At 57.5% G+C, this 113357-nt stretch carries 107 protein-coding genes (1 of these 107 running past the window's edge); 56 read left to right on the forward strand and 51 right to left on the reverse strand.

The annotated features are described in order from the left end of the window. Positions 1–138: 138 nt before the first annotated feature. Together CJU81_RS08140 and CJU81_RS08145 are read left to right on the forward strand one after the other, a co-directional pair. Positions 139–1071 carry an SdiA-regulated domain-containing protein gene (locus CJU81_RS08140; protein WP_095036200.1) on the forward strand — a complete coding sequence of 311 codons (933 nt, stop codon included), beginning with the start codon at positions 139–141 and terminating at the stop codon, positions 1069–1071. Between the two features lie 98 nt (positions 1072–1169). Next, entirely contained in the window at positions 1170–2078 is a 909-nt protein-coding gene (locus CJU81_RS08145; protein WP_095036201.1) for an SdiA-regulated domain-containing protein, read from the forward strand. A gap of 114 nt (positions 2079–2192) precedes the next feature. Here the strand turns inward: CJU81_RS08145 and rpiA are convergent, their stop codons facing one another. Beyond that, positions 2193–2864 (reverse strand): ribose-5-phosphate isomerase RpiA, encoded by a 672-nt coding sequence (gene rpiA, locus CJU81_RS08150; protein WP_048363965.1) that lies wholly within the window; start codon positions 2862–2864, stop codon positions 2193–2195. Positions 2865–3005: 141 nt separating this feature from the next. Here rpiA and ilvA point away from each other — a divergent pair, with 141 nt between their 5' ends. Both ilvA and CJU81_RS08160 read left to right on the forward strand, forming a co-directional pair. Beyond that, entirely contained in the window at positions 3006–4520 is a 1515-nt protein-coding gene (gene ilvA / locus CJU81_RS08155; RefSeq protein ID WP_095027702.1) for a threonine ammonia-lyase, biosynthetic, read from the forward strand. A gap of 40 nt (positions 4521–4560) precedes the next feature. Then, a complete protein-coding gene (locus tag CJU81_RS08160) occupies positions 4561–4989 on the forward strand; it encodes a DUF2269 family protein (RefSeq protein ID WP_095036202.1) in 429 nt (142 codons plus the stop codon). Positions 4990–5119: 130 nt separating this feature from the next. Here CJU81_RS08160 and CJU81_RS08165 read toward each other — a convergent pair whose 3' ends face one another. Next, complete coding sequence (locus tag CJU81_RS08165) at positions 5120–5776, reverse strand: HAD family hydrolase (RefSeq protein WP_095036203.1); 657 nt, start codon at positions 5774–5776, stop codon at positions 5120–5122. Between the two features lie 143 nt (positions 5777–5919). Here CJU81_RS08165 and CJU81_RS08170 point away from each other — a divergent pair, with 143 nt between their 5' ends. Together CJU81_RS08170 and ptsP are read left to right on the forward strand one after the other, a co-directional pair. Further along, complete coding sequence (locus tag CJU81_RS08170) at positions 5920–6399, forward strand: RNA pyrophosphohydrolase (protein ID WP_019828104.1); 480 nt, start codon at positions 5920–5922, stop codon at positions 6397–6399. Between the two features lie 21 nt (positions 6400–6420). Continuing rightward, positions 6421–8700: a phosphoenolpyruvate--protein phosphotransferase gene (ptsP, locus tag CJU81_RS08175; RefSeq protein WP_095036204.1), complete on the forward strand. Its 2280-nt coding sequence runs from the start codon at positions 6421–6423 to the stop codon at positions 8698–8700. A gap of 69 nt (positions 8701–8769) precedes the next feature. On the opposite strand, the gene CJU81_RS08180 is transcribed toward ptsP, so the two are convergent. Beyond that, positions 8770–9516, reverse strand: coding sequence for an NRDE family protein (locus CJU81_RS08180; protein ID WP_095036205.1), 747 nt, complete (start codon positions 9514–9516; stop codon positions 8770–8772). Between the two features lie 129 nt (positions 9517–9645). Between CJU81_RS08180 and CJU81_RS08185 the strand changes: the two genes are divergently transcribed. The 3 genes from CJU81_RS08185 to CJU81_RS08195 are packed head-to-tail and all read left to right on the forward strand — an operon-like array spanning position 9646 to position 12269. Beyond that, positions 9646–10428: a sulfite exporter TauE/SafE family protein gene (locus CJU81_RS08185; RefSeq protein WP_095036206.1), complete on the forward strand. Its 783-nt coding sequence runs from the start codon at positions 9646–9648 to the stop codon at positions 10426–10428. A 12-nt stretch (positions 10429–10440) separates the two neighbouring features. Further along, complete coding sequence (gene lgt / locus CJU81_RS08190; protein WP_094999647.1) at positions 10441–11244, forward strand: prolipoprotein diacylglyceryl transferase; 804 nt, start codon at positions 10441–10443, stop codon at positions 11242–11244. A gap of 53 nt (positions 11245–11297) precedes the next feature. After that, entirely contained in the window at positions 11298–12269 is a 972-nt protein-coding gene (locus CJU81_RS08195; RefSeq protein ID WP_095036207.1) for a thymidylate synthase, read from the forward strand. Between the two features lie 48 nt (positions 12270–12317). Here the strand turns inward: CJU81_RS08195 and CJU81_RS08200 are convergent, their stop codons facing one another. Then, complete coding sequence (locus tag CJU81_RS08200; protein WP_095036208.1) at positions 12318–12983, reverse strand: fumarylacetoacetate hydrolase family protein; 666 nt, start codon at positions 12981–12983, stop codon at positions 12318–12320. 132 nt (positions 12984–13115) lie between these two features. Continuing rightward, a complete protein-coding gene (locus CJU81_RS08205; protein ID WP_016782783.1) occupies positions 13116–14510 on the reverse strand; it encodes an FAD-binding oxidoreductase in 1395 nt (464 codons plus the stop codon). 206 nt (positions 14511–14716) lie between these two features. On the opposite strand from CJU81_RS08205, the gene serA reads away from it, so the two are divergent. Continuing rightward, the gene (serA, locus tag CJU81_RS08210; protein WP_095036209.1) at positions 14717–15946 is read left to right on the forward strand and encodes a phosphoglycerate dehydrogenase; all 1230 of its coding nucleotides are present in this window, start codon (positions 14717–14719) and stop codon (positions 15944–15946) included. Between the two features lie 58 nt (positions 15947–16004). Here serA and CJU81_RS08215 read toward each other — a convergent pair whose 3' ends face one another. Continuing rightward, positions 16005–16442 (reverse strand): DUF4399 domain-containing protein, encoded by a 438-nt coding sequence (locus tag CJU81_RS08215; RefSeq protein WP_037032682.1) that lies wholly within the window; start codon positions 16440–16442, stop codon positions 16005–16007. Positions 16443–16581: 139 nt separating this feature from the next. Here CJU81_RS08215 and CJU81_RS08220 point away from each other — a divergent pair, with 139 nt between their 5' ends. Then, the gene (locus CJU81_RS08220) at positions 16582–17229 is read left to right on the forward strand and encodes a transporter substrate-binding domain-containing protein (protein ID WP_095036210.1); all 648 of its coding nucleotides are present in this window, start codon (positions 16582–16584) and stop codon (positions 17227–17229) included. 99 nt (positions 17230–17328) lie between these two features. On the opposite strand, the gene CJU81_RS08225 is transcribed toward CJU81_RS08220, so the two are convergent. The 3 genes from CJU81_RS08225 to CJU81_RS08235 are packed head-to-tail and all read right to left on the reverse strand — an operon-like array spanning position 17329 to position 21125. After that, complete coding sequence (locus CJU81_RS08225) at positions 17329–18585, reverse strand: cytochrome c (protein WP_095036211.1); 1257 nt, start codon at positions 18583–18585, stop codon at positions 17329–17331. A 12-nt stretch (positions 18586–18597) separates the two neighbouring features. After that, positions 18598–20382: a GMC family oxidoreductase gene (locus CJU81_RS08230; protein WP_029611641.1), complete on the reverse strand. Its 1785-nt coding sequence runs from the start codon at positions 20380–20382 to the stop codon at positions 18598–18600. Positions 20383–20384: 2 nt separating this feature from the next. Beyond that, positions 20385–21125, reverse strand: coding sequence for a gluconate 2-dehydrogenase subunit 3 family protein (locus tag CJU81_RS08235; protein ID WP_094999975.1), 741 nt, complete (start codon positions 21123–21125; stop codon positions 20385–20387). 300 nt (positions 21126–21425) lie between these two features. Here CJU81_RS08235 and CJU81_RS08240 point away from each other — a divergent pair, with 300 nt between their 5' ends. Beyond that, positions 21426–22058 (forward strand): dual specificity protein phosphatase family protein, encoded by a 633-nt coding sequence (locus CJU81_RS08240; protein WP_095027712.1) that lies wholly within the window; start codon positions 21426–21428, stop codon positions 22056–22058. Between the two features lie 6 nt (positions 22059–22064). Here CJU81_RS08240 and CJU81_RS08245 read toward each other — a convergent pair whose 3' ends face one another. Together CJU81_RS08245 and CJU81_RS08250 are read right to left on the reverse strand one after the other, a co-directional pair. Further along, on the reverse strand, positions 22065–24074 hold the full coding sequence (locus tag CJU81_RS08245) for a M3 family metallopeptidase (RefSeq protein ID WP_095036212.1): 2010 nt from the start codon (positions 24072–24074) through the stop codon (positions 22065–22067). A 112-nt stretch (positions 24075–24186) separates the two neighbouring features. Then, positions 24187–25233, reverse strand: coding sequence for an aminopeptidase (locus tag CJU81_RS08250; protein WP_095036213.1), 1047 nt, complete (start codon positions 25231–25233; stop codon positions 24187–24189). A gap of 74 nt (positions 25234–25307) precedes the next feature. Here CJU81_RS08250 and CJU81_RS08255 point away from each other — a divergent pair, with 74 nt between their 5' ends. Further along, entirely contained in the window at positions 25308–25724 is a 417-nt protein-coding gene (locus CJU81_RS08255) for a PA0061/PA0062 family lipoprotein (protein WP_095036214.1), read from the forward strand. Here the strand turns inward: CJU81_RS08255 and CJU81_RS08260 are convergent. Both CJU81_RS08260 and CJU81_RS08265 read right to left on the reverse strand, forming a co-directional pair. Beyond that, complete coding sequence (locus CJU81_RS08260) at positions 25716–25961, reverse strand: DUF1161 domain-containing protein (RefSeq protein WP_088378621.1); 246 nt, start codon at positions 25959–25961, stop codon at positions 25716–25718. The two genes, CJU81_RS08255 and CJU81_RS08260, sit on opposite strands and share 9 nt — an antisense overlap. 147 nt (positions 25962–26108) lie before the next feature. Beyond that, entirely contained in the window at positions 26109–26540 is a 432-nt protein-coding gene (locus CJU81_RS08265; protein ID WP_094999634.1) for an OsmC family protein, read from the reverse strand. Between the two features lie 215 nt (positions 26541–26755). Here CJU81_RS08265 and CJU81_RS08270 point away from each other — a divergent pair, with 215 nt between their 5' ends. After that, positions 26756–27760, forward strand: coding sequence for an LLM class flavin-dependent oxidoreductase (locus tag CJU81_RS08270; RefSeq protein WP_095036215.1), 1005 nt, complete (start codon positions 26756–26758; stop codon positions 27758–27760). A gap of 120 nt (positions 27761–27880) precedes the next feature. Here CJU81_RS08270 and CJU81_RS08275 read toward each other — a convergent pair whose 3' ends face one another. Next, entirely contained in the window at positions 27881–28105 is a 225-nt protein-coding gene (locus tag CJU81_RS08275; RefSeq protein WP_095036216.1) for a DUF1161 domain-containing protein, read from the reverse strand. A gap of 119 nt (positions 28106–28224) precedes the next feature. Continuing rightward, positions 28225–28440 carry a dodecin gene (locus tag CJU81_RS08280; protein WP_095036217.1) on the reverse strand — a complete coding sequence of 72 codons (216 nt, stop codon included), beginning with the start codon at positions 28438–28440 and terminating at the stop codon, positions 28225–28227. Positions 28441–28594: 154 nt separating this feature from the next. Between CJU81_RS08280 and CJU81_RS08285 the strand changes: the two genes are divergently transcribed. Further along, positions 28595–28921: a DUF883 family protein gene (locus CJU81_RS08285; RefSeq protein ID WP_016782799.1), complete on the forward strand. Its 327-nt coding sequence runs from the start codon at positions 28595–28597 to the stop codon at positions 28919–28921. Here CJU81_RS08285 and CJU81_RS08290 read toward each other — a convergent pair. After that, on the reverse strand, positions 28918–29814 hold the full coding sequence (locus CJU81_RS08290; protein WP_095027719.1) for a LysR family transcriptional regulator: 897 nt from the start codon (positions 29812–29814) through the stop codon (positions 28918–28920). The genes CJU81_RS08285 and CJU81_RS08290 overlap by 4 nt on opposite strands. Positions 29815–29927: 113 nt before the next feature. On the opposite strand from CJU81_RS08290, the gene trpB reads away from it, so the two are divergent. Further along, complete coding sequence (trpB, locus tag CJU81_RS08295; RefSeq protein ID WP_095036218.1) at positions 29928–31148, forward strand: tryptophan synthase subunit beta; 1221 nt, start codon at positions 29928–29930, stop codon at positions 31146–31148. Further along, positions 31148–31954, forward strand: a complete 807-nt coding sequence (trpA, locus tag CJU81_RS08300) for a tryptophan synthase subunit alpha (RefSeq protein ID WP_095027721.1) — start codon at positions 31148–31150, stop codon at positions 31952–31954. Before trpB ends, trpA begins: the two co-directional genes overlap by 1 nt. Positions 31955–32090: 136 nt before the next feature. Here trpA and epsC read toward each other — a convergent pair whose 3' ends face one another. The 7 genes from epsC to phoB form a co-directional block, all read right to left on the reverse strand. Next, positions 32091–33017: a serine O-acetyltransferase EpsC gene (gene epsC / locus CJU81_RS08305; RefSeq protein ID WP_095036219.1), complete on the reverse strand. Its 927-nt coding sequence runs from the start codon at positions 33015–33017 to the stop codon at positions 32091–32093. 95 nt (positions 33018–33112) lie between these two features. Next, on the reverse strand, positions 33113–34489 hold the full coding sequence (locus CJU81_RS08310; protein ID WP_095036220.1) for a M16 family metallopeptidase: 1377 nt from the start codon (positions 34487–34489) through the stop codon (positions 33113–33115). Between the two features lie 83 nt (positions 34490–34572). Beyond that, entirely contained in the window at positions 34573–36231 is a 1659-nt protein-coding gene (locus CJU81_RS08315) for a Na/Pi cotransporter family protein (protein ID WP_095036221.1), read from the reverse strand. A gap of 185 nt (positions 36232–36416) precedes the next feature. Next, positions 36417–37724, reverse strand: a complete 1308-nt coding sequence (locus CJU81_RS08320) for a CitMHS family transporter (protein WP_095036222.1) — start codon at positions 37722–37724, stop codon at positions 36417–36419. A gap of 287 nt (positions 37725–38011) precedes the next feature. Further along, on the reverse strand, positions 38012–39352 hold the full coding sequence (locus CJU81_RS08325; protein WP_016782807.1) for a hemolysin family protein: 1341 nt from the start codon (positions 39350–39352) through the stop codon (positions 38012–38014). Positions 39353–39451: 99 nt separating this feature from the next. Beyond that, positions 39452–40774, reverse strand: coding sequence for a phosphate regulon sensor histidine kinase PhoR (gene phoR / locus CJU81_RS08330; protein ID WP_095036223.1), 1323 nt, complete (start codon positions 40772–40774; stop codon positions 39452–39454). A gap of 44 nt (positions 40775–40818) precedes the next feature. Beyond that, positions 40819–41511 (reverse strand): phosphate regulon transcriptional regulator PhoB, encoded by a 693-nt coding sequence (gene phoB, locus CJU81_RS08335; RefSeq protein ID WP_094999621.1) that lies wholly within the window; start codon positions 41509–41511, stop codon positions 40819–40821. A 152-nt stretch (positions 41512–41663) separates the two neighbouring features. On the opposite strand from phoB, the gene CJU81_RS08340 reads away from it, so the two are divergent. Beyond that, positions 41664–42044 (forward strand): COG4315 family predicted lipoprotein, encoded by a 381-nt coding sequence (locus CJU81_RS08340; protein ID WP_095036224.1) that lies wholly within the window; start codon positions 41664–41666, stop codon positions 42042–42044. Positions 42045–42259: 215 nt separating this feature from the next. On the opposite strand, the gene CJU81_RS08345 is transcribed toward CJU81_RS08340, so the two are convergent. The 8 genes from CJU81_RS08345 to CJU81_RS08380 form a co-directional block, all read right to left on the reverse strand. Next, positions 42260–43150, reverse strand: a complete 891-nt coding sequence (locus CJU81_RS08345) for an ABC transporter permease subunit (RefSeq protein WP_016782811.1) — start codon at positions 43148–43150, stop codon at positions 42260–42262. Next, positions 43147–44067 carry an ABC transporter permease subunit gene (locus tag CJU81_RS08350; RefSeq protein ID WP_029611643.1) on the reverse strand — a complete coding sequence of 307 codons (921 nt, stop codon included), beginning with the start codon at positions 44065–44067 and terminating at the stop codon, positions 43147–43149. The genes CJU81_RS08345 and CJU81_RS08350 overlap by 4 nt, the downstream gene beginning before the upstream one ends. Then, on the reverse strand, positions 44064–45206 hold the full coding sequence (gene potA, locus CJU81_RS08355; protein ID WP_016782813.1) for a polyamine ABC transporter ATP-binding protein: 1143 nt from the start codon (positions 45204–45206) through the stop codon (positions 44064–44066). The genes CJU81_RS08350 and potA overlap by 4 nt, the downstream gene beginning before the upstream one ends. A gap of 69 nt (positions 45207–45275) precedes the next feature. Further along, positions 45276–46370, reverse strand: coding sequence for a polyamine ABC transporter substrate-binding protein (locus CJU81_RS08360; RefSeq protein WP_095036225.1), 1095 nt, complete (start codon positions 46368–46370; stop codon positions 45276–45278). A 262-nt stretch (positions 46371–46632) separates the two neighbouring features. After that, a complete protein-coding gene (locus CJU81_RS08365; RefSeq protein WP_095017910.1) occupies positions 46633–47745 on the reverse strand; it encodes a polyamine ABC transporter substrate-binding protein in 1113 nt (370 codons plus the stop codon). A 184-nt stretch (positions 47746–47929) separates the two neighbouring features. After that, positions 47930–49294 carry an aspartate aminotransferase family protein gene (locus CJU81_RS08370; RefSeq protein ID WP_095036226.1) on the reverse strand — a complete coding sequence of 455 codons (1365 nt, stop codon included), beginning with the start codon at positions 49292–49294 and terminating at the stop codon, positions 47930–47932. Positions 49295–49355: 61 nt separating this feature from the next. After that, positions 49356–50714 carry a glutamine synthetase family protein gene (locus CJU81_RS08375; RefSeq protein ID WP_094999614.1) on the reverse strand — a complete coding sequence of 453 codons (1359 nt, stop codon included), beginning with the start codon at positions 50712–50714 and terminating at the stop codon, positions 49356–49358. 36 nt (positions 50715–50750) lie between these two features. Continuing rightward, positions 50751–51527: a gamma-glutamyl-gamma-aminobutyrate hydrolase family protein gene (locus tag CJU81_RS08380; protein ID WP_083369700.1), complete on the reverse strand. Its 777-nt coding sequence runs from the start codon at positions 51525–51527 to the stop codon at positions 50751–50753. Between the two features lie 278 nt (positions 51528–51805). Between CJU81_RS08380 and CJU81_RS08385 the strand changes: the two genes are divergently transcribed. The 3 genes from CJU81_RS08385 to CJU81_RS08395 all read left to right on the forward strand — a co-directional run bounded on the left by CJU81_RS08385 (position 51806) and on the right by CJU81_RS08395 (position 54834). Beyond that, entirely contained in the window at positions 51806–53182 is a 1377-nt protein-coding gene (locus CJU81_RS08385) for a glutamine synthetase family protein (protein ID WP_095036227.1), read from the forward strand. Between the two features lie 187 nt (positions 53183–53369). Then, positions 53370–54113 (forward strand): carbonic anhydrase, encoded by a 744-nt coding sequence (locus CJU81_RS08390; protein ID WP_095036228.1) that lies wholly within the window; start codon positions 53370–53372, stop codon positions 54111–54113. Between the two features lie 67 nt (positions 54114–54180). After that, positions 54181–54834 carry a TetR/AcrR family transcriptional regulator gene (locus tag CJU81_RS08395; protein ID WP_095036229.1) on the forward strand — a complete coding sequence of 218 codons (654 nt, stop codon included), beginning with the start codon at positions 54181–54183 and terminating at the stop codon, positions 54832–54834. Positions 54835–54879: 45 nt separating this feature from the next. Here CJU81_RS08395 and tauD read toward each other — a convergent pair whose 3' ends face one another. From tauD to tauA, 4 genes are read right to left on the reverse strand one after another with little or no spacing between them, the layout of a single operon-like run. Further along, the gene (gene tauD / locus CJU81_RS08400) at positions 54880–55713 is read right to left on the reverse strand and encodes a taurine dioxygenase (RefSeq protein ID WP_086795579.1); all 834 of its coding nucleotides are present in this window, start codon (positions 55711–55713) and stop codon (positions 54880–54882) included. 49 nt (positions 55714–55762) lie between these two features. Beyond that, complete coding sequence (gene tauC / locus CJU81_RS08405; protein WP_095036230.1) at positions 55763–56599, reverse strand: taurine ABC transporter permease TauC; 837 nt, start codon at positions 56597–56599, stop codon at positions 55763–55765. Continuing rightward, positions 56596–57390 (reverse strand): taurine ABC transporter ATP-binding subunit, encoded by a 795-nt coding sequence (gene tauB / locus CJU81_RS08410; RefSeq protein ID WP_095036231.1) that lies wholly within the window; start codon positions 57388–57390, stop codon positions 56596–56598. The genes tauC and tauB overlap by 4 nt, the downstream gene beginning before the upstream one ends. A gap of 26 nt (positions 57391–57416) precedes the next feature. Continuing rightward, positions 57417–58400, reverse strand: a complete 984-nt coding sequence (gene tauA / locus CJU81_RS08415; protein ID WP_095036232.1) for a taurine ABC transporter substrate-binding protein — start codon at positions 58398–58400, stop codon at positions 57417–57419. A gap of 499 nt (positions 58401–58899) precedes the next feature. Here tauA and CJU81_RS08420 point away from each other — a divergent pair, with 499 nt between their 5' ends. The 8 genes from CJU81_RS08420 (at position 58900) to CJU81_RS08455 (ending at position 66141) form a co-directional block, all read left to right on the forward strand. Continuing rightward, entirely contained in the window at positions 58900–60255 is a 1356-nt protein-coding gene (locus tag CJU81_RS08420) for an OprD family porin (RefSeq protein ID WP_095036233.1), read from the forward strand. 292 nt (positions 60256–60547) lie between these two features. Next, positions 60548–61186, forward strand: coding sequence for a peroxiredoxin (locus CJU81_RS08425; protein ID WP_095036234.1), 639 nt, complete (start codon positions 60548–60550; stop codon positions 61184–61186). A 248-nt stretch (positions 61187–61434) separates the two neighbouring features. Beyond that, positions 61435–62028, forward strand: a complete 594-nt coding sequence (ssuE, locus tag CJU81_RS08430) for an NADPH-dependent FMN reductase (RefSeq protein ID WP_095027739.1) — start codon at positions 61435–61437, stop codon at positions 62026–62028. Positions 62029–62128: 100 nt separating this feature from the next. Next, the gene (locus CJU81_RS08435) at positions 62129–63094 is read left to right on the forward strand and encodes a sulfonate ABC transporter substrate-binding protein (protein WP_095036235.1); all 966 of its coding nucleotides are present in this window, start codon (positions 62129–62131) and stop codon (positions 63092–63094) included. Between the two features lie 31 nt (positions 63095–63125). After that, complete coding sequence (ssuD, locus tag CJU81_RS08440) at positions 63126–64274, forward strand: FMNH2-dependent alkanesulfonate monooxygenase (RefSeq protein WP_016782830.1); 1149 nt, start codon at positions 63126–63128, stop codon at positions 64272–64274. 7 nt (positions 64275–64281) lie between these two features. Beyond that, on the forward strand, positions 64282–65088 hold the full coding sequence (gene ssuC, locus CJU81_RS08445; RefSeq protein ID WP_016782831.1) for an aliphatic sulfonate ABC transporter permease SsuC: 807 nt from the start codon (positions 64282–64284) through the stop codon (positions 65086–65088). Beyond that, positions 65085–65891 (forward strand): aliphatic sulfonates ABC transporter ATP-binding protein, encoded by an 807-nt coding sequence (gene ssuB, locus CJU81_RS08450; protein ID WP_016782832.1) that lies wholly within the window; start codon positions 65085–65087, stop codon positions 65889–65891. Before ssuC ends, ssuB begins: the two co-directional genes overlap by 4 nt. Before the next feature lie 34 nt (positions 65892–65925). After that, positions 65926–66141, forward strand: coding sequence for a TOBE domain-containing protein (locus CJU81_RS08455; RefSeq protein WP_003444581.1), 216 nt, complete (start codon positions 65926–65928; stop codon positions 66139–66141). A gap of 281 nt (positions 66142–66422) precedes the next feature. Here CJU81_RS08455 and betT read toward each other — a convergent pair whose 3' ends face one another. The 6 genes from betT to hemF form a co-directional block, all read right to left on the reverse strand. Continuing rightward, complete coding sequence (gene betT / locus CJU81_RS08460; protein WP_095036236.1) at positions 66423–68420, reverse strand: choline transporter BetT; 1998 nt, start codon at positions 68418–68420, stop codon at positions 66423–66425. A 635-nt stretch (positions 68421–69055) separates the two neighbouring features. Next, positions 69056–70561 carry a hypothetical protein gene (locus CJU81_RS08465; RefSeq protein WP_095036237.1) on the reverse strand — a complete coding sequence of 502 codons (1506 nt, stop codon included), beginning with the start codon at positions 70559–70561 and terminating at the stop codon, positions 69056–69058. Positions 70562–70573: 12 nt separating this feature from the next. Next, entirely contained in the window at positions 70574–71110 is a 537-nt protein-coding gene (locus CJU81_RS08470) for a hypothetical protein (protein ID WP_141232585.1), read from the reverse strand. Positions 71111–71396: 286 nt separating this feature from the next. Further along, entirely contained in the window at positions 71397–71723 is a 327-nt protein-coding gene (locus CJU81_RS08475) for a DOPA 4,5-dioxygenase family protein (protein WP_095036239.1), read from the reverse strand. A 57-nt stretch (positions 71724–71780) separates the two neighbouring features. Then, complete coding sequence (gene aroE / locus CJU81_RS08480; RefSeq protein WP_095036240.1) at positions 71781–72602, reverse strand: shikimate dehydrogenase; 822 nt, start codon at positions 72600–72602, stop codon at positions 71781–71783. A 22-nt stretch (positions 72603–72624) separates the two neighbouring features. Beyond that, positions 72625–73539, reverse strand: a complete 915-nt coding sequence (gene hemF, locus CJU81_RS08485) for an oxygen-dependent coproporphyrinogen oxidase (protein ID WP_095036241.1) — start codon at positions 73537–73539, stop codon at positions 72625–72627. 152 nt (positions 73540–73691) lie between these two features. Between hemF and CJU81_RS08490 the strand changes: the two genes are divergently transcribed. After that, a complete protein-coding gene (locus CJU81_RS08490) occupies positions 73692–74669 on the forward strand; it encodes an NADPH:quinone reductase (RefSeq protein WP_095036242.1) in 978 nt (325 codons plus the stop codon). A gap of 43 nt (positions 74670–74712) precedes the next feature. Here CJU81_RS08490 and CJU81_RS08495 read toward each other — a convergent pair whose 3' ends face one another. Together CJU81_RS08495 and dprA are read right to left on the reverse strand one after the other, a co-directional pair. Continuing rightward, a complete protein-coding gene (locus CJU81_RS08495; RefSeq protein ID WP_095036243.1) occupies positions 74713–75270 on the reverse strand; it encodes an L-threonylcarbamoyladenylate synthase in 558 nt (185 codons plus the stop codon). A 35-nt stretch (positions 75271–75305) separates the two neighbouring features. Continuing rightward, the gene (gene dprA / locus CJU81_RS08500; protein WP_095036244.1) at positions 75306–76403 is read right to left on the reverse strand and encodes a DNA-processing protein DprA; all 1098 of its coding nucleotides are present in this window, start codon (positions 76401–76403) and stop codon (positions 75306–75308) included. A 392-nt stretch (positions 76404–76795) separates the two neighbouring features. Between dprA and def the strand changes: the two genes are divergently transcribed. From def to CJU81_RS08525, 5 genes are all read left to right on the forward strand, one after another. Beyond that, positions 76796–77302: a peptide deformylase gene (def, locus tag CJU81_RS08505; RefSeq protein WP_095027753.1), complete on the forward strand. Its 507-nt coding sequence runs from the start codon at positions 76796–76798 to the stop codon at positions 77300–77302. A 122-nt stretch (positions 77303–77424) separates the two neighbouring features. Then, positions 77425–78375, forward strand: a complete 951-nt coding sequence (gene fmt / locus CJU81_RS08510) for a methionyl-tRNA formyltransferase (protein ID WP_095036245.1) — start codon at positions 77425–77427, stop codon at positions 78373–78375. After that, positions 78372–79682, forward strand: a complete 1311-nt coding sequence (gene rsmB, locus CJU81_RS08515) for a 16S rRNA (cytosine(967)-C(5))-methyltransferase RsmB (protein WP_095036246.1) — start codon at positions 78372–78374, stop codon at positions 79680–79682. The genes fmt and rsmB overlap by 4 nt, the downstream gene beginning before the upstream one ends. 19 nt (positions 79683–79701) lie before the next feature. Continuing rightward, positions 79702–81078 (forward strand): Trk system potassium transporter TrkA, encoded by a 1377-nt coding sequence (trkA, locus tag CJU81_RS08520; RefSeq protein ID WP_094999591.1) that lies wholly within the window; start codon positions 79702–79704, stop codon positions 81076–81078. A 10-nt stretch (positions 81079–81088) separates the two neighbouring features. Continuing rightward, entirely contained in the window at positions 81089–81409 is a 321-nt protein-coding gene (locus CJU81_RS08525) for a tetratricopeptide repeat protein (protein WP_095036247.1), read from the forward strand. Positions 81410–81514: 105 nt separating this feature from the next. On the opposite strand, the gene CJU81_RS08530 is transcribed toward CJU81_RS08525, so the two are convergent. Both CJU81_RS08530 and CJU81_RS08535 read right to left on the reverse strand, forming a co-directional pair. Continuing rightward, positions 81515–82402 carry a lysophospholipid acyltransferase gene (locus tag CJU81_RS08530; protein ID WP_095027757.1) on the reverse strand — a complete coding sequence of 296 codons (888 nt, stop codon included), beginning with the start codon at positions 82400–82402 and terminating at the stop codon, positions 81515–81517. Between the two features lie 153 nt (positions 82403–82555). After that, complete coding sequence (locus CJU81_RS08535) at positions 82556–83113, reverse strand: DNA-3-methyladenine glycosylase I (RefSeq protein WP_095036248.1); 558 nt, start codon at positions 83111–83113, stop codon at positions 82556–82558. Between the two features lie 81 nt (positions 83114–83194). On the opposite strand from CJU81_RS08535, the gene glyQ reads away from it, so the two are divergent. From glyQ to CJU81_RS08555, 4 genes are all read left to right on the forward strand, one after another. Further along, complete coding sequence (gene glyQ, locus CJU81_RS08540; RefSeq protein ID WP_095027759.1) at positions 83195–84148, forward strand: glycine--tRNA ligase subunit alpha; 954 nt, start codon at positions 83195–83197, stop codon at positions 84146–84148. Beyond that, entirely contained in the window at positions 84145–86199 is a 2055-nt protein-coding gene (gene glyS, locus CJU81_RS08545) for a glycine--tRNA ligase subunit beta (RefSeq protein WP_095036249.1), read from the forward strand. The genes glyQ and glyS overlap by 4 nt, the downstream gene beginning before the upstream one ends. A 4-nt stretch (positions 86200–86203) precedes the next feature. Further along, complete coding sequence (gene gmhB, locus CJU81_RS08550) at positions 86204–86743, forward strand: D-glycero-beta-D-manno-heptose 1,7-bisphosphate 7-phosphatase (RefSeq protein WP_176464815.1); 540 nt, start codon at positions 86204–86206, stop codon at positions 86741–86743. A gap of 77 nt (positions 86744–86820) precedes the next feature. Continuing rightward, on the forward strand, positions 86821–87606 hold the full coding sequence (locus tag CJU81_RS08555) for a lysophospholipid acyltransferase family protein (RefSeq protein ID WP_095036250.1): 786 nt from the start codon (positions 86821–86823) through the stop codon (positions 87604–87606). A gap of 173 nt (positions 87607–87779) precedes the next feature. Here the strand turns inward: CJU81_RS08555 and CJU81_RS08560 are convergent, their stop codons facing one another. Further along, positions 87780–89402 (reverse strand): MFS transporter, encoded by a 1623-nt coding sequence (locus CJU81_RS08560; RefSeq protein ID WP_095036251.1) that lies wholly within the window; start codon positions 89400–89402, stop codon positions 87780–87782. A 90-nt stretch (positions 89403–89492) separates the two neighbouring features. After that, positions 89493–91154, reverse strand: a complete 1662-nt coding sequence (locus tag CJU81_RS08565; protein ID WP_095036252.1) for a GMC family oxidoreductase — start codon at positions 91152–91154, stop codon at positions 89493–89495. Positions 91155–91305: 151 nt separating this feature from the next. On the opposite strand from CJU81_RS08565, the gene CJU81_RS08570 reads away from it, so the two are divergent. Beyond that, the gene (locus CJU81_RS08570; RefSeq protein ID WP_095036253.1) at positions 91306–92193 is read left to right on the forward strand and encodes a LysR family transcriptional regulator; all 888 of its coding nucleotides are present in this window, start codon (positions 91306–91308) and stop codon (positions 92191–92193) included. A gap of 70 nt (positions 92194–92263) precedes the next feature. Here CJU81_RS08570 and gyrB read toward each other — a convergent pair whose 3' ends face one another. Genes gyrB through dnaA form a run of 4 tightly spaced genes read right to left on the reverse strand, consistent with a single transcriptional unit; the run spans position 92264 to position 98453 of the window. Beyond that, positions 92264–94681 (reverse strand): DNA topoisomerase (ATP-hydrolyzing) subunit B, encoded by a 2418-nt coding sequence (gyrB, locus tag CJU81_RS08575; RefSeq protein WP_095036254.1) that lies wholly within the window; start codon positions 94679–94681, stop codon positions 92264–92266. A gap of 5 nt (positions 94682–94686) precedes the next feature. Then, positions 94687–95790: a DNA replication/repair protein RecF gene (recF, locus tag CJU81_RS08580; protein WP_095036255.1), complete on the reverse strand. Its 1104-nt coding sequence runs from the start codon at positions 95788–95790 to the stop codon at positions 94687–94689. Between the two features lie 21 nt (positions 95791–95811). Beyond that, on the reverse strand, positions 95812–96915 hold the full coding sequence (dnaN, locus tag CJU81_RS08585; protein WP_016782864.1) for a DNA polymerase III subunit beta: 1104 nt from the start codon (positions 96913–96915) through the stop codon (positions 95812–95814). 38 nt (positions 96916–96953) lie between these two features. Continuing rightward, entirely contained in the window at positions 96954–98453 is a 1500-nt protein-coding gene (dnaA, locus tag CJU81_RS08590; RefSeq protein WP_095027768.1) for a chromosomal replication initiator protein DnaA, read from the reverse strand. 563 nt (positions 98454–99016) lie between these two features. On the opposite strand from dnaA, the gene rpmH reads away from it, so the two are divergent. From rpmH to atpA, 16 genes are all read left to right on the forward strand, one after another. After that, a complete protein-coding gene (rpmH, locus tag CJU81_RS08595; RefSeq protein ID WP_003213577.1) occupies positions 99017–99151 on the forward strand; it encodes a 50S ribosomal protein L34 in 135 nt (44 codons plus the stop codon). Between the two features lie 16 nt (positions 99152–99167). Next, on the forward strand, positions 99168–99569 hold the full coding sequence (gene rnpA / locus CJU81_RS08600) for a ribonuclease P protein component (protein WP_019828646.1): 402 nt from the start codon (positions 99168–99170) through the stop codon (positions 99567–99569). Then, positions 99562–99795, forward strand: coding sequence for a membrane protein insertion efficiency factor YidD (yidD, locus tag CJU81_RS08605; protein ID WP_019828647.1), 234 nt, complete (start codon positions 99562–99564; stop codon positions 99793–99795). The genes rnpA and yidD overlap by 8 nt, the downstream gene beginning before the upstream one ends. A 13-nt stretch (positions 99796–99808) precedes the next feature. After that, on the forward strand, positions 99809–101491 hold the full coding sequence (gene yidC, locus CJU81_RS08610) for a membrane protein insertase YidC (protein ID WP_095027769.1): 1683 nt from the start codon (positions 99809–99811) through the stop codon (positions 101489–101491). Positions 101492–101570: 79 nt separating this feature from the next. Then, positions 101571–102938: a tRNA uridine-5-carboxymethylaminomethyl(34) synthesis GTPase MnmE gene (mnmE, locus tag CJU81_RS08615; protein ID WP_095036256.1), complete on the forward strand. Its 1368-nt coding sequence runs from the start codon at positions 101571–101573 to the stop codon at positions 102936–102938. Between the two features lie 224 nt (positions 102939–103162). Continuing rightward, positions 103163–104779: an ABC-F family ATP-binding cassette domain-containing protein gene (locus CJU81_RS08620; RefSeq protein WP_095036257.1), complete on the forward strand. Its 1617-nt coding sequence runs from the start codon at positions 103163–103165 to the stop codon at positions 104777–104779. A 504-nt stretch (positions 104780–105283) separates the two neighbouring features. Beyond that, complete coding sequence (gene mnmG, locus CJU81_RS08625) at positions 105284–107176, forward strand: tRNA uridine-5-carboxymethylaminomethyl(34) synthesis enzyme MnmG (RefSeq protein ID WP_095036315.1); 1893 nt, start codon at positions 105284–105286, stop codon at positions 107174–107176. Further along, on the forward strand, positions 107173–107817 hold the full coding sequence (rsmG, locus tag CJU81_RS08630) for a 16S rRNA (guanine(527)-N(7))-methyltransferase RsmG (protein WP_086799502.1): 645 nt from the start codon (positions 107173–107175) through the stop codon (positions 107815–107817). The genes mnmG and rsmG overlap by 4 nt, the downstream gene beginning before the upstream one ends. Positions 107818–107835: 18 nt before the next feature. Next, complete coding sequence (locus CJU81_RS08635; RefSeq protein ID WP_095036258.1) at positions 107836–108627, forward strand: ParA family protein; 792 nt, start codon at positions 107836–107838, stop codon at positions 108625–108627. Positions 108628–108636: 9 nt separating this feature from the next. After that, entirely contained in the window at positions 108637–109509 is an 873-nt protein-coding gene (locus tag CJU81_RS08640) for a ParB/RepB/Spo0J family partition protein (RefSeq protein ID WP_095036259.1), read from the forward strand. 148 nt (positions 109510–109657) lie between these two features. After that, a complete protein-coding gene (locus CJU81_RS08645) occupies positions 109658–110065 on the forward strand; it encodes a F0F1 ATP synthase subunit I (protein ID WP_003437994.1) in 408 nt (135 codons plus the stop codon). A gap of 16 nt (positions 110066–110081) precedes the next feature. Then, on the forward strand, positions 110082–110951 hold the full coding sequence (atpB, locus tag CJU81_RS08650; RefSeq protein WP_095036260.1) for a F0F1 ATP synthase subunit A: 870 nt from the start codon (positions 110082–110084) through the stop codon (positions 110949–110951). Positions 110952–111073: 122 nt separating this feature from the next. After that, complete coding sequence (atpE, locus tag CJU81_RS08655; protein ID WP_002555987.1) at positions 111074–111331, forward strand: F0F1 ATP synthase subunit C; 258 nt, start codon at positions 111074–111076, stop codon at positions 111329–111331. A gap of 57 nt (positions 111332–111388) precedes the next feature. Next, the gene (locus CJU81_RS08660) at positions 111389–111859 is read left to right on the forward strand and encodes a F0F1 ATP synthase subunit B (RefSeq protein ID WP_016782874.1); all 471 of its coding nucleotides are present in this window, start codon (positions 111389–111391) and stop codon (positions 111857–111859) included. A gap of 12 nt (positions 111860–111871) precedes the next feature. Beyond that, complete coding sequence (locus tag CJU81_RS08665; RefSeq protein WP_095036261.1) at positions 111872–112408, forward strand: F0F1 ATP synthase subunit delta; 537 nt, start codon at positions 111872–111874, stop codon at positions 112406–112408. Positions 112409–112429: 21 nt separating this feature from the next. Further along, a protein-coding gene (gene atpA, locus CJU81_RS08670) for a F0F1 ATP synthase subunit alpha (RefSeq protein WP_086799496.1) crosses the window boundary here: on the forward strand, positions 112430–113357 show its 5' portion. It continues 617 nt past the right edge of the window; the window shows 928 of its 1545 coding nt (coding positions 1–928); the start codon lies at positions 112430–112432; the stop codon falls past the right edge of the window.

Consider the following 113357-nt stretch of genomic DNA (forward strand, 5'->3'; position numbering starts at 1 on the left):
TCGGTACTCAAGTGTTTGTATTGGGTAGACATGGCAACACCTTACATCAGGTGTTGCACTTGTTCCTTGAGACCGCCCAGCCGGTTTTCCCGCTTTGTGATATTTAGATCTGGCCCAACATTTCGGAAGCTCACTCAAATGGCAACAAACCCACAATTGATACCGCCTGTTCCCCGATCCTCACGTTTCAGCATGCGCTGGTATTCCTGGGTTTTACTGGTAGGGGCATTGCTCTACGGGCTCGCATGGATCATGCATTGGGATGACCGCGGTGCGTTGTGGGTACTGGAGCGGTTTGAGAGCCAGTCGGAGCAGAATGAAAGCATATGGCTACCTGACTACAGGGCGGTAATTGATGCCAAGGTGTTGCCGGGGATGGAAAAGGACGAAGCATCGGACCTGGCCTATAGCCCGCTGACCAAAACGCTATTCTCGGTGATGGGCAAAAACCCGTTTCTGGTAGAGCTGACGCTCGATGGCGACGTGCTGCGCAAAATTCCGCTGGTGGGCTGGAGCAACCCGGAAGGCCTGACCGTCATGGAGAACGGCCTGCTGGCCATTGTCGATGAGCGTGAGCATATGCTGAGCATCATCAAGATCGACCCGGACACCAAGTCCCTGAACATTGCCGATTTCCCCAAGTACGACCTGGGCCCTTCGAAAAATCAGAACAAGGCCTTCGAAGCCATTGCCTGGGACCCGCGCCGCCAGCAGCTGTTGCTGGGTGAGGAGCGTCCGCCGCAGTTGTTTGTATGGAAAAGCGACGGCAGCCAGGTGCTTACCGGCAGCAAGCAGAAAGTGCCCAGCGATGAACTGGACCTGCGCAACCTGTCGGCCCTGAGCGTTGATCCGCGTACGGGCCATACGCTGGTGCTGTCGGCCGATTCGCATATGCTGCTGGAACTGGACGAGCTGGGTGAGCAAGTCAGCTTCATCACCTTGCTCGGCGGCTTCAATGGCCTGAAGAACACCATTCCCCGGGCCGAAGGTGTTGCGATTGATGAAAACGGCACGTTGTACATGGTGAGCGAGCCGAACCTGTTTTATCGCTTCGAGAAGACGGTCAAGTAAGTCCTGTGTCTGTGCAAGACATGTTGCCAATTGAGGTTTAAGGTTCAATTCAGACAGCCGTGGTATTTCATTCGCCTGATCTGTTTAGAGTTCGCCCCATGCGCCGTGTCAACCGCTCTACCGTTCTGACTCTCTGTATAGCGCTGGCGGCCTTGCTGGCCGCCAGCTTTGCCGCGCAACATTTTCGCCTGTTTGAACGCGCCTGGTTTCAGGCAAGCCAGCTGTGGCAACCGGTCGACCCCAACGCAATCAACCTGGGCGAGTATCGCGCCGTAGTGCAAGGGCAGGTGATTGACGGGCTTGAAGACGATGTGTCGGCCCTGACATTTGATCCGGTGCGCAAAAGTCTGTTTACCGTGACCAATAAAAAGTCCGAGCTGGTCGAGCTTTCCCTGGACGGCCGGATCTTGCGACGCATTCCCCTGGTCGGGTTTGGGGATGCCGAGGCGGTTGAGTTTATTGGCGAGAACACCTACGTCATAACCGACGAACGTCAACAGCGGCTGATCAAGGTCAAGATCGATGACGATACTCACGTCCTGGATGCCCGCGATGCGGAGCAGTTGACGCTGGGGATCAATCCGTCGGGCAACAAGGGCTTTGAAGGCCTGGCTTATGACTCGACGGGCAAGCGTCTGTTTGTGGCCAAAGAGCGCGATCCGATGCTGATTTACGAGGTGCGCGGCTTCCCTCAGAGCAACCCCCAAAAACCCTATGCCACCCATGTGGTGAGCAACCCGCGACGTGATGCGCGGTTGTTTGTGCGGGACTTGTCGAGTTTGCAGTTTGACGAGCGCACCGGGCATTTGCTGGCACTTTCAGACGAATCGAAATTGCTGCTTGAACTGGGGCTGGACGGGCAACCGATCAGCACACTGTCGCTGAAGAAGGGCAAGCACGGTCTGAACCGCTCAGTGCCGCAGGCAGAAGGTGTCGCGATGGACGATGAAGGGACTGTCTATGTGGTGAGCGAGCCGAATCTGTTTTACGTGTTCAAAAAACCGTAGGTATATGGCATGTAGTCGCAGCTGAAGGTTGCGATCGGGAACCGCAGCGCTTCCAGATGAACGGGTTGCTACGCAACCCTTCGCAGCCTTCGGCAGCGACTACAGGTTTTGCAGTTACTTGCTCAGGGTTTTCACGCCTTCAGGCGTGCCCAGCAACAGCAGGTCGGCCGGGCGGGCAGCGAACAGGCCGTTGGTTACAACACCGACAATGGCGTTGATCTGACGCTCAAGCTCAACCGGGTTGGTGATCTGCATGTTGAACACGTCGATGATGATATTGCCGTTATCCGTGATCACACCTTCGCGGTAAACCGGGTCACCGCCCAGTTTTACCAGCTCGCGGGCCACATGGCTGCGGGCCATCGGGATCACTTCGACTGGCAGCGGGAATGCGCCCAGCACCGGTACCAGCTTGCTGGCGTCGGCGATGCAGATAAAGGTCTTGGCCACGGCCGCGACGATCTTTTCGCGGGTCAGGGCTGCGCCACCGCCTTTGATCAAGTTGAGGTTTTCGTCGCTTTCATCGGCGCCATCAACGTAGAACTCCAGGTCGCTGACCGTGTTCAGTTCATATACCGGAATACCATGGCCCTTAAGGCGCGCGGCGGTGGCTTCGGAGCTGGCCACGGCGCCGTCGAACGCACCCTTGTGCTGGGCCAGGGCGTCGATAAAGCAGTTGGCCGTAGAGCCGGTACCGACCCCGACGATGCTCTTGTCATCCAGTTTTGGAAGGATGAAGTCGACAGCAGCCTGGGCTACGGCCTGTTTGAGTTGATCCTGGGTCATGGGGGCTCCGGGGCGGGAAGGGGAAACAGAAAGGCGCTGAGTATAACTCAAGCCTTTAAAACCTTTGGATTCGTATGGTCGCATGCGCAAACGCTGGGGTAGACTCCTTGGTCCCTGCCAACCCGCCAGTGAAGCTTTCCGATGCTCGAACAGTACGTTAAGAAGATCCTCACCTCGCGCGTTTATGACGTTGCCGTAGAAACCCCCCTGCAAGCTGCCAACCAGCTTACCCAGCGGCTGGGCAACCAGATTTTGCTCAAGCGCGAAGATTTGCAGCCGGTGTACTCGTTCAAGATTCGCGGTGCTTACAACAAGCTCATGCATCTGACCGACGCCGAGCGCGCATGCGGTGTGGTCACGGCGTCTGCGGGCAACCACGCCCAGGGCCTGGCCCTGGCGGCCAAGGTGCTCGGGGTCAAAGCGACCATCGTGATGCCCAAGACCACCCCCGAGATCAAGGTTGAAGGCGTGCGTTCCCGTGGCGGCATTGTGGTGCTGCACGGCGACACTTTCCCCGAGGCGCTGGCCTACTCGCTGCAGCTGGTCGAGAAAGAAGGCTACGTCTACGTTCACCCCTACGATGACCCGCATACCATTGCCGGGCAGGGCACCGTGGCAATGGAAATTCTGCGCCAGCACCCGGCGCCGCTGGACGCGATTTTCGTGCCGGTCGGCGGTGGCGGGCTGATTGCCGGTATTGCGGCGTATGTGAAGTACTTGCGCCCGGACATCAAGATCATTGGCGTCGAGCCCGATGACTCCAACTGCCTGCAAGCCGCGATGGCCGCTGGTGAGCGCGTGGTGCTGCCAACCGTGGGGATTTTCGCCGACGGTGTGGCCGTGGCCCAGATTGGTCAGCACACGTTCGATATCTGCAAAGACTATGTGGATGAAGTCATCACCGTCAGCACTGACGAGATCTGTGCCGCAATCAAGGATATCTTCGACGATACCCGCTCGATCACCGAACCTGCCGGCGCGTTGGGCGTGGCCGGGATCAAGAAGTATGTCGAGCAGCGCGGTGTGCGCGGCCAGACCCTGGTGGCAATCGACTCCGGTGCCAACGTCAACTTCGACCGCTTGCGCCATGTAGCCGAGCGCGCCGAGCTGGGCGAGGGCCGCGAAGCGATTATCGCTGTGACCATCCCGGAAGTGCCGGGCAGCTTCAAGGCGTTTTGCCAGGCAGTGGGCAAACGTCAGATCACTGAATTCAACTATCGCTACCACACCGGCAGCGAAGCGCACATTTTCGTCGGTGTGCAGACTCACCCCGAGAACGATCCGCGCAGCGCACTGTTGGCCAGCCTGACAGAACAGGGCTTCCCGGTGGTCGACCTGACCGAGAACGAACTGGCCAAGCTGCATATCCGACATATGGTCGGCGGGCATGCGGCCAAGGTCAGCGATGAGTTGCTGTTTCGTTTCGAGTTCCCGGAACGGCCGGGTGCGCTGTTCAACTTCCTCAACAAGCTGGGCGGGCGCTGGAATATCTCGATGTTCCACTACCGCAACCACGGCGCGGCGGATGGCCGGGTCATGGCCGGGCTGCAAGTACCGGCGGACGAGCGCCACCTGGTGCCAGCGGCACTGGCGGAAATTGGCTACCCGTACTGGGATGAGAGCGATAACCCGGCCTACCAGCTGTTTCTTGGCTGATAGCCGCTACGCTGATTGAACGGCTCAAGGGACTAATAAAATGGAAACGTTCACAGCGTTAAAACTGCTCCATGGCGTATCAACATTGCTGCTGTTTGTCAGCGCCGTGGCTTTGCTGGTGCTGGTGATCCGGCGCTGGCGGGCAGGGGACAAGAACCTGTCGGGCGGGGTGGTGCAGCGACCCTGGAGCTTTGTCTGGGCGTTGATGGGCCTGTGTTTGCTGGCGCTGCCGGTCAGTGGCTGGTTTCTGGTGCATCTGGCCGGTTGGCCGCTGAGCCAGATGTGGTTGCTGGCGGGTAGTTGTTTGTACCTGCTCGGCAGCTTGAGCTGGTTGTGGCTGGTGGTGCGCCTTAACCGTCTGCGGTTGGGGCGAATGGCCAGGTACCCGTGGTTTACCCTGGTGCTGGCGATTTTTTGCGCAGTCTGCTTTATCGCCATCGCAGGGTTGATGGGCGCCAAGCCGGTTTAAGGCGCGCCCTCACCCCAGCCCTCTCCCAGAGGGAGAGGGGGCTTGATCTGTGGCGCTGCGATAATCTGCTTTTGCTTATAGTTCCCTCTCCCTCCGGGAGAGGGCTAGGGTGAGGGGCTTTTGCTGTTAGCTAGTCGCGCAGCGAGATGACTTCCCAGCCACGCTTGATGGCCTCCGCCCGCAAGTTCGGATCCGGGTCTACCGCCACAGGATGGTCAACCTGCTCCAGCAGCGGCAAGTCGTTCATCGAGTCGCTGTAGAAATAGCTATCTTCCAGGCTATAGCCGTTTTCTTCGATCCAGCGGTTCAGACGTGTCACCTTGCCTTCACGGAAGCAGGGTACGTCGGTGCTGCGACCGGTGTAGCGGCCATCGACGATTTCGCATTCGGTGGCAATCAAATGTTCCACGCCAAGTTTTTCGGCAATGGGGGCGGTGACCACGCGATTGGTGGCAGTAATGATCACCAGGGTGTCGCCTGCTTCCCGGTGCTTGGCCAGCAGGGCCTGGGCCTTGGGCAGCATCAGGCCGTCAATGCAGTCGCGCATGAATTCGCGGTGCCATTGATCCAGTTGCGCCATGTCATGGCGGCCAAAGATTTCCATGCTGAAATTAAGGTAGGCAGCGTTATCCAGCTTGCCGGCCAGGTAGTCCTGGTAGAACGCGTCGTTGCGCGCCTTGTAGGCGTCGCCGTCGAGAATGCCGCGTTGGCACAGGTAGTCGCCCCAGGCGTGATCGCTGTCACCGCCCAGAAGGGTGTTGTCCAAGTCGAATAAAGCCAGACGCATTGAGGTTACCCGTTGAGTTGTCTGAGAAAAGGCCACAAGAATACGGTCTTTTAATAAGAGTGCACATAAGGCAGGAAGGCGCGTTGCTGCTTTCACAACCTTTGTGGAACAATGCGGCGACATGCGTTTGCGAGGTTGTTGCCGTGATCGACCCCGATGGTTTCCGCCCTAATGTCGGGATTATTCTGACAAATGACGCTGGTCAGGTACTTTGGGCTCGCCGTATCAATCAAGACGCCTGGCAGTTTCCACAGGGAGGTATCAACCCTGATGAGACCCCGGAAGACGCCTTGTACCGTGAGCTGAACGAAGAAGTTGGCCTTGAACGCGAAGATGTAGAAATACTCGCCTGCACGCGAGGCTGGTTGCGTTATCGTTTGCCGCAACGCCTGGTTCGTACCCACAGCCAACCGCTGTGCATCGGCCAGAAGCAAAAGTGGTTTTTGCTGCGCCTGGTCTCTAACGAGCAGCGGGTGCGGATGGATTTGACCGGTAAACCGGAGTTCGATGGCTGGCGCTGGGTCAGTTATTGGTACCCGTTGGGCCAGGTGGTGACATTCAAGCGCGAGGTCTACCGTCGCGCTCTCAAAGAGCTTGCCCCGCGCCTTTTAACGCGCGCCTGACACGGAGTTCGACCCCGAGCCATGCTCAATACGCTGCGCAAGATCGTCCAGGAAGTTAACTCCGCCAAGGATCTCAAGGCGGCGTTGGGGATTATTGTGTTGCGCGTCAAAGAGGCCATGAGCAGCCAGGTCTGCTCGGTCTATTTGCTTGATCCAGAGACAAACCGCTTTGTCCTGATGGCCACCGAGGGCTTGAACAAGCGCTCGATCGGCAAAGTCAGCATGGCGCCTAACGAAGGCCTTGTCGGTCTTGTGGGCACCCGTGAAGAGCCTCTGAACCTCGAAAACGCCGCCGATCACCCGCGCTATCGCTACTTTGCCGAAACCGGTGAGGAGCGCTATGCCTCCTTCCTGGGTGCGCCGATCATCCACCACCGGCGCGTGGTCGGGGTTCTGGTCATCCAGCAGAAGGAGCGCCGTCAGTTCGACGAGGGCGAAGAGGCCTTCCTGGTGACCATGAGCGCCCAGCTGGCCGGGGTTATTGCCCACGCCGAAGCCACGGGCTCGATTCGTGGCCTGGGCCGTCAGGGGAAGGGCATCCAGGAAGCCAAGTTCGTCGGCGTTCCGGGGTCGCCGGGGGCTGCCGTGGGTACCGCCGTGGTGATGCTGCCACCCGCGGATCTGGATGTGGTGCCCGACAAGGCCATCACCGATATCCCCGCTGAAATTGCGTTGTTCAAGACCGCCCTTGAAGGCGTGCGCAACGACATGCGCGCGGTGTCCAAGAAGCTCGCCACCCAACTGCGCCCCGAAGAGCAGGCGCTGTTCGACGTGTACCTGATGATGCTCGACGATGCGTCGCTGGGCAGCGAAGTCAAAAATGTCATCAAGACAGGTCAATGGGCCCAGGGCGCGCTGCGCCAGGTCGTGACCGATCACGTCAACCGATTCGAACTGATGGACGACGACTACCTGCGTGAGCGGGCGTCAGATGTGCGTGACCTTGGCCGTCGCCTGCTGGCCTATTTGCAACATGATCGCCAGCAAAGCATGGTCTACCCCGACAACACCATCCTGGTCAGCGAAGAGCTGACGGCCACCATGCTCGGCGAAGTGCCCGAGGGCAAGCTGGCGGGTCTGGTGTCGGTACTGGGTTCGGGTAACTCCCACGTCGCCATTCTGGCGCGGGCCATGGGCATTCCAACCGTGATGGGTGTGGTTGACCTGCCGTACTCCAAGGTCGACGGCATCCAGATGATCGTCGACGGCTACCACGGCGAGGTCTACACCAACCCCAGCGAAGTGCTGCGCAAGCAGTACGCTGAAGTGGTCGAAGAAGAACGTCAGCTGTCCCAGGGACTTGATGCCCTGCGCGAGCTGCCGTGCATCACCCCGGACGGGCATCGCATGCCGCTGTGGGTCAACACCGGCCTGCTGGCCGATGTGGCGCGGGCACAACAGCGTGGCGCTGAAGGCGTAGGTTTGTACCGCACCGAAGTGCCGTTCATGATCAACCAGCGCTTCCCGAGTGAAAAGGAGCAGCTGGCGATTTATCGCGAGCAACTTTCCGCCTTCCATCCGCAACCGGTGACCATGCGCAGCCTGGACATCGGCGGCGACAAGTCACTGTCGTACTTCCCGATCAAGGAAGACAACCCGTTTCTGGGCTGGCGCGGGATTCGCGTCACCCTCGATCACCCGGAAATCTTTCTGGTGCAGGCCCGGGCCATGCTCAAGGCCAGCGAAGGCCTGAACAACCTGCGTATTTTGCTGCCGATGATCTCCGGCACCCACGAACTCGAAGAAGCCCTGCACCTGCTACACCGTGCCTGGGGTGAAGTGCGTGACGAAGGCACCGACGTGCCCATGCCGCCCATTGGCGTGATGATCGAAATCCCGGCTGCGGTCTATCAGACCAAGGAGCTGGCGCGTCAGGTCGACTTTCTGTCGGTGGGTTCCAACGACTTGACCCAGTATCTGCTGGCTGTAGACCGCAACAACCCGCGTGTGGCGGATTTGTATGACTATCTGCACCCAGCTGTGCTTCAAGCCCTGCAGTCGGTGGTGCGTGATGCCCATGCCGAAGGCAAGCCGGCGAGCATCTGCGGTGAAATGGCCGGTGACCCGGCAGCGGCGATCTTGTTGATGGCGATGGGCTTTGACAGCTTGTCGATGAACGCCACCAACTTGCCGAAAGTGAAATGGATGCTGCGTCAGGTCAGCCTGAGCCGCGCCAAGGAACTGCTTGCCGAAGTCATGACCATCGACAACCCTCAGGTGATTCGCAGCACCATTCAGTTGGCGCTGAAGAACATGGGCCTGACCCGCATGATGAACCCGGCGGCGATCAAGCCATATTGAAAAGCGCCCTAACCCTAACCCTCTCCAGGAGGTAGAGGGTTAGGGTTAGGGTTAGGGTTAGGGTTAGCGTCACACCGCCAGTCTCACTTCCCCCAACCGCCCGCCCAGCGGCCCGAAGCTGTGCTCCACCATCAACCTTGACCCGTCCGCATTCACAATCAGCGCGGTACTGGCACGAGTGCCGTAGCTGGGGCTGGTGATAAACACACTCGACAGCAAACTCTCCGTGGCCAGCCCCACGCCGGTATCCGGCAGTTCGCTGAACGGGGCCGTCTGAGGGTCCTTGAGCAACGCCAGCAGCGCTTGTGGCTGCGGGTTGTCCAGCACCTCGGCCAGCGCGGCCTTGGCTTTGAGCAGTTTGGGCCACGGCGTATCCAGCCCGCCGTTGGACAAACCATAAATCCCCGCACTCAGCGGTTGCGGCGCCAGGTCTCTGGAATTGAAATGCCAGAGCTGGTCTGCGCTGCCCAACAGCAAATTAAAACCGGCATAGTCGACAGAACGTCGGCCAACCTCGGTGAAATATTCGGCAATTGACTGGTTGCCAGTGAGAAAGTCCGCCACCAGTTCGCCCCGCGAGCGCCGTGAAGGCGGCTTGTGCGGCTCACGGATATTGGTCAGGGCCGCAAAGCGGCCATCGGCACCAATGCCCAGCCAGGTTCCTCCCGCTTCAAGGTCGCGCCCGGCATACACCTGTGGCGCATTGGCCCACTGCGCCAGGGGTTTGGCAGGGCGGGCGTAGAATTCATCGCGGTTGGCCGCAACGACCAAAGGCTGTGCATGGCCGGGGCGCCAGGCGAAGACAATCAGACACATGGGCAGTCCTTAATGTTTTTTTAACCACACTACTTATAGATTGCTCAGGCGGCTCGCGCCATACCGTGCAGCGCAGTGGAGCCAAAGCCCTTGCTCCGTTACCATGCGGGACAAATTTGGGGGGGCGTCATGGAATTTCTGCTCTATCTGGTGCTGGGAGGTTTTGCGGGCGTGCTGGCCGGGCTGTTCGGGGTCGGCGGTGGGCTTATCATCGTGCCGGTGCTGGTGTTCAGCTTCACCTTGCAGGGTTTTGACAGCGAGGTGCTGACCCACCTGGCCGTCGGCACATCATTGGCCACGATCATCTTTACCTCGATCAACTCGATCCGCGAACACCACCGCAAAGGTGCCGTACGCTGGCCGCTGGTGATCTGGATGACGCTGGGTATCCTGATCGGCGCAGGCATCGGTGCGGTGACTGCAGAAGCCATTGCCGGCCCCCACTTGCAGAAAATCATCGGTGTGTTCGCCGTGGTGATCGCCATTCAGATGGCTCTGGGCTTGCAGCCCAAGGCTACTGGCACGGTACCTGGCAAGGTCGGGCTAACCCTGGCTGGCACGGTGATTGGTTGGGCCTCGGCAATTTTCGGCATCGGCGGCGGCTCGCTGACCGTACCGTTCCTGAGCTGGCGCAGTGTGCCGATGCAGCAGGCCGTGGCCACGTCATCGGCCTGCGGGTTGCCGATTGCACTGGCAGGTGCATTAAGTTTCATGATCATTGGCTGGCATAACCCTGACCTGCCCGCGCATAGTCTCGGGTTTGTCTACCTGCCTGCGCTGCTCGGGATTGCCCTGACCAGCATGTTTTTCGCCCGTTTTGGTGCGCGACTGGCCCATAAGCTCTCGCCACGCCTGCTGAAACGGCTGTTTGCCGCACTGCTGTTCTGTGTCGGTTTGAGTTTCCTGATCTAACAAGGAGTCGCAATGCTGCCTTACCCGCAGATTGACCCGGTGGCATTGGCCATCGGCCCGCTGAAAATCCATTGGTACGGCTTGATGTACCTGATCGGCATTGGCGCTGCCTGGCTGATCCTGTCGCGACGCCTTAACCGCTTCGACCCGACCTGGACCAAAGAAAAACTGTCCGATCTGGTGTTCTGGGTGGCCATGGGCGTGATTGTCGGCGGCCGTTTGGGTTACGTGCTGTTTTACGACCTGAGCGCCTACATCGCCAACCCGCTGCTGATTTTTGAAGTGTGGAAAGGCGGCATGGCATTCCACGGCGGCCTGATCGGCGTGATGCTGGCGGTATGGGGCTTTGGCAAACGCAACGGCAAGTCGTTCTTCCAGATCATGGACTTTATCGCCCCTGTAGTGCCGATCGGCCTGGGTGCGGGGCGCATCGGCAACTTTATCAACGCCGAACTGTGGGGTAAGGCCAGCGATGTGCCATGGGCGATGATTTTCCCGACTGACCCACAACAACTGGCGCGTCATCCGTCGCAGCTTTACCAGTTCGCCCTCGAAGGTGTGGCACTCTTCCTGATTCTTTGGCTGTACTCGCGCAAACCCCGTCCAACCATGGCGGTTTCCGGGATGTTCGCCCTGTTCTACGGCATCTTCCGCTTTATCGTCGAATTCGTCCGTGTGCCGGATGCCCAGTTGGGTTATCTCGCGTTCGGCTGGGTGACGATGGGGCAAATTCTCTGCATCCCGATGATCGCGGGCGGCCTGTTCCTGATCTGGTGGGCTTACCACCGCGATCCAGCGGCTCAAAAAGCTGCGTAATACATTCGGATGGCGGGGCTTATAGAGCCCCGCATTCAAACGGTAGGAAAACCATGAAGCAATATCTCGACCTCGTTGCCAACGTCATTAAAAACGGCACCCTGCAAGCCAACCGCACCGGTGTGAAGACCATCAGTCTGCCCGGCGCCATGCTGCGCTACGACCTCAAGGAAGGCTTCCCGGCCATCACCACCCGGCGCATGGCGTTCAAATCGGCCATTGGCGAGATGTGCGGCTTCTTGCGCCCGGTCAACAGTGCCGCGGACTTCCGTGCATTGGGTTGCAAGGTGTGGGACCAGAACGCCAACGAAAACGCCCAGTGGCTGGCCAACCCGTTCCGTCAGGGCGAAGACGACCTTGGCGAAATCTACGGTGTGCAATGGCGTAAATGGCCGGCCTACAAGCAAGTTGATCGCAGCAATGTGGCCGCCATCGAGCTATGCCTGAGCCAGGGCTATCGTCAGATTGCCGAAGGCGAAGAAGACGGCCAGGCCTATGTGGTGCTGTACAAGGCCATCGACCAGGTCCGCCAGTGCGTCGACACCATCATCAATGACCCGGGCAGCCGCCGCATCCTGTTCCACGGCTGGAACTGCGCCCAGCTCGACGAAATGGCCTTGCCGCCGTGCCACCTGCTGTACCAGTTCCACCCGAATGTCGAGACCAAGGAAATTTCCCTGACCCTCTACATCCGCTCCAATGACCTGGGCCTGGGCACGCCGTTCAACCTGACCGAAGGCGCTGCGCTGCTGAGCCTGATCGGCCGCCTCACCGGCTACACGCCGCGCTGGTTCACCTACTTCATCGGCGATGCCCACGTGTATGAAAACCACCTGGACATGCTCAACGAACAGCTGACCCGCGAGCCGTTCCCGATGCCCAAACTGGTGATTTCGGACCGCGTACCGGAATTCGCCAAGACCGGCGTATACCAGCCGGAGTGGCTGGGCCTGATCGAACCAGGTGACTTCAGCCTCGAAGGCTATCAGCACCACGCGCCAATGACCGCACCGATGGCGGTGTAATGCAAAAGCCTGTGGCTGTTGCCACAGGCTGCTTCAGTCAGGCCCTGGTTAACGAACGTTGCTCTCGAAGCGGCTGACGCCCGTCAGCTCCAGCACCAGTTCATCCCCTACATTCAGCGGACCAACGCCCACCGGAGTGCCGGTCATGATCACGTCACCGGCCTGCAGCGAGAAACACGCAGCCATGTGCTGGATCATCGGCACGATCGGGTTGAGCATCAGAGCACTGTTGCCGTCCTGACGCACTTCGCCATTGATGGTCAGGCGAATGCCGATATCGGCCAGATCGGGAAAGGTGCTGCTCTGTACGAACGGCGCCAGCACGCAAGCGCCGTCGAACGATTTGGCGATTTCCCACGGCAGCCCCTTGCCCTTGAGCTCGGCCTGCTTGTCACGCAGGGTCAGGTCCAGGCCGGGGGCAAAACCGGAGATGGCGTCCAGCACTTCTTCGGCGCTCGGCTTGTTCGACAGGGGCTTGCCGATCAACACCGAAATTTCGGCTTCGTAGTGCACCGAACCGCGTTCGGTGGGGATCGCAAAGCCGCCTTCCAGAGGCACGACACAACTGCCCGGCTTGATGAAAAGCAGGGGCTCGGTCGGTATCGGGTTGTCCAGTTCCTTGGCGTGTTCGGCATAGTTACGGCCGATGCACACCACTTTACCGATAGGAAAGTGAATCCGGGTACCGTCGACATACTGGTGCTGATAGCTCATTGACCGACTCCGCTGATGAATGCTGATTGTGTGTAGTCGCTGCCGCAGGCTGCGAAGGATTGCGGAGCAATCCGTTTCTTGAAGCCCCTGCGAATCCTTTCGCAGCCTGCGGCAGCGACTACACGCTATGGTTTAAACCGCAAAAATCTTGCCGGGGTTCATGATGCCTTTAGGGTCGAACACGGCCTTGAGCGCTTTCATGTATTCGATCTCAACCGGCGAGCGGCTGTAGGTCAGGTAGTCACGCTTGGTCATGCCCACGCCATGCTCGGCAGAGATCGAGCCGTTGTACTTCTCAACGGTCTCAAATACCCACTTATTCACCGTCGCGCACTTGGCGAAGAACTCGTCCTTGCTCAGGTTTTCCGGCTTGAGGATGTTCAAGTGCAGGTTGCCGTCGCCAATGTGACCGAACCAGACAATTTCGAAGTCCGGGTAGTGTTCGCCGACGATCGCGTCAATTTCTTTCAAAAATGCCGGGACTTTCGACACAGTGACCGAAATGTCGTTTTTGTACGGTGTCCAGTGGGAAATGGTCTCGGAGATGTACTCACGCAGTTTCCACAGGTTCTGCAGCTGGGTTTCGCTCTGGCTCATCACGCCATCAAGCACCCAGCCTTCTTCCATGCAGTGCTCGAAGGTTTCCAGGGCGGCGTTAGCTACCTCTTCAGTGGTCGCTTCGAACTCCAGCAGCGCGTAGAACGGGCAGTCGGTTTCAAACGGCGAAGGCACGTCGCCACGATCCATAACCTTGGCCAGCGCCTTGTCGGAGAAGAACTCGAAAGCCGTCAGATCGAGCTTGTTCTGGAAGGCATGCAGTACCGGCATGATGGAATCGAAATCAGCCGTGCCCAGCACCATCGCCGTCAGATTTTTCGGCGCGCGGTCCAGGCGCATGGTGGCTTCCACCACAAATCCCAGGGTGCCTTCAGCGCCGATAAACAGCTGACGCATGTCGTAGCCGGTGGCGTTTTTGATCAGGTCCTTGTTCAGCTCCAGCACGTCGCCCTTACCGGTGACCACTTTCATGCCGGCCACCCAGTTGCGGGTCATGCCGTAGCGAATCACCTTGATCCCGCCGGCATTGGTGCCGATATTGCCGCCAATCTGGCTGGAACCTGCCGAAGCGAAGTCCACCGGATAGTACAGGCCGTTTTCTTCGGCCAGGTTCTGCAGATGTTCAGTCACTACACCCGGCTGGCAGACCACGGTGCGGTCGGTCAGGTTGATGTCCAGCACCTGGTTCATGTAATCAAACGACACCACCACTTCGCCATTGGCAGCCACGGCTGCAGCGGACAAACCGGTACGGCCACCCGACGGCACCAGCGCCACGTTATGGGCGTTGGCCCACAGCACGATGGCCTGCACTTGCTCGGTGGTCTTGGGGAACACAATGGCCAGCGGGGCCGGGGCGAAATGCTTGGTCCAATCCTTGCCGTAAGCATTAAGGGAGTCGGCGTCGGTCAAAACCTTGCCAGGCTCTACCAGGGTCTTCAGCTCATCAATCAAGGCAGGATGGGTCATCAACAGAACTCTCGAACAATTCATGGTCATCCTGAGAACGCTTCACGTCGCAGGAATGGGTGTTTAGCGGGGCGCTTATGCTAGCATACGACCCCCCCGCAGAATCGAGCCACAGGACGATTCTCGGTGCCGGTCTTCACGCCGGCCAGGTCAGCTCGCGCTGTCCATTCCCTGCCATTTTTTCTCTGGGACACAGGTTTACGCAGATGAGCAAGACTTCTCTCGATAAGAGCAAGATCAAGTTCCTTCTTTTGGAAGGCGTCCACCAATCCGCTGTTGATGTGCTCAAATCCGCCGGGTACACCAGCATTGAGTACATCACCAGTTCCTTGCCTGAAGCCCAGCTGAAGGAAAAGATCGCTGATGCCCACTTTATCGGCATCCGTTCTCGTACCCAGCTGACCGAAGAAGTGTTCGATTGCGCCAAGAAACTGGTCGCTGTTGGTTGTTTCTGCATCGGCACCAACCAGGTCGACCTCAACGCTGCTCGCGAACGCGGTATCGCTGTTTTCAACGCCCCTTACTCCAACACCCGTTCGGTGGCCGAGTTGGTGCTGGCTGAAGCGATCCTGTTGTTGCGTGGCATCCCTGAGAAAAACGCTTCCTGCCACCGTGGCGGCTGGATCAAGAGCGCGGCCAACTCCTTCGAAATCCGCGGCAAGAAGCTGGGTATCGTGGGTTACGGCTCGATCGGTACCCAACTGTCGGTTCTGGCTGAAGGCCTGGGCATGCAGGTGTTCTTCTATGACACCGTGACCAAGCTGCCATTGGGCAACGCGACTCAGGTTGGCAATCTGCACGAGCTGTTGGGCATGTCCGACATCGTCACCTTGCACGTACCGGAAACCGCAGCCACCCAGTGGATGATCGGCGAGAAAGAAATCCGCGCAATCAAAAAGGGCGGCATTCTGATCAACGCTGCGCGTGGCACCGTGGTTGAACTGGACGCCCTGGCTGACGCGATCAAGGACAAGCACCTGATCGGCGCCGCTATCGACGTGTTCCCGGTTGAGCCGCGCTCCAACGACGACGTGTTCGAAAGCCCGCTGCGTGGCCTGGACAACGTGATCCTGACCCCGCACATCGGCGGTTCCACCGCTGAAGCGCAAGCCAACATCGGTCTGGAAGTGGCAGAAAAACTGGTCAAGTACAGCGACAACGGTACCTCGGTATCGTCCGTGAACTTCCCGGAAGTGGCCCTGCCGGCCCACCCTGGCAAGCACCGTCTGCTGCACATCCACCAGAACATTCCGGGCGTGATGAGCGAAATCAACAAGATCTTCGCCGAAAACGGGATCAACATCTCCGGCCAGTTCCTGCAAACCAACGAGAAAGTTGGCTATGTAGTGATCGACGTCGACGCCGAGTCCTCGGACCTGGCGCAAGAGAAGCTGCAGACCATCAACGGCACCATTCGTTGCCGCGTGTTGTTCTAAAAGCGCTTCACTAAAAAGGGAGACCCTCGGGTCTCCCTTTTTTATGCGTCGAAAAAGCTTATTTCACATCAACCGTGATTTTCTTCGACACGATGCTTGGCTTGAACGGCACGTGCACCTGGTTGCCCAGAACCAGTTGCAAGGTGTGCTTGCCTGGTGGCAGGGTGACCTGGGTTTCGGTCTGGGCCTTGCCGAAGTGGATATGGTTGGCATCGGCCGGGATCGGTGCGTTCTCGGCAGGCAACTGGTCGACATCGATCAGCAGGTGGTGATGGCCCGCGTGCGGCGTAGCCTCGGTGATTGGCGCCAGCGGCATGCCTTCGATACCGAATTTAACGGTGAAGGTTTGATCAACCGTGGCACCGTCTTTAGGTTCAACGATGAACACTTTGGCACCTTTTGGTGCCGGCTCCGATTCCAGGCCAGCCGCTGTGGCCATGACCGAAGCGCCCATCAATACAGAAGCCAACGCAACACGAGACAGTAGAGCTTTCATTTTTTTCTCCGGTTTTGTGCAAAATTCTTCAGTATCAGACAACTTTGAGCCAAACCGTTGTCCAACGCCGCAAGTGACCAACATAAAGCAAAGCGAACGTTAAATGCGATTCGCTTGCATCCCAACCAAAGGAGTGACCATGCGTTTATTGCCGGGCCTGATGCTATTACTGCCACTGGCGAGCCCTTTTGCTCAAGCCGAACTGATCGACGACATCAACGACCGTGGCGAACTGCGCATAGCCCTTGAAGCTGACATGGCACCGTTCAGCTTCAAACAGGACGGGCGTCTGACAGGCTTTGACGTTGAACTGGGCGAGTTGCTGGCTCAGGAGCTGGAAGTGCATTCCTCCATTCTTGTCACCGATAACGCTGACCTGCTGTCAGGAGTTGAGAGCGGAAAATACGATGTCGCCATCAACCACATCGCTTTGACCCCCGAACTTCAGAATCGGTTCGATTTCAGCGAACCTTACCGCCATACCCAGGCCCAGGCGATAGCCCGACAAGACAAGCCGAGCCCGCCCAACACCCTTGCAACGCTGCAGAGTCAGCTTTCAGACGTAGTTCAGAGCAATCAGTTTGTCGAACGCCCGTCCTTGGTCACCGTGGCACAAAAACCACCGGTAGCGGATGAGGAGGTTGCCTTGGCGATTCCCTTCCAGAAAGGCAACCCGGCGTTCCAGGCCAGCCTGGACAAGGCGTTGCAAAGGATCAAGGCAGATGGCCGGCTGGAGGCGTTGTCGCAGAAATGGTTCGGCGAAAATTCAAAAACGCCCTCACCCTAACCCTCTCCCGGAGGGAGAGGGGACCAAAAGCAAAAGCAGATGTGCGTCACACTGAAGATCGGCTCCCTCTCCCTCGGGAGAGGGCTGGGGTGAGGGGCTTCAGGGCGTGCGCAACACCTTCACATCCCCGGCCTTCACCTCAGCCGCCTTGTTGCCCCAGCTAGTACGGATGAAATTGACCACATCGGCCACTTCCTGATCCGACAGACGCCAGTCGAAAGCGGGCATGGTGAAAGTCGACGGCGCCGTATGCGTCGCAGGCAACGTCCCACCTTTTAGCACGATATGAATCAACGACGTCGGATCATCCGACTGCAATACCGGGTTACCCGCCAGGGCAGGGAACACCCGGGTATAGCCGTGGCCGTCGGTACGGTGGCAGGCTGCACAGTTATCGATATAGACCGCAGCTCCACGCTTGCTGTCGTCGCCGTTCCACAGGGCATCCGCTACAGCCGGATCGTACTGATGGGGCTTGTCCGCCGGATTCACCGCCGGCAACGACTTCAGGTAACGGGCAATAGCCGTCAGATCCGCGTCGGACATGTACTGCATGCTATGTACGATCACATCGCTCATGCCGCCAAATACTGCACTGCGATCACTGCGCCCGGTCTTGAGGAACTGCACCAGTTGGTCTTCGCTCCAGCTGCCCAGACCATCCTTGTGATCACCGCGCAGGTTCTTCGCGATCCAGCCTTCCAGCGGTGCGCTGCCTGACAGGAACGCAGGGCTATCACTGGCACTCAGGGCCTTCTCCTGCATGGTCAGGGCGCGTGGTGTATGGCATGCGCCGCAATGGCCCAAGCCTTCCACCAGATACGCACCACGGTTGACGACCGCGTCCTGCCCGGCAGTAGGTTTGAAGTCTTCAACCGCCGGGGCAAATAGCCAGCGCCAGATCGCCAGCGGCCAGCGCATGCTCAGGGGCCACGGGATGTCGGCGTCCTGATTCGCTTGTTCAACGGGTTTTACGCCCTTCATGAAGTAGGCATACAAGGCCCGCATATCGGCCTCGTTTACCCGCGCATAGGACGGATACGGCATGGCCGGATACAAGGTGCTGCCGTTCTGCGCAACACCGTGGCGCACGGCTTTGTCGAAGTCTTCAAAGCTGTAAGTGCCAATGCCGTTTTTGTCCGGCGTGATGTTGGTCGAGTAGATCGTACCGATCGGCGTCTCCATCGCCAGGCCACCGGCGAACGGCTTGCCGCCCTTGGCGGTGTGGCACGCCACGCAATCACCGGCGCGAGCCAGGTACTCACCTTGTTTGATCAGGGCTTGCGAGTCACTGTCGGCGGCCACCGCCGAGAAGCTTGCCAGCAGCGCCAGGGAGGCGATAACAAATGCTTTCATGGTCATCGCTCCTTATGCCTGAACCAGTGGACCGGGGTTTTTCAGGTACTGCTCGCGAATCGCCCGCGCCGACCAATAGGTCAGTGCAGCCACAAGCCCGGTAGGGTTGTAGCCCAAACCTTGTGGGAAAGCCGATGCACCCGGCACAAACACGTTGTGAACGTCCCAGCTTTGCAGGTAACGGTTCAGTGCACTGGTTTTCGGGTTGGTCCCCATGATCGCTCCACCGTTAAGGTGGGTGGTCTGGTACGACGACGTATTGAAGTGGTCACCCACTTGTTTGCCGATACGCGCAATGGCCTTGGGGTTCATCGCTTCGGCGATCTTGCCCATTTTTTCCATCATGAAGCGGTTCATCTTGATGTCGTTTTCTTGCCAGTCGAACGTCATGCGCAGCAGCGGTTGGCCGTAGGCATCGCGATACACCGGGTCCAGATCAAGGTAGTTGCCACGGTAGGACTGATGCGCACCGTGGGCGTCCATCGACACTTGGTGGGTGTAGTAATCGGCAGTTGCACGCTTCCACGCGCTGCCCCAGGCCGGCGTACCCGGCGGGTTGGACGTGCCTGCAATCGGCCGGCTACCGGCCTGGTTGACCCACATCGGCGAGCCGCCGACAAAACCGTGCGGCCCGTGGTCGAAGTTGTCGGCATTGAAATCATCAATGGCCACGCCATTGCCGCCTGCACCGATAAAGTTATTGGTGTGCACGTCTTTGTCGAAGTAGGCCTTGATGGTGCCCATGTTCTGGTAAGCGAAGTTTTTGCCCACTACGCCTTCACCCGTTTTCGGGTCATACGGCTTGCCAATGCCCGACAACAACATCAGACGCACATTGTGGAACTGGAACGCGCCCAGGATCACCAGATCGGCCTGCTGCTCGATTTCCCGGCCCAGGGCATCGATATAGGTCACACCGGTGGCTTTGGTTTTGGTGCTGTCCAGGTTGACCCGGATCACATGGGCATTCGGGCGCAGCTCGAAGTTCGGCAACGGCTTGAGGGCAGGAAGAATGTTTACGTTGGGCGATGCCTTGGAATACATGTAGCAGACATAACCGCTGCAAAAACCGCAGAAGTTGCACGGCCCCATCTGCGCGCCATAGGGGTTGGTGTATGGCCCGGAGGTGTTTGCCGACGGCAGGTTATAAGGCTTGTAGCCAACCTCATTGGCCGCTTTCTGAAACAGCTGTGCGGAGTAGGTGTTCTTCTGCGACACCAATGGGAAGTGGTCCGAACGGTCCGGCGCATAAGGGTTGCCGCCCTTGCCTTCACCGACCCGTTGGCCATTGACGGTCCAGGCCTGACCCGACGTACCAAAAACCTTTTCGGCATAGTCGAAGAAAGGCTCCAGCTCTTCGTAGCTGACGCCGAAGTCCTGGATGGTCATGTCTTTGGGGATAAAGTTTTTGCCGTAACGCTCTTCGTAATGGCTGCGCATGCGCAGTTCGATCGGGTCGACCCGAAAGTGCACCCCCGACCAGTGCAAGCCTGCACCGCCCACACCGTTACCCGGCAGGAAAGCACCCAACTGGCGGTTAGGCAGGGCCACGTCATTGACGCTATGGCGGATGGTGACGGTTTCTTTGGAGACGTCCTGGAACAGCTTTTTGCGCACGCTGTAGGTGAGTTCGTCGATGACCTGTGGATAGTTGCCGTCCGGGTAGGTGTCCTGCATCGGACCGCGTTCCAGGGCCACAACATTCAGACCGGCTTCGGTCAGCTCTTTGGCCATGATCGCGCCGGTCCAACCGAAACCAACGATTACTGCATCAACTTTTTTCATAACGGTCGACATGCTCAAGCCCTCTCGCCGCGAATGGAAACTGCCGGGAAGGGGTATTGCTCGTTGCGTTCTACCCAGTCCATAAAATCAGCGCGCGCGCCGGGGAAGCCGATCATGGTCCAGCCGATCATGCCTTTGTTGCCACCGTGAATAGGGTCACAAAAGAAGCCTTCCTTGGTGTTTTGCAGCAAAAAGCTGAAAAACATCTTGGCCGGGACGCTATCGAATTTAGGCGTGCCGGCTTCCAGTTGTTTGAGCACTTCGTCTCGGGTAGCGCTGTCTAGCCCAGCAAATGTTGAGTTATAGGCTTTTTTGCAGAGCTCCTCCGTGGCAGCAATACCCAGGCGATAGATCTGTTTTGGCACCAGTTTGCTCTGCCAGCCCATTTCCGGCGCAGCGTCGGCATTGAACGGCCCCTGCATGAACCACAGCGCGCCGCTGGCGTAAGGCGTGTTCATCTGACGGTCGATATATTCCGGAACGCCAGCTTCGAGCGCGCCGGGGCCTTGCTCGTCAGCCGGGATCAGGCGCGCGACAGCCGCGTTTACAAACGCCCATTCTTCAGCGGTGAAGTAGGTTGGCTCATAGGCCGGGCCTGATGCGGCAACGGGTGGGGCAGCGACCGGTGCGGCTTGAGCGTCTGGCGTAGCCATCAGGACGGAACCACCCAGGCCCGTGCTCGCAACGGTGACCACTGGAATCAGGGTCAGGGTTTTGCGCAAAAACTCACGCCGGGGGTTGTCTTGCTCAGACATGCGGGGCACCTCATCAGGCATTCACGGATTACAGCCGCTCATGGGCAGCTTTTCGTTTTGGCAGCGATACGGGTCGAAATTGACCTTGGAAACAACACGCATGCAAAGTTTGGTTACAAATACTAACAGGCCGGGCGCGCAGATGAATCGTTTCATGCGTAAATTTGCCGCACTGATAGCACCAGGCCATTACTGGGCGCGTCATCACGTTTTTTTGACAAATGCCTGACACAGTTTTGATCAGCCATCCCTCAATCTTGCGTTTCAACTTCCGAATTCTTTTTTAATGGTCGAACTGATATGCCCAAAGCCCGGTTTTTTCCTGCTCTGTGCCTGACCTTGCTGGCAGCGTTTGCATTGCCCCAGGCCCAAGCTGACGAAACTGCCCAGGCCCGGCCTGCACAGTGGGCACAGCCCATTGCCACGCAGTACAACCTGTATCAAATGTCCCCAACCCTGTACCGCAGCGCACTGCCTGACAGCGCTGCGCAGCCGTTGCTGCAAAAGCTGCAAATCGCTACCGTCATCAACTTTTTGCCTGATGCCGACAGCTCCTGGCTCACTACACCGGGTGTCGCACAAATTCAGCTGCCTTATCGCACCAACCATGTGGATGACGCCGATGTATTGGCCGCCTTGCGCGCCATTCAGACCGCTCAAGCCCAAGGCCCGGTGTTGATGCATTGCAAGCACGGCTCGGACCGTACCGGGCTGATGGCGGCGATGTACCGCGTGGTCGTGCAGGACTGGAGCAAGGAAGACGCCCTGAAAGAAATGACCCAGGGCGGCTTTGGCGAAAACTCGCACCACAAGGATGGCGAGAGCTACATGATGAAAGCGGATATCCCACAGTTGCGTGCAGCCTTGAGCAGTGGCGCATGCAGTACCAGCCCGTTTGCTTCGTGCACTGTGAAGAACTGGTTTAAATCCTGAGACAAGTCATAACCCCGTAGGCGGTTGCCCCATAAACACCTCGAAAGACTCATGCAGCGGGCGCTCAATACCCGGTGCATGAAACGCTTCGCGGTAGGCCATGCCCGTTTGCGGGTCAAACACTCCTTGTTGTTCAAACCTTGCAAAAACCTGCTCCGCTATCTCATCGGCCCACTCATTGACGTAATAAGCGCCATCATGACCCGACACCATCGCGTCGAAAGTGTTGGCCGATCGATCGTGCTGCGTCCACGGCAACGGCTGGACCTGGTTGTGCGCACTGCGCCAAACCTCTTCCACGCTGCGGCCATCACCCCAGGTGCGGTGCAGTTCAAAATCAAACAGCGCGAGCCCAAGCTCGCGGGCAGTTTCAAGCCAGCGCTCGGCATTGCGGGCTTCAAGTACTTGATCTATCTGCTCATAGGTGAGTTCACTGTCATGCTGGGCATGCCTGGCTAACCAGCGCAGACCGTCCCGTGACCAGCACCACTTTTCAGCGCATTTGCCTGATAACTTGGACGTTTCAGCATTCAGTACGTCCACACGGGAAAAAGCGCCGTAGGGGCTGCGGGTCAGCAGTTGCTTCATGCAACAACCCAGTTCATGGAACAGCATGGTCAATTGCTGCGGCGTCAGCAGCGATGGGGACCCAGGGAGCTCGGGTGAGAAGTTGCCATAGAGAATGGACACCGGCGTTATCAGAGCCCCTTGCTGATTGATCCGGCGGTTACGTGCTGACTGCATCCAGCACGTATTCAGCTTGGATTCACGCAGATAAGGGTCGAGATAAAGATGCCCCACCCGCACACCTGACTCGACCACTTCAAACAGGCGAACGTCCGGGTGCCAAGTATCGAAAGATGCCTGCTCGACCAGATCGACCGCGAACAGCCGCTTAACGAGCAACACGATGCCTTCAAAAACACGTGTGAACGCAAAATATGATTTCAATTGATCGCCCGCCAACGGACTTAGTTGCCGAGCGCGTTTTTGCGCCAGAAACAACAGGTCCCATGGCTTGAGGCCGTCGTACTGCATGACGCCCGCCAAGACCTGAAGTTCAGCGGTTTTAGCCGAAAACAATGCCGATTTGCGTGCAATTCGAGTGCGCAGAAAGCTCAGCACCATATCGCCCGAGGTTGCCGTTTTACCCTGCAGACTCAGCTCGGCATGGTTGTCATACCCCAGCAAGCGCGCCTTCTGCTGGCGCAGCCTGAGCAGATCATTGAGCACCGGGGCATTGTCATATTGCCCGCCTGCGGGGCCCCGTTCGGAGGCCCTCGTGTTGTAGACCGTGAACAACTCTTCGCGCAGCGCTCTGCTTTCGCATGAGCGCATGATCGCGGTGTAGGTAACGCGCTCCTGGAGGGTAATAAGCCAGCCCTGCAGCGCGTCGGCCCTGGCGATAGCGGCCAGTTGCTCTATAAGTTCGCCATCTAGCCCTGCAAGTAATGACTCATCGGTAACCAGCTTTCTCCAGGACTTTCTGGATTGTCGTGCGTTTTCGTAAAAAACCCATTCCTGCCGGGATATCTCTCGGTTGAGCTCGATTAGTTCGCCTCTGCCAGCGGCCGATAGCTCACTGCCGGCCAATCGGTAGTCGAGCAAGATCTTGCCCAATAGCGCCTGTTGTGAGCGATCAAACTGCGCAGCTCCAGGGCTTTCTGCCAAGGCTTTGCAGGCCAGATAAAGCTCGCGATTTTGCAAGACTTGCGCCTTGTAGTTGTAGGCGGCCAAGAAGCATTGGCCGATGACGGTTTCCCATGACTCTTCTCTGGGCACCTGGCCCAATATCGTGATGACGGCAATGGTGTCATCCAGCCGAGCCGTCAGGGTGTCCATCGGCAACACCAGCCCCAACCATGTAGGTTGCAGGGACTGGGTCGCGACGATACGGCTGATTGACTGCAGGTTGTCGGCAACAATGTGCTCAATTGCCGGTTTGAGGTGTTCAAGACGTACCTCGCTGTAAAGGGGCAGGAGGGTAGTTCGCAGCAGCGGGTTGGTTGGCTCCATGGCAGCATTCCTTGAAAGTTCTGCTTCATTTCGGGCTGAGTTCCTGTGGGGGCTCAGCCTAAAGAAGCAGATATTTCAAGGGTATTATCTATGTAGTGCAGCGAATCCAACCTCAGCGGCCAGCCCATTGCTGCAAGGCAGCTTTGCGCTGTTCAGGAGGCAATTTGCCCAGCTGTTCGACTTCGGCATAAAACCCCGGCCAGTCGCCGCCCGCGTGCTTGAACAAGGCTGCGAAGGCAGAGACCCATTGATCGTACAGGCCGAAGGGCAACAATTTGGCGTTATTGAGAGGGCTGTTGATCCACGCGTCATAACGCGGATTCCCCGCCCACTGCTGATCCCGTAACTGACGATAATCACCGCGCATTCGTTCAAATTCAGCGGCTTTACGCTGCTGCATTTCGTCTGCTGGCAACGACTGTGCATAAAGGGTTTTCAAGCGCTGGCGAGTGTCGAGCACCAAGCTGATAAATTGCTCGCGTTGCTGCAAATTGCTGCCGTCTGAGAGTGGCAAGCCTTGCTTGGCGCGCCATTGGCGGGTGCCTTCCTGTTCGACGAAACTGGCGAAAGACTCATTGAATTCAGTGTCGTCCTTCGCATAAAACCGTTGATGGGCCAGTTCGTGAAAGATCAGTGTAGCCAGACGCTCATCACCCCAATTGAGCATGCTGTTGAGGATCGGGTCATCAAACCAGCCCAGGGTGGAATAGGCTTCGACGCCGCTGACAAACACATCCATGCCCTGCTGGTGTTGCAGGGCCGCTTCGCCTCGCGCCGCTCCCTGGGTGTAATAACCCCGGTAGGCCACGCACCCGGCGATGGGGAAGCAATGGGTTACCGGGTTGAGGGAAAATTCCGGGGTGGCGAAGACATTCCACACTACATACGGCCGTTTCAGGTCGGCATACAGGCGATAGCTCTGATTGTCCGGCAAGTGCAAATGCTCGCTGGCAAAGGTGCGAGCGGCCTGGGCTTTTGCCAGTTGCTCGCGCAAGGCTGCCGGACGCTGGGGGTCGGCAATTACTTTGCTCACCGGCTCGCGGGCCTGCAATAAATCCCATTGACCAGTGGCCAATTGCGAGTAATAGCCGGCACTGGAACAACCGCTGAGCAGAATCGGCAAGGCAAGGACCAGCAGGCCGCTAACACGCGAGGTCATAAAGCGATCCAGTGGGCGAGTGATGAGACCATAATCCACGCTATGCTTGCGTAACACTTTTTTCGGACATCATCATGCGCACGCTTTTGTCGTTGCTGACCGCTTGTATGCTCAGTGCCTGCGCCAGCACGCCAATCCCTCAGGCTGATCCCGCCATGGCCTGGGTCGACCTTGAAACACAAACCGGCAAGCTGGTGATGGCCGAACGGCTAGATAACCAGCGCATGACCGACGGGCGCTATTTTCAAGTCACACCGGGCAACCATGAGTTGATGGTGCGCTTTGATTTCGAGGTGTTTGTCGGCGGCATGGGCATGTTCAGCGATCCCCAGGAACGTTTGTGCTACATCACGCTCAATTTCCCGGATTTCCAGGCCGGCCAACGTTACCGCCTGCAAACCCGCTCGCTGGGCTTCAATGCCTACGCCCGACTGTACAACGCATCAGGCAAGGTGGTGGCCGAGGAGCGGCTGGTCAACTGCTTACCGTGACGCCTGGCGATCATTGTTCTGGTAGATGATTTTTTTGCTACCGAATTCGCACGAACCTACCACCATATTCTCATCGTGAACTTCTTCATTGCTCACGATTTCGAGCGTGTAGGACGACACGTTATTGGCTTGGATCTTGGCCTCAATTTCGGCTTTCAGTTCTTCACATGGCTTGGGGGCTGCCAATGCCGAGGTGGCCATGGCGCAGCAAACTACAGCTAAGGCAAAACGTTTCATGGTGAGACTCCCTTGAGGCAGAACGCAAAGTCATGATCTGACGCGAGTGGCGACCATTCGATCACATTTGGCGCAGTGCAGGACTGATCTGTCGCAGCCGGGCATCAACTGTACCCCGCTTGCGGCAAGCGGGGTACAGGGGTGTCGTCAGCTCACCAGCGTAGCGTCGAGGGTGATTTTGGCGTTCAACACCTTGGACACCGGGCAGCCCTCTTTGGCTTTGGTGGTCAATTCGTCAAATTGCGCCTGGGTTGCGCCGGGCACTTTGGCCTTGAGCACCAGATGCACGGCCGTAATCGCAAAACCGCCATCCACCTGGTCCAGCGTCACTTCAGCAGTGGTGTCGATACTGTCGGCCTTGAGGCCGGCATCACCGAGGATCATCGACAAGGCCATCGAGAAACAGCCTGCGTGGGCTGCGCCAATCAGTTCTTCGGGGTTGGTGCCCTTACCGCCTTCGAACCTCGCCTTGAAGCCATACGGCGCTTCACGCAGTACGCCGGTTTCAGTGGAGATGGAGCCGATGCCGGTTTTAAGATCGCCTGCCCAATGAGCCGATGCTTTCTTTTTGATACTCATGCGTGCCTCCTGAAGAACGGCGCGAAGGTTTCACGCCTTGAATGAACTAGTGAGGGTAGTTCGCTCCACAAAGTTCACCCTATCGGACCAATCGTCATTTTTAGTAGCTCAATTCCCAGCCAACCATTGAAACTCGGGTATATGCCCATATTGCTGTAAACACTGGCAGGTCATGCGAGCACCCTGACCTGCATCCCACCTGGAGTAGCCGGCTGATGAAACGACTGTCTGACATCAAATTCTCGACCCTCGATCTGGTCCCTGTGCGCGAAAACGGCAGCGCAGCGCAGTCGTTGCGTAATTCGCTGGATCTGGCACAGCACGTGGAGAAGTTTGGCTACAACCGTTTTTGGGTCGCTGAACACCACAATATGGACGGCATCGCCAGTTCCGCGACCTCGGTGTTGATCGGTTATCTCGCCGGCGGCACTTCGACCATCCGTGTCGGTTCGGGCGGTGTAATGCTGCCCAACCATGCACCGCTGGTGATCGCCGAACAGTTCGGCACCCTCGAAAGCCTGTACCCCGGCCGTATTGACCTGGGCTTGGGCCGTGCGCCCGGCTCGGACCAGATGACCGCCCGCGCCCTGCGCCGCGAGCGCTCGGGCAGTGCCGATGACTTCCCTCAGGATGTGGCCGAACTGCTGCGCTATCTGGGCCCACGCACACCCGACCAACGGATCATCGCCATGCCGGGTACCGGTACCCAAGTCCCGGTCTGGCTACTGGGCTCCAGCCTGTTCAGTGCGCAACTGGCCGGTGAAATGGGTTTGCCTTACGCCTTTGCTTCACATTTCGCACCGCGCCTTATGCACGAAGCGATTCGTGTCTATCGCAACCACTTCAAGCCTTCGGCGGTGCTGGACAAGCCTTATGTGATGCTTGGCGTGCCGCTGGTGGCTGCCGACACCGACGAGCAGGCCGAGTACCTGGCCACCTCGGTGTACCAGCGCATTCTGGCGCTGATGCGCGGGCAGAGCCTGGTACAACGGCCACCGGTGGAGACAATGGACGGTTTGTGGCTACCCCATGAAAAAGAGGCAGTGATGAGCTTCCTGGGCCTGGCGATGGTTGGCAGCCCGCAGAAAATCAAGGCCAAGCTGAACGTACTGGTTGAGCAGACCCAGGCCGATGAGCTGATCTTCACTAGTGACTTGTATGAGCATGCAGACCGCATTCACTCGTATGAATTGCTGTCGCAGGTGATGAAAGGGGCCTGACGCAAAGGGAAGTGTGGGAGCGGGCTTGCTCGCGATGGTATCGACGCGATTGATCTGAAACACCGCGGCGTGCACATCGCGAGCAAGCCCGCTCCCACAAGATTTACTACTGCGCTGGACTTACCCGCGCTTGTAGACGATTTCTTTGGTGCCGCCTTCGCAGGTACCCACCACTTTACCGTCAGCCGAAGTGCCTTTCTCTACAGCAGTCAGCGAATAATGCTGGGCGCCGTTGGCTTCAATCTTCGCCGCGATTTCGCTTTTCAATTCTTCGCATGGCTTGCCCGCTGCGAACGCCGTTCCTGCCAGACTCAGCAAACCTACAGCCAATAAAATCTTTTTCATCGGTCACATTCCCCGGTCAAAACAAAAAGGGTGCAATGCGTACGTGCCGCATTGCACCCAGACGGTGTAGCGGACTTTATGGCAAACGGCCAGTCCGCGGGTCAAAACCTTGCTGCAGATCAGCTGCTGGCGATGCGAAAGCCGACTTTGAGTGTCACTTGGTAGTGCGCGACTTTGCCGTCCTTGATGTGCCCCCGCGTATCAACCACCTCGAACCACTCCAGGTGCTTGATACTTTTGTTGGCCTCGGCCAGTGCATTACCGATGGCGTCTTCTATGCTGGTCGGGGACGAGCCTACCAATTCGACTTTCTTGTAGGTGTGATGGTCAGACATAACGTTCTCCTTTGTCGTAAATCAAAGCCTAGCAGCGAATGTGCTAAATACTTTGTAGGCAATTTAAAAGGAAAAGTTCAGGTTAACTGCACTTTCTCACACCCCTGTAGTCCGACTTAACAAGCACCTCACTCACCAATGCAGGAGAGCCCTAATGGCTAGCAACTCTTTACGTAAAGCCTCATTGCAAAGCATGGAAGCAGAGATCGAGAGCCTGCTCAAGTCTCTGGAAAGCCTCAAGCACGACGCTTCAGACGAGTCCAAAAAGACTCTTGGTATCCTCAAGAACAACGCCGAGAACGCGCTCAAGCATTCGCGTCACCTGCTCAGCGATGCGCTGGAAGAAGTGAAGGACAAAACCCGCGAAACCGCGATCGCTACCCGCGAATACGCGCAAGAGCATCCGTACGCCACCGCGGGCGTTGCCATCGGCGCACTGGGTCTGCTGGCAGCCTTTCTGTTGTGCAAGCGCGGCAATTAATCTGCGCTACGCGCAAGCTCAGCCTTGAGCCATTGCGCCAGTTGCCCGGCGCGCCCGTCTGCGGCGCGCTTGGGCAGCCATAACGTCAGCTGTGCCGGGGTTTCGTTGAAGCCCCAGGGCGCAGCCAGGCGTCCGGCTTGCAGGTCTTGCGCCACCAGCGGCTCGGGAGCAATCGCCACACCCAGCCCCGCAACGGCGGCTTCAAGCAAGTAGTACAAGTGCTCAAACCCCTGCCCGTATTTTAAATCCTTCGCTTCAATTGCGTTTTTTTGCGCCCAGCTCGGCCATGCCTGCGGCCGCGAAGTGGTGTGCAGCAACGGCTCGTCGAGCAAGACACTGGCCGGGGCATTGCGCAGTTGTTCGTACCGCGCATAACGGGGGCTGACCACCGGGCCAATGCGCTCGCTGGCTAATTCGTAAACCTGCATGTCTGCTGGCCATGGTGGCTCTGCAAAAACCAGCAGGGCATCAAGCCCGGGACGACGCGGGTCAAGATCGCCTTCACCGGCCGACAAGTGCAAGCGCAGATCAGGCAAGTCGGCATTCAGCCGACCCAGGCGTGGAATAAACCAGCGCGCCAGCAAACTGCCCGAACATCCGAGCACGAAAGGGGCCTCGACCTGGCTTTGCGTGAGCTCAGCGCATACATTGCGCAGGCGCTCAAAGGCTTCGCCACTGGCATCGCGCAAGCGGATACCGGCGTCGGTGAGCTTTAGCCCGCGCCCCTCCTTGACGAACAGACTCACCCCCAGATGCTCTTCAAGCACTTTTATTTGCCGACTGACGGCACCGTGGGTGACGTGCAACTGCTCGGCCGCCTGGCTAACGCTGCCCAGGCGGGCCGTGGCTTCAAAGGCGCGCAGGGCATTGAGGGGGGGAAGGTCTCGGCTCATGGTATCTGTGAGTTTTCCTGACAGGTTGTGGCGATCTTATCGGTTTTCATCCCGGGCTGTCGCGGGTAAAGTCAGGCCCATCGACCTTCGTAACTTTTTATCTGGAGCGTCACATGACTCAATCCAACTTGCGTACCGGCCCGGATGCCAATGGCCTGTTCGGCTCTTTCGGCGGCCGCTACGTAGCGGAAACCTTGATGCCGCTGATCCTTGATCTGGATCGCGAGTACGAGCTGGCAAAAAAAGACCCTGAGTTCATCAAGGAACTGGCCTACTTCCAACGCGACTACGTGGGTCGTCCAAGCCCGCTGTACTTCGCCGAGCGACTGACCGAGTTTTGTGGCGGCGCCAAGATTTACCTCAAACGCGAAGAGTTGAACCACACCGGCGCACACAAGATCAACAACTGCATCGGCCAGATCCTGCTGGCACGGCGCATGGGCAAAAAACGCATCATCGCCGAGACCGGCGCCGGCATGCACGGTGTGGCCACCGCCACCGTCGCTGCGCGCTTTGGTCTGCAGTGCGTGATCTATATGGGCACCACCGACATCGAACGCCAGCAGGCCAACGTGTTCCGCATGAAGCTGCTGGGCGCCGAAGTGATCCCGGTGGTGGCCGGCACCGGCACCCTCAAAGATGCAATGAACGAAGCCCTGCGTGACTGGGTAACCAATGTGGACAACACCTTCTACCTGATCGGTACCGTGGCTGGCCCACATCCGTACCCGGCAATGGTGCGCGACTTCCAGGCCGTGATCGGCAAGGAAACCCGCGACCAGATGCAAGCCCAGGAAGGTCGTCTGCCAGACAGCCTGGTGGCATGCATCGGCGGTGGCTCCAACGCGATGGGCCTGTTCCATCCGTTCCTGGACGACACCAGCGTTGAAATCATCGGCGTAGAAGCCGCCGGCTACGGTATCGAAACCGGCAAGCACGCAGCCAGCCTCAATGGCGGCGAACCGGGTGTGCTGCACGGCAACCGTACCTTCCTGCTGCAGGACGACGATGGCCAGATCATCGACGCTCACTCGATTTCCGCAGGCCTGGACTACCCCGGCATCGGCCCTGAACACGCCTGGTTGCACGACATTGGTCGCGTCGAATACACCTCGGTGACTGACGACGAAGCGCTGGATGCCTTCCACAAATGCTGCCGCCTTGAAGGCATCATTCCGGCCCTGGAAAGCGCCCACGCGCTGGCCGAAGTGTTCAAGCGCGCACCGACCCTGCCTGCTGATCACCTGATGGTGGTCAACCTTTCGGGCCGCGGCGACAAAGACATGCAAACCGTGATGCACCACATGGAACAGTCTCAACAGGAGAAACACTGATGAGCCGCCTGCAAACGCGTTTTACCGAACTCAAGGAACAAAACCGCGCGGCCCTGGTGACCTTTGTCACTGCAGGTGACCCGGATTACGACACCTCGCTGGCCATCCTCAAAGGCTTGCCGGCAGCAGGCGCAGATGTGATCGAACTGGGCATGCCCTTCACCGATCCGATGGCCGATGGCCCGGCCATTCAGCTGGCCAATATCCGTGCGTTGGGCGCCAAGCAGAACCTGGCAAAAACCCTGCAGATGGTTCGTGAATTTCGTACCGGTAACAACGACACTCCGCTGGTGCTGATGGGCTATTTCAACCCGATTCATCACTATGGCGTGGCGCGTTTTATTGCTGAAGCCAAAGAGTCGGGCGTAGACGGCCTGATCGTGGTCGACATGCCGCCAGAGCACAACAGCGAGCTGTGCGACCCGGCGCAGGCTGCTGGCCTGGACTTTATCCGCCTGACCACGCCAACCACAGACGACGTACGCCTGCCCACCGTGCTGGCCGGCAGCTCGGGCTTTGTGTATTACGTTTCGGTGGCGGGCGTGACCGGTGCCGGTTCGGCCACCACGGAACAAGTGAGCGCAGCTATCGAGCGTCTGCGTCGGCATACTGATTTGCCGATCAGCGTGGGCTTTGGTATCCGTACCCCTGAGCAAGCGGCAGCGATTGCCCGCCTGGCCGATGGCGTGGTGGTGGGTTCGGCATTGATCGACAAGATCGAGAATGCAGCGACGCCTGAGCAGGCCGTGGATGGTGTGCTGAGCTTGTGTGCTGCGCTGGCTGAAGGTGTGCGCAACGCTCGCTAGCAGTTCAAGAGCCCCTCACCCTAACCCTCTCCCGGAGGGAGAGGGGACTGACCGCACGCGGCCTCAAAATCCCCATAGATCAGCTCCCTCTCCCTCTGGGAGAGGGCTGGGGTGAGGGCAAAAGGCCTGCGAAGTCTTACTTCTGCGTCCCGTCATCATGCAGCAGGTTGGCCTGGGTCAGGTTGCTGCCTGCCGGTACGCTGCGGGTCAGCCACACGTTGCCGCCAATGGTCGAACCCTGGCCAATGGTAATACGCCCCAAAATCGTCGCCCCGGCATAGATCACCACGTCATCTTCAACGATCGGATGGCGCGGGTGCCCCTTCTGCAATTGCCCCGACTCATCCGCCGGAAAACGCTTGGCCCCCAACGTCACGGCCTGATAAATCCGCACACGCTCGCCAATAATCGCAGTCTCACCAATCACCACACCCGTGCCGTGATCGATAAAGAAACTGCGGCCAATCTGCGCGCCGGGGTGGATATCGATCCCCGTGGCCGAATGGGCGATTTCTGCGCTGATCCGCGCCAGCAACGGCAGCCCGGCACGGTACAGGTGATGGGCCAACCGGTGGTGAATCACCGCCAGAATTCCCGGGTAGCACAGCAGCACTTCATCGACGCTGCGCGCCGCCGGGTCGCCGTGGTACGCGGCCAGCACGTCCGTATCGAGAATGCTGCGCAAACCCGGCAAGGCCAGGGCAAAGTCCTGAATCAGCAGGGTTGCTGTCGCATCTACGCCATCATCGGCCTGGCCGCCCTGACGTGCCACATACCGTAATTCCAGCCGGGCCTGGGTCAGCAACGCGTTAAGCGCAACATCAAGAGTGTGCCCGACGTAGAAATCTTCGCTCTCTTCACGCAAATCCACCGGGCCCAGACGCATGGGAAACAACGCGCCGCACAGGGCCTCGAGAATATCGGCCATCGCAGCACGCGAAGGCAGCTCACGGCCACCCTGTTCGCCGCTGACACGCCCGTTTTGCGTGCGCCACTGGTTTCGCGCCGTGCGCAGTTGGCAGACGATGGCCTGCAATTGCCAAGGATTGGAACGATCACTCACGATGAATACTCCGCACGCTGGCGGCTGGATCGACCAGCCGCGAATTGGCAATGATTTTACGGTATCAAAGCGTTTCAGACTCGGGCAATCAACCCTTAACCCCGACGCCAGAAGCGCCAACCCACCGCGGCGCTGATCAATAGCAGCAATCCGCCAAGAATGGCCATGCTCAAGCCGTGATAGCTGAACAGCGGTTTTTCGATGCGAATATACCCGGGCTCGGCAAATAACTCGCGCAGTGCCCCATTGGCCTGTTCCAGGCTGATGGCCTGCAGCTGCCTGGCAGGGTCGGCAAAACGGCCCTCATCGTAGTCACCCAGCGAGGCCCAGTAGTAATCGGCCAACGCACTGCTGCCTTGCACCGTCCATGCCTGGCGGGAAATGGCCGTTTGCTTGAGTCGGGCAAACACCTGCGGGTCCAGACCGTCCTTGAGCAACCGCGCCTTGAGTTGCTGCATGACCTCACGGGCCTTGGGCACGTTTTCGCGCTCCAGATCCGCATTCAGGCTCAGGAAACTCACGCCGCCGAACACCTCGCGCTCAGCCCAGGGGCCGTAAGACAAGCCGTGTTTGAGTCGTAGCTCGCTATACAGCGCCCACTCCAGATAATCGCGCAGCAAGGTCCAGGTTTCGTCGGATTGCCCCTCGATGACCGGTTCGGGCAACAGCCAGTGCAAGGTTGCCGTGTTGCCGACCACGCCGCGCACCAGCTCACGCTCTGCGTCGGCCTTGGCATCGATGGCAGCCAGGGGGCGGTGCTCAGTGGGGTCAACCGCTTCGAGGGCACCGTAGGTGCGCTCCAGATAAGCCGGCAGAAGCCGATCAAGGTCACCGACGATAATCAGTGTCATGTTGTTGGGCGCGTACCACTTCTGGCGTACGGCCTCTAACTGCTGGCGCGTCAGATTATGCACTTCGGCCCGCTCGGCGCACTTGAGGCCCAATTCAACAGCCAGCTGATTGCTGGCGCTGTGGCCCAGGTCCTGACGGTCCAGCCAGCGCTGCAAGTGCGAATAATGGCCGCCGTCCTCGCGTTCGACCACTTGTTTGGCGTCGTTGATACGTTGCTCGGTGAGTTGCGTGCGGGTCAGCAGCCCCAGCAGCAGGTCGAGGATCTTGCGCTGGTTTTTGGCCGGAGCCTCGATCACAAACGTGGTGTCGGCGCTGCTGGTAAAGGCGTTCCACTCGCCGCCCAGTGCCTGCATGCGCTCTTCCAGGCCACCTTCGCCGGTGTCATCGATGCCGCTGAAGAGCAGATGCTCCAGCAAATGGGGCAACTGTTGATCGGCACAAGAGAAGTCATCCATACCCACCCCAACCACCAGCCGTATGGCCACATGATCGCGGTCGTTGTTGGGCTTGAGGATCAGTTGCAGACCATTGGGCAGTTGGTAGCCCTCAACGCTGTAGCGATCCAGGGCAAAGCTCTGGGCAGCGCCAAGCAGCAAGCAGATAAACAGCAGGCAACGCATAAAAAATCCCTGAATTCTCGAATCCTTGAGCCCGTGCAGCTTAGTCGCTGCATAACGGCTGACAACAGCCCAACGTACAACGTTCAAGGCGAATGTTGCGTGTCGGCTGCGTCATCCAGCTCCAGGGCCCCGGTTTCAGAGGTCTCCAGCACCACGTAAGCGCTGCCGCAAAACAGCGAGTTGAGGCGTTTCATGTCCGCGATCAGCTCCAGATGCATGGAACTGGTCTCGATACTTTGCGTAACTTTACGCTGCAAGCGGCTCACATGGGCGTGGGCCAAACGCCGCTCCTGGGCGCGAAAGCGGCGCTTTTCACGCAGTAATTGACGGGCGCTCTGCAGATCGGAACTCAGAAAAACAGTCAGGCCAAGGCGCAGGTTATCGATCAACTGGGTTTGCAGGCCCACCAGCTCCTCCAGCCCTGTTTCGGAGAACGACCGACGCTGGGAGGTTTTCTGCTGCTGGACTTTGCGCAGCATGCGTTCGATCACATCGCTGGCCAGTTTGAGGTTGATCGCCAGTTCGATGATTTCAGCCCAGCGCCGACTGTCCTGCTCGCTCAAATCCTCCCGCGGCATTTGCGCCAGATAGAGTTTGACCGCGCTGTAGAGCACTTCGACTTCATCGCTCAACGTGCGCATTTCCTGGGTGATAGCGGTTTGCTTGCCGCGCAGAACGTCGAGCATATTGACCAACATGGTATCGATCAGGTCACCAATACGCAGGGTTTCGCGCACCGCATTGGCTAATGCCAGGCTCGGTGTATCAAGAGCAGTTGGGTCTAGATGGCGCGGTTTGGCGATGCCGTTGGCTTGCTCGCGTTCGGGCAGCAGCCAGGCACAAATACGCGCCATCAGGCCTACTGTGGGCAACATCAAGAAACAGCGGGCGGTGTTGTAAAGCAGGTGGAAGCCGATGACCAACTCCTGGGCGCTATAGCTCAGGCTGTCCATCCAGGCCACCAGCGGGTCGAGCACGGGCATGATCAGCAACAGGCCGATCAGCTTGTACAGCAAGCTGCCCAATGCCACCTGCCGTCCCGCAGCGTTCTGCATATTGGTACTGAGAAACGCCAGTACACCGCTGCCGATATTGGCGCCAATCACCAGGCCAATGGCCACATGCAGGCTGATAACGCCCGCACCGGCCAGGGTGGCGGTCAGCAGCACGGCCGCCAGGCTTGAGTAAGACACCATGGCGAACAGGGCGCCAACGAGGGCATCGAGCAGGATATCGCCGGTCAACGAGGCAAAAATCACCTTCACACCCTGGGCATGGGTGATGGGTGTGGCAGCTTCAACGATCAGTTGCAGCGCCAGGATGATCAGACCCAGGCCAATGCCCACCCGCCCCAGTTGCCCGGCTCGGGTTTGCTTGCGAGTCAAAAAGAAAATCACACCCAGAAAAATCAACAGCGGCGACAGCCACGACAGGTCGAAGGTCAGCACCCGCGCCATCAAGGCGGTACCGACGTCAGCGCCGAGCATAGTGGCCAACGCGGGAGTGAGCGCCATAAGCCCCTGGCCGACAAAGGAAGTGACCAGCATGGCCGTGGCATTGCTGCTTTGCACCATCGCCGTGACCACGATCCCGGCGACAAAGGCAAACATGCGCCGGGAGACGTTTTGCCCGATGACATGGCGCAGGTTGGTACCGTAGACCCGCAGGATGCCGGTTCGGACGATATGCGTGCCCCAGATGAGCAAGGCCACCGCGGAAAGCAGATTGAGCAGGGTCAGCATGCTGGCTCCCTGTGGTAGATGTGCCTAAGGATCAGATAGCTGCGGGCTGTTCCTACAGATGTTTCTTAATCTGTAGTCGGAAATTGATCTGAGCGCCAGCATCGCATAGCTGGCGGAGGGTTGAAACACTTCTGGACAATGATGAACCTGTGGGAGCGGGCTTGCCCGCTCCCACACCGGTGGGGTTAAAGCGTACTGAACAGCGGGAACGTCCCCAGCAGCAGCGCCGCGACCATGATGCACAGGCACACCAGAATGGCCCACTTGAGGGTGAAACGCTGGTGATCGCCAAACTCGATACCTGCCAGAGCCACCAGCAAATAAGTCGATGGCACCAGCGGGCTGAGCAAATGCACCGGCTGACCAACAATCGAGGCACGCGCCATTTCGGCAGCAGTGATGCCGTAGTGGCTGGCCGCTTCCGCCAATACAGGCAGTACGCCGTAGTAGAACGCATCGTTGGACATGAAGAAGGTGAACGGCATGCTCACCAACGCGGTGATCACCGCCAGATACGGCCCGAGTGCAGGTGGAATCACGGCCAGCAGGCTTTTGGACATGGCATCGACCATGCCGGTGCCCGACAGGATGCCGGTAAAGATGCCCGCCGCAAAAATCAGCCCGACCACTGCCAGCACGCTACCAGCGTGGGCCGCGACGCGGTCTTTTTGCTGCTGCAGGCAAGGGTAGTTGACGATCATCGCGATACTGAACGCGACCATGAACAACACGGGCAGAGGCAACAGACCGGCAATCAGCGCAACCATCAGTGCCAGGGTCAGCGCACCGTTGAACCAGATCAATTTTGGCCGACGGGCGTCCGGGTATTGGGAAACGCTGATTTCGCTGTGGTCGATTTCATCACCATGCAGGTGCAACTCACCCAAGCGCGCACGTTCACGCTTGCCGTAAAACCAGGCAATCACCAGGATCGCTGCACAACCGGCAAGCATTGCCGGGATCATCGGCACAAAGATGTCCGACGGGTCGACATGCAGCGCACTCGCCGCCCGGGCGGTCGGGCCGCCCCAGGGCGTCATGTTCATCACGCCACCGGCCAGGATGATCAGGCCGGCCATGATCCGCGGGCTCATGCCGATGCGGCTGTAGAGCGGCAGCATGGCCGCCACGCAAATCATGTAGGTGGTCGCGCCGTCACCATCCAAGGACACCACCAGCGCCAGCACCGCAGTGCCCACCGAGATTTTCAGCGGGTCGCCCTTGACCAGCTTGAGGATCTTGCGCACCGCCGGGTCAAACAGGCCGGAGTCGATCATCAGGGCAAAGTAGAGGATGGCGAACATCAGCATCACCCCGGTAGGGGCCAGCTTGGTGATGCCTTCAAGCATCATCGGGCCGATTTTTGGCGCAAAACCGCCGAACACGGCAAACAGGATGGGTACCAGAATCAGGGCGATCAGGGCAGATAGGCGCTTGGTCATGATCAAGTACATAAATGTAATGACCATGGCAAAGCCAAGGAAGGTCAGCATAACAGTCACCATTATTGTTGTAGTAGGGCTCTGACCACGTGTTTACGCGTGGCAGGCCAACCGGTCTGTTGCCGGTAATGACTCGATGCTAGAGGGGGAAGCTTTCAGCCAGCTTTCGCTGGTAAAAGTTCTTACAGGGGAGGGGGGAAAATGAGCGAGAAATAAAAGGGTTGCTGGTCCTGTAGTCGCTGACGAGGAACGAAGGCTGCGAGCTGTTTATAGGCTGCCATGAAGATCAAAAGCTCGCAGCCTTCGTTCCTCATCAGCGACTACAGGTCGTTCGGGCTTTAATCCAGCTTCAGGACCTTGGCCAATACGATTTTCGGGCCTTTCATCTTTTTGATGATGATGCGCAGGCCTTCGACTTCCAGTTGTTCTTCTTCTGCAGGCACCCGCTTGAGGGTGTCGTAGATCAGGCCTGCGACGGTTTCAGCTTCAACGTGATCGAGGTCTACACCCAGCAAGCGCTCGATCTTGAACAACGGTGTATCACCGCGTACCAGCAGCTTGCCCGGCTGATACGAGAGGATGCCGCGCTCGGCCTTGCGGTGTTCGTCCTGGATATCACCCACCAGCACTTCGAGCACGTCTTCCATGGTCAGGTAACCCACTACCTTGCCGTCAGCCTCTTCGACCAGGGCAAAATGCGCGCCGCCCTTGCGGAACTGCTCAAGCAACTGGCTCAGGGGCATGTGCCGCGACACGCGCTCCAGTGGCCGGGTCAGCTCTTCAAGGTTGAAGGTTTCGGGCAGGTGGTCCAGGTCGGCCAGTTCCAGCAACAGGTCCTTGATGTGCAGCAAACCGACGAAGGTATTGGTGTCGGCATCGTAGACCGGGTAGCGGCTGAATTTGTGGCGACGGAACAGCGCCAGAATTTCCTTGAGCGGCGCCTTGGAGTCCAGGGTCACCAGGTCTTCGCGGGAGTTGGCCCAGTCGACCACTTCCAGCTCGCCCATTTCCACGGCAGAAGCCAGCACACGCATGCCCTGGTCGCTCGGGTCCTGGCCACGGCTGGAGTGCAGGATCAGCTTGAGTTCTTCACGGCTGTAAGCGTGATCATGATGGGCACCGGGCTCACCTTGGCCGGCAATACGCAAAATCGCGTTGGCACTGGCATTGAGCAGGTAAATCGCCGGGTACATTGCCCAGTAGAACAGGTACAGCGGCACGGCGGTCCACAGCGACAGGGTCTCGGGCTTGCGGATGGCCCACGACTTGGGCGCCAGCTCACCGACCACGATATGCAGGTAGGAGATGATGAAGAAGGCAGTAAAGAACGAAACGCCCTTGATCACTTCAGGCGACGACACCCCAATGGCGCCCAGCAGCGGCTCCAGGATGTGCGCAAACGCAGGCTCGCCGACCCAGCCCAGGCCCAGCGATGCCAGGGTGATACCCAACTGGCAGGCAGACAGGTAGGCGTCGAGCTGATTGTGCACGGTGCGCAGGATCTGCCCGCGCCAGCCATTGTCTTCGGCAATTGCCTCGACCCGGGTCGAGCGCAATTTGACCATGGCGAATTCGGCCGCAACGAAAAAGCCGTTGAGCAAAACCAGGATCAGAGCAAAAAGAATCATGCCGAAGTCGGCGAAGAGTGTCGCGAGGGTCAAGCCAGGGGAAGGGTCCATGATGGAGTTTTACGGGTTCCGTCGTTACAAATAGGGAGATATGGCCAAACAATGTAACGGCTGATGTAGCCCTTGCCTAGTGGGAAAGGGCTACAGGGCCTAGTCGATCAGTGTCTTGTGCGGCGTTTTGGTCACTTGGACCGGGGCAAAATGGCAGGTAAAGGTGCTGCCATGCCCCAGCACACTGCTGATCTCCAGCCGCGCACGGTGGCGCAGCAGCACATGCTTGACGATCGCCAGGCCCAGCCCGGTGCCGCCGGTGTTGGCGTTGCGGCTGGAATCGACGCGGTAGAAGCGTTCGGTCAAGCGCGGCAAATGTTTGTTGTCGATGCCCACGCCCGAATCCTGCACGCTCAGATGCGCGCCTGCACCGTCGGCCCACCAGCGAATGCGCACGCTGCCACCATCGGGGGTGTATTTGACCGCATTGAACACCAGGTTGGAGAACGCGCTGCGCAACTCGGCTTCACTACCCTTGAGAGCGCAGTCGGCTTCGATGTCCAGGGTGATCGTCTGGTTGCGCTGGCCAGACAACGCCTGGGCGTCGCTCTTGATCGAACGCAGCAACGTCTCGACGGCCACCGGCTGGTTATCCGAGGGGTAGTCTGTGGCCTCCAGCTTGGCCAGCAGCAGCAGGTCGTTGAGCAAGGTCTGCATGCGCTCGCCCTGTTGCTGCATTTGCGACAGGGGGCGTTTCCAGCGCGGGTTTACGTCGTCGACGTTATCGAGCAGGGTTTCGAGATAGCCACAGATCACCGTCAACGGCGTGCGCAGTTCGTGGGACACGTTGGCGATAAAGTCTTTGCGCATTTGTTCCAGCTGATGAATGCGTGTCACGTCGCGCACCAGCATCAGGTGCTCGTTATTGCCATAGCGGGTGATATAGAGCTGGATGCGCAAGTGATCGTTGACCGGCGAGGGGATATCCAGTGGTTCGCCGTAATTGCCTTGCTCGAAGTATTCCTTGAAGCGCGGGTGGCGTACCAGATTGGCTACCGGCTGGCCGCTGTCCTGTGGTGTCTTGAGGCCCAACAGGGTCTCTGCGGCGAGGTTCCACCACTCCAGGTTACCGTCGCTGTCGAGCATGATGACCGCGTCCTTGAGCGCGGCCGTGGACTCCTGCACGCGATCGATCACTGCTTGCAGCCGCCCGCGTACACGCTGGTCGCGGCGCTGCAGGTGGTAGATGCTGTCGAATACCTCGCCCCACAGACCGTAGCCATCGGGCGGCGCTTGATCGGGTTTGTGCTGGCGCAGCCATTCGTGCAGGCGCAGCAACTGCTTGAGGGTCCAGCCCAGATAGAAGGCCAGGCCGATGGCCAGGCTCCAGCCGTAATAACCACTGATCAGGCCGACCACCAGGCAGGCAGCGACCAGAAGCAACAAATGGCGAATCAGAGTGCCATGCCAATTTTGATTCACGTCGCGCGGGTCCTTGCTTGCCGTTGAGTCAGAAAAAGCCGCTATCAGGCTTTGGTGGAAAACCGGTAACCGGTACCACGCACGGTTTGTACCAGATTTTCGTAGGCCTCACCGAGGGCTTTGCGCAGGCGCCGGATATGCACATCCACAGTGCGCTCCTCCACATACACATTGCCGCCCCAGACTTGATCGAGCAATTGGCCACGAGTGTAGGCACGCTCCTGGTGGGTCATGAAAAATTGCAGCAGGCGGTATTCGGTAGGTCCCATTTCAGCGGGGGTACCGTCGATGGTCACACGGTGGCTGATGGGGTCGAGCAGCAAGCCGCCGATCTCGATGGGCGATTCGGCATCGGCCGGGCCTGCGCGACGCAGCACGGCCTTGAGGCGGGCAACCAGTTCACGAGGCGAAAACGGTTTGGTGATGTAGTCATCCGCGCCCACTTCCAGGCCCTGAATCTTGTTGTCCTCTTCACCTTTGGCCGTGAGCATGATGATCGGGATATCACCGGTCAGCTCTTCGCGCTTGAGGCGCCGGGCCAGCTCAATGCCCGAGGTGCCGCCGGGCAGCATCCAGTCGAGCAGGATCAGATCCGGTTTACGGTCAACGATAATGGCATGGGCATCCTGGGCATTATCGGCTTCAAGGCAATCGTAGCCCGCCATTTCCAGGGCCACGGCGATCATCTCGCGAATTGGCGCCTCGTCATCAACGATCAAAATGCTCCTGCCAACCATGCCGTAATCCTCTCGTCATTAAACTGTCTTGTGGCGCATTAGATAACGCAATTATTGCAGTCGTGTGACAGCTTTGGGGATTGAACGCGTTCAGATGGTTAGTGAACTACGCTCTAGGTTCAAATCGTACAACCACATAAAGGACGATTCCGATGACATCTAGCTCGTTTTCCCTAAAGACATTGCTGTTGACCGCAGCTTTTGCCTTGCCAGGACTGGCGTATGCGGCTGAACCGGCAATGACCAAAGACGGCATGCTGGTTGACCACAAAGGCATGACGCTCTACACCTTCGCCAAGGATGCGGGCGGCAAATCCATGTGCAATGACAAGTGCGCTGCCAACTGGCCGCCGCTGGCAGCCGAGAGCACGGCTATGGACATGGGCAAGTGGACGGCCATCAAGCGCGATGACGGCCACATGCAGTGGGCCTATGACGGCAAACCGCTGTACACCTTTGTCATGGACAAGAAAGCCGGTGACATGACCGGTGACGGCAAGATGGACGGGGCGTGGAAAGTGGCCAAGCCTTAGGACTTCTGTAGCCGCTGCCGAGGGACGAGGCTGCGATCGGCGACGAAGTCGTCGCAAGTCCAGATTCTGCGGTGTGCCGGTTAGACCTGACATGCAGACTTTACGGCCGCTTCGCGACCGATCGCAGCCTCGTCCCTCGGCAGCGACTACAAGGACTAGCCATAAAAAAACCTCGCCTCCCTGTCACGGGGGGCGAGGTTTTTTATCGCGCTGTCTTAAACCGCACTGGTCGACTGCGGACGACGTACGTCCGGCTGCTTCCAGGACTCGGCTGCCGACTCGTCGATAGCCTGCTGGATCGCCTTTTTGCGGTGCTCTTCAGCGCGGCGGCTGAAGAACCACACCATAAAGGTCACCAGCGACACCGCCAGCAGGATCAGGCTGGCCACGGCGTTGATCTCGGGTTTAACCCCCAGACGCACCGCCGAGAACACTTCCATCGGCAAGGTCGTCGACCCCGGGCCCGACACGAAGCTGGCCAGTACCAGGTCATCCAGCGACAGGGCGAAGGACATCATCGCCCCCGCAGCCAGTGAAGGCGCAATCATCGGAATGGTGATCAAAAAGAACACCTTCCACGGCTTGGCACCCAGGTCCATCGCCGCTTCTTCGATCGACAGGTCCAGTTCACGCAAACGCGACGACACCACCACCGCCACATAGGCCGAGCAGAACGTTGTGTGCGCGATCCAGATGGTCACCAGGCCACGCTCTTGCGGCCAGCCAATCATCTGCGCCATGGCCACAAACAGCAGCAACAGCGACAGACCGGTAATCACCTCGGGCATCACCAGCGGCGCCGTCACCAGGCCGCCAAACAGCGTACGGCCCTTGAAGCGGCTGATACGGGTCAGCACGAATGCCGCCAACGTACCCAGTGCCACCGCGGCAATCGCCGTGTACAGAGCGATTTCCAGGGAGCGCATCACCGAGCCCATCAGTTGCGTGTTATCCAGCAGGCCCACGTACCACTTCAGCGACCAGCCGCCCCACACCGTCACCAGCTTGGAGGCGTTGAAGGAGTAGATCACCAGGATCAGCATCGGCAGGTAGATGAACAACAACCCCGCGACCAACATGAAGCTAGAAAAACGGAAGCGATTCATATCTTGCCCTCCAGCTCTTTAGCCTGGCTGCGGTTGAACAGAATGATGGGCACGATCAGGATCGCCAGCATGACCACGGCAAGCGCAGACGCCACCGGCCAGTCACGGTTGTTGAAGAACTCTTGCCACAACACTTTACCGATCATCAGGGTTTCCGGGCCGCCGAGCAGTTCAGGAATCACGAACTCGCCCACCACCGGGATAAACACCAGCATGCAGCCGGCAATAATGCCGTTTTTCGACAGCGGCACGGTGATCTTCCAGAAGCTGTTGAACGTGCTCGAACCCAGGTCAGACGCGGCTTCCAGCAGGCTGGTGTCGTGCTTCACAAGGTTGGCATACAGCGGCAGGATCATGAACGGCAGGTAGGAATACACAATGCCGATGTACACCGCGATATTGGTGTTGAGGATCTGCAGGGGTTCGCTGATCCAGCCCATCGACATCAAGAAGCCATTGAGCAGGCCGTTGTTGCTGAGAATGCCCATCCACGCGTAAACGCGGATCAGGATCGCGGTCCAGGTCGGCATCATGATCAGCAGCACCAGCACGGTCTGCATCTCTTTGCGCGCATTGGCGATGGCATAGGCCATCGGGTAACCGATCAACAGGCACAGCAGGGTGCTGAAGAAAGCCATCTTCAGCGAGCCCAGATAAGCGGCGATATACAGCTCATCGTCGCCGAGCATGGCGTAGTTGCCCAGGTTCAGCAGCACCTGGATTTTCTGGTCAACGTAGCTGTAGATCTCGGTATACGGCGGGATCGCGACGTCCGCTTCGGCAAAGCTGATCTTCAGGACGATGAAGAACGGCAACATGAAGAACAGAAACAGCCACAGGAATGGAATCCCGATGACCATATGGCGGCCACCGGGGGTTATTCGTTGCAGTCGGCGTTTAAGCTTTCGCATGTTCATGAGCGCAGTACCACGCCGCTGTCGTCTTCCCACCACACGTACACTTCGTCGTCCCAGGTCGGACGTGCGCCACGGCGTTCGGCGTTGGCCACAAACGACTGCACCAGCTTGCCACTCGGCAGCTCGACGTAGAACACCGAGTGTCCGCCCAGGTAAGCGATGTCATGCACCTTGCCGCGCGACCAGTTGTATTCGCAGGTCGGCTTTTCGGTGGTGACGAGCATTTTTTCCGGGCGAATGGCGTAGGTGGTGTGTTTGTCTTCCACCGAGGTGCTCACACCGTGACCGACGTAGATGTCGTTCTCCAGCTCCGGGCACTTGATGCGCGCATAGCCTTCGGCGTCATCAACCACTTCACCGTCGAACAGGTTGACGTTACCGATGAACTCGCACACCAGGCGGCTGACCGGGGTTTCGTAAATGTCGATCGGGCTGCCGATCTGGGCAATCCAGCCCAAATGCATGATCGCAATACGCTGGGCCATGGTCATGGCCTCTTCCTGGTCGTGGGTCACCATCACGCAGGTCACGCCCACACGCTCGATGATTTCCACCAGTTCGAGCTGCATTTGCGAACGCAGCTTTTTATCCAGCGCGCCCATCGGTTCATCGAGCAGCAGCAGTTTCGGGCGCTTGGCCAGCGAACGGGCCAGAGCCACACGCTGACGCTGACCACCGGACAACTGATGGGGTTTACGCTTGGCGTACTGGCTCATGTGAACCAGCTTGAGCATCTCGCCCACGCGGGCATCGATCTCGGCATTGGACATTTTGTCCTGCTTGAGGCCGAAGGCGATGTTCTGCGCCACAGTCATATGCGGGAACAGGGCATAGGACTGGAACATCATATTGATCGGCCGCTCATAAGGCGGCATATCCGTAATGTCCACGCCATCGAGGAAAATACGACCCTCAGTTGGGCGCTCGAAACCGGCGAGCATGCGCAGCAATGTAGATTTGCCCGATCCCGATCCGCCGAGCAGAGCGAAGATTTCACCCTTGTTGATTTCCAGGGACACATCGTCCACTGCAATCGTCTCGTCGAATTTCTTCGTGACCCGGTCGATTTTGACCAGCACCTGCTTAGGTGTCTGGTCGCCCTCGAGGGCTTTCTTATAGGCGCCGGAGGCAACAGCCATTACGAAACTCCCAACAAATTTAGCAGCCAGACCATGATGGCCTGGCCTTGGATAGGTGGTCTTGCGAGATTACTTGCCCGTCTTGACCTTGGTCCACGTACGCGTCATCAGACGCTGTATTTTCGGGGGCAACTCGGTTGAGACGTATGTCTTGTCCAGCACCGCCTGGGTTGGATAAACCGCTTCGTCGGTACGAATGGACTCGTCCATCACCTTGTCGGCCGCCGGGTTAGGGTTGGCATAACCGACATAGTCACTGACCTGAGCGATCACTTCAGGTTTGAGCAGGTAGTTGATGAACGTGTGGGCCTCCTTGACGTTGCTGGAATCCTTGGGGATAGCCAGCATGTCAAACCACAGGGCGCCGCCCTCCTTGGGCACGATATAGGCGATATTCACGCCTTTTTTTGCATCCTCGGCACGCGCCTTGGCCTGGAACACATCACCGGAAAAACCAATTGCAACGCAGATGTTGCCGTTGGCCAGGTCGGAAATGTACTTGGAAGAGTGGAAGTAGGTGACGTATGGACGCACCGACATCAGTATTTCTTCAGCTTTTTTGTAGTCCTTGGGGTTGGTGCTGTTGGCATCCAGGCCCAGGTAGTTGAGTACGGTGGGGAGCATTTCATCAGCCGAATCCAGGAAGGCTACACCGCACTTGGTCAGCTTCTTCATGTTCTCGGGTTTGAACACCACATCCCAGGAGTCGATGCTGTCGACACCCAGTACTTCTTTGACTTTGTCGACGTTGTAACCAATCCCGTTGGTGCCCCACAGGTACGGCACGGCGTACTGGTTGCCCGGATCGTTGGCCTGAAGGCGCTTGAGCAGGGCGGGGTCGAGGTTGGAATAGTTCGGCAGTTGCGAAAGATCGAGCTTCTGGAACGCGCCCGCTTTGATCTGCTTGCCCAGGAAGTGGTTAGACGGAACGACCACGTCATAACCGGTACGTCCGGCCAGCAGCTTGCCTTCCAGGGTTTCGTTGGAATCGAAGACATCATAAATCGGCTTGATGCCGGTCGCGGCTTCAAAATCAGCCAGCGTGTTCGGCGCGATGTAGTCCGACCAGTTGTAAATATGCACCGTGGGCGCCGCTTGTACGCTGACGGCAAGCGTCAAACCAGCTCCGACCAGCAAGGTCTTGCGAAACAGAGATATAGACACGTGATGGTCCTCTAAATAGTTGGGCCTGAGTTGCCCGCGTCATACGGCAGTCGAGCCGCCAAAGACAAAACCGGCGCGCAACTTACCCTCGATAAACCTGCACAGCAAAGTTTTCCGCGAATAATTGCCCTAACACCCCGATTTGAAGCTGCCTGACCCGATTTTTGTAGTCGCTGCCGCAGGTTGCGAAGGAAATCGCGGGCCTTTGGGAAAACGGGTTGCTCCGCAACCCTTCGCAGCCTTCGGCAGCGACTACAACGCGTTATTTACCGGACTTGATTTTGGTCCAGCTGCGCGTCAACAACCGCAAAGTGGTCGGCGGCAAATCGCTGATGGCATAGAGCTTGGCCTTCACTTCATCGGACGGGTAAATGCTTGGGTCGCCCGAGATATCTTTATTCACCAGCGGCGTGGCAGCCTTGTTACCGTTGGGGAAGCGCACGCTGTTAGTGATTTCGGCCATCACTTCAGGCTGCATCAGGTAGTTCATCCAGGCATAGGCGGCATCGACGTTCTCGGCATCCTTGGGAATGGCGACCATGTCATAGAAGCTGCCAGCACCTTCTTTAGGGATTGCATACTTGAGTTTGACCTTGTCACCGGCCTCTTTGGCACGGGAGATGGACTGCTCAAGGTCACCCGAATAACCCACGGCCACGCAGATGTTGCCGTTGGCCAGGTCGGAGATGTACTTGGAGGAGTGGAAGTAGCCCACCGACGGACGAATTTTCAGGAACAGCGCTTCGGCTTCAGCCAGTTGCTTCTTGTCCTGAGAATCGGTCGGGTAGCCCAGGTAGTGCAGGGCGGCCGGGATCATTTCGGTCGGCGAGTCGAGGAAGCTTATGCCGCAGCTTTTGAGCTTGGCAGCGTTCTCCGGCTTGAACAGCACGTCCCAGGAATCGATGGTGTCCACGCCCAGCGCGGCCTTCACCTTCTCCGGGTTGTAGCCGATGCCGATAGTGCCCCACATGTACGGGAAGGCATGCTTGTTATCTTTGTCGCTGGCATCGCCAACGGCCTTGAGCAACGCCGGGTCGAGGTTTTTCCAGTTAGGCAGCTTGGACTTGTCCAGCTCCTGGTAAACCCCGGCCTTGATCTGCTTGGCCAGGAAATTGTTGGATGGCACGACGATGTCGTAGCCGGACTTGCCCGCCAGCAGCTTGGCCTCAAGGGTCTCGTTGCTGTCGAACACGTCGTAGACCACCTTGATACCGGTCTGGTCTTCGAATTTTTTAACGGTGTCCGGTGCGATGTAATCGGACCAGTTGTAGATGTGCAGCACTTTATCTGCTGCTTGAGCGGCCCCGGCCATCACACCCATCAAGGAGAGGGCGAGAAGGGTCTTGCCAGCTTTTTTAAAACCTGATGCCTTCATCTGTAATGCTCCAATTGTTCTTTTAAACCACCGATTCAGCGACCTGATCTCAAGGTGACTAAAGCCGGCGGCTAGTCTGGCAAGATCCGGGGCAGGCTTTCAAGGGAAGAGCCTTGATTCTTAAGGCTCCGAGCGCAATTTACCGCCTTAAAACCACAGTTTTCTTACGCTCGAAGCCTAGCAGTTAACCTTGCAAAGTTTCCAAGGTCAGATCCAGGCACTTACGCGCCTTGGTCACCAGCTCGTCGATCTCGTCCTTGCTGATCACCAACGGCGGCGAGATGATCATGGTGTCGCCTACAGCGCGCATGATCAGACCGTTATCGAAGCAGAATTGTCGGCAGATCATGCCAACGCCACGACCTTCGTAACGCTTGCGCGTGGCTTTGTCCTGTACCAGTTCAATGGCACCCAGCATGCCCACACCGCGCACTTCGCCCACCAACGGGTGATCGTTCAGTTCACGTAGACGCTTTTGCAAATACGGTGCCGTTTCGGCGTGGACCTTTTCGATAATTTTTTCTTCGCGCAGGATGCGGATGTTTTCCAGCGCCACGGCGGCGGCTACCGGGTGACCCGAGTAGGTGAAGCCGTGGTTGAAGTCGCCGCCTTCATTCAGCACCGCGACCACTTCGTCGCGCACGATCAGGCCGCCCATCGGGATGTAGCCCGAGGTCAGGCCCTTGGCGATGGTCATCATGTCCGGCTTGAGGCCGTAGAAATCGCTACCGAACCACTCGCCGGTGCGACCAAAACCACAAATCACTTCATCGGCCACGAACAGGATGTCGTATTTGGCCAGGATTTCCTTGATGCGCGGCCAATAGGTGGCTGGCGGCACAATCACACCGCCCGCGCCCTGGATCGGCTCGGCAATAAAGGCACCGACATTGTCGACGCCCAGTTCGAGGATTTTTTCTTCCAGCTGGTTGGCGGCCCAGATACCGAACTCTTCCGGGGACATATCGCCCCCTTCACCGAACCAGTACGGCTGCGGGATGTGGGTAATGCCCGGGATCGGTAAGTCGCCCTGTTCGTGCATGTAAGTCATGCCGCCCAGACTGGCACCGGCCACGGTGGAACCGTGGTAGCCGTTCTTGCGGCTGATGATGGTCTTTTTATTGGGCTGGCCCTTGATCGCCCAGTAATGGCGAACCATGCGCAGCATGGTGTCGTTGCCTTCAGAGCCTGAGCCGGTGAAGAACACATGATTCATGCCTTCAGGCGCGATCTCGGCGATGGCTTTGGACAGTTCAAGAACTGGCGGGTGGGCGGTCATGAAAAACAGGTTGTAGTACGGCAGTTCACGCATTTGCTTGCTGGCCGCTTCAGCCAGCTCGTCACGGCCATAGCCGATGGCAACACACCACAGGCCGGCCATGCCGTCGAGAATCTTGTGGCCTTCGCTGTCCCACAGGTACACGCCCTTGGCGTGAGTGATGATGCGTGGGCCGACTTCTTTCAACTGTTTGAAGTCACTGAACGGTGCCAGGTGGTGATCGTTGCTCAGTTGTTGCCATTCGAGGGTTTGCGGGTTCTTGTTGGTCATACGGCTCTCCTTTAGTCAGTAGAGGAGGGGCGGCGCCTTCCTGGCTCGCCCCTCCAGCGTGTCAGACGGCGAACAGCAGGAATTCCCGCTCCCACGAACTGATGACGCGCTTGAAGTTTTCATGCTCGGCACGTTTGACGGCCACGTAACCGGTGATGAACTTGGTGCCCAGGTACTTCTCGACCGTCTTGCTGTTTTCCATGCGCTCCAAAGCGTCTTCGATGGTCAACGGCAAGCGCAGGTTGCGGCGCTCGTAACCCCGGCCCACTACAGGCGCGCTCGGGTTGATGCCTTCAACCATGCCGATATAGCCACACAGCAGGCTGGCAGCAATCGCCAGGTACGGGTTGGCATCGGCGCCCGGCAGGCGGTTCTCGACACGGCGGTTTTGCGGGCCGGCATCCGGTACACGCAAACCCACGGTGCGGTTCTCCTCGCCCCACTCCACGTTTACCGGCGCCGAGGTATCAGGCAAGAAACGACGGAACGAGTTCACATTCGGAGCAAACAGCGGCAACAGCTCTGGAATGAACTTCTGCAGGCCGCCGATGTGGTTGAGGAACAGGTCGCTCATGGTTCCATCTTCATTGGAGAAGATGTTTTTGCCGGTGTTGATATCGATGATGCTCTGGTGCAAATGCATGGCACTGCCTGGCTCACCGGTCATCGGTTTGGCCATGAACGTGGCGGCCACGTCGTGCTTGAGCGCGGCTTCGCGCATGGTGCGCTTGAACACCAGAATCTGGTCGGCCAGCGACAGTGCGTCGCCGTGACGGAAGTTGATTTCCATCTGCGCCGTGCCGTCTTCATGGATCAGCGTGTCCAGATCCAGCTTTTGCAGTTCGCACCAGTCGTAGACGTCTTCGAACAACGGGTCGAATTCGTTGGCCGCTTCAATGGAGAAGGACTGACGACCGGTTTCCGGGCGGCCGGAGCGGCCTACGGGTGGCTGCAACGGGTAATCCGGGTCGTCGCTGCGCTTGGTCAGGTAAAACTCCATCTCCGGCGCCACGATCGGCTGCCAGCCGTGGTCGGCGTAGAGCTTGAGCACCTTTTTAAGCACGTTGCGCGGTGACAACTCAATCGGGTTGCCCTGCTTGTCGTAGGTGTCGTGGATCACCTGAGCGGTTGGCTCAATAGCCCACGGCACCACAAATACTGCGTTCTGGTCGGGACGGCAGACCATATCGATGTCTGCCGGATCGAGGAGTTCGTAATAGATGTCGTCTTCGACATAGTCGCCCGTTACGGTTTGCAGCAATACGCTCTCGGGCAGGCGCATGCCTTTTTCGGCAATGAACTTGTTGGTCGGCGAAATCTTGCCGCGAGTAATCCCGGTAAGGTCGGCGATCATGCATTCGACTTCTGTGATCTTGTGGTCTTTCAACCAATCGGTGAGCTGGTCGAGGTTGTTACTCATAAATGCCTCTGGGCTGAGTGTCCTGAATTGAATAAGTCAGGCGTTTACTGACGCGTCTGCGTCGCGTTGTGTTGCGCGCCGTCTGCAGGCATCTCCAAATGCCTGGAAGATGGCGAGGTAAATCGGGTTAGAGCTTACCTGCCATTCGGGGTGCCACTGAACCGCCAAAGCAAAAGCCTTGCCGTCTTTGACCGACACGGCTTCGACCAGGCCGTCCGGAGCAATGGCTTCTGCGCGTAAACCGGGGGCCAGTTGATCAACGCCCTGGGTGTGAATCGAATTGACCTCGAACTCCGCGGGCAAGCCCAGGCCGGCCAACACACCGCCTGGCTGAACGCGCATGGCGTGGCTGGGTGCATACTGCACTTCAACGGGAGCGCTGGGGTCTTCGCGGTGCTCGATATAGCCTTCGACTTCGTGCAATTTCTGGTGAAGTGAGCCACCCAGAGCTACATTCAATTCCTGAAAGCCACGGCAAATGCCAAGCACCGGAACACCCGCAGCCAGTGCAGCACGAATCAGGGGAAGGGTCGTGCGATCACGGTCAGGATCATGCAGCGTGCCAGGCGCGCTGGCGGGGCCGTGATACAAATGGGGTTCAATATTGGAGGGTGACCCGGTAAAGAGCAGGCCGTCCAGACCGTCAAGAATATCGGTCGGATCAATCAGTTCCGCCAATGACGGAATGATCAGAGGCAAGCCTTTGGCGGCTACCGCAACTGCTCGCACGTACTTATCGCCAGTGATGTGATAAGGATGCAAACCGATCTGCTTGGTGCAGGCGGTAACGCCGATTAACGGCAGGCGTGACATGTAACACCCCGGTATTATTGCTGTTATGGGTTTGAATCGAGCTTAGCCTTGTTCATTTTTTTACACAACACCCCCGTAAAAAATACAACACGGCCCGCTCAAGCCTGCGGGCGCCAAGCGTCAAAACAGAACAAATACGCCCTAAAAAGCGTCAAAAATGGCCTTCTGGCGCTTTTTAAGGGCAAAAAACAGGCTGCTTGACTTCGGTATGCCGTTCGGGTTGACTGAATCCCGTAGCGCTCAATGATTGATATTTTTAACAACAAAGGTGTTGCATCATGTCGGTACCCCCGCGTGCCGTTCAGCTTAACGAAGCGAACGCGTTCCTTAAGGATCATCCTGAGGTTCTGTACGTAGACCTTCTCATTGCGGATATGAATGGTGTGGTGCGCGGCAAGCGCATCGAACGCACCAGCCTGCACAAGGTTTACGAGAAAGGCATCAACCTGCCTGCCTCTTTATTTGCTCTGGATATCAATGGCTCAACGGTGGAAAGCACCGGTCTGGGTCTGGATATCGGTGACGCTGACCGGATCTGTTATCCAATTCCTGACACCCTGTGCAATGAACCCTGGCAAAAGCGCCCAACCGCGCAGTTGCTGATGACCATGCACGAACTTGAAGGTGAACCTTTTTTCGCCGACCCGCGCGAAGTACTGCGTCAAGTTGTTACCAAATTTGACGAGCTGGGACTGACCATTTGTGCCGCTTTCGAGCTGGAGTTCTACCTGATCGACCAGGAGAACGTTAACGGTCGCCCACAGCCTCCACGTTCGCCGATCTCCGGCAAACGCCCGCATTCAACTCAGGTTTACCTGATCGACGACCTCGATGAATACGTCGACTGCCTCCAGGACATTCTGGAAGGCGCCAAAGAGCAAGGCATCCCGGCTGACGCCATCGTTAAAGAAAGTGCCCCGGCGCAGTTCGAAGTGAACCTGCACCACGTTGCCGACCCGATCAAGGCTTGCGACTACGCGGTACTGCTCAAGCGTCTGATCAAAAACATCGCCTACGACCATGAGATGGACACCACGTTCATGGCCAAGCCTTACCCGGGCCAGGCGGGCAACGGACTACACGTTCATATTTCGATTCTGGACAAAGAAGGCAAAAATATTTTTGCCAGCGAGGATCCCGAGCAGAACGCCGCATTGCGTCACGCGATCGGCGGTGTGCTCGAGACCCTACCGGCACAGATGGCGTTCCTTTGCCCTAACGTGAACTCCTACCGTCGTTTCGGCGCACAGTTCTATGTGCCCAACTCGCCGTGCTGGGGCCTGGACAACCGTACCGTGGCCATTCGCGTACCGACCGGCTCGGCCGACTCAGTACGTATCGAACACCGGGTTGCCGGTGCCGATGCCAACCCGTACCTGTTGATGGCCTCTGTGCTGGCCGGCGTGCACCATGGTCTGACCAACAAGATCGAACCGGGCGCACCCGTTGAAGGCAACAGCTACGAGCAAAATGAGCAAAGCCTGCCGAACAACTTGCGCGATGCATTGCGTGAACTGGATGACAGCGAAGTAATGGCCAAATATATCGACCCGAAATACATCGATATTTTTGTCGCCTGTAAAGAGAGCGAGCTGGAAGAGTTTGAACACTCCATCTCCGACCTCGAATACAACTGGTACCTGCATACCGTGTAAGCGATTGCAGTCCAAAAAAACGCCGCCGGCCTTAAAGCCTGCGGCGTTTTTTTATGGACATAGACCACCGATCGGATTGCCCTTTACTATCGCATGCGCAAGAAAATAACTACGGAAATTTCACACGCAAAATCTCACGATAAAGATCCGACGGACATTTCCAGCCCCCGTCTACGAAGACACCATCATGAGAAGCTATTATCTAGGCATTACCCTGTTAGCCATCGGTCTCGGCCCCGTCACTGCGGCCCCCTCGAATCCCCCCCACTGGAGCTACACATCCCCCTCCGGGCCTGACGAGTGGGGCGATCTGCACGACACCCACGCCCTGTGCAACACAGGTACCCAACAATCACCGATCAATATCAAAGCCAACACCCAGGGAGACTTGCCAACCCTGGATCTCCAATACCCCGCTGGCCCCGCCGTGGTCAAACACAATGGCCACACTCTGGAAGTCACCTTGAAAACCGCGGGCTACATGACTCTGCCGTCAGGCACCTATGACTTTGTACAGATGCACTTTCATGCCCCCGCCGAAATGCAGATCGAAGGCCATAAGTACCCATTTAGCGCTCATCTGGTACACCGTGATGCCGCCGGCAACCTGGCGGTGATTGCCTTGTTATTTAACGTCGGAGAAAAAAACAAGACCTTGGCCCCCCTGTTCTCGAACATGCCCCGTCACGAGGGTGACTCAGTGGCCTTGAACAACCTGGATTTGAAAAGCTTGTTTCCTGCAAAGCAGGATTACTTCACTTTCATGGGTTCGCTGACAACTCCGCCATGTACGGAAGGCGTTCGCTGGCAGGTATTGAAGGTGCCGGGCACGATATCCAAAAAACAATTGAATGATTTCAAACAATTGTTCCCGATGAATGCGCGTCCAATCCAGCCGACTAACGATCGTCCTGTGAAGTTAGGAGGCTGACGCCGCGGGTTTACAGACAACCTCGAACCCGGCTCGTACAATGCCGGTTGCCCTTGAGGAGACGCTGATGTCCCGCCCCGCCGCTCCACGCGCTACACCTCGAAAGTCACGCGCTCGCAGCCAGGGCCGGATCGACTCGATACTCGACGCTGCCCGCACATTGCTGGCAGTCGAAGGTGTGGCCAGCCTGTCGATTTACAGCGTGGCCGAACGCGCGCAAATCCCGCCATCGTCGGTCTATCACTTTTTCGCCGGCGTGCCGGCCCTGCTGCAAGCTCTGACAGGCGATGTACACGCAGCCTTCCGCGCCTGCCTGCAGGCACCGATCGATCATCAGGCGCTTGGCAGCTGGCGCGATCTGTCGCGCATCGTTGAGCAACGCATGCTGAAGATCTACAACGAGGATGCTGCGGCCCGCCAGTTGATCCTTGCCCAGCATGGCCTCACTGAGGTGACGCAGGCTGACCGCCAGCACGACCTTGAGTTGGGGCAACTCATGCACGCGTTGTTTATGCGTCATTTTGAATTGCCAGTACTGCCACAAGACGTGGACGTATTTGCCCTGGCGATGGAGCTGGGCGACCGCGTGTATGCGCGCTCAATCCAGTTGCACGAGCACATCACCCCGCGCATGGCCGAGGAAAGCATGCGGGTGGTAGATGTTTATCTGGGGCTGTATTTGCCGCCGTTTTTGCCGAAACGCGAGAGCCCCTCTCCCTGAGGGAGAGGGCTGGGGTGAGGGCAAAAGGCTCACTCCGCAATCAAATCAAAACGGCGCGTCACCCAGAATCGTTGCACGGTGCATCACACGGCGATTGGGGCGGTAGTCATCTACGGCGTAATGCTGGGTCACACGGTTATCCCAAAACGCCACGTCGTTTTCCTGCCAGCGCCAGCGAATGGTGTATTCCGGGCGAGTGGCGTGGGCGAACAACAGCTTCAAAATCGCTTCACTTTCAGCTTCCGACAGCTCATTGATGCGCGTGGTGAAACCTTCATTGACGAACAACGATTTGCGTCCGCTTACCGGGTGGGTGCGAATCACCGGGTGCGACAGCGGCGGATTGTTTTTGCGGGTCTGCTCCCAGCGCGCCAGATCTTCCGGGGTCGAGCCAAAGCGCTCCAGCGGAAATGACTTGGTGAAGTCGTGGGTTGCGGTCAAGCCATCAAGCAGCACCTGCAACGGTTTGGACAGCCCTTCAAAAGCTGCAATCCCGGCGGCCCACAAGGTGTCGCCACCAAAAGCCGGCAACTGCTTGGCACTCAACACCGCGCCCATGGCCGGGGTCGGCAAAAAGGTCACATCGGTGTGCCATACCGCGTTGTCACGCACATCAGTCACGGCGGTATCCAGCACCAGCACTTCCGGCTGCTCCGGCACATTGGGGTAGATCGGATGAATATGCAGATCACCAAAATGGGCGGCAAAACGTGCCTGCTGCTGCGGTGTAATCGACTGGTTCTTGAAGAACACCACGTGATGCTCAAGCAATGCTTGCTCGATGGCATCACGGTGCTCAAGGCTCAGCGGTTGAGTCAGGTCGACACCATCAATCTGGGCGCCCAGGGCAGAGCTAATCGGGGTAATGGTCAGGCTCATGATCTATCTCTTTATCAGCGCGCCGATTAATCAGCGTCGAGTTCTGTTGTTAGTGAGCCTGGCCGTGCCACGGCACCAGCTTGCGTTGCAGGGCGCGCAGGCCCATTTCCATGGCAAAGGCGATGATGGCAATCACCAGAATCCCCAGTACCACCACATCGGTCACCAGAAACTGCGCGGCGGACTGCACCATAAAACCCAGGCCACTGGTGGCAGCGATCAGTTCGGCGGCCACCAGCGTCGACCAGCCCACGCCCAGACCGATACGCACACCGGTCAAGATATCCGGCAGGGCGCTCGGCAAAATCACATGGCGGATCAACTGCCAGCGCGTCGCACCCAACGACTGCGCAGCACGGACCTTGGCCGGGTCAACGGTGCGCACGCCGGTGGCGGTGGCAATAGCGATCGGGGCGAAAATCGCCAGATAGATCAGCAGCACTTTCGACAGCTCGCCAATACCGCACCAGATCACGATCAGCGGCAGATAGGCCAATGGCGGGATTGGCCGATAGAACTCGATCAGCGGGTCGAAGATCCCCCGCGCAATGCGGTTATGGCCAATGGCGATACCCACAGGTACCGCCGTCAGGATCGCAAAGCCCAGACCCAGGCCAATACGGCTCAGGCTTGCACCCAGGTGCTGCCACAAGGTGGAGTCCATGTAGCCAGTAGTCGCCAGCAACCAGCCTTTTTGCAACACGGCAGAGGGCGGCGGCAAAAACAACGGCTCGATCAAACCGGCAGCGGTAACGGCCCACCACACGGCGATCAGGGTGACCAGTGTCAGGACACTGATCCAGCGTGTGCTCAGGCTGCGCTTGGCCGGGCGCGGGGCGTGGGGCGCAGTAACCGGGGCGGCTGCGACTGCTTCATAACTGCTCATGCGCGCTCCTGCCGCTGAGCGGCACCGCGTTGTGAAAACACGCGCTCAAGCACGTGCTCACGGGTTTCAATAAAACGAGGGTCGGATTTGATCGAACGGGCAGACTCGCCGGCGTTGTAGCGCTGACCAAAATCCAGGGTCAAACGCTCAACGATGCGGCCGGGGTTAGGCGCCAGTAAAATCAGGTCAGTGGCCAGAAACACCGCTTCTTCAATGTCGTGGGTAATCAGGAACACCGGTTTGTCGGTGCGGCGGCACACTTGCAGCAACAGCTCCTGCATCTGCTCACGGGTGAATGCGTCGAGGGCACCGAAGGGTTCGTCCATCAGCAATACGCGAGGGTCGGCAGCCAGCGCACGGGCCAGGCCCACACGCTGTTTTTGCCCGCCGGAGAGTTCCCACACGCGGCGTTTTTCAAAGCCGGACAAATCCACCAGTGAAAGCATTTCACGGGCACGGGCTTCACGTTTGTCGCGCGGTACACCCGCCAGTTCAAGCCCGAATGCCACGTTGGCCAGTACGTCTTGCCATGGCAGCAGCACATCGTCCTGAAACACCACACCGCGCTCGGCGCTCGGGCCGTGGACGGGCACATTATCGAGGGTGATTCGACCAGCGCTGGGCTCGACGAAACCAGCGATCAGGTTCAACAAAGAGGTCTTGCCGCTGCCCGACGGGCCAAGTGCGACCAGCAGTTGCTGTGGCCCGAGGCTGACGGAAATATCCGACAGCACCGGCTCAGCGGCGCCTGGGTACTGTGCGCTGATGCGCTCCAGTGATAACAAGGCCATGACGGTCGACTCCTTAGCGGCGTTGGTTATTGAGTTACAAAAGTGGCGTTGACCGACGGTGCGTAGTCCGGCAGTACGGCATCGACCTTTTTCTGCTCTTTCAGGAACGCAGCGGTGTCGGCCAGGGCTTTGGTAGTTGGAGCTCCCAGCAATACCACCTGGTCAGCGGCCAGCGGGTAGACGTTACCTTGCAACAACAGCGGGATATCGGCGGCCTTGGCACCCGAAAGCTTCACGACTTTGTCGATATTGCCCTGATTGGCCAGCCAGGCTTTTGGATCCTTGTGGTAGTCGGCGTAGGCATCCAGGGTCACTTTGGCGAACTGTTTGACCACTTCAGGGTGCCTGGCGGCGTAATCCTTGCGCACGATCCAGGCATCAAAAGTCGGCGCGCCGAGCTTGCCCAGTTCGCCCGAGGTGATCAGCACTTTGCCGTTCTCTTTGGCGGTGCCCAAAGCCGAGTCCCATACGTAAGTAGCGTCGATATCACCCCGCTTCCACGCAGCGACGATGGCCGGTGGCGCCAGGTTCAGAATTTGTACTTTCGAAGGGTCGATGTTCCAGTGCTTCAACGCAGCCAGCAGGCTGTAGTGACCGGTAGACACAAATGGCACGGCCACTTTTTTACCGACCAGATCCTGCGGGCCGTTGATACCCGAGCCGTTGCGGGCAACCAGCGCTTCAGATCCGCCCAACTGAGTGGCGATCAAAAAGGTTTCGACCGGTACGTTACGGGTCACGGCTGCGGTGAGCGGGCTGGAACCCAGGTAGGCAATCTGCACATCACCCGAGGCGATGGCGGCAATGATATCTGCGCCGTTATCAAATTTGCGCCAGTTGATCTTGGCGTCGGTGGCTTTTTCGTAAGCACCGTCGGCCTGGGCGACTTTGGCCGGATCAACGGTGGTTTGGTAAGCCACGGTGACATCCGAGCTGGCAGCCTGCGCGAAGAAGCTGGCACCCGCCAGAGACAAAGCAGCCAAAAGGCGTAGGGGAGAGTGCAGTTTCATCAGGAAGCTCCTCGGCAGGTGGCCGGATATCGGCTGGATGCGAGGTTAAATGATCTAAGAATCAGTAAATAAATAACTTTTAAGCATTAGCTTATGTAGTTCTGCAACATGCAGACACGTGCCCGCGCAATAACTGCTACGGCGTTTTCACCGGCAGGTGATTAGGTCGAAGGTTTAAGAACCAAAGGCTATTAAAAGATTCATGAAATTATGTTTATAAATTAGACAAAAGACCGATAGCATTCCCACGCGCGCATGTAGGAGAAACCCTTCTTTATGCCTATTTGATCTGAAAAGATCAGAAACAATTCTTTTTAGGTTTATTAAATAGCCATTAATCTGCGCACAAACGACGGATGACTAGACAAAGGTCGTAGACATGGTTGGTTACGATTGACTTGGCGGTCACCGTCTGGCGCTAATCGCGCATCTGTAGCACCCGGACATCAGATCCGGGGCTAAAGAACTACAAAAATTAGAAACGCAAAGGAGCAACACAATGAACAAGTCCACCTTGGCCATCGCTGTGGCCGTAGGTTTGCTGGCACAACAAGCAAGCGCTGCCGGCTTTATCGAAGACAGCAAGGCAACGCTGAAGCTGCGTAACTTCTATATCAACAACGATAACCGTGATTCGGGTGCGCCGAAGAACTCCAACTACACCGCTGAATGGGGCCAAGGCTTCCAGCTGGACTTCGCCTCGGGTTTCACCCAGGGCACAGTCGGTTTTGGTATTGATGCCATTGGCCTGCTGGGCGTCAAGCTTGACTCCAGCACTGCCAAACACGGCAACCCTAACGGCACAAGTTACGGCGGCTCGGTATTCCCAAGCGATGGCAACCACGCTGTAGACGATTTCTCCAGCCTGGGCCTGACCGCAAAAGCCAAAGTTTCCCAGACCGAACTGCGCATCGGCACCCTGCAGCCAAAACTCCCAGTTATCGTCAGCAACGACGGTCGCATGCTGCCGCAAACCTTCCAAGGCGGCCAGATCACCTCCAGCGAGTTCAAGGATCTGACCTTCACCGGCGGCCAGATCGAGCACGCCAAGGGCCGTAACTCGAGCAACAACGAAGGCTTGTCGATTGCCGGCGCCAACGGTGGTTCGGACTACAGCAAAGGCAAGTTCGTCAACAAGTTCTACTACGGCGGCGTTGACTACAAACTGAACAAAGACCTGTTGCTGCAGTACTACTACGGCAACCTGGAAAATTTCTACAAGCAAAACTTCCTGGGTCTGGTACACAACTGGTCCATCGGCCCGGGCGTGTTGAAATCTGACCTGCGCTACTTCAACAGCACCGACGATGGCAAGAACGGCCACGACCCTGCTTACTACACATCCGGCAGCTATCAGGGCCAGGCCAGCGGCAAAGGTAAGGTCGACAACAACCTGATCAGCGGCCTGTTCCTGTACACAGTTGAAGGCCACACCTTCGGTGGCGGTTATCAGGTTAGCAACGGCAGCAGCGACTTCCCGTTCCTGAACCAGGGCGACGGCGCGTCGGCTTACATCCCTACCGATATGCAGATCTCGAAATTCGCCCGTGCTGGCGAACGCACCTGGCAGGCACGCTACTCGTATGACTTCGCCAAAGTGGGCGTACCTGGCCTGACGGCGGGCGCGGTTTACCTGCGCGGCGACAATATCGACACCTACAGCGGTGGCAAGCAGGTGAGCAATGGCGCTTCCGAGTGGGAACGCGATATCACCGTGGCTTATGTTATCCAGGAAGGCGCGCTGAAAAACCTCGGCTTCATGTGGAAAAACGCCATGTGGCGCAACGATATTGCTTCGACTCGCGACCAGGACGAAAACCGCCTGATCGTCAGCTACTCGATCCCGTTGTTGTAAGCGTGATTTAGTACAAAAGTAAGAAAAATCCTGCCCGGCGCAATGCCGGGCAGGGTGTTTACCGAAGACCTGAACGGTCAATTCGCAACACATTAATAGTCGCAGCTCCCTGCCGCTCCCCTTGCCATGCTGAGTCCACAGTGGACCCGGGGCATTGTTGCGTCCAATGAAACTGTTTTTAATATCTCTTTTAGTTCTAATTAAATCGATATTTATTCTTTTTAATTATCTCCTGATGCATGCAGAGTTACTCCAACACGCCCTGCCACTGCCTATAAAAAGGAGCTGCACCATGAGCCTCAGACTCGGCGATATCGCCCCCGATTTCGAACAGGATTCCAGCGCCGGCAAGATCCACTTCCATGAATGGCTGGGCGACAGTTGGGGCATTTTGTTCTCGCACCCGGCGGACTTCACCCCGGTGTGCACCACCGAACTGGGTTTCACCGCCAAGCTCAAGGATGAGTTTGCCAAGCGCGGCGTAAAAGCCATCGCGCTGTCGGTAGACCCTGTGGACTCGCACCACAAGTGGATCGAAGACATCAACGAAACCCAGAACACCGTGGTCAATTTCCCGATCCTGGCTGATGCCGATCGCAAGGTGTCCGACCTCTACGACCTGATCCACCCCAATGCCAGCGACACCCTGACCGTGCGCTCGCTGTTCGTGATTGATCCGAACAAAAAAATCCGCCTGACCATTACTTACCCGGCCAGCACCGGGCGTAACTTCAACGAAATCTTGCGGGTCATTGATTCCCTGCAACTGACGGACAGCCACAAAGTCGCGACGCCGGCTAACTGGCAGGACGGCGACGAGGTGGTGATCGTGCCGTCGCTCAAGGACGAAGACGAAATCAAGCGTCGCTTCCCCAAGGGCTACCGCGCCGTGAAGCCCTACCTGCGCCTGACGCCGCAGCCCAATAAATAGCACCAGAATTCCTTTAGCAGCCTCGTTCCTTCGGCAGCTGCTACAGATATAGCGTGTCTTCCACAGGGTTTTGGGCCGTTTCGACGGCCTTTTTTTTGCTTTCGATTTAACAAAAAGGCATATGCGTTTTAAGAATAAACAAATGAATAAATATGATTTATAGATATATAAATCACCTGTTATGGTCTGTTCACTAAAGCGAAAACGCTTACAGCGAATTGCACATATTCATTCAAGGAAACGTCTAGATGCTGGTCGTGACACTCGGAGGAAGCCCAAGCCAACGTTCCCGCTCAGGAGTGTTGCTGGACCACGCCAAACGCTGGCTCAACCAGCAAGGCGTTGAAGTAGTGAGCTATCAGGTACGCGACTTTCCGGCCGAGGACTTGCTGCACGCACGCTTCGACAGCCCGAAAATCATCGACCTGCTGCAACAAATCGAAAACGCCGACGGCCTGGTGATTGCGACCCCGGTGTACAAAGCCTCGTTTAGCGGCGCACTGAAAACCGTGCTCGATTTGCTCCCCGAACGCGCCCTGAGCCACAAAGTGGTTCTGCCCATCGCTACCGGCGGCAGCATCGCCCACATGCTGGCCGTGGACTACGCCCTCAAGCCGGTACTGTCGGCACTCAAGGCCCAGGAAATGCTCCACGGTATTTTTGCCGAAGACAGCCAGATCGCTTACGGCGAAGGTGGCGCACAAGCGCAACTGGTGCCGATTCTGCAACAGCGCCTGCAAGAGTCACTCGAACAGTTCTACAGCGCCCTGGCGCGTCGCCCCAAGCCTCTGGACCCGAGCATCCTCAACGAGCGCCTGGTGACGGCTCGCTGGAGCATCTGAGACAGCATTTTTCCCACAGATAAAAGCTCCACCACCTTACTGAACCGCTAACGGCCCAGCAGGTGCTACCCGAATCCCGAACAACAAAAAGGAGAGCGCCATGCGCCCTGTCATTTTGCGTCGTGGTCTGGTCGCACTGTTAGCTGCGGCTGTTTCCTTCGGCGCTGTTACCCAGGCTCAAGCCGATACCCTGCGCATCGGTTATCAGAAATACGGCACGCTGATGCTGCTCAAGGCCAAAGGCACGCTGGACAAGCGTCTGGCAGAGCAGGGCGTAGACGTGCAATGGACAGAATTCCCCGGCGGCCCGCAACTGCTGGAAGGCCTGAACGTAGGCTCCATCGACTTCGGCGTGACCGGCGAAACTCCGCCGGTGTTCGCCCAGGCTGCGGGTGCTGACCTGCTCTACGTCGCCTACGAGCCGCCAGCTCCCACCAGCGAAGCGATCCTGGTGCCCAAGGATTCACCGATCAAATCGGTGCAAGACCTCAAAGGCAAAAAGGTTGTGCTCAACAAAGGCTCCAACGTGCACTACCTGCTGGTACGTGCCCTTGAAGACGCCGGCCTGAAATACAGCGATATCCAGACCGTGTTCCTGCCACCCGCCGATGCCCGCGCTGCTTTCGAGCGTGGCAGTGTCGATGCATGGGTGATTTGGGACCCGTACCAGGCCGCTGCCGAACAACAGCTGCAAGCGCGCACCCTGCGTGACGCCAGCGGTATCGCTGACAACCATCAGTTCTATCTGGCCACCAAGCCCTACGCCGAACAGCACCCCAAGGTGATCGAAACCCTGGTCGATGAAGTGCGCAATATTGGCGAATGGGCCAAGGCCCACCCTGAAGACGTGACTGAACAAGTCGCGCCACTGCTGGGCCTGTCTCCTGAAATCACCCTTACGGCGGTCAAGCGCCAGGGCTACGGCGCACAGTTCCTGACTCCGGAAGTGGTCAATGCACAGCAAAAAATCGCTGACAGTTTTTACCAGCTCAAGCTGATACCCAAGCCGCTGGTTGTGAAAGACGTGATCTGGACGCCCCCGACCAATCTGGCCAAAGCCAACTAACGCTTGCTGCCCCTAATTAGGAGACCACTCCATGAGCCTCAATATTTTCTGGTTCCTGCCTACCCACGGTGATGGCCATTACCTTGGCACCTCCGAGGGCGCCCGCGCCGTCGACTACGGTTATCTGCAACAAGTCGCACAGGCTGCTGACCGCCTGGGCTTTGGCGGGGTACTGATTCCGACAGGACGATCGTGCGAAGACTCATGGCTGGTGGCGGCATCGCTGATCCCCGTGACCCAGCGTCTGAAATTTCTGGTAGCCCTGCGCCCCGGTATTGTTTCGCCAACCGTGGCGGCGCGTCAGGCAGCGACCCTGGACCGTTTGTCCGGCGGCCGCGCCCTGTTCAACCTGGTCACCGGCGGTGATCCGGAAGAACTGGCCGGTGATGGCCTGTTCCTCAGCCACGAAGAGCGCTATCAAGCGTCGGTGGAATTCACCCGCATTTGGCGCCGCGTGCTCGAAGGCGAAACCGTGGACTACGACGGCGAGCACATCACCGTCAAAGGCGCCAAGCTGCTCTACCCACCGATCCAGCAACCGCGTCCGCCGCTGTATTTCGGTGGATCGTCCGAAGCAGCGCAGGATCTGGCTGCCGAACAAGTGGAGATGGTACTGACCTGGGGCGAGCCACCGGCCGCCGTTGCAGAGAAAATCGAGCAGGTACGGGCCAAGGCCGCCAAGCTGGGCCGCACTGTGCGCTTCGGCATCCGCTTGCATGTGATTGTGCGTGAAACCAACGAAGAGGCATGGAAAGCCGCCGACAAACTGATCTCCCACCTGGACGACGACACCATCGCCCGCGCCCAGGCTTCGCTGTCGCGCTTTGACTCGGTTGGCCAGCAACGCATGGCCGCCCTGCACGGTGGCAGCCGCGACAACCTCGAAGTCAGCCCCAACCTGTGGGCAGGGGTTGGCCTGGTGCGTGGCGGCGCCGGCACAGCGCTGGTCGGTGATGGCCCGACCGTGGCCGCACGGGTTCAGGAGTACGCCGACCTGGGTATCGACACCTTTATCTTCTCCGGCTACCCGCACCTGGAAGAGTCCTATCGCGTGGCCGAACTGCTGTTCCCGCATCTGGATATCGAACGCCCGGAACTGCCAAAAAGCGCTGGCTACGTGAGCCCGTTCGGCGAAATGGTCGCCAATGACATCCTCCCTAAAGCCGCGTCGCAGAGCTGAGGTCGCCATGAGTTCAGGCAAGGCCTCGGGCCTCAAAAACATCGGTCACACCCTGGCGCCCTGGGCCTTGCCGGTCTTGCTGTTGGCGGTGTGGCAGTTGTCCGTGTCAGCGGGCTGGCTGTCGACACGCATCCTGCCCGCGCCCAGTGCCGTGATCACGGCCGGGGTCGAGCTGGTGCGCAGTGGCGAAATCTGGAAACACCTGGCCATCAGCGGCTGGCGCGCCGGGCTTGGCTTTGTGATCGGTGGCAGCATCGGTCTGGCGCTGGGCTTTATCACCGGGTTGTCGAAATGGGGCGAACGCCTGCTCGACAGCTCGGTGCAAATGATCCGCAACGTGCCGCATTTGGCGCTGATTCCGCTAGTGATCCTGTGGTTCGGTATCGACGAGTCGGCGAAGATTTTTCTGGTGGCGCTGGGGACTTTATTCCCGATCTACCTCAACACTTACCACGGCATCCGCAACGTTGACCCGGCGCTGGTGGAAATGGCGCGCAACTATGGTCTGTCCGGCTTCAGCCTGTTCTGGCAGGTGATTCTGCCGGGCGCGCTGCCGTCGATCCTGGTGGGTGTGCGGTTTGCCCTGGGCTTTATGTGGCTGACGTTGATCGTGGCCGAAACCATCTCCGCCAGCTCCGGCATTGGCTACCTGGCGATGAACGCCCGGGAGTTCCTGCAAACCGACGTGGTGGTGCTGGCGATTGTTCTGTACGCAGTGCTCGGCAAACTGGCCGACACCGCAGCCCGGGGGCTGGAGCGCATCTGGTTGCGCTGGCACCCGGCGTATCAAGTGGTTAAAGGCGGTGCAGCATGACAGCTCAACAACCCCCTCGTTTGCGCCAGGGCATCCCGCTGGCCATCAATGGCCTGCAGAAGGCCTTCGGCCAGCGCCTGGTGCTACGTGATATCAACCTGCATATCCCGGCGGGGCAGTTTGTTGCCATCGTGGGCCGCAGCGGATGCGGCAAAAGCACCCTGATGCGTCTGCTGGCCGGGCTGGATCAGCCAACAGCAGGCCAGTTGCTGGCCGGTAGTGCGCCACTGCAAGAGGCGCGCGAAGACACACGCTTGATGTTTCAGGAAGCGCGCCTGCTGCCCTGGAAAAAAGTCATCGACAACGTAGGCCTTGGCCTTAAAGGCGACTGGCGCCCCAAAGCGCTCAAGGCACTGGAAGAAGTCGGTCTGGCCGAACGCGCCAATGAATGGCCAGCCGCGCTCTCGGGCGGGCAGAAGCAGCGTGTGGCCCTGGCCCGCGCCCTGATCCACCAACCGCGCCTGCTGCTGCTCGACGAGCCGCTGGGCGCGCTGGATGCCCTGACCCGCATCGAAATGCAGCAACTGATTGAACGCCTGTGGCGCCAGCATGGTTTCACCGTATTGCTGGTGACCCATGACGTGAGCGAAGCGGTCGCGATTGCTGACCGGGTGATTTTGATTGAGGACGGCCAGGTAGGGCTGGACCTCACGGTCGACCTGCAACGCCCACGGGTACGCGGCTCGCATCGCCTGGCTGCACTGGAAACCGAAGTACTGAACCGTGTTCTTGCACTGCCTGGCTCGCCACCTGAGCCGGAACCCGTTGCACCGCTGCCTACGCAACTGCGCTGGGCGCAATAAACCTACTTTCTATCCCAAGACAGGAATCGACACCATGACCATTAAAGCCATCAACGTTCGCAACCAGTTCAAAGGCCACATCAAGGAAATCGTGCTGGGCGACGTGCTGTCGGAAATCGACGTACAGACCGCATCGGGCATCGTGACCTCCGTGATCACCACCCGCTCGGTCAAGGAGCTGGAACTGGTGGTCGGTAGCGAAGTGATCGCCTTTGTAAAATCCACTGAAGTGTCTATCGCCAAGTTGTAAATCATGGCTGATCCACAACCCCGAACGGCGTAAGCCCTTCGGGGTTTTTTGTGCCTGAAAATCGCCCTCAGGCCTCACTCAGCCCGATCCCTCACAACTGCGCGATAGATCTGCAAATACCGACCTTAACTGTGGGGGCGAGCTTGCTCGCGAGGGCCATTCGCGAGCAGGCTCGTTCCCACACACATTTTCGGCTTTTCGGATGCAAGACGCAGTGAGCGTAGCGACTAGCCAGAATCAACCTTAATCAAGGCCCGCCCATTGCAGGCGGGCCTTGCCTGTCAGCGCACCATATGCAAAAACTGCAAATGGCGCTCGTACTGATCGAGGATGTCGTTGATGATCTGCTCTTTGGTGTAGCCCGTCAGGTCGTAGTCCTGGCTGCCTTCGGCCAGATGCACTTCAGCTCGGTAGTAACGGCGGTTGCGCAGTTGCTCCTTTTTGCCAAAGCCACCCCGGGCGAAGGACGGCGTGAAGTAACCTCGCATCTGCACCTGATAGATAAACGGATGTTCATCACCATGGCCGATTTCCAGGCTCACATTGTCGTTGGCCGGGTCCGGCTGGGTGATGACATTCAGCCCTTTCTCCCGGAACACCGCACTCACTTCTTCAATCGCCGGGCGCACGGTGGTGTCCATAAAGCGATACACCTCATCCCGCGACGGGAAGTGCACGGCCTGGCTCAAGCGCTGGCGCCAGCCACCACGACGCGAGTGCGAAACCGGCGCCAGGGAATGAGTCTGCGCAATCTTCTTCTGCGACTCAAGGTAGAACGCCTTGTGCAGGCCCCACATCATCAGCAGCAAAATCAGCGAGAACGGCAACGAGGTCAGCACCACCGCTGACTTCAGCGCATCGATACTGCCCGAGAACAGCAGCGCACTGGTGACCAGCGCGGTCATTGCACCCCAGAACACCCGCAGCCATTTTGGCCCGTCTTCGTCGGCATTGTTGCCACGCGCCGAGAGGGTGGACAGCACCACGGTGCCAGAGTCGGCCGAGGTCACGAAGAACACGAAGCTGATAAACACCGTGACCGCGATAACGGTTTTGCTCCACGGGTAGGTCTCAAGCAGCAGGTACAGCGTGCGCGACGGGTCGTCGATGGCCGACTGGCCGAGAGCAACCATACCGTGATTGAGCACCTGGTCGATGGCGCTGTTACCGAAGATCGACATCCACGCCAGGGTAAAGCCCAGCGGGATCAGCAGCACGCCGAACACGAACTCGCGGATGGTACGGCCGCGGGAAATACGCGCAATAAACAGGCCCACAAACGGTGACCATGCGATCCACCAGGCCCAATAGAACACGGTCCAGCCGCCCAGCCAGTCACTTGGCTTGTCATAGGCATACACATCGAAACTCTTGGTGGGCAGCGCGCCCAGATAGTCACCGATGTTCTGCACCAGGGTGTTGAGCAAATGCTGGGTGGGCCCGGCGAACAACACAAACAGCAGCAGGGCACAGGCCAGCAGCATGTTGATGTCGGACATTACCCGCACGCCCTTGTCGACACCGGCAATGGCCACCAGAATTGCGGCACCCATCATCAGCGTGATCAGGCCTACTTGTACCCATTGGGTATGGGGCATGCCGAACAGGTAATCGAGGCCGGAATTGAGGTGCAGCACCCCAAAACCCATGTCGGCGCCCAGGCCGAACACTGTTGCGATAATGCCGAAACCATCCACCGCATAACCGATAGGCCCGTTGATACGTTTGCCGATCAACGGATAGAGCGCCGAGCGCAGCGCCAGCGGCAGGTTATGCCGGTAGGCGAAGTAGGCCAGCGCCATGCCGACGAACGCGAACACACCCCAACCGTGCAGGCCCCAGTGCAGGAACAGCAGCTGCATGCCCTGGCGCGCAGCCTCGGCATTGCCGGCCGGGCCCTGCGGCGGGTTGAGCATATGGGTGAGGGGTTCGGACACACAGAAGAAAAATAGCGTGATGCTGATCCCGGCGGCGAACAACATCCCCGCCCAGGACAGGTAACTGAACTCGGGTTCGTCGTGGTCGGCACCGAGCTTGATCTTGCCGTAGCCGGACAAGGCGGTGACGACCACGAAGATCAGATACAGGGTCATCGCTAACATGTAGTACCAGCCGACCGTGTTGGCCGCCCAGTTTTGTGCGGCCAACAGCCATTCGCCAGCAGCGGCAGGCATGGCGATGACCACCACACCGAAGATCAGGATAAACGCCGCGGCAAAGTAGAACACCGGCGGATTCATGCGGATCGAGGACGTCTCGGACGTGATCGGTACACTCATTGGATGTGCACCTTATAGAGGTAAAACGGGATCAAAAAGAGCGGATTCGGCAAGGGTTAGCCTCCTGTTGTGAGCGGGCAGCGGACCACCGGTTTAACTTGATTGCACGTTCAAGTTAAACATGGATGGCCTTTTAGAACTAATCGCTGTCCGCAGCTACACGCCTGATACGTTAGCTCATGGCAAGGTATGACACATGGCCATGATCATCGTTCAGCCGTTATAGCGTGGGGCTATCAGGGGAGGGCGACGGCAAAAGAAAACGAGATTTTCGGGCGCTGAAAAAAATCCAAAAAAAATGTTCGCAGAAGCGGAGTGATCAAAAAATAGACTGATTTAGACGCCGATCAGTAGTGCCTCAGGAGGAAAGCATCGAAGAATTTACAGAAGAAAGGGGACCCTATTGATTGAAGTGGTCCCAGAGACTTATCTCGTATTGGCGCCCGCACTCTACAAGCACCAATACGAACAAACAGAGATTCACAAAGAACACCTGATAATGTTACCCGATGACAGTTAGCAAAAATTTAAGACTACAAACACTCTATTTCATACATCGAAGTTAACAATAGCCCACAGATAGAAATCCATCGACAGATAAATCATGCTTTCTTTCTACGGATATTTATATCAATTTAACTTTTCAATGTCTCTACCGATGGCTCATCGGGAGTTATCGTCGAAAATTTAACGGCCACTGCTTCTTTAATTTCACCCTTTTGAGTAAAACTACTGATGCCTGCAATATCATTACCATTTCGAGCATCTGCTAATGGCTTTGTATAGTTCAGATCAATCTGTGAAATACTTAACTCGTCCAGCGAATGTAACTCGCTTGTACCAGTCGACTCAATCCTGCTTTGGCCATCATGATTGGCATCAACCCAAACCTTCACATCGCCCCAGCGTTCATCCTGGTTATCAAATTTAAAGTCTTTGTTGCTATCCAGGCTACGCAGGGCATCAAATGCATTATCAAAGGTTTTTTTACTCGGAGAATCACGGCGTCCTTGTTCGGCACCAAAATACTCTGACATCAACTCCGAAACATTATCAATTTTTCCGTTTCCATCAAGGTCCAAAACAACCATACCCTCGTCAGGGCTGCTCCACCCCGTTTGCACCTTCTCGCCATCGTTGTTCATGTCGAAATGAACAGGAGAGACATGAGGGTTGGTGAGTTTTACGTTTGATCCATCCAGATCTAAAATCAAAGGGTCTATCTTTCTATCGAGCAGGCATTTAATTCTTGCAATTTGCTCTGGTGTTATATAGTTAAGACCGCCAACACTTTCCAAAGAAATATCAACATTTGCAGCAGGCTTTTCACCAGAAGTCACAGGGACGCCTCCCCCTGTACTATAACCGTTCGATGCAGAAGTTACTCCACCTGGCCCTCCACTTCCGCCACCGCCACCGCCACCAGTTCCAGTTCCAGTTCCAGTGCTTATGCCACCACCCGGAATCAGAGGCAGCCAAATATTGATATCTACCTCTGCGACTAACAATCTTTCCAATATTACCTTTGCGGCAATAGACACAACCATTGAAACATTGTCTAAATATCTTTCGAAAATCATCCCAATAGCGGCGGCGTTTTGTATGAATACCGTGGCATAATTTTCCATCTGTTCTAGAAAAGTACGACCCGAAATCTCAACGTAATCATGTCCTAATCCACCCATCCAAACAGGAAATACATCACCGAGCGTACCGCCCCATTGCCATGGTTCCAAACCTAGGTGTTTTACTGCGGCTTGCACGTCTCTTTCAATAATCTGTTGAATTGGCAAGATGCCTTTAGCATGAATAAACTCCGCAATAACTTGATGGGCTAATCTGTCAGATGCATTTTTATACATGCGCGTAGTGAACTTCCTTCCGGAGCGCTCAACTGCAAATTGCATGGAATTATAAACCATTTCACTAACATACGTGTTATCAAGATTATTAATGGATTTTGCGGATATAAGCCAGTTAGCCGTCATCAACATTTGGTCTCTCACTTCTCCATCGGCCTGGCTGGCGATAGCTTTATGAGCAACATCATATAAGTATTGATACCCTCCCGAGTAGTCTTTCACAGCGAGCCTACGTTCCAGGTATTTAACATCCTCGGGTGTCAGAGGTATTTGCACCATATTGGCGCCTCCTTAGTTAATTAAAAAACGATCCAGAAAACTCAACACAAAATTATCGACTTCTTTAAGGTTAGAAATCTCACGCTTAAACAAATAGTCAACTCCAAAAATATTTTTGTACGCTCTTTTTCCCACATAAATAAGGTCCCACTCATATATGTAAGCATTGCTTCCATCACGGCCCGCAACTCTATAAGTCTTTTCACTATCCTCTAACAGTTCAACCCCATCAAAAAACGCAATGGTTTTTAATGTTCGAGTGGCTCGATTTATATCAAACGGAGGAACGGATATAGGAAAAAGAATTAACACCATTACATTGTCAGATCTATTTTTATAGTCAACCAACTTCATGGACGGATACTCAACACGAAGAGTGACCACACTTTCACCTTTAAAATCAATAAGCTCGCAATCCTCATCTGAGACATCAAAGGAAAAAACACTGATATTCGTTTTTTTATTAACAAACGTGCAAGCTGCATGGGTGGGCATTGAGCCCCAAGCAAACACCAGTGATACAAGCCCACCTAGAAGATATCTACGCACTACCAGCCTCCAATATTACTGATGTATCGCCTTATCCACAGGAGGATTAAATACAGCCACCAGCAACATTTAATCTCCAGAGCACAGCGCGAAACATGGTTTTGGACGTGTTATTTCCATACACCATCCAAGATTCAATATTAAAAACCTTATCGCCCTGAAAACTTTAGGCCCGGTATCAAAATATGACCACAGCGAAGCCGCCGTACTTAATGTCGGATATTTCCGTAACTAAAAATATTATGTAGGAGAGGGTTAAACCGGGCGCTGAACTGCGCGCCCCCGTTTAAAACACAGACAAATCCAGCGGCCGAATCGCGCCCATCCAGATCGCATGGTCGGTGTGGTCCAGCAGGTCATTGCCGGTATCGGGATGCATAAACACCACCAAACCGTGCCGGTAGAGCGCCAGCCACGGCAGGACGACTCCGATCAGTTCAGGGCCGAAAGCCAGTTGGCAGCTCCAGTCCGGGTGCGGGCCAACCGGGCGTTCATGGACGCGGCCCATGGTCACGCCAAACAGTCGCTTGGCCTCTTCGCACAAGGCGCGCGCCTGTTCGATGGTCGAAGCGTCGAAGTAGACATGGGCGTGGTAGCCCTTGATTCGCTGCATAAGTACCTCTTGCCCTCACCCCAGCCCTCTCCCGGAGGGTTGGGGTGAGGGTGTGCTTTAAAGTGCCAGCAACCGACGCAACTCAGCCAGCGCCGGTGCCGTATCCGGGCGCACCCCGCGCCACAGATAAAACGCCTCAGCAGCCTGTTCGGCCAGCATGCCCAAACCATCCATCACCTGACCCGCGCCATGCCCGCTGGCCCACACGCAAAACGGCGTCGGATCCTTACCGTACATCATGTCATAGCACAGGGTCTTGCCCGGCTCGATCAGGCTGCTGGCAATGGGTGGCAATTCGCCGCTCAGGCTGGCCGAGGTGGCGTTGATAATCAGGTCGACAGGCTCTTTCAACCAGTCAAAACCGCTGGCCGCAACCGGCCCCAGGTCGCTGAACAGTTCAGCCAGCAACTCGGCTTTTTCGACGGTGCGGTTGGCGATGGTCACCGAGGCCGGCCCTTCGGCCAGCAGCGGCTCCAGCGTCCCCCGCACCGCACCGCCCGCGCCCAGCACCAGGATGCGTTTGCCCTTGAGGCTGAAACCGGCATTCACCGTCAGGTCGCGCACCAGCCCCGCACCATCAGTGTTGTCCCCCAGCAAGCTTCCATCGGCCAGTTTGCTCAGGGTGTTGACCGCACCTGCCCGCTGGGCGCGGGCGGTCAGTTGATCAACCAGGCGGTAGGCGTCTTCCTTAAAAGGCACAGTCACATTGGCCCCACGCCCCTGCAGGAAAAACTCCGTCGCGCAGCCAGCGAAATCATCAAGCGGCGCCAGCAAGGTGTCGTACTGCATGGCCTGACCGGTTTGTTCGGCAAACAGCCGATGCAGCACCGGGGATTTGCTGTGGGCAATCGGGTTACCAAAAACGACGTAACGGTCCATCAGGCAAGCTCCTCGGGCAGTGTCAGGCGTTGGCCAACCAGTCGCGGTCTTGCAGGAAGTAATCCGTCAGACGCGCCTCCGGGCTACCCGGTTCGGCTTTCCAGTCGTAGGCCCAGCGCACTTGCGGTGGCAGGGACATGAGGATCGATTCGGTGCGACCGCCCGATTGCAGGCCAAACAGGGTGCCACGGTCATAAACCAGGTTGAATTCCACGTAACGACCCCGGCGGAATTCCTGGAATTCTCGCTGCTGGGCGGTGTATTCATCGTTTTTGCGGCGCTGAACAATCGGCAGGTAGGCGTCGATATAAGCGTCGCCAATGGCACGAATAAAGGCGAAGCAAGTGTCGAAATCCCACTCGTTCAAGTCATCGAAAAACAGGCCGCCGATACCACGGGGCTCGTTGCGATGCTTGATATGGAAGTAGGTGTCGCACCAGGCCTTGTAGCGCGGGTACACATCGGCACCGAAGGGTGCGCAGGCCTCCTCGGCCACGCGGTGCCAGTGCACGCAGTCTTCTTCAACGCCATAGTAAGGGGTGAGATCAAAGCCGCCACCGAACCACCAGACCGGTTCTTCGCCTTCTTTCTCAGCGATGAAAAAACGCACGTTGGCGTGGGAAGTTGGCACATGCGGGTTGTGCGGGTGGATCACCAGCGACACACCGAGGGCTTCAAAACCACGGCCCGCGAGTTCAGGGCGATGGGCACTGGCCGACGGCGGTAGACCGCTGCCAAACACGTGGGAAAAGTTGACGCCGCCTTTCTCGATGACGTGACCGTTTTCGATTACACGGGTACGACCGCCACCACCCGCCGGGCGCTCCCAGGCGTCTTCAACGAACTGGGTGCCGCCGTCTTCCGTTTGCAATGCGTTGCAAATGCGGTCTTGAAGGTCGAGCAGGTAGGCTTTTACAGCCTCGGTGCGAGTAGTCATGACATCACCTTAAATCGGGCAAAGCGACGCGGCGTGCGGGGCCGGCGGCAAAGGGGGGCTAGCATAACACCGCCCTGCGGCTCACCGCAGTTGACGAAGATCACGCTTAAGCGTTGGATAGCGGCTTCGTCAATTCAGCAAGGAAAGTGCAGATGGCTAAGCGTATCCAGTTTCGGGCCCACGGCGGCCCTGAAGTGCTTGAGTATGTCGACTTCAAGCCCGCCGAGCCCGGCCCGCAGCAAGTTCGGGTGCGCAATCAGGCCATCGGTCTGAATTTCATCGATACCTATTACCGTGGTGGCTTGTACCCGCTGGCTGAACTGCCGTCCGGGCTGGGCAATGAGGGCGCGGGGATCGTTGATGCTGTAGGCAGTGAAGTGCGCAACGTGAGCGTCGGCGATCGCGTCGCTTACGGCACCGGGCCGCTTGGGGCATACAGTGAACTGCATGTGTTGCCTGCCGCGAATGTGGTGAAACTGCCCGAGGATATTTCCTTCGAACAAGCCGCCGCCGTAATGCTCAAGGGGCTTACAACCCAGTATCTGCTGCGTCAGACCTATGAACTCAAAGGGGGCGAAACCATCCTGTTCCACGCTGCTGCAGGCGGGGTAGGCTCGATTGCCTGCCAATGGGCGAAAGCCTTGGGCGTGAAATTGATCGGCACGGTCAGCTCGGCTGAAAAGGCCGCGCACGCCAAAGCCCTGGGCGCGTGGGAAACCATCGACTACAGCCACGAGGATGTTGCCAAGCGTGTGCTGGAATTGACCGACGGCAAGAAGTGCCCGGTGGTTTACGACGGCGTAGGCAAGGACACCTGGCTAACGTCACTGGACTGCGTGGCGCCACGTGGGTTGATGGTCAGCTTTGGTAATGCTTCAGGCGCGGTAACGGGGGTCAACCTGGGGATCTTGTCGCAGAAGGGCTCGCTGTACGTAACCCGTCCAACATTGGCGTCCTACGCAAATAGCGCCGAAAACCTGCAAGCGATGGCCGATGAGCTGTTTGCGATGATCCGCAGCGGCGCCATCCAGGTTGATATCAGCCAGCGTTTTGCGTTGGCTGATGCGGCCAAGGCGCAAACGGAACTGTCGGCGCGCCGGACCACGGGATCGACGATTTTGTTGCCTTAAAACAAATGTCCCCCAGTGGGAGCGAGCAAGCCCGCTCCCACCATTACGCCGGGCGTACGATCTTGCCGGTGGCTAGGTCGCGGATCAGGCTCGGGTTTTTACGTCCGCCCAAGTTGCCGCCCAACACATGGTCGATTTGCCCACGGAAATACTGCTCAACTTTTAACCGCGTGCGCGCTGCCGGCAAACCTGCAGGGTTAGCTGACGTCGACACGATCGGCCCCACCAGCGAGCACAGTTCGCGCACCAGCGGGTGATCACTCACGCGCAGCGCCACGGTGTCATGCACGCCGGTGATCCACTCGGGCAACAAGCCCTGATGCGGCACCAGCCAGGTGTTCGGCCCAGGCCAGGTGCTGGCCATGCGGTCAATCCACTCCTGGGGGAAGTCTTCAAACAGGAAGTCGAACTGGTGAATGTTGTCTGCCACCAGAATCAGGCCTTTATCCACAGGCCGCGACTTGATCGCCAACAGCCGCTCGACCGCATCTTCATCCCACGGATCGCAGCCCAGGCCCCAGACCGCTTCGGTCGGATAGGCAATCACCGCGCCTGCGCGAATGGCTCTTGCAGCTTGTTGGACGCGCCAGGTGCTGATCATTGAATGTCTCCAGATATGTACTGCGCGCAGTGTACTTAGCTGGCGCGAGCAAACCAACGCCCGCCCTCCAACACAACGTGTCCTGCCAGTTCCAGTTCGGTAAGCGCCGCCAGCATTCGAGGTAAATCCCAGCCACTGACGTTGACCAGCGCTTCGCTGGTATGTGGCGCTGCCAGCAATAATTGCACTAGCGGATGACAGCTAGGTGTTAACACTTCTGACGAGGATAGGGGTATGGAGCGCCAGCCACGCAGGCCCTCGAGGATGTGCTCGACGGTTTCAACCAGTGTCGCACCATCACGGATTAATTGATGACAGCCCCGCGCACCGGGGTGGTGGATCGAGCCGGGTATTGCATAAACCTCGCGCCCCTGTTCTGCGGCCAGCCGGGCGGTGATCAGCGAGCCGCTGGCCACGCTGGCCTCGACCACCAGGACGCCGAGCGACAAACCGCTGATGATCCGGTTACGCCGCGGAAAGTTCGCCGCCTGCGGCCCGGCGTCCAGGGGAAACTCAGAAACCACAGCACTACCACCAGCAATCATCGCGTCGACCAATGCCCGATGGCGCTGTGGATAAAGTTTTTCCAGGCCTGTGCCTAACACCCCTACGGTCTGCCCGCCAACGTCCAAAGCGGCTTGATGTGCCGCGCCATCAATGCCCAGCGCCAGCCCGCTGGTAATGACAAAACCAGCACCGGCCAAACTGCGCGAAAAAGCTGCCGTGGTATCCAGACCCGGCCTTGAAGCGCGTCGGCTACCGACCATCGCCAACTGCGGCTTTTCCAGAATCGAGGGGTCTCCGGCCACCATTAACACGGGCGGGGCATCGCTCAACTCACTCAACAAAGCCGGGTAATCCGCTTGATCATGCAGCAACACGTGATGTCTGGAGCCCTCAAGCCAGCGCAATACAGCGCTGGCGCCGTCACGAATTTCAGGACTGCGTCGCGCTTGGGCGCAGGCCTCGGGTAGCCCCAACGCACGCCATGCACTGGCAGGCGCACTAAGCGCCGAACTGGCACAGCCAAAGGCACTGAAAAGGCTGTAATAACGCCGTGGTCCAACCTCGGGCAAGCGATGCAAACGCAAGCGGGCTTCCAGCTCTGCAGGGGATATTTCTGACAGCGGCATGAGATCATCCTTGATCGGTTCATATATCTAAATGTAAGGGACAACCTGTGGATAAGTCTGTTGACAAGTTGTTTAGCAAGCTATGAAAAGGGCCGGGTTGAGCACCCGATACGCTCTTGAAATAGCCTGTAGAAACCCAACATTAGTTGAACGCTGCCAGGCCACCGGGCACGTTGGTTTCAAATTGAGACATGCGCTGGCCACCTGTGCGTGCAGCCCGGCAGCTAGTCGTTTCATCCGTGGGTGAATCCCTTTATTATGTGCACTCGCGTGAAACGCCTGAGCCCGAGCGGGCTCTCTCTGAAGGAGACGTTTTGCACAGGTTGCTCGAGTCCACAGGACCCACCTGACAACCGTTTTTGAATCTTTCACACAGTGCACCAATCATACTTATGGCTATTTTGAACATCCTCGAATTCCCAGACTCGCGTCTGCGTACCATCGCCAAACCCGTGGCGGTTGTGGACGACGAAGTCCGTCAGTTGATCGATGACATGTTTGAAACCATGTACGAGGCGCCGGGGATCGGCCTGGCCGCGACCCAGATCAACGTGCACAAACGCATCGTGGTCATGGACCTGAGCGAAGATCGCAGCGAACCGATGGTATTTATCAACCCCGAGTTCGAGATCCTCACCGACGAGATGGGCCAGTACCAGGAAGGCTGCCTGTCGGTACCGGGTTACTATGAGAACGTTGATCGCCCGCAGCGCGTCAAGATCAAGGCGCTGGACCGTGACGGCAAGCCGTTCGAAATGATCGCCGAAGGCCTGTTGGCCGTGTGCATTCAACATGAGTGCGACCACCTCAACGGCAAGCTGTTCGTCGATTACCTGTCTACGCTCAAGCGTGACCGGATCAAGAAGAAGCTGGAAAAACTGCACCGCCAGAACGCTTGATCAACATTTACATGGCACATCGCGGGCAAGCCCGTTTCTGCACCGGTTGCAGGAGCGGGCTTGCCCGCGGTGGTTTCCAGGCCGGGATTGTTCCCGACCACTCTATTCCAAGTGAGTAACCCATGACTGAGCCATTGCGCATCGTCTTTGCTGGCACCCCAGAATTCGCCGCCGAACATCTCAAGGCACTGCTGAACACGCCTTACGAGATCGTCGCGGTTTACACCCAACCGGATCGTCCGGCAGGGCGCGGGCAAAAGCTGATGCCAAGCCCGGTCAAGCAGCTTGCCCTGGAGCACAACATCCCGGTGATGCAGCCACCTACCCTGCGCGCGCCTGAAGCTCAAGCCGATCTGGCCGCGCTCAAGCCGGACTTGCTGGTGGTGGTGGCCTACGGCCTGATCCTGCCGCAGGTGGTACTGGATATCCCGCGCCTGGGCTGCATCAACAGCCACGCATCCTTGCTGCCGCGCTGGCGCGGAGCCGCGCCGATCCAGCGCGCCATCGAAGCCGGCGACAGTGAAAGCGGTGTGACCGTGATGCGCATGGAGGCGGGTCTGGATACCGGCCCCATGCTGCTCAAGTCCGTGACCGCAATCACCGCCGATGACACCGGTGGCAGCCTGCATGACCGCCTCGCCGAACTGGGTCCTCCGGCCGTTATCCAGGCCATCGCCGATCTGGCGGCAGGTACCCTGGAAGGTGAAGTCCAGGATGACAGCCTGGCGACCTACGCCCACAAATTGAACAAGGACGAAGCACGCATCGACTGGAACCGCCCGGCGGTTGAGCTGGAGCGCCTGATTCGCGCCTTTAATCCGTGGCCGATCTGCCACAGCACGCTCAACGGCGAAGCCCTGAAAGTGCTGGCCGCAAGCGTGGCCGACGCTCAAGGCCCAGCGGGGCAGATTCTCGCCGCCAGCAAGGAGGGTCTGATCGTGGGTTGCGGTGAAGGTGCCTTGCGCCTGACCCGTCTGCAATTGCCCGGTGGCAAGGCGCTGAACTTCAGCGATTTTTTCAACAGCCGTCGTGAGAAATTCGCCGTCGGTACAGTTTTGGGTGCCGCACAATGAATCCTCGTCTGGCTGCCGCCAAGGCCCTGACTGCCGTGCTCAACGGCAAGGCATCGCTCAACAGTTCGTTGCCGCTGCAACTGGACAAGGTTGAGGTGCGTGACCGCGGCCTGACCCAGGACCTGGCATTCGGCACAGCTCGCTGGCAGCCACGCTTGTCGGCGCTGGCCAACAAGTTGCTGCAAAAACCTTTCAAGGCCGCTGACGCAGACGTCGAAGCCCTGTTGCTGGTGGGGCTGTATCAACTGCTCTACACCCGCATTCCGGCCCACGCCGCCATTGGCGAAACCGTAGGTTGCGCCGACAAGCTGAAAAAACCCTGGGCCAAGGCCCTGCTCAATGCCGTGTTGCGCAACGCCCAGCGTGAGAGCGAAGCTTTGCTGGCCGAGCTTGAGCATGACCCGGTAGTGCGCACCGCGCACCCGCGCTGGCTGCAAAAGTCCCTCAAAGCCTTTTGGCCGCAGCAGTGGGAAGCCATTTGCGCGGCCAACAATGCGCACCCGCCGATGATCTTGCGGGTTAACCGTCGTCACCACAGCCGCGATGCGTATCTGCAATTGCTGGTCGAGGCCGGCATCGAAGCACAGCCTTGCACCTTCAGCCAGGACGGCATCGTGCTGGCTGCGGCTTGCGACGTGCGCAACCTGCCGGGCTTTGCCGAAGGCTGGATCAGCGTGCAGGACGAAGCGGCACAACTGGCTGCCGATTTGCTGGATCTGGCCCCGGGCCAGCGTGTGCTCGACGCCTGCTGCGCCCCCGGCGGCAAGACCTGCCACATCCTGGAAGTTGAGCCCAAACTAGCCGGCGTGGTAGCCGTGGATCTGGAAGCCAAGCGCCTGGTGCGCGTGCGCGAAAACCTTGAGCGGTTGGGCCTGAGCGCCGAGCTGATCGCCGCCGACGGCCGTGACACCGCTACCTGGTGGGATGGCAAGCCGTTCCAGCGCATCCTGCTCGATGCTCCGTGTTCGGCAACCGGCGTTATCCGCCGCCACCCCGATATCAAGCTGACCCGCCAACCGGACGACATTGCCGCGCTCGCCACCTTGCAAGGCGAATTGCTGGACGCGATGTGGCCAACCCTGGAAGTCGGTGGCATCTTGCTCTATGCCACATGCTCGACCTTACCGACCGAAAACACCGAAGTGATTGAAGCGTTCCTGGCCCGTACACCGGGCGCCCGAGAACTGGATATCGCTGGCCAGTTCGGCATCAAGCAGCCCCACGGGCGCCAGTTGCTGGCGCAAGAAGGCGGGCACGATGGCTTTTATTACGCCAAATTGATCAAGATCGCTGCCGCTCGCGGCTAACTGATTAGGGATTACAGGCATGAAAATCATCATCCTCGGCGCAGGCCAGGTCGGCGGTACGCTGGCAGAACATTTGGCCAGTGAAGCCAACGACATCACCGTGGTCGACACCGATGGTGAACGCCTGCGCGACCTCGGTGACCGTCTCGATATTCGCACCGTGCAGGGCCGCGCCTCGCTGCCCAATGTACTGCGCCAGGCAGGTGCGGATGATGCTGACATGCTGGTGGCCGTGACCAACAGCGACGAAACCAATATGGTCGCCTGTCAGGTCGCCTACACGCTGTTTCATACCCCGACCAAGATCGCCCGAGTACGTGAAGCGGCTTACCTGACCCGCGGCGAAGAGCTGTTCGACAACGACGCAATCCCGGTCGACGTACTGATCAGCCCCGAGCAAGTGGTGACCAACTACATCAAGCGCCTGATCGAACACCCGGGTGCCTTGCAGGTGATCGACTTTGCCGAAGGCAAGGCGCAACTGGTCGCGGTCAAAGCGTATTACGGTGGCCCGCTGATTGGGCAGCAATTGCGCCAGCTACGCGAGCACATGCCGAATGTAGATACGCGGGTAGCGGCAATTTTCCGACGCGATCGGCCAATTACACCCCGTGGCGATACCATCATCGAGGCTGACGACGAAGTATTTTTCATCGCCGCCAGGGCCAATATTCGCGCGGTAATGAGCGAAATGCGCCGTCTCGACGAGAGCTACAAACGCATCGTCATTGCCGGTGGCGGGCAGATTGGCGAGCGTCTGGCCGAGGCCATTGAAAGCCGTTATCAGGTCAAGATCATCGAGATGAATCCGGCCCGTTGCCGCTATTTGTCCGACACCCTCGACAGCACGGTGGTGCTGCAAGGCAGCGCCTCGGACCGTGACCTGATGCTCGAAGAGAATATCGCCGACGCCGATGTGTTCCTGGCCCTGACCAACGATGACGAGGCCAATATCATGTCCTCGCTGCTGGCCAAGCGTTTGGGCGCGAAGAAGGTGATGACCATCATCAACAACCCGGCCTATGTGGACCTGATCCAGGGCGGCGAAATCGATATTGCCATCAGCCCGCAGCTGGCCACTATCGGCACCTTGCTGGCCCACGTACGTCGTGGCGATATCGTCAGCGTTCACTCACTGCGCCGCGGTGCGGCAGAGGCCATCGAGGCGATCGCCCACGGTGACTCGAAGTCGAGCAAGGTAATCGGGCGCAGCATCGGTGAAATCAACTTGCCACCGGGCACCACGATTGGCGCGATCATTCGCGATGAGGAAGTGCTGATTGCCCACGACTCAACTGTGATCAATGCGGGCGACCACGTCATACTTTTCCTTGTGGATAAAAAACATATTCGCGACGTAGAGAAGCTGTTCCACGTGGGATTGAGTTTTTTCTAAGGAGTCAGGGATGCTGGAGTCACTGGAAAAGATGCTCGCCAAGGGTGTGGATAACTCATTGCTGCGCTTTGGCCTGGGCAAGGGTTATCTGGACCTTGGGGATAACTTGAAGGCGGCGGAGCATCTGCAACGCTGCGTCGGCTTTGATCCCAAGTATTCGGCAGCCTGGAAGTTGCTGGGCAAGGCACAGCTGGCGGCGGGTGATCGTACGGCAGCGCGGGCGGCATGGGAGCAGGGGATTGCAGCGGCTCAGGCCCATGGCGACAAGCAGGCCGAGAAAGAAATGACGGTGTTTTTGAAGAAGCTGGAGAAGCAACAGCCCTCACCCTAACCCTCTCCCGGAGGGAGAGGGGACTAAAGGCAAAAGCAGATCTGCATAGCGCCACACATCAGCTCCCTCTCCTGAGGGAGAGGGTTGGGGTGAGGGCATAGGGTTTCAGTACCAGCGCGCCTCACCCGGCGGACGCTTTTTGAAGCGCTTCATGCTCCACATGTACTGGCTCGGATACGCCCGCACATACTTCTCGACCACCTTGCTCATGGCCGCACACGAAGTGGCCGTGTCGGTGCTGTACATTTCTTCGGGCGCAGCTTCCAGAATCACTTTGAACCCGGAACCATCCGGCAGGCGCAGCGCGTGCAGAAACACGCCTACTGCCTTGCCGCCCGCCAGCATGTTGGGCACAAACTTGCTGGTCAGGGCCATTGTGCCGAGGAACGGCACAAAAATACCGGCAGACTCAGCGGGCTCCGGATCTGCCGGAATACCCACCTGCCCACCTTTGCGCACTTCCTTGATGACACTCAAAATGCCTTCTTTGGTCGACGCAGCCACACGATTGCCCAGTTGCACACGTTGCTTTTGCAGCAACTCATCCACAGCCTTGAGCTTGGGCGGACGATAAAAAATAATCGGTTTGCACTGGCTGCAATAGAAGTGATTGAGCACTTCCCAGTTGCCCAGGTGGCTGGTGATGCCGACAACGCCCTTGCCTGAGGCCAAAGCGTCCTTGAGCACGTCCAGACCTTCGACTTCACGTACCAGGTCGATCGAGCGCTGAGCTGGCCAGATCCACGCGCAAGCGCTCTCGGTCAGGCTTTTGCCGATGTCCTTGAGGCTTTGCCCTACCAGTTGCTCACGGGCGACCGGGTCCATTTCGGGGAAGCATTTGGCCAGGTTGATGCGCACCACCTCGCGCGAGCGATTGGGCAGTTTCCACATCAGCCAGCCGATGGCCGAACCCACGCGTTGCACCGCGCCCCACGGGAGCATGGCAAACAACCGCAAAGCCCCGACCAGCAAGGCGCCTTTAAACTTTTCCACAGGGTTATCCCATTCAAAACAAAACGGCTTTGTAGTCGCTGACGAGGTACGAGGCTGCGATGGGTTGCGCAGCAGCCCCATTGTTGAAGGTCCTTCGGACCTTATCGCAGCCTTCGGCAGCGACTACAGGATTTAATGCAATTGGCCAGTATTCTAACCGCCGTTGGCCAGTTCCGCGTAACGGTCACAATACGTGGCATGGTCCATGACCATGCCGCTGGCCTGCATAAACGCGTAGCAAATGGTCGGACCGACGAAGGTAAATCCGGCTTTTTTCAAGCCTTTGCTCATGGCTTCAGCCTCAGGTGTCACAGCCGGGAATTCATGGCGTTCAGTGAAGTGGTTGATCTTTGGTTTACCGCCCACAAACGACCATAAAAACTCCACCGGGTTGTCCAGCGCCAGCCAGGCCAGGGCATTGCGCCGTGCTCCGGCCACCTTGAGACGGTTGCGGATAATCCCCGGATCCTGCAACAAAACCTCGATTTCTGCGTCCGTCATAACCGCCAGACGCTGCACATCAAAGCCGAACATGACCTTGCGATAGTGCTCGCGCTTCTTTAAAACCGTGATCCACGACAAACCCGCCTGGAACCCTTCGAGCAATAACAACTCGAACAGCCCATGCGCATCGCGCAGCGGCACGCCCCACTCTTGATCGTGATAAGCGGCATACAGCGGATCTTCTGAACACCAGAAGCAACGTGGCATATAGGCTCCGAGAGGTAGAGGGGCGACCGAATCGGGTATACTCCCGCTCTTTAAATCGCAGCCCAAGAAACAGGTGAATTTGTGAGCCAGCCTACGCCAGCAGTGCGTACCTTCCAAGACTTGATCCTCGCCCTCCAGCAATACTGGGCCGAGCAAGGTTGTGTGGTGCTTCAGCCCTACGATATGGAAGTGGGCGCCGGCACATTCCATACCGCCACGTTTTTGCGCTCTCTGGGCCCGGAAACCTGGAACGCCGCTTATGTGCAGCCCAGTCGTCGCCCGACTGACGGCCGCTACGGCGAAAACCCCAACCGTTTGCAGCACTACTACCAGTTCCAGGTGGTTTTGAAGCCAAACCCGCCAAACTTCCAGGAGCTGTACCTGGGCTCGCTGAAACATATCGGCCTGGACCCGCTGGTCCACGATATCCGTTTCGTTGAAGACAACTGGGAATCGCCAACACTGGGCGCCTGGGGTCTGGGCTGGGAAATCTGGCTCAACGGTATGGAAGTCACCCAGTTCACCTACTTCCAGCAAGTAGGCGGCATTGAGTGCTACCCGGTTACCGGCGAAATCACCTACGGCCTTGAGCGTCTGGCGATGTACCTGCAGGGCGTGGATTCCGTCTACGACCTGGTATGGACTGACGGCCCGTTCGGCAAAGTGACCTACGGCGACGTGTTCCACCAGAACGAAGTCGAGCAGTCGACTTACAACTTCGAACACGCCAACGTCGACAAACTGTTCGAATTGTTCGATTTCTACGAAAGCGAAGCCAAGCGCCTGATCGAACTCGACCAGCCGCTGCCGTTGCCAAGTTATGAAATGGTGCTCAAGGCATCCCACACCTTCAACCTGCTGGATGCCCGTCGCGCGATTTCCGTGACTGCGCGCCAACAGTACATCCTGCGTGTGCGTACCCTGGCGCGTTCGGTGGCTCAGGCGTATCTCGAAGCTCGCGCCAAGCTGGGCTTCCCGATGGCTCCACCTGATTTGCGTGATGAAGTGTTGGCCAAGTTGGAGGCAGTACAATGAGTGCTCAAGATTTTCTGGTTGAACTGGGCACTGAAGAACTGCCGCCAAAAGCCCTCAATACTCTGGCTGATGCCTTCCTCGCCGGGATTGAAAAAGGCCTGCAAACAGCCGGTCTGAAATTCAGCGCGAAAAAAGTCTACGCCGCACCGCGCCGCCTGGCCGTGCTGCTGACCCAGCTGGAAACCCAGCAACCGGATCGCAGCATCAATATCGACGGCCCACCACGTCAGGCCGCTTTCGATGCTGAAGGCAACCCGACCCAGGCCGCCCTTGGCTTTGCCAAGAAATGTGGCGTTGAGCTGAGCGAAATCGATCAGAGCGGCCCGAAACTGCGCTTCAGCCAGGTGATCGTCGGCAAGCCGACCGCCAGCCTGCTGCCGACCATCGTCGAAGACTCGCTCAACGACCTGCCAATTCCCAAGCGCATGCGCTGGGGTGCTCGCAAGGTCGAGTTCGTACGTCCGACCCAATGGCTGGTCATGTTGCTGGGCGACGAAGTGATCGACTGCACGATCCTGGCGCAAAAAGCCGGGCGCGAGTCCCGTGGACACCGTTTCCACCATCCGGAAAACGTGCGTATCAGCGCGCCTGCCAACTATGCCGAAGACCTGCGCAAAGCCTACGTGCTGGCGGACTTCTTTGAGCGTCGCGAGCTGATTTCCAAGCGCGTAGCCGAACTGGCAACGATGCAGGAAGGTACTGCCATCGTGCCACCAAGCCTGCTCGACGAAGTGACTGCGCTGGTTGAATGGCCGGTGCCACTGGTGTGCTCGTTTGAAGAGCGCTTCCTGGATGTACCGCAAGAAGCCCTGATCACCACCATGCAGGACAACCAGAAGTACTTCTGCCTGCTGGACGTTGATGGCAAGTTGCTGCCGCGCTTTATCACCGTGGCCAACATCGAGAGCAAAGACCCGCAGCAGATCATCTCGGGTAACGAGAAAGTGGTTCGCCCGCGTCTGACCGATGCCGAGTTCTTCTTCAAGCAAGACAAAAAACAGACGCTGGAAAGCTTCAACCTGCGCCTGCAAAACGTGGTGTTCCAGGCGCAACTGGGCAGCGTTTTCGACAAAGCTGAGCGCGTCTCGAAACTGGCAGCATTCATTGCTCCGCGCATTGGTGGCGACGCTGTGCGCGCAGCCCGTGCCGGCCTGCTGTCCAAGTGCGACCTGGCCACTGAAATGGTCGGCGAGTTCCCGGAGATGCAAGGTATCGCCGGTTACTACTATGCGCTGAACGACGGCGAGCCTGAAGATGTTGCACTGGCATTGAACGAGCAGTACATGCCGCGTGGCGCTGGCGCCGAGTTGCCGAGCACCCTGACCGGCGCTGCGGTGGCCATCGCAGACAAGCTCGACACCCTGGTGGGCATTTTCGGCATCGGCATGTTGCCTACAGGCAGCAAAGACCCGTACGCACTGCGTCGTGCAGCGCTGGGTATCCTGCGCATCTTGATCGACAAGAAACTAGACCTCGACCTGACTGAAGCTGTGAAATTCGCTGTCAGCGCTTTCGGTGCCAAGATCAAGTCGGCCGGTCTGGCGGATCAGGTACTGGAATTCATCTTCGACCGCCTGCGTGCGCGTTATGAAGATGAAGGCGTGGACGTGGCCACCTACCTGTCGGTACGTGCCCTCAACCCGACGTCGGCACTGGACTTCGATCAACGCGTGCAAGCCGTACAGGCGTTCCGTCAATTGCCGGAAGCCGCTGCACTGGCTGCTGTGAACAAGCGCGTATCGAACCTGTTGAGCAAAGTTGAAGGCACGGTTTCAACTCACGTTGAAGCCCGCTATTTCGACAATGCCAGTGAGTTCTCGCTGTTCTCGGCTATCCAGAAGGCCGATGAAGCCGTACAGCCAATGGCTGCTGCCCGTCAGTACAACGAAGCACTGACCCGTCTGGCCTCGCTGCGCGAGCCGGTGGATGCGTTCTTTGAAGCCGTGATGATCAACGCTGAAGACCCAAGCGTGCGGGCTAACCGCTACGCATTGCTGGCCCGTCTGCGTGGCCTGTTCCTGGGCGTTGCCGATATTTCACTGCTGAGCTGAGGGGTTGCCGTTGAAACTGCTGATTCTCGATCGGGACGGGGTGATCAATTTTGACTCCGACGCTTACATCAAGTCAGTCGAGGAGTGGATTCCACTGCCCGGCTCGATTGAGGCCATTGCGCAGTTGAGCAAGGCAGGCTGGACGGTCGCCATTGCGACCAACCAGTCCGGCATAGCACGCGGCTACTACGATATCGCCACGCTGGACGCCATGCATAACCGTTTACGGGCACTGGTAGCGGATCAGGGTGGCGAGGTCGGATTGATTGTCTATTGCCCACACGGGCCTGACGAGGGCTGCGCTTGCCGCAAACCCAAACCGGGCATGTTGCAAACGATTGCCAACCATTACGGCGCTGATTTGGCCCAATGTTGGTTTGTAGGCGACAGTTTGGGTGACTTGCAGGCTGCACAAGCCGTCGATTCTCAGCCAGTTTTGGTAAAAACCGGAAAGGGCCTACAAACTTTGGCCAAATCATTGCCGGTTAATACCCTAATATTTGACGATCTGGCGGCAGTTGCCGCAGAACTTATCCACAAATAGAGCATCTTCGAACACCAGCCTGCGCCTTGCGCGCAGGCCTGTTACGTCATGCTTTATCCGCAACGGTAAAAGTCGCTATGTCGATACTGCAGGCCATCAGAACCTTCTTCTTTTACCTGCTGCTGGGCACCAGCTCTCTGCTGTGGTGCTCGCTGAGCTTTTTTGTCGCTCCGTTTTTGCCATTCCGTGCACGCTACCGGTTTATTAACGTGTACTGGTGCCGCTGCGCGCTGTGGCTGACGCGGGTGTTCCTGAAAATTGACGTACGGGTTACGGGCGCGGAAAACATCCCGCAACGTCCTTGCGTGATTCTGGCCAACCACCAAAGTACCTGGGAGACATTCTTTCTCTCGGCCTACTTTCAGCCGTTGAGCCAGGTACTCAAGCGCGAATTGCTGTATGTGCCGTTTTTTGGCTGGGCGATGGCGATGCTGCGCCCGATTGCCATCGACCGTGACAACCCGAAGGCTGCGCTCAAGCACATCGCCAAAAAGGGTGATGAGCTGCTCAAGGACAATATCTGGGTGCTGATTTTCCCGGAAGGCACCCGCGTACCGTTTGGCCAGGTGGGCAAATTTTCCCGCGGTGGTACCGCTCTGGCGGTCAACGCCGAGCTGCCGGTGCTGCCGATTGCCCACAACGCAGGCAAGTTCTGGCCCAAGACGGGCTGGGCGAAAAAGGCCGGGACTATCGAGCTTGTCATCGGTGAGCCAATGTACGCCAACGGTAGCGGCCCTCGGGCTATTGCCGAGCTAAACGACCGGGTACAGGCCTGGAACGAGCAGACTCAGCGCGACATGGGTTCGCTGCCTCCTATAGCTAAACCTTCTGAAACGAATGTGAACCAGGCAAATTGTGGATAACTTGTGCACAAGTTTTATTTTTTTGTGGAAAAACAGATGTAAGCTCATGATTTTAATGCTTATTTCAAACATTAAAATATTACCGAAAAACGTGCATAAGTTTTTCTAAGCACATAAAAAACCGGCTTATATCAGCCGGTTTTTTTGTGTCTGTCAGCCCGGTAGGGCTGACCTTAGACCTTATCTATATTCACGTTTCTGGTTTCCTTGAGGCACAGCATACCCACCACCAGGCTGACCCCGGTAATCACCACCGGATACCACAGGCCATAGAAGATATCCCCGGTATACACCACCAGCGCAAACGACACAGTAGGCAGGAAACCACCGAACCAACCGTTACCGATGTGGTAGGGCAGGGACATCGAGGTGTAACGGATACGGGTCGGGAACAGCTCGACCATCACGGCAGCTAGCGGCCCATAAGTCATGGTGGCGATGAGAGTCAGCAGCACCATCACCAGCACTACCATTGGCTGGTTGACCGAACCTGGATCGGCCTTGGCCGGGTAGCCCGCTTCGGTAATCGCAGCGCGCATGGCCGCTTCATCGAAACCGCTGATTTTTATCTCGCCTACCGACACTTGTACTTCAGTGCCCGCTGCCGCTGCCTGCGAGGTGTACGGCAAACCTTGTTTCACCAGGAAAGTCTTGACCTTGTCGCACGGGCTGTCAAAACGCGCCTTGCCTACCGGGTCAAACTGGAAGGTACAGGTCGACGGATCGGCCATCACCACAATCGGTGACTGGCGGCTGGCCGTATCAATCTGCGGGTTGGCGTAATGGCTCAATGCTTTGAACAACGGGAAGTACAGCACCGTGGCCAGCAGCAGGCCGAGCATCAAGATTGGCTTGCGTCCCACTTTGTCAGATAGCCAACCAAAAAAGATAAAAAACGGCGCCCCGATAACCACGCTGATGATCAGCAACATGTTGGCCTGGGCCGGGTCCATCTTGAGCATCTGTGTGAGAAAGAACAGCACATAAAACTGCGCGGTATAGAAGGTCACCGCTTGACCGGCGTTAATGCCGAACAGGGCAATCAGAACGATCTTGAGATTTTCCCATTTGCCGAACGATTCGCGGATCGGCGACTTGCTGGTTTTGCCTTCGGCCTTCATTTTTACGAAAGCAGGCGACTCGTGCATGCTCATCCGGATCCAGGTCGAGATGCCCAGCAACACGATGGACAGCAGGAACGGCAGACGCCAGCCCCAGACTTCGAACTGGTCACCGGTCAGGTATCGGCAACTCAGAACCACCAGCAACGACAACAACAAGCCCAAAGTGGCGGTGGACTGAATCCAGCTGGTGTTGAAGCCGCGCTTGCCGGGAGCGGCGTGTTCCGCCACGTAAGTGGCCGCACCACCATATTCACCGCCCAGCGCCAGCCCCTGAAGCATGCGCAGCACCACAAGCATGATCGGTGCGGCAATGCCGATGCTGGCGTAAGTCGGTAGCAGGCCCACAGCAAAGGTCGATAAACCCATCAGAATGATGGTCATGAGGAAGGTGTACTTGCGCCCGATCATGTCGCCCAGTCGGCCAAACACCAATGCCCCGAACGGTCTCACCAAAAAGCCGGCGGCGAAGGCCATCAGGGCAAAAATGAACGCCGTGGTGTCGTTGACCCCAGCAAAGAACTGTTTGCTGAGCACGGTGGCCAAAGCGCCATACAAGAAAAAGTCATACCACTCGAAAACCGTCCCGAGGGATGACGCAAAAATGATTTTGCGCTCTTCGCGCCCAGTCGTTCCCTTGGCGGTAGCCGCCGGTTGTGCAATTGCGTCTGACATGTTCAATGTCCTCGGCCCTGTGGGCCACAGTGATTATTGTTGTTGTCCACTGCCGGTCTCGGGTGACTGCGTCCGAGACCACGATCGCCTTCAGGCGACCGGTAATGCTGCCGTACGGTTAACGCCTGCTATTTGCTGCGGTGTTTCAAGCGAGGCCTGCACAATCAACTGCGCGGCTTTTTCACCAATCATCAGGGTCGGAGAACAGGTATTACCCGACACGATGCTGGGCATGATCGACGCGTCTGCCACCCTCAAACCCGGTACCCCATGAACGCGCAATTGGGCATCGACCACTGCCTCGGCGTCCTGGCCCATGCGGCAAGTGCCCACAGGATGAAAAATCGTCGTACCAATACGGGCGGCAGCGTCGTACAGCTCTTGCTCGGTTTTCAGGTCTTTACCCGGGAGGTATTCCTCCGGAGTGAAGGCTTGCAAGGCGGCGCTGGCCACGATGCGCCGGGTCAGGCGAATCGCATCTGCAGCGACCTTCAAATCGTCAGGGTGGCTCAGGTAATTGGGGTCAATCAGCGGCGCGTCATCCGGGTTGGCCGAACGTATGTCGACCCGGCCCCGGCTTTTTGGGCGCAAGTTGCAAACCGATGCGGTAAAGGCAGGAAAGGTGTGCAACGGCTCGCCAAAACGCTCAAGGGATAGCGGCTGGACGTGGTACTGCAAGTTGGCAGAAGGCTGGCCCGGATCAGACTTCACAAATGCCCCCAACTGACTGGGTGCCATCGCCAAAGGACCACTGCGATCGTAGGCATATCGCAGGCCCATGCCGACTTTGCCCCACAGGCTGTTGGCAACCTGATTAAGGGTGCGGGCATTGCTCAATTTGAAAATCAGGCGTAACTGCAAATGGTCCTGCAAATTGCCACCCACACCGGGCAGTTCGTGCTGCACTGTTATCCCCAGGCTTTCGAGCAGGGGCCGCGGGCCAATACCCGAGCGCTGCAAGATCCCTGGAGAGCCAATCGAGCCTGCACACAGGATAATCTCGCGACCCGCCGTGAAGGCATGCTGCGCGCCTTGCCAGCGAGCGCTGACCTGGGTGGCCCGACCGTTCTCCAGCAGCACCTTATCGACCTGAACGTCGGTCAGAACGGTCAGGTTGGGACGCTTGAGCACGGGCCGCAAAAAAGCCTTGGAAGCATTCCAGCGCACACCGGCGCGCTGGTTGACCTGAAAGTATCCACAACCCTGATTGTCGCCGCCGTTGAAATCGCTGACGCTGGCAATCCCGCTTTGCGCGGCCGCGTCACGAAAGGCATCGAGGATAGGCCAGCTATAGCGCTGTTGTTCGACCCGCCATTCACCCGTACTGCCATGCAGCTCGGAGTCTCCGGCAAAGTGTTTTTCGCTGCGTTTGAACAGTGGCAGCACGTCACTCCAGGCCCAGCCCGGATTGCCCAGCTCGGCCCAGCGGTCGTAATCGCCTGCCTGACCGCGCATGTAAATCATGCCGTTGATCGAAGAACTGCCACCCAGCACCTTGCCCCGCGGGTAACTCAGGCTGCGACCTTGCAAGCCGGCCTGGGCCTCGGTTTTGAAACACCAGTCGGTGCGCGGGTTACCGATGCAATACAGGTAACCCACCGGGATGTGGATCCACGGGTAGTTATCTTGCCCGCCCGCTTCAAGCAGCAATACGTTGTGACGAGGATTGGCAGACAGCCGATTCGCCAACACAGAACCCGCCGGCCCGGCGCCCACAACGATGTAGTCGTACACCTTATCGGCTGATGGCATTTAGCACCTCGCGCCTTTTATTTATTGTTCTTGTCCTACACCATCCTATTGATTATTTTCGTGTTGCAAACGCGAGATTTCACCCATGCCATGTGCGTTTTTGCACAGCCAGCTGTAAGCAATCTCTGATGTAGCACTCTTGGAGTTGATCATGTTCGACTGGAATGACATGCGGTACTTCCTGGAGTTGCAGCGCAGCGGCCGGTTGCTGACTGCTGCCAAGCGCCTGAACACCACCCATAGCACCGTGGCACGGCACATTGAGAGCATCGAACAGCACCTCGGCGCCGCACTGTTTGTACAGCATGCCCAAGGCTACGAACTGACCCCGGCCGGGCAAGCCTTGCTCAAACACGCCGAAGCCATGGAAAACACCGCATTGCTGGCCCAGGAAGAAATCAATCAGTCCCTCACCCCCTTGGGCAAAATCCGCCTGGGTGTCACCGAGGGCATCGGCATCATGTTTATCGCCCCTCGGCTGCGGGGCTTGTTCGAACGCTATCCAGGGCTGGAGGTGGAGCTGGTCGCGGTACCGCGCTTTGTCAGCATCCTCAACCGCGAGGCAGAAATCAGCATCCACCTGGACCGCCCCAACGCCGACCTGTTGATAACTCGCAAGCTCACCGACTACCGGCTCGCGCTTTACGCCAGCCGTCTATATCTGGACAAGGCGCCGCCTCTGAACAGCCGCGACGATCTGGCCAACCACTACTGGATCGGCTACGTCGACGACCTGCTGTTCAGTCAGGAGTTGTTGTTCCTCAACACCTTCTGCCGCACACCGACCGTGACCTTTCGCAGCACCAGCGTCATTGCCCAGCAACAAGCTGCCCGCGCCGGTCTGGGTATCGCCGTATTGCCCAACTACATGGCCGCTGACGATCCCGACCTGGTGCGCGTATTACCTGACGAGTCTGTGCAACGCAGTTACTGGATCAGCACTCGCCGAGAACTGCACAAATCCGTAAGGCTGAGAGTGGTGTGGGATTTTTTACTGGAGTTGTGTCGCGAGGAGAGGGCAGTGCTGCTGGCGCCGTAGTCATTTTCCAGCCATTAAAAAGGCCAACGCTATGCGTTGGCCTTTTTCGGTACTGCGGATCAAACCGGGATCAGAAGTCCAGGTTGGAAACTGCCAGTGCGTTGCTCTCGATGAATTCACGACGTGGTTCTACAGCGTCGCCCATCAAGGTGTTGAAGATCTGATCGGCGCCGATCGCGTCTTCGATGGTGACTTTCAGCATGCGACGCACGCTTGGGTCCATCGTGGTTTCCCAGAGCTGATCCGGGTTCATTTCGCCCAGACCTTTGTAGCGCTGGATGGTGTGACGCTTGGTGCTTTCAGCCATCAACCAGTCCAGTGCTTCCTTGAACTCGGTCACTTGCTTGCGACGTTCGCCACGCTGGATGTAGGCGCCGTCATCCAGCAGGGTGCTCAGTTGAGCGCCCAGGGTCACAACGGTTTTGTAATCGTTGCTGCCGAAGAAGTCGCGGTTGAAGGTGATGAACGTCGAGTGGCCATGGGAGATCAGTTCGACCTCTGGCAACCAGACATTACGCTCACGGTCTTCACGCAGGCTGGCTTTGTAGACCAGGCCCGACTTCTCGACCAGACGCAGACGCTCTTCAAACTTGGCCATCCAGTCCTGCATGGCAGCGTGGTCGCCCAACTGCTCAAGGCTCACAGCCGGCAGGTAGATGAAGTGCTCGGTCAGCTCCTGAGGGTACAGGCGCGACAAACGCTTGAGAGTCTTCATCACCATGCGGAAGTCGTACACCAGACGCTCCAGTGCCTCACCGGAGATGCCAGGGGCATCTTCGTTCAGGTGCAGGCTGGCATCTTCAAGAGCCGACTGGGTCATGTACTCTTCCATGGCCTCGTCGTCTTTGATGTACTGCTCTTGCTTGCCCTTTTTCACTTTGTACAACGGTGGCTGGGCGATGTAGATGTAGCCACGCTCGATCAGCTCCGGCAACTGACGGAAGAAGAAGGTCAGCAGCAGGGTACGGATGTGCGAACCGTCGACGTCAGCATCGGTCATGATGATGATGTTGTGATAGCGCAGTTTGTCGATGTTGTACTCTTCGCGACCGATACCGCAGCCCAGTGCAGTGATCAAGGTGCCAACTTCTTGCGAAGAGATCATCTTGTCGAAACGAGCTTTCTCGACGTTGAGGATTTTACCTTTCAACGGCAGGATGGCCTGGGTGCGACGATTGCGTCCCTGCTTGGCGGAGCCGCCAGCAGAGTCACCTTCCACCAGGTACAGTTCGGACAGTGCTGGGTCTTTTTCCTGGCAGTCAGCCAGTTTGCCCGGCAGGCCCGCGATGTCCAACGCGCCTTTACGACGGGTCATTTCACGGGCTTTACGTGCAGCTTCACGCGCACGGGCTGCGTCGATCATCTTGCCGACAATCAACTTGGCCTCGTTCGGGTGTTCCAGCAGGAAGTCGGAGAAGAACTTGCCCATTTCCTGTTCAACAGCGGTCTTCACTTCGGAAGACACCAGCTTGTCTTTGGTCTGCGAGCTGAACTTTGGATCCGGCACTTTCACCGAGATGATTGCGGTCAAGCCTTCACGGGCGTCATCACCGGTGGTGGCGACCTTGTGCTTTTTGGCCAGGCCTTCAGCTTCGATGTAAGTGTTGAGGTTACGCGTCAGGGCAGAGCGGAAGCCCACCAAGTGCGTGCCACCATCGCGCTGTGGAATGTTGTTGGTGAAGCACAACAGGTTCTCGTTGAAGCTGTCGTTCCACTGCAAGGCGATTTCTACGCCGATACCGTCTTCACGTTGAACATTGAAGTGAAACACCTGGTTGACCGGGGTCTTGTTGGTGTTCAGGTAGTCAACGAATGCACGCAAGCCGCCTTCGTACTTGAACAGTTCTTCCTTGCCGCTGCGCTCGTCCTTGAGGACGATACCTACACCGGAGTTCAGGAAAGACAGCTCACGAATCCGCTTGGCCAGGATGTCCCAGCTAAAGTGGATATTCTTGAAAGTCTGGTCAGACGGTTTGAAGTGGATCTGCGTACCCGTGGTTTCACTTTCACCCACAATAGCCATAGGCGCCTGAGGAACACCGTGGACGTAGGTCTGTTCCCAGATCTTGCCGCTGCGACGTACCGTCAGGACCAGCAGTTCGGACAAGGCGTTTACCACCGAAACACCTACACCGTGCAAACCGCCGGATACTTTGTAGGAGTTGTCATCGAACTTACCGCCGGCGTGCAGCACGGTCATGATGACCTCGGCTGCAGAAACGCCTTCTTCTTTATGCACGTCCACCGGAATACCGCGGCCGTTGTCGCGCACGGTGATGGACTCGTCCGGGTGGATCGTGATGGTGATGTCGTCGCAATGGCCAGCCAGTGCTTCGTCGATGGAGTTGTCGACTACTTCGAACACCATGTGGTGCAGACCGCTGCCATCGTCAGTATCACCAATGTACATACCGGGACGTTTGCGTACGGCATCAAGGCCTTTCAGCACTTTAATGCTCGTTGAGTCGTACGTGTTTTCTTCGCTCAATGCCTTCACTCCCGATGGTCGTGGGTCTGGGTGATACAGCCCTGTTCCACGTGGAACAGGGCAACTGGCGTTTCCGTCTGCCAGCCTTCCCTCAATAATTCGTGGTCTACACAGGTAATGAATACCTGGCAGCGTAAGTCTTCCAACAAGCGACACAATGCGTTGCGATGCTGCTCGTCCAGCTCAGACGGCAAGTCATCTACCAGATAAATACATTGGCCACGCCGGGCCTGGCTGACCAAGTGCCCCTGCGCAATGCGCAGCGCGCAGACCACCAACTTCTGCTGCCCCCGCGACAAAATATCAGCGGCGTTGTTTGCTCCCAGCTTGAGACGCAAATCAGCACGTTGTGGCCCTGCCTGGGTATGGCCCATTTGCTGGTCCCGGTGGACAGACGCGGCGAGTACAGCACTCAGCTCACGGTCTTTGTCCCAACCACGGTAATAGCTCAGCGTTAACCCTTCGAGATCCAGCAACTCGCTCAGGGTCTGCTCAAAGACTGGTTTCAAGGCTTTGATGTAGGCGCGGCGGTATTCATCAATTTCAGCACTGGCCAGGCACAGTTCCCGGTCCCAGGCCGCTTGCGAAACGGCGTCAAGTGTACCATGCCGCAGCCATGAGTTCCGCTGCCGCAGGGCCTTCTGTAGCCGCTGCCAGGTCGACATGAACCGCGGCTCGACATGGAACACGCCCCAGTCGAGAAACTGTCTACGGATCTTTGGGGCCCCTTCAAGGAGGCGGAAGCTGTCCGGGTTGATCAATTGCAGCGGCAGGATCTCGGCCAGTTGTGCAGCACTGCGCGCATTCTGGCCGTCGATACGAATCTGGAACTCCCCCTGGCGATCGCGCGAGATACCCAGCGCACTCTGCCCGCCCTCAGCCAGTTCGACCTGACCAAAAACTGTACAGCTCTGCTGCTCGTGCTGGATGACGGGGTTGAGCCGCACGCTGCGAAACGAACGCGCCAGCCCCAGCAGATGGATAGCTTCCAGCACGCTGGTTTTTCCGCTGCCGTTGGCGCCATACAAGATATTGATGCGGGGAGAGGGGGAGAAGGTCACCGGGTGCAAGTTACGCACCGCGGTGACTGTGACACGACTGAGGGACATCTAACGTGGGCTGTGCATAAGTTACAGGCGCATCGGCATGACAACGTAGGCCGAGTCGTCGTTGTCCGACTCCTGGACCAGGGCGCTGCTGTTGGAGTCCGACAGGATCAGACGCACTTGTTCAGTGGTCATCACGCCCAGCACGTCCAGCAGGTAGCTCACGTTGAAGCCGATCTCAAGGGAGCCGCCGTTGTAATCAACGCCTACTTCTTCTTCAGCTTCTTCCTGCTCCGGGTTATTGGCCTGGATTTTAAGCTGGCCATTGGCCAGTTGCAGACGGATACCACGATACTTCTCGTTGGACAGGATCGCGGTACGGCTGAACGCTTCACGCAGTGCCTGACGGTCACCGATCACCACCTTGTCACCGCCTTTAGGCAGCACGCGCTCGTAGTCCGGGAACTTGCCGTCTACCAGCTTGGAGGTAAAGGTGAACTCGCCGGTGGTGGCACGGATATGGTGTGCCCCCAGAACGATGCTCACTTCGCCGTCCGGCTCGGTCAGCAGGCGCGCCAGCTCAAGGATACCCTTGCGCGGTACGATCACCTGGTGACGGTCTGGCTGGCCGATATCGGCTTTCATCGAGCACATGGCCAGACGGTGACCGTCGGTGGCCACAGCACGGATGATGCCGGCCGACACTTCCAGCAGCATGCCGTTGAGGTAGTAACGAACGTCCTGCTGGGCCATGGCAAAGCTGGTGCGCTCGATCAGGCGGCGCAATTTGCTTTGTTGCAGGCTGCAGGTCAGCGAGCCCGGGCCTTCTTCAACCGTCGGGAAATCATTGGCTGGCAGGGTGGACAGGGTAAAGCGGCTACGGCCTGCCTTGACCACCAGCTTGTTGTCATCGAGTTTGATGTCGATCAGGGCATCGTTGGGCAGGCTTTTGCAGATATCCATCAGCTTGCGCGCAGGCACAGTGATTTCGCCTGGCTCGGCCGGCTCTTCAAGTTGCACGCGGCCAACCAGTTCGACCTCAAGGTCGGTACCGGTCAGCGACAGTTGCTGGCCTTCGACAACCAACAGCACGTTGGACAATACCGGCAAGGTCTGGCGGCGTTCAACGACGCCTGCGACCAGTTGCAGGGGTTTCAACAGGGCTTCGCGTTGAATGGTGAAATGCATGGTCTAGTCCCTTGCCTTAATAAGCTGCGCTGGTGTCATCAGGTTGTCAGAGTTCGCAGCAGGTTCTTGTAGTCCTCGCGGATGTCCGCGTCGGATTCCTTAAGCTCGTTGATCTTGCGGCATGCGTGCAAAACCGTAGTGTGATCGCGACCGCCAAACACATCGCCGATTTCCGGCAGGCTGTGGTTGGTCAGTTCCTTGGACAGTGCCATGGCGACCTGGCGTGGTCGCGCAACCGAGCGCGAGCGGCGCTTGGACAGCAAGTCCGAAATCTTGATCTTGTAGTACTCGGCCACGGTGCGCTGGATGTTATCCACAGAGACGAGTTTGTCTTGCAGCGCCAGCAAGTCTTTAAGGGACTCGCGAATCAGCTCGATGGTGATGTCGCGGCCCATAAAGTGCGAGTGAGCGATAACGCGCTTAAGCGCGCCTTCTAGCTCACGCACGTTGGAGCGAATGCGCTGGGCAATAAAGAAGGCTGCATCGTGGGGCAGGTCAACCTTGGCCTGATCGGCCTTCTTCATCAAGATCGCTACGCGGGTCTCCAGCTCCGGCGGCTCGACGGCAACCGTCAGTCCCCAGCCAAAGCGCGACTTGAGACGCTCTTCGAGGCCTTCGATTTCTTTCGGGTAACGGTCACTGGTCAGAATCACTTGCTGACCGCCTTCAAGCAGGGCGTTGAAGGTGTGGAAGAACTCTTCCTGGGACCGTTCCTTGCGCGCGAAGAATTGAATGTCATCGATGAGCAAGGCATCGACCGAACGGTAGAAGCGCTTGAACTCGTTGATGGCATTGAGCTGCAGGGCTTTAACCATATCCGCTACAAAACGCTCGGAATGCAGGTACACGACCTTGGCATTCGGGTTTTTCTTTAACAGGTGGTTGCCCACCGCGTGCATCAAGTGAGTCTTACCCAGACCTACGCCGCCATAAAGGAAGAGCGGGTTGTAACCGTGCTTGGGGTTATCCGCCACTTGCCACGCCGCAGCGCGAGCCAGTTGGTTGGACTTGCCCTCAACAAAGTTTTCGAAGGTAAAGGTGCGGTTCAGATAGCTGGTGTGCTTGAGCGCACCTTCAACCTGAACGGTGCGTTGCTCGGCACGCACGGGTGCTTGCTGCGAGCTGGCGCCGGCCATCGGGTCGAAGCTGGCGCGCGAAGGCTCTTCGCTGGCGGGCTCGGACTGTTTGGGTGCTGGCGCGGCGGCTGCAGGCGCAGGTGCACTCGGCGCCGGGGCTTGCTGGGAAGCCGATGCCGCCAAGGGCGCATTGGGCGCAGCACGAGGCGCCGAGCTGCGTTTGCTGCCTATTAATAAGGACAACGCTGGCGCCATGCCATTGCTGTGCTCATTCAACAGTTCAAGCAAACGGCTCAGGTACTTTTCGTTGACCCAGTCGAGAACGAATCGGTTGGGTGCATACACACGCAACTCGTCGCCTTCGGCTTCGACCTGTAGTGGACGGATCCAGGTGTTGAATTGCTGGGCAGGCAGCTCATCGCGCAAAAGCTCCACGCACTGCTGCCAAAGTTCCACTGACACGGATATCCCCTAAGTTGAAAGCCGGTGAGGCAAAAACAGGCGCCATTGTAGCGACCGCAGCCCCACTTATCCACATGTAGCTGAGCTGCATATAAGGCGTTGGCAGGCTTTTTACTGTGAACAAAGCGACAAATGGTATGTGAATAAGGTCTGTGGATAAGCGGGCCTGAGCCCATTGCACAAGTGGGGGTAAAACTCTGTGCATAACCAGCCTGTGGATAAAGAGGCCTTTCATGCACAGCTTTTCCGAGGTTGCAGCACAGGCAAAGCACGGCTTGTGGACAACCTTTCTGATCTCTGAAAACCTTGCTGCATAAGGGCTGCGTAGAGTTATCCACAGATAAATGGCTCTATAAGAGTAATAAGTTCTTTAAAAGAGCTTTAAATACTTCGTTTTTTTATTTCTATAGTTGGCAGGCACCAGGCTGGTGCAAAACGGCAAACATCTATTTAGCAGTAAACGTTGGTTGGAAATTGACCTATCGGCTTGCATTCTCTAGAATCGCCGGTCTCTTAAAACGGGGGCCATTCCGGCCCGTTGTGGACGAACCAGGTAGCACGACATGAAACGTACTTTCCAACCAAGCACTATCAAACGCGCCCGCACTCACGGTTTCCGTGCTCGCATGGCTACTAAAAACGGCCGTGCAGTCCTGTCGCGTCGCCGCGCCAAAGGCCGTGCACGTCTGGCAGTTTGATAATCAGACAATGGTGGTGAGTCAGGACTTCAGTCGGGAAAAGCGGTTACTCACTCCCCGACATTTCAAGGCAGTCTTTGACTCCCCCACCGGCAAGGTTCCGGGGAAAAATCTCCTGCTCCTTGCGCGTAGCAACGATCTTGATCACCCCCGCCTGGGGTTAGTGATCGGGAAAAAGAGCGTAAAGCTCTCCGTTGAGCGCAATCGCCTTAAGCGTTTGATGCGTGAATCGTTTCGTCTCCACCAGGATTTACTGGTTGGTTGGGATATCGTTATCGTCGCGCGCAAAGGTTTGGGTGACGTAGAGAACCCCGAATTGATTCAGCATTTCGGCAAACTCTGGAAGCGTCTGGCCCGTAACACGCCAGTTCCAGCGGTTAAAACCGAAACTGTAGGGGTAGGCAGTCCTGATGCGTAAACTGGCGCTCGTTCCGATCCAGTTTTATCGTTATGCCATTAGTCCTTTGATGGCCAGCCACTGCCGTTTCTACCCCAGTTGTTCCTGCTACGCGTTGGAAGCCATCGAAAATCATGGCCTTCTGCGCGGCGGCTGGCTGACCTTTCGTCGTTTAGGTCGCTGTCACCCGTGGAATCCCGGTGGTTACGACCCGGTTCCGCCTATCCCTACCTCCCGTTCTTCTTGATGGCCGAGTAATCATGGATATTAAACGCACGATCCTGATCGTCGCTCTCGCAGTCGTGTCCTACGTTATGGTTCTGAAATGGAACCAGGACTACGGCCAAGCTGCCCTGCCGACTCAGAATGTTGCCGCCAGCACCACCGCACCGGCTTTGCCCGATACGGTTTCAGGTAACAACGCTTCGAACAGTGCCGATGTACCCAGCGCCAATACTGATACCAGCACACCGACTGAAACCCCGGTGGCTGCAAGCAAAGACCTCATCCACGTAAAAACGGATGTTCTGGATATCGCGATTGATCCACAGGGTGGCGACATTGCCCAGTTGCGTCTGCCGCTTTACCCACGTCGCCAGGATCACCCGGATGTTCCTTTCCAGTTGTTCGATAACGGCAACGAACGCACCTATCTGGCACAAAGTGGCCTGACAGGCGTTGATGGCCCGGACGCCCGTCCGTCAGGTCGTCCTGTTTTCAGCACTGAGAAAAAGACCTACGAACTGGCCCCAGGCCAGGATCAACTGGTTGTTGATCTGAAATTCAGCGAAAACGGCATCAACTACATCAAACGCTTCACGCTCAAGCGTGGTTTGTACGATGTACAAGTCAGCTATCTGATTGATAACGAGAGCGGCAAGCCGTGGAACGGCAACCTGTTCGCGCAATTGAAGCGTGACGCCAGCTCCGATCCTTCTTCCAGCACCGCCACCGGCACTGCGACTTACCTGGGCGCTGCCCTGTGGACAAGTGCAGAGCCGTACAAAAAAGTGTCGATGAAAGATATCGACAAGGCTCAGCTGAAAGAAACCGTACAAGGCGGCTGGGTTGCCTGGTTGCAGCACTACTTTGTGACCGCGTGGATCCCTCAGAAAGGCGATAACAACGTCGTTCAGACCCGCAAAGACAACCAGGGCAACTACATCATCGGTTTCACTGGCCCAACCTTGACCGTTGAGCCGGGCAAAACTGCTGAAACCAGCGCTACGTTGTACGCCGGTCCGAAAAGCCAGGGTGTACTCAAAGAGTTATCCCCAGGCCTGGAACTGACAGTCGACTACGGCATCCTGTGGTTCATTGCCCAGCCTATTTTCTGGCTGCTGCAACATATCCACAGCCTGGTCGGTAACTGGGGCTGGTCGATCATCTTCCTGACCATGCTGATCAAAGGGATCTTCTTCCCTCTGTCGGCTGCCAGCTACAAGTCGATGGCCCGCATGCGCGCTGTGGCACCAAAACTGGCCGCTCTGAAAGAGCAGTTCGGTGATGACCGCCAGAAAATGTCGCAAGCGATGATGGAGCTGTACAAGAAAGAGAAGATCAATCCACTGGGCGGCTGCTTGCCGATTCTGGTGCAGATGCCGGTCTTCCTGTCCTTGTACTGGGTACTTCTGGAAAGTGTTGAAATGCGCCAGGCGCCGTTCATGCTCTGGATTACCGACCTGTCGATCAAAGACCCGTTCTTCATTCTGCCGATTATCATGGGCGCAACCATGTTCATCCAGCAGCGTCTGAACCCGACTCCGCCGGATCCGATGCAGGCCAAGGTGATGAAGCTGATGCCAATCATCTTCACCTTCTTCTTCCTGTGGTTCCCGGCTGGTCTGGTGCTGTACTGGGTTGTGAACAACTGCCTGTCCATCGCTCAACAGTGGTACATCACGCGTAAAGTTGAAGCAGCTACCAAAAAAGCAGCTGAGTAACTTACTCTGATACGCACCACTCAAAACGCCCCCTAGTGGGGCGTTTTGCTATCCGTTACTTTTGTTTTGAGGCCTGTTTATGAGTGTTCCGGCTGAGACCATTGCTGCAGTAGCGACTGCCCAAGGCCGAGGTGGTGTGGGGATCGTACGTATTTCCGGGCCCCTGGCCGGTGTTGCAGCCAAAGCGTTCAGTGAGCGTGAGCTCAAACCGCGCTATGCCCATTACGGCCCTTTTTATGGCGAAAACCGCGAAGTGCTGGATGAAGGCATTGCGTTGTATTTCCCCGGGCCCAACTCCTTTACCGGCGAAGATGTATTGGAACTGCAGGGCCACGGCGGTCCGATCGTCCTCGATATGCTGCTGCAGCGCTGCATCCAGTTGGGCTGCCGTTTGGCCCGACCGGGGGAATTCAGCGAGCGGGCATTTTTGAATGACAAACTCGACCTGGCCCAGGCCGAGGCTATCGCTGACCTGATCGAGGCAAGTTCTGCACAGGCCGCGCGTAACGCATTGCGCTCCTTGCAGGGCGCTTTTTCACAGCGTGTGCATAACTTGACCGAGCAACTGATCGGTTTGCGTATCTATGTCGAGGCAGCGATTGATTTCCCGGAAGAAGAAATCGACTTCCTCGCGGATGGCCATGTGCTCGGTATGCTCGACAAGGTGCGCGAAGAGTTATCCACCGTCCAGCGTGAAGCCGGGCAAGGTGCCTTGCTACGCGACGGCATGACAGTAGTGATTGCCGGGCGCCCCAACGCCGGCAAATCGAGCCTGCTCAATGCCCTGGCCGGGCGTGAAGCGGCAATCGTGACAGAGATTGCCGGTACCACCCGTGATGTACTGCGCGAACATATCCACATCGATGGCATGCCGTTGCACGTGGTCGACACGGCCGGGCTGCGTGACACCGACGATCATGTGGAAAAAATCGGCGTGCAGCGGGCACTCAAGGCTATTGGCGAGGCTGATCGGGTATTGCTGGTGGTCGATGCCACCGCCCCTGAAGCTGATGACCCATTTGCCCTGTGGCCAGAGTTTCTTGAGCAGCGTCCTGATCCGGCGAAAGTGACCTTGATTCGTAACAAGGCTGATCTGAGCGGTGAGAACATTGCCCTGGAAGTCAGCGAAGATGGCCACGTCACAATCAGCTTGAGCGCACGCTCAACGGATGGCCTGGACTTGCTGCGTGAACACCTCAAGGCCTGCATGGGCTATGAGCAGACCTCGGAGAGCAGCTTCAGCGCACGCCGACGCCATCTGGAGGCACTGCAACATGCCAGCAAGGCACTTGAGCACGGCAGGGCACAACTGACTCTGGCGGGCGCAGGGGAGTTGCTGGCAGAGGATTTGCGTCAGGCGCAACATTCACTCGGCGAGATTACCGGGGCATTCAGCTCCGATGATCTGCTGGGGAGGATTTTCTCCAGCTTCTGTATAGGCAAATAACAAAGCAGTTCTGTAGTCGCTGCCGAGGTACGAAGGCTGCGAGCGGTTTGCAGGCTATCGCAGCCTTCGTACCTCGGCAGCGACTACAACGCGTCACACTGCTACAGTTATCCACATTCACACGAGGTATTAGTCCAATGCGCCATTGATGCCGCCGCGATGCTTGCGGCCAGTTCTCGATTCCCCTGCAACAGGGGGTAGATCTGTGCATCTCTGGAGTGTGTATGACTCACGTTACCTCTGTAACGCTGCAAGGCGTTTCCTATCAACTGCCTGATGGCAGTTCCCTGTTTTCAGATCTTGATCTGCATCTCGACCAGCGCCGCACAGGGCTGGTAGGGCGCAATGGTGTGGGCAAGAGCATATTGGCGCGCATCATTGCAGGGGATATCTTGCCCTCAACCGGCCGGTGCATCCGCAATGGCTCGGTGTATTACCTGAAGCAGCAAGTCAGCCACGACCCCAATCACACCCTTGCCGAGCTTGCTGGTGTGCAAACAGTCATCAGCGCCCTTGAGCGAATAGAGCGGGGCAGCAGCGTCCAAGCGGACTTTGACTGTGTGGGCGAGCGCTGGAATATCCGTCAGCAATTGCTCGATCAGCTAAGCCGCAACAATCTTGCACACCTGACCCTTTCGACTCCTGCATCAGCCCTGAGCGGTGGCGAAGCCATGCGCGTAGCCCTGATGGGCGCCTTTTTGTCGCAAGCCGATCTGTTGATACTGGATGAGCCCACCAATCATCTGGACCGTCAGAATCGGCTGGCCCTCCATACACAATTGCAGCAGTGGCCTAACGGATTACTTGTTATCAGCCATGATCGAGACTTGCTGGAAAGCATGGAACGCATCGTTGAACTGTCATCCCTCGGACTCACCAGTTACGGCGGGGGGTTCTCGTTTTATGCTCAGGCCAAAGCCGAGCAACTACAAATAGCGCAACAACAGCTGACGTCAGCCAGGCTAGAGCGCAAGCGCCAGGAACATGCGCTGCGTGAGCAAAGGGAAAGCCTTGAACGCAGACAAGCCCGTGGTCAAAAGCAGGCCGCTGATACCAATCAGGCAAAAATTCTGCTGGGCCGGCAAAAGGAGCGCAGCCAGGCCAGCAGTGGCAAGCTGCGGGTACAACAGGATGCGGCCCGCGAGCAATTATCTGCTCGGGTCCGTCAGGCTGCTAATCAGGTAGAGGAGCAACAGGCCATTGTTGTCTATCCGCCTCAGACTTGCCCGACCGCGCCAGTTCAAATCGCCGAGCTGATAAATGCTTGCCTGCCCCAGGGCGCAGAGCAACTGCGCTTGATCAATCTCACCATCACGCGAGGCCAGCGTATTGCTTTGACCGGGCCAAACGGCTGTGGCAAGTCGACCTTGCTCAAGGTATTGGCCGGGCAACTTCCGGTTGTTGCCGGTCTGGCCAAGACCCTGGTAACCAGCGCTTACCTTGACCAGCACCTGGGGGTTTTGGCCCCGGATCGATCAGTTATTGAGCAGTTACAGTCTCTTAACCGGCAACTGAGTGAAGGAGAATTACGCACTCGGCTGGCCCAATTGGGCCTCAATGCCGACCGCATCCACCTGCCATGCCATAGGCTCAGTGGTGGAGAACGCTTGAAGGCCGCGATGGCCTGCGTATTTTATGCCCAATCCCTGCCACAGCTGTTGCTGCTCGATGAGCCGGCCAATCACCTGGATCTACCTTCCGTTCAAGCGCTGGAAACCATGCTCAACCAGTACTCGGGCACTTTAGTCATCACTTCCCACGATGAAGTGTTGATGGCTGCTATCGGAATTACCCACAAGCTAAAAGCATCATCCACAGGTTGGCTGCAAACCCCCGTCTAACCGGGCTGGTTACTACCGTTTATCACCTAAACCAATGACCGATCGTCCGACTGCTTGCTGGATTGCTCCTCCAGGCGGTTTTCGGCTGCCTGTTTATAGGCCCGAAAATACCAAAACCCCTAAATAAGCCCTGTGCATAACTGCCCTTCAGGTCAGTGGGTAAGTAGGCCTTAAAACTGAAGATAACCACCCTTGTGGATAACCACCTGTTTTACCCACAGGCTTAAACCACTTATCCCAATCCCTTATCGGTGCATAACCACAGACTTTTGAATCTCTGTACAGTACGTAAAATAAGGTCTACAGCAATCTATCCACAGAAAGTGGCCTCAGTAGAAATAAACATAAAAACAAAGCTTTATAAATTTCTTCTCTATTTATTTATCTATCTTGCCCTTATCCACAGCTGGTTAAATTTTGTGCAAAGGGTTCTTTAAGAAGGGCGAAGTCCCTATACTTCGCGGTCTATCCAAAAAACCCCTAGTAACAGGCACGAGGTGCGTGGTGAATTTCCCTTCCCGTTTTGCAGTGATCGTCATCGGCGGCGGTCACGCCGGAACCGAGGCTGCACTTGCTTCAGCACGTATGGGCGTAAAAACCCTGCTGTTGACCCACAACGTGGAAACCCTCGGGCAAATGAGCTGCAATCCTGCGATTGGCGGGATTGGTAAAAGCCATCTGGTAAAAGAAATCGACGCCCTGGGCGGCGCGATGGCAATGGCTACCGATAAAGGCGGCATCCAGTTCCGTGTACTTAATGGGCGTAAAGGCCCGGCAGTACGGGCAACTCGTGCACAGGCCGACCGCATTCTGTACAAGGCGGCAATTCGCGAAACGCTGGAAAATCAGCCCAACCTGTGGATATTTCAACAGGCTGCTGATGACCTGATCGTTGAACAGGATCAAGTCCGTGGCGTAGTAACCCAGATGGGCCTACGTTTCATGGCCGATGCCGTGGTTTTGACAACAGGCACCTTTCTCGGTGGACTTATCCACATCGGGATGCAGAATTACTCGGGCGGCCGGGCCGGTGATCCACCTTCGATCGCCCTGGCACACCGTCTGCGTGAACTGCCTCTACGAGTCGGCCGCCTGAAAACCGGTACACCGCCGCGTATCGATGGCCGCTCTGTGGATTTCTCGGTCATGACCGAGCAACCGGGCGATACACCGATTCCTGTCATGTCGTTCATGGGCAACAAAGAACAGCACCCGGCCCAGGTCAGTTGCTGGATCACCCATACCAACGCCCGGACTCATGAAATCATCGCATCCAACCTCGATCGTTCGCCGATGTACTCAGGTGTGATCGAAGGGATTGGCCCGCGTTATTGCCCGTCGATCGAAGACAAGATCCACCGCTTTGCCGACAAGGAAAGCCATCAGGTGTTTATCGAGCCGGAAGGTTTGACCACCCATGAGCTGTACCCGAACGGGATCTCTACTTCCTTGCCGTTCGACGTACAAATCCAGATCGTGCAATCGATTCGCGGCATGGAAAATGCGCATATCGTGCGTCCGGGCTACGCCATCGAATACGACTACTTCGACCCGCGTGACCTGAAATACAGCCTGGAAACCAAAGTGATCGGCGGTTTGTTCTTTGCCGGGCAAATCAACGGCACCACCGGTTACGAAGAAGCCGGCGCCCAGGGTTTGCTGGCTGGCGCCAACGCGGCATTGCTCGCACAGGGCAAGGAAAGCTGGTGCCCGCGTCGTGATGAGGCGTACATCGGAGTGTTGGTCGACGACTTGATTACCCTGGGTACTCAAGAACCGTACCGGATGTTTACTTCCCGCGCCGAATACCGCCTGATCCTGCGCGAAGACAACGCAGACATGCGTTTGACCGAAAAAGGCCGCGAACTGGGCCTGGTCGACGACGCCCGCTGGGCGGCTTTCTGCACCAAGCGCGAAAGCATCGCGCAAGAAGAACAACGGCTCAAAAGTACCTGGGTTCGTCCGGGTACCGAGCAGGGTGATGCCATTGCTGCCAAGTTCGGCACGCCGCTGACCCATGAATACAATTTGCTCAACCTGCTGACCCGCCCCGAAATCGATTACGCCGGTCTGGTTGAAGTCACCGGGCAAGGCGCAGAAGACCCGCTGGTTGCTGAGCAGGTTGAGATCAAAACCAAGTACGCCGGTTATATCGATCGTCAACAAGACGAAATTGCCCGTCTGCGTGCCAGTGAAAACACCAAGCTGCCTGTGGATATCGATTACACGACCATCTCTGGTCTGTCGAAAGAGATTCAGAGCAAGTTGGGCGCAACCCGCCCCGAGACCTTGGGCCAGGCTTCGCGTATCCCCGGTGTGACCCCCGCGGCGATTTCCCTGTTGATGATTCACCTGAAAAAGCGCGGCGCTGGCCGCACGTTGGAGCAAAACGCTTGAGTTCGCTGGTAACCGCACAACACGCCGAAGAGTTATCCACAGGTGCACGCCAGTTGGGCGTTGCACTGACTGAAAGCCAGCATCAGCAATTGCTGGGTTATCTGGCCCTGTTGATCAAATGGAACAAGGCCTACAACCTCACGGCTGTGCGTAACCCGGACGAAATGGTGTCGCGCCATTTGCTCGACAGTCTGAGCGTGATGCCCTTCATCGAAAATGGCCGTTGGCTGGATGTGGGCAGTGGCGGCGGCATGCCGGGCATTCCCCTGGCGATCCTGTTTCCCGAGTCGCAAGTGACCTGCCTGGACAGCAACGGCAAGAAAACCCGTTTCCTGACCCAGGTAAAACTCGAGCTGAAACTGGACAACCTGCAAGTTATCCACAGTCGCGTCGAAGAGTTCCAGCCTGAGCAGCCTTTCAACGGAATTGTGTCCAGGGCTTTCAGCAGCATGGAGAATTTCAGCAACTGGACCCGCCACCTGGGCAACAGCGAAACCCGCTGGTTGGCAATGAAGGGCGTTCATCCGGCCGATGAGCTGGTAGCATTGCCGTCTGATTTTCGTCTAGATAGCGAACACGCCTTGACCGTTCCGGGTTGCCAAGGCCAACGCCATCTGCTGATACTGCGCCGCACGGCATGATTGGGAACGCAAGCAAGAATGGCTAAGGTATTCGCAATAGCGAACCAAAAGGGTGGTGTGGGTAAAACCACCACCTGTATCAACCTCGCAGCATCGCTGGTCGCGACCAAGCGCCGCGTGCTGCTGATCGACCTTGATCCACAGGGCAACGCCACCATGGGTAGCGGTGTGGATAAACACGGTCTCGAGAATTCGGTCTACGACCTGTTGATCGGCGAGTGCGACCTGGCTCAGGCCATGCACGTGTCCGAGCACGGTGGTTACCAGCTTCTGCCAGCCAACCGCGACCTGACGGCAGCCGAAGTCGTGTTGCTCGAAATGCAGATGAAGGAAAGCCGTCTGCGCACGGCCCTGGCACCGGTTCGCGAGAGCTACGATTACATCCTGATCGATTGCCCGCCGTCGCTGTCGATGTTGACCCTGAATGCTCTGGTTGCAGCCGATGGGGTCATTATCCCCATGCAGTGCGAGTACTTTGCACTCGAAGGCTTGAGCGACCTTGTGGATAACATCAAGCGCATCGCCGAGCTGCTGAACCCGAACCTGAAGATCGAAGGCCTGTTGCGGACCATGTATGACCCGCGCCTGAGCCTGATGAACGACGTTTCGGCCCAGCTCAAGGAACACTTCGGCGAGCAGCTTTACGACACGGTCATCCCGCGCAACATTCGTCTGGCCGAAGCACCGAGCTACGGCATGCCTGCATTGGCCTACGACAAAAATTCCCGTGGCGCGATTGCTTACCTTGCCCTGGCGGGCGAGCTGGTTCGTCGTCAACGTCGCGCCACCCGTACGCCTCAGCCAACTTAAGGAAATCCCATGGCCGTCAAGAAACGAGGTCTCGGACGCGGACTGGATGCACTCCTGAGTGGTCCTACGGTCAGCTCGCTGGAAGAGCAAGCGGTCAAGGTTGATCAAAGCGAGCTGCAACACCTGCCCCTGGACCTGATCCAGCGCGGCAAGTACCAGCCTCGTCGCGACATGGACCCGCAGGCGCTCGAAGAGCTGGCCAGCTCGATCCGCAGCCAGGGCGTGATGCAGCCGATCGTGGTGCGCCCGATCGAAGGCAACCGCTTCGAGATCATCGCAGGTGAGCGGCGCTGGCGTGCCAGCCAGCAGGCTGGCAAGGACACGATCCCGGCGATGGTCAAGGACGTGCCGGACGAAACTGCAATTGCAATGGCGCTAATCGAGAACATTCAGCGCGAAGACCTCAACCCGATTGAAGAAGCCGTCGCCTTGCAGCGCTTGCAGCAAGAGTTCCAGCTGACTCAACAGCAAGTAGCCGACGCTGTGGGCAAGTCCCGGGTGTCTGTGGCTAACTTGTTGCGATTGATTTCGTTGCCGGAAGTAATCAAGACCATGCTGTCCCACGGTGACCTGGAAATGGGTCATGCACGGGCATTGCTCGGTTTGCCTGATGCTCAGCAGGTGGAAGGGGCGCGACACGTTGTCGCACGCGGCCTGACAGTACGTCAGACCGAAGCCCTGGTTCGCCAGTGGTTGAGTGGCAAACAGGAGCCCGCTGAACCGGTAAAAGCCGACCCGGACATTGCCAGGCTCGAACAGCGTCTGGCAGAGCGGCTAGGCTCTGCGGTGCAGATCCGCCACGGAAAGAAGGGAAAAGGCCAGTTAGTGATTGGTTACAATTCCCTGGATGAGCTGCAAGGAGTGCTTGCTCACATCCGCTGAAACATTTCCTCATGTAGCGCGCAGTCGGAAATCACTACCTGACAGTTGAATAGGGGCTTCGTCGCCCCTATACTCTGCGCGCATTTTGTCGGCACAAATTATGCCAAGTTTTCAATCTTTGGTAGCCGACCTTTGAGGAGCAGTTGTGATGGAAACCCGCACGCCAAACCGCTTGCCGTTCCATCGCTTGGCGGTTTTTCCGGTTTTGCTGGCTCAATTTGTCGTTTTATTGCTGGCTGCTCTGGGGCTCTGGCAATGGCATGGAGTCGTCGCCGGATATTCAGGACTCTGCGGAGGCCTGATAGCTTTGCTACCCAATGTGTATTTTGCTCACAGGGCTTTTCGGTTTTCCGGCGCCCGAGCAGCGCAAGCCATCGTCCGGTCGTTTTACGCCGGTGAGGCAGGCAAGTTAATTTTGACGGCAGTGCTGTTCGCGCTGACGTTTGCAGGTGTGAAGCCATTGGCGCCGCTAGCTGTATTCGGCGTCTTCGTGTTGACCCAACTGGTCAGCTGGTTCGCTCCCCTGCTAATGAGAACAACACTTTCGAGACCTTAGGGCGTTTGAGGCAACCATGGCAGAAACAACCGCTTCGGGCTATATCCAGCACCACTTACAGAACCTGACCTTTGGGCAGCTACCTGATGGCGGCTGGGGCTTTGCCCACACCGTTGCAGAAGCTAAAGCAATGGGCTTTTGGGCGTTCCACGTCGATACCCTCGGCTGGTCGCTGTTTGTAGGTCTGATCTTCATCCTCGTATTCCGCATGGCGGCCAAGAAGGCAACTTCCGGTCAGCCAGGCGCACTGCAGAACTTCGTAGAAGTACTGGTGGAATTCGTTGATGGCAGCGTAAAAGACAGTTTCCACGGTCGCAGTGCTGTTATCGCACCGCTGGCGCTGACCATTTTCGTGTGGGTGTTCCTGATGAACGCCATCGACCTGGTTCCGGTTGACTGGATTCCTCAGTTGGCGATCCTGATCACTGGCGATGAACACTTCCCGTTCCGTGCCGTACCGACGACAGATCCAAACGCGACAATGGGCATGGCCCTGTCGGTATTTGCTCTGATCATCTTCTACAGCATCAAGATCAAGGGCATCGGCGGCTTCATCGGTGAACTGACTCTGCACCCATTCGGCAGCAAGAACATTTTTGTTCAGGCGCTGCTGATTCCGGTGAACTTCCTGCTCGAATTCGTGACGTTGATTGCCAAGCCTATTTCGTTGGCTCTGCGTCTGTTCGGCAACATGTACGCTGGCGAACTGGTGTTTATCCTGATCGCCGTAATGTTCGGCAGCGGCCTGCTTTGGCTTAGCGGTCTGGGCGTGGTGCTGCAATGGGCGTGGGCTGTATTCCACATCCTGATCATCACCTTGCAAGCGTTCATCTTCATGATGTTGACCATCGTCTACCTGTCGATGGCACACGAAGATAATCACTAAGATCCGCTTCGGCGAATCTGGTGCTCCTCTCACCTTAGGGTGAGAGGGCGTCGCAAAATGATTTTGTTTTACCGCTTTAATCTAAAAACCTAAACCATACGACGTAAAAGTCGGGAGGAAAGATGGAAACTGTAGTTGGTCTAACCGCTATCGCTGTTGCACTGTTGATCGGCCTGGGCGCACTGGGTACCGCAATTGGTTTCGGCCTGTTGGGTGGCAAGTTCCTGGAAGGCGCAGCGCGTCAACCAGAAATGGTTCCAATGCTGCAAGTTAAAATGTTCATCGTTGCCGGTCTGCTCGACGCCGTAACTATGATCGGTGTTGGTATCGCACTGTTCTTCACCTTCGCGAACCCCTTCGTTGGTCAACTCGCTGGCTAATCACTCGAATTTTCGAGTTGATTAGAGTGATGGACAACGAACGAGCGAGGTGTTGGCGTGAACATTAATGCAACCCTGATTGGCCAGTCCGTTGCGTTCTTCATTTTTGTACTGTTTTGCATGAAGTTCGTGTGGCCTCCGGTCATCGCGGCATTGCAAGAACGTCAGAAGAAGATTGCGGCTGGACTGGACGCTGCTAACCGAGCAGCTCGCGACCTGGAGTTGGCCCAAGATAAAGCGGGTCAACAACTGCGCGAAGCTAAGGCTCAAGCAGCTGAAATCATTGAGCAAGCCAAGAAACGCGGTACTCAGATCGTAGACGAAGCCCGTGAACAGGCTCGCGTTGAAGCTGACCGTGTGAAGGCTCAGGCTCAGGCCGAGATCGAACAGGAACTGAACAGCGTTAAAGACGCCCTGCGTGCCCAATTGGGTAGCTTGGCTGTTGAAGGCGCAGAGAAGATCCTGGGTGCCACAATCGATCAAAACGCGCACGCGGAGCTGGTTACTAAACTGGCTGCTGAAATTTAAGCGAGGGCGATCATGGCAGAATTGACCACGTTGGCCCGACCTTACGCTAAGGCAGCCTTCGAGCACGCCCAGGCCCACCAGCAACTGGCCTCTTGGTCAGCCATGCTCGGCCTGGCTGCAGCAGTGTCGCAAGACGACACTATGCAGCGCGTGCTCAAGGCCCCGCGACTGACGAGCGCAGAAAAGGCCGCCACATTTATTGATGTGTGCGGCGACAAGTTCACTGTAGCAGCACAGAACTTCATCAACGTCGTTGCCGAAAACGACCGTCTCCCGCTACTGCCGGAGATCGCCGCTCTGTTTGACCTGTACAAGGCTGAACAAGAGAAGTCGGTAGACGTAGAAGTGACCAGTGCTTTTACATTGAACCAAGAACAGCAAGACAAACTCGCCAAGGTTCTCAGTGCACGACTCAACCGGGAAGTGCGCCTGCAAGTTGCGGAGGATGCCAGCCTTATAGGTGGTGTCATCATCCGCGCCGGCGACCTGGTTATCGATGGCTCGGTTCGCGGAAAACTCGCAAGCCTTGCCGAAGCATTGAAATCTTGAGTTTGAAGGGGCAGCAGAGCAATGCAGCAACTCAATCCTTCCGAAATAAGTGAAATTATCAAGGGCCGCATCGAAAAACTCGATGTGACCTCCCAAGCCCGTAACGAAGGCACTGTCGTCAGCGTATCTGACGGTATTGTGCGGATTCACGGTCTGGCCGACGTAATGTACGGCGAGATGATCGAGTTTCCGGGCAGCGTCTTCGGTATGGCTCTCAACCTTGAGCAAGACTCTGTAGGTGCCGTAGTACTGGGCGCATACACGACTCTGGCTGAAGGCATGAGCGCCAAGTGCACTGGCCGCATCCTGGAAGTTCCGGTTGGTAAGGAACTGCTGGGTCGCGTTGTCGACGCACTGGGTAACCCAGTTGATGGCAAAGGTCCACTGGGCAACACCGAGACTGATGCAGTCGAGAAAGTTGCTCCAGGCGTGATCTGGCGTAAGTCGGTAGACCAGCCTGTACAGACTGGCTACAAGGCTGTCGATGCCATGATCCCTGTCGGCCGTGGCCAGCGTGAGCTGATCATCGGTGACCGTCAGATCGGTAAAACCGCTCTGGCGATCGACGCGATCATCAACCAGAAGAACAGCGGCATTTTCTGTGTATACGTAGCGATCGGTCAGAAGCAATCGACCATCGCCAACGTGGTTCGCAAGCTGGAAGAAAACGGCGCGCTGGCTAACACCATCGTCGTTGCTGCCAGTGCTTCCGAATCCGCAGCGCTGCAGTTCCTGGCACCGTACTCCGGTTGCACCATGGGCGAATACTTCCGCGACCGCGGTGAAGACGCGCTGATCGTTTATGACGATCTGTCCAAGCAAGCAGTGGCTTACCGCCAGATTTCCCTGCTGCTGCGCCGTCCACCAGGCCGTGAAGCTTACCCAGGCGACGTGTTCTATCTCCACTCCCGTCTTCTGGAGCGCGCATCCCGCGTATCCGAAGAATACG

It is taken from the genome of Pseudomonas fragi, assembly GCF_002269505.1.
In the GTDB taxonomy this organism is placed as follows: domain Bacteria; phylum Pseudomonadota; class Gammaproteobacteria; order Pseudomonadales; family Pseudomonadaceae; genus Aquipseudomonas; species Aquipseudomonas fragi_D.

What these genes read in the sequence shown, in the direction of transcription:
- ssuE (WP_095027739.1), top strand. Translation starts at nt 61,435, where the DNA reads ATGCTGGTCGTGACACTCGGAGGAAGCCCAAGCCAACGTTCCCGCTCA.
- CJU81_RS08375 (WP_094999614.1), bottom strand. Translation starts at nt 50,714, where the DNA reads ATGAGTAACAACCTCGACCAGCTCACCGATTGGTTGAAAGACCACAAG.
- CJU81_RS08645 (WP_003437994.1), top strand. Translation starts at nt 109,658, where the DNA reads ATGGAAACCCGCACGCCAAACCGCTTGCCGTTCCATCGCTTGGCGGTT.
- lgt (WP_094999647.1), top strand. Translation starts at nt 10,441, where the DNA reads ATGCTGCCTTACCCGCAGATTGACCCGGTGGCATTGGCCATCGGCCCG.
- hemF (WP_095036241.1), bottom strand. Translation starts at nt 73,539, where the DNA reads ATGACTACTCGCACCGAGGCTGTAAAAGCCTACCTGCTCGACCTTCAA.
- yidD (WP_019828647.1), top strand. Translation starts at nt 99,562, where the DNA reads ATGCGTAAACTGGCGCTCGTTCCGATCCAGTTTTATCGTTATGCCATT.
- fmt (WP_095036245.1), top strand. Translation starts at nt 77,425, where the DNA reads ATGACTGAGCCATTGCGCATCGTCTTTGCTGGCACCCCAGAATTCGCC.
- CJU81_RS08565 (WP_095036252.1), bottom strand. Translation starts at nt 91,154, where the DNA reads ATGCCATCAGCCGATAAGGTGTACGACTACATCGTTGTGGGCGCCGGG.
- CJU81_RS08265 (WP_094999634.1), bottom strand. Translation starts at nt 26,540, where the DNA reads ATGAGTATCAAAAAGAAAGCATCGGCTCATTGGGCAGGCGATCTTAAA.
- trpB (WP_095036218.1), top strand. Translation starts at nt 29,928, where the DNA reads ATGACTCAATCCAACTTGCGTACCGGCCCGGATGCCAATGGCCTGTTC.
- betT (WP_095036236.1), bottom strand. Translation starts at nt 68,420, where the DNA reads ATGAGTGTACCGATCACGTCCGAGACGTCCTCGATCCGCATGAATCCG.
- CJU81_RS08435 (WP_095036235.1), top strand. Translation starts at nt 62,129, where the DNA reads ATGCGCCCTGTCATTTTGCGTCGTGGTCTGGTCGCACTGTTAGCTGCG.
- CJU81_RS08395 (WP_095036229.1), top strand. Translation starts at nt 54,181, where the DNA reads ATGTCCCGCCCCGCCGCTCCACGCGCTACACCTCGAAAGTCACGCGCT.
- CJU81_RS08195 (WP_095036207.1), top strand. Translation starts at nt 11,298, where the DNA reads ATGAAGCAATATCTCGACCTCGTTGCCAACGTCATTAAAAACGGCACC.
- ssuD (WP_016782830.1), top strand. Translation starts at nt 63,126, where the DNA reads ATGAGCCTCAATATTTTCTGGTTCCTGCCTACCCACGGTGATGGCCAT.
- CJU81_RS08255 (WP_095036214.1), top strand. Translation starts at nt 25,308, where the DNA reads ATGCGCACGCTTTTGTCGTTGCTGACCGCTTGTATGCTCAGTGCCTGC.
- dnaN (WP_016782864.1), bottom strand. Translation starts at nt 96,915, where the DNA reads ATGCATTTCACCATTCAACGCGAAGCCCTGTTGAAACCCCTGCAACTG.
- ssuB (WP_016782832.1), top strand. Translation starts at nt 65,085, where the DNA reads ATGACAGCTCAACAACCCCCTCGTTTGCGCCAGGGCATCCCGCTGGCC.
- CJU81_RS08220 (WP_095036210.1), top strand. Translation starts at nt 16,582, where the DNA reads ATGCGTTTATTGCCGGGCCTGATGCTATTACTGCCACTGGCGAGCCCT.
- CJU81_RS08240 (WP_095027712.1), top strand. Translation starts at nt 21,426, where the DNA reads ATGCCCAAAGCCCGGTTTTTTCCTGCTCTGTGCCTGACCTTGCTGGCA.
- CJU81_RS08285 (WP_016782799.1), top strand. Translation starts at nt 28,595, where the DNA reads ATGGCTAGCAACTCTTTACGTAAAGCCTCATTGCAAAGCATGGAAGCA.
- ilvA (WP_095027702.1), top strand. Translation starts at nt 3,006, where the DNA reads ATGCTCGAACAGTACGTTAAGAAGATCCTCACCTCGCGCGTTTATGAC.
- CJU81_RS08420 (WP_095036233.1), top strand. Translation starts at nt 58,900, where the DNA reads ATGAACAAGTCCACCTTGGCCATCGCTGTGGCCGTAGGTTTGCTGGCA.
- CJU81_RS08290 (WP_095027719.1), bottom strand. Translation starts at nt 29,814, where the DNA reads ATGAGCCGAGACCTTCCCCCCCTCAATGCCCTGCGCGCCTTTGAAGCC.
- CJU81_RS08490 (WP_095036242.1), top strand. Translation starts at nt 73,692, where the DNA reads ATGGCTAAGCGTATCCAGTTTCGGGCCCACGGCGGCCCTGAAGTGCTT.
- CJU81_RS08535 (WP_095036248.1), bottom strand. Translation starts at nt 83,113, where the DNA reads ATGCCACGTTGCTTCTGGTGTTCAGAAGATCCGCTGTATGCCGCTTAT.
- def (WP_095027753.1), top strand. Translation starts at nt 76,796, where the DNA reads ATGGCTATTTTGAACATCCTCGAATTCCCAGACTCGCGTCTGCGTACC.
- CJU81_RS08270 (WP_095036215.1), top strand. Translation starts at nt 26,756, where the DNA reads ATGAAACGACTGTCTGACATCAAATTCTCGACCCTCGATCTGGTCCCT.
- rpiA (WP_048363965.1), bottom strand. Translation starts at nt 2,864, where the DNA reads ATGACCCAGGATCAACTCAAACAGGCCGTAGCCCAGGCTGCTGTCGAC.
- rpmH (WP_003213577.1), top strand. Translation starts at nt 99,017, where the DNA reads ATGAAACGTACTTTCCAACCAAGCACTATCAAACGCGCCCGCACTCAC.
- atpE (WP_002555987.1), top strand. Translation starts at nt 111,074, where the DNA reads ATGGAAACTGTAGTTGGTCTAACCGCTATCGCTGTTGCACTGTTGATC.
- CJU81_RS08185 (WP_095036206.1), top strand. Translation starts at nt 9,646, where the DNA reads ATGGAATTTCTGCTCTATCTGGTGCTGGGAGGTTTTGCGGGCGTGCTG.
- CJU81_RS08495 (WP_095036243.1), bottom strand. Translation starts at nt 75,270, where the DNA reads ATGATCAGCACCTGGCGCGTCCAACAAGCTGCAAGAGCCATTCGCGCA.
- tauB (WP_095036231.1), bottom strand. Translation starts at nt 57,390, where the DNA reads ATGGCCTTGTTATCACTGGAGCGCATCAGCGCACAGTACCCAGGCGCC.
- mnmE (WP_095036256.1), top strand. Translation starts at nt 101,571, where the DNA reads ATGAGTGTTCCGGCTGAGACCATTGCTGCAGTAGCGACTGCCCAAGGC.
- rsmB (WP_095036246.1), top strand. Translation starts at nt 78,372, where the DNA reads ATGAATCCTCGTCTGGCTGCCGCCAAGGCCCTGACTGCCGTGCTCAAC.
- CJU81_RS08225 (WP_095036211.1), bottom strand. Translation starts at nt 18,585, where the DNA reads ATGAAAGCATTTGTTATCGCCTCCCTGGCGCTGCTGGCAAGCTTCTCG.
- CJU81_RS08275 (WP_095036216.1), bottom strand. Translation starts at nt 28,105, where the DNA reads ATGAAAAAGATTTTATTGGCTGTAGGTTTGCTGAGTCTGGCAGGAACG.
- CJU81_RS08250 (WP_095036213.1), bottom strand. Translation starts at nt 25,233, where the DNA reads ATGACCTCGCGTGTTAGCGGCCTGCTGGTCCTTGCCTTGCCGATTCTG.
- CJU81_RS08215 (WP_037032682.1), bottom strand. Translation starts at nt 16,442, where the DNA reads ATGAAAGCTCTACTGTCTCGTGTTGCGTTGGCTTCTGTATTGATGGGC.
- CJU81_RS08525 (WP_095036247.1), top strand. Translation starts at nt 81,089, where the DNA reads ATGCTGGAGTCACTGGAAAAGATGCTCGCCAAGGGTGTGGATAACTCA.
- CJU81_RS08280 (WP_095036217.1), bottom strand. Translation starts at nt 28,440, where the DNA reads ATGTCTGACCATCACACCTACAAGAAAGTCGAATTGGTAGGCTCGTCC.
- CJU81_RS08165 (WP_095036203.1), bottom strand. Translation starts at nt 5,776, where the DNA reads ATGCGTCTGGCTTTATTCGACTTGGACAACACCCTTCTGGGCGGTGAC.
- tauD (WP_086795579.1), bottom strand. Translation starts at nt 55,713, where the DNA reads ATGAGCCTGACCATTACCCCGATTAGCTCTGCCCTGGGCGCCCAGATT.
- CJU81_RS08180 (WP_095036205.1), bottom strand. Translation starts at nt 9,516, where the DNA reads ATGTGTCTGATTGTCTTCGCCTGGCGCCCCGGCCATGCACAGCCTTTG.
- serA (WP_095036209.1), top strand. Translation starts at nt 14,717, where the DNA reads ATGAGCAAGACTTCTCTCGATAAGAGCAAGATCAAGTTCCTTCTTTTG.
- CJU81_RS08555 (WP_095036250.1), top strand. Translation starts at nt 86,821, where the DNA reads ATGTCGATACTGCAGGCCATCAGAACCTTCTTCTTTTACCTGCTGCTG.
- CJU81_RS08370 (WP_095036226.1), bottom strand. Translation starts at nt 49,294, where the DNA reads ATGACCAACAAGAACCCGCAAACCCTCGAATGGCAACAACTGAGCAAC.
- CJU81_RS08570 (WP_095036253.1), top strand. Translation starts at nt 91,306, where the DNA reads ATGTTCGACTGGAATGACATGCGGTACTTCCTGGAGTTGCAGCGCAGC.
- CJU81_RS08390 (WP_095036228.1), top strand. Translation starts at nt 53,370, where the DNA reads ATGAGAAGCTATTATCTAGGCATTACCCTGTTAGCCATCGGTCTCGGC.
- trpA (WP_095027721.1), top strand. Translation starts at nt 31,148, where the DNA reads ATGAGCCGCCTGCAAACGCGTTTTACCGAACTCAAGGAACAAAACCGC.
- CJU81_RS08465 (WP_095036237.1), bottom strand. Translation starts at nt 70,561, where the DNA reads ATGGTGCAAATACCTCTGACACCCGAGGATGTTAAATACCTGGAACGT.
- CJU81_RS08320 (WP_095036222.1), bottom strand. Translation starts at nt 37,724, where the DNA reads ATGCTGACCTTCCTTGGCTTTGCCATGGTCATTACATTTATGTACTTG.
- tauC (WP_095036230.1), bottom strand. Translation starts at nt 56,599, where the DNA reads ATGAGCAGTTATGAAGCAGTCGCAGCCGCCCCGGTTACTGCGCCCCAC.
- ptsP (WP_095036204.1), top strand. Translation starts at nt 6,421, where the DNA reads ATGCTCAATACGCTGCGCAAGATCGTCCAGGAAGTTAACTCCGCCAAG.
- CJU81_RS08425 (WP_095036234.1), top strand. Translation starts at nt 60,548, where the DNA reads ATGAGCCTCAGACTCGGCGATATCGCCCCCGATTTCGAACAGGATTCC.
- CJU81_RS08455 (WP_003444581.1), top strand. Translation starts at nt 65,926, where the DNA reads ATGACCATTAAAGCCATCAACGTTCGCAACCAGTTCAAAGGCCACATC.
- potA (WP_016782813.1), bottom strand. Translation starts at nt 45,206, where the DNA reads ATGGCTGTTGCCTCCGGCGCCTATAAGAAAGCCCTCGAGGGCGACCAG.
- glyS (WP_095036249.1), top strand. Translation starts at nt 84,145, where the DNA reads ATGAGTGCTCAAGATTTTCTGGTTGAACTGGGCACTGAAGAACTGCCG.
- CJU81_RS08340 (WP_095036224.1), top strand. Translation starts at nt 41,664, where the DNA reads ATGACATCTAGCTCGTTTTCCCTAAAGACATTGCTGTTGACCGCAGCT.
- atpB (WP_095036260.1), top strand. Translation starts at nt 110,082, where the DNA reads ATGGCAGAAACAACCGCTTCGGGCTATATCCAGCACCACTTACAGAAC.
- CJU81_RS08260 (WP_088378621.1), bottom strand. Translation starts at nt 25,961, where the DNA reads ATGAAACGTTTTGCCTTAGCTGTAGTTTGCTGCGCCATGGCCACCTCG.
- CJU81_RS08160 (WP_095036202.1), top strand. Translation starts at nt 4,561, where the DNA reads ATGGAAACGTTCACAGCGTTAAAACTGCTCCATGGCGTATCAACATTG.
- CJU81_RS08635 (WP_095036258.1), top strand. Translation starts at nt 107,836, where the DNA reads ATGGCTAAGGTATTCGCAATAGCGAACCAAAAGGGTGGTGTGGGTAAA.
- CJU81_RS08325 (WP_016782807.1), bottom strand. Translation starts at nt 39,352, where the DNA reads ATGGACCCTTCCCCTGGCTTGACCCTCGCGACACTCTTCGCCGACTTC.
- CJU81_RS08385 (WP_095036227.1), top strand. Translation starts at nt 51,806, where the DNA reads ATGTCGGTACCCCCGCGTGCCGTTCAGCTTAACGAAGCGAACGCGTTC.
- trkA (WP_094999591.1), top strand. Translation starts at nt 79,702, where the DNA reads ATGAAAATCATCATCCTCGGCGCAGGCCAGGTCGGCGGTACGCTGGCA.
- CJU81_RS08620 (WP_095036257.1), top strand. Translation starts at nt 103,163, where the DNA reads ATGACTCACGTTACCTCTGTAACGCTGCAAGGCGTTTCCTATCAACTG.
- CJU81_RS08230 (WP_029611641.1), bottom strand. Translation starts at nt 20,382, where the DNA reads ATGTCGACCGTTATGAAAAAAGTTGATGCAGTAATCGTTGGTTTCGGT.
- tauA (WP_095036232.1), bottom strand. Translation starts at nt 58,400, where the DNA reads ATGAAACTGCACTCTCCCCTACGCCTTTTGGCTGCTTTGTCTCTGGCG.
- recF (WP_095036255.1), bottom strand. Translation starts at nt 95,790, where the DNA reads ATGTCCCTCAGTCGTGTCACAGTCACCGCGGTGCGTAACTTGCACCCG.
- phoB (WP_094999621.1), bottom strand. Translation starts at nt 41,511, where the DNA reads ATGGTTGGCAGGAGCATTTTGATCGTTGATGACGAGGCGCCAATTCGC.
- CJU81_RS08315 (WP_095036221.1), bottom strand. Translation starts at nt 36,231, where the DNA reads ATGCTGACCCTGCTCAATCTGCTTTCCGCGGTGGCCTTGCTCATCTGG.
- CJU81_RS08345 (WP_016782811.1), bottom strand. Translation starts at nt 43,150, where the DNA reads ATGAATCGCTTCCGTTTTTCTAGCTTCATGTTGGTCGCGGGGTTGTTG.
- CJU81_RS08205 (WP_016782783.1), bottom strand. Translation starts at nt 14,510, where the DNA reads ATGACCCATCCTGCCTTGATTGATGAGCTGAAGACCCTGGTAGAGCCT.
- CJU81_RS08245 (WP_095036212.1), bottom strand. Translation starts at nt 24,074, where the DNA reads ATGGAGCCAACCAACCCGCTGCTGCGAACTACCCTCCTGCCCCTTTAC.
- ssuC (WP_016782831.1), top strand. Translation starts at nt 64,282, where the DNA reads ATGAGTTCAGGCAAGGCCTCGGGCCTCAAAAACATCGGTCACACCCTG.
- CJU81_RS08665 (WP_095036261.1), top strand. Translation starts at nt 111,872, where the DNA reads ATGGCAGAATTGACCACGTTGGCCCGACCTTACGCTAAGGCAGCCTTC.
- dprA (WP_095036244.1), bottom strand. Translation starts at nt 76,403, where the DNA reads ATGCCGCTGTCAGAAATATCCCCTGCAGAGCTGGAAGCCCGCTTGCGT.
- yidC (WP_095027769.1), top strand. Translation starts at nt 99,809, where the DNA reads ATGGATATTAAACGCACGATCCTGATCGTCGCTCTCGCAGTCGTGTCC.
- CJU81_RS08380 (WP_083369700.1), bottom strand. Translation starts at nt 51,527, where the DNA reads ATGTCACGCCTGCCGTTAATCGGCGTTACCGCCTGCACCAAGCAGATC.
- CJU81_RS08365 (WP_095017910.1), bottom strand. Translation starts at nt 47,745, where the DNA reads ATGAAGGCATCAGGTTTTAAAAAAGCTGGCAAGACCCTTCTCGCCCTC.
- CJU81_RS08235 (WP_094999975.1), bottom strand. Translation starts at nt 21,125, where the DNA reads ATGTCTGAGCAAGACAACCCCCGGCGTGAGTTTTTGCGCAAAACCCTG.
- CJU81_RS08145 (WP_095036201.1), top strand. Translation starts at nt 1,170, where the DNA reads ATGCGCCGTGTCAACCGCTCTACCGTTCTGACTCTCTGTATAGCGCTG.
- CJU81_RS08350 (WP_029611643.1), bottom strand. Translation starts at nt 44,067, where the DNA reads ATGAACATGCGAAAGCTTAAACGCCGACTGCAACGAATAACCCCCGGT.
- CJU81_RS08140 (WP_095036200.1), top strand. Translation starts at nt 139, where the DNA reads ATGGCAACAAACCCACAATTGATACCGCCTGTTCCCCGATCCTCACGT.
- CJU81_RS08200 (WP_095036208.1), bottom strand. Translation starts at nt 12,983, where the DNA reads ATGAGCTATCAGCACCAGTATGTCGACGGTACCCGGATTCACTTTCCT.
- CJU81_RS08640 (WP_095036259.1), top strand. Translation starts at nt 108,637, where the DNA reads ATGGCCGTCAAGAAACGAGGTCTCGGACGCGGACTGGATGCACTCCTG.
- CJU81_RS08310 (WP_095036220.1), bottom strand. Translation starts at nt 34,489, where the DNA reads ATGCGTTGCCTGCTGTTTATCTGCTTGCTGCTTGGCGCTGCCCAGAGC.
- CJU81_RS08475 (WP_095036239.1), bottom strand. Translation starts at nt 71,723, where the DNA reads ATGCAGCGAATCAAGGGCTACCACGCCCATGTCTACTTCGACGCTTCG.
- CJU81_RS08560 (WP_095036251.1), bottom strand. Translation starts at nt 89,402, where the DNA reads ATGTCAGACGCAATTGCACAACCGGCGGCTACCGCCAAGGGAACGACT.
- aroE (WP_095036240.1), bottom strand. Translation starts at nt 72,602, where the DNA reads ATGGACCGTTACGTCGTTTTTGGTAACCCGATTGCCCACAGCAAATCC.